The following is a 99,778-nucleotide window of genomic DNA, read 5'->3' as shown; positions in this document are numbered from 1 at the left end:
CCGGGAACACCACTGGCCACACGCCTGGGTTTCTGATGGCCACCAGCCTGGGCCTCCAACGGCCACCCACCTGGGCATCTCAATGACCGTTGACAACGCATCCGCTGTAAGTCACTGGCTCAGAGCCTGTCGGGTGACCTTCGATCGGGAAGCGGACGCGGCATGGTGCGTGCGCTTCCAAGGCGCCGGGATGGCCGCGCATGGGGTCTCCCCTGCTCGAACGAAGTCGAGAGCTCGGGGAAGGAGCTACTAGGCCATTTCGGCAACGCCGGAAGCGTGCGTGCCAGGGCGTGGTCGCCCGATCAGAGGTCACCCGACAGGCTCTCAGCGGGACGATTCCCAAGAGGGAGGCCCGTCCCCTCATCCTGGAAGCCCTGGCCCGCAAGTCGGCCCGGCCGATCGCGCACTCGGACGCTGGGTTGCCAATGCCCGCCGGTCCACCCCGGTCCCGGGCAGCTGCCGTGGAAGGACTGCTGGAGCTCGGGAGGCAAGACATGGACCCGTCTCGCCGTGGCGTTTTTTGGGCGCAGCTCTCTTCTCCGTCGCGCTGACCATTCCGGACTGGCCGAACGTGGTGGGCCGTATGGAGGCCGTCCAGGCCGGTCGCTCCCCGCCGCATCGGGTATGCGGAAGTGGGCGCGGTGGTGGCCCGACCCGCGTTCGCTATGACGCAATGATGGCTGAGCGCCAACTGGAGCTCGGTCACCTGGAAGCGGCGTGTGCCACCTGGGAGCGCGTGCTGGATGACTACCCCCTGGTCCGGTCCGGCCGGGCGGATCAACGGGTGGCCGTCATGAAAGCCCTCATCCGCCCCCATATAGGGAACCGGGCGGTCCATGCCCTGTACGAGCGGGCCTGGGCCATGAGCGCCCCGGCGGCGTAGTCACTTCGGTCTCCTGCCGCCCTCCTCGGGGCCCCGGAGTGGGCGGGCGTAATTCGGTGGATCCGGCCCCGGGGCCGTTGTTACGGTGCTCGTGCCTCCGCCGCGGTACCGACCGCAGGTGACCTTTGGGTGCACGGCGCCCTGGAAAGCAGTTGATGTATGCCCCGGCCAGTGATTCCGAGCCTCCCTCGCCGCGCCTCTCGCGCCGGGGCGACCGGGTCCGACCGCATGCCGCTGTTCACGGCTTCCTGCTGACCGCGTGACCGACTGACGCAGTACGCCGTCCGGCCCGTTCTCCACGCCCCGTCCCCTGATGCCCGCGCTCCGTGCCCCGCGCTCCGCGCCGGGTGCTTTTGAGGGTCGCTCGGTACTTCCCTGCTGCTTTGTCCATCACCTTCGGCAAGGAGTATCCGGGTGTCCGACGACAATCCCCACCACCGCTCAGCCATGTCCTTCATCGACACCTTCACCTGTGTGCGCTGCGGACTGACCGTCTCCGCGCACGCGCCCGGCGGAGACCGGCGCAACCACTGCCCCAGCTGTCTGTACTCCAAGCACCTCCTCGACCACGTCGAGGGCGGGCCGTCCGACTGCGAGGGGCGGATGTCCCCGATCTCCATCGCCGTGCTGCGCACCGGTGACTGGATGGTCGTCCACCGCTGCACCCGCTGCGACGAGCTGACCTCGAACCCGGTCCGCGGGGACGACAACCAGCTGATCCTGATGCGGATGGCCGTACGCCCCCTGGCCCAGCCACCGTTCCCGCTCGAAGCGTTCGGTGACCTGTGAACCGGGAACGAACGCTCCGCGGGAGCGGGACGGGAGGCGACCGTGCCACGGCGTAGACCCCATCAGTCCGGGCGGCAACAGCGCCCCCAGCGGCCCAAGGACGTGCTCCACGGACCGGCGGGGGTACGTGGAGACGCGTTCCGGTGCGTCGGCTGCCGGCTCGATGTGCCACTGGCGGCGCCGGGCACGGCACACCGCAACCACTGCCCGTCCTGCCTGACCAGCCTTCACGTCGACCGGCGGATACCGGGCGACCGGGCGGCCGGCTGCGGCGGACGCATGGAGGCGCTGAGCCTCTCGGTGCGGCAGGACGGGGAGTGGACGCTGATCCACCACTGCCTGACGTGCGACGAGTTGAGCGCCAACCGCATCGCGGGCGACGACAACGCGCTTGCCCTGATGAGGCTGGCGCTGCGGCCGTTGGCGGATGCCCGTGTCCCCGTACGGGCGCTGTTCGCGCTGTGACACGGCGGGGCGCCCGGAACCCTCCGGGCGCCCCGGGGCCGGTGGCTCGCAGGTCCGACTGCCGCCGGTTCCCTGCGGATCCCGCTCCGGCGGTCACCGCGGGTGATCCTGGTCCGGAGGATGCTCGGATCCGGAGCGAAACCGATCGCCCCCACGCCACCTCTCCCGTAGGGTTCGCGGGTTGTCGTGACGGAAAGGCGGGTCGGAACATGGCACCCAGAGCAGTGACGCGGGAGCGGTTGTCGGGTGCGGCGCGGGCCGCGCTGGGGGGCGGGCGGCGGCTGGAGGCGGTCGAGCGGGTCGCGGGCGGAAGCAAGAAGGGCGTGTACCGCCTGGTGATGGACGACGCGACGACGGCGATCGCCTACCTGTGGGACGACGCCGAGAACTACTGGCCGACGGCCGAGGGCGACGACGATCTCACCGATCCGTTCTCGCCCGGCCTCAGGCTCGACCTGTTCGAGGCCGCGCACGCGCGGCTGGACGCGCTCGGAGTCCGCGTTCCGGCGATCCGTCTCGTCGACCGCGACGGCGCCCACTGCTCGGCCGACCTCGCGATCGTCGAGGACCTCCGGGGCGAGAACCTGGAGGACCTGCTCGCGCGCGACCGGCACGCGGCTGCTCCGGTCATGGCCCGGCTCGCGGAGTCGCTGGAGGCGATGCGGGGCCACCGGGCACCGGCGTACGGCAAGGTGGGCGTGGTCGACGGCGGGGGAACGTCGCGCGGTACGTCGTGCGAGGGGGTGGTTCTCGACCGTGCCCTGAGGGACCTCGCCGAGGCCGCCTCACGCGATCCGCGGATCGCGGGCGCCCACGACCGGCTGGCGGAGCGGCTGCTGGGCCTGGCGGCGGCGGTGCGGCCACGCGCGGAGTACGCGGTCGTGCACGGCGAACTGGGGCCCGATCATGTGCTGGTCGACGCGGACGGCCAACCCGTGGTGATCGACATCGAGGGACTGATGTACTTCGACGTCGAGTGGGAGCACGTGTTTCTGCGGATCCGCCTGCACGATGCCTGTCTGCCGCTGGCAGTGGACGGCTTGGACGAGGACCGGCTCGCGCTCTACATGCTGGCACAGCGGCTCTCGCTGACGGCGGGTCCGCTGCGGCTGCTCGACGGGGACTTCCCCGGCCGGGCGTTCATGGCGGGCGTCGCCGAGTACAACCTGAAGCAGGCGCTGGAACTGGTCCGCGCCTGAACGCCGATGCCGAGCCGGCTGCCGGATGCCGGACGCCGGGGGCCGGGGGCCGGATGCCGGACGCCGGATGCCGGATGCCGGGGGGGCCGGTTCGCTCGCCGTGGGCCCGCGGCGACTGTGGTTTTCCTTGAACTCACCCAGGAGGCCGTTCTCGCGGCGCAGTACGCGGGCTTGGCCCGGGATCTCGCCGAGCGCGGCGGAGTCCGAGTCGTTCCGATTCCGCTCAGGGGGGCGTGAAGTCGCTGGCAGACATCTTCGGTCAGGCGAAGGGGCTTCCCTCGCGCAAGACCGCCTGCAGCATGCTCGACCCCAGCTCCACAAGCGCCGACAAGCCCTCGCTCCTGGAGAAATGGCGCAAGCGGGTCACCCTCTTCAACATCAAGTGGAACCCCCGGCTGGTGGACGACATCATCACGCGCTGCGCCAGCAACCTGGGAAAGCTCCTCAGATGACATCCGAGTGAAGGCGGGCGGGAGCCGAAGCCAGGAGATCGGCTACGGCGACGACCTCAACCGCCGGATCGCGGCGTCCACTTCGCCCGAACGCCATCTGCCACGCTGCTCGATCGCCGCATCCAGTCCGGCATGGAACCGCGCTCGGTAGACCGGGTCCGACTCGATGCGCCACAGCTCGGCGAAGGGTGCGGGGGGCGCGGGCGGTCGACGGGCCGGTGCCACTCTCCGTACGACAGCTGACAGGGCCCCCCGCAGGAATGCCCTCACGCTCATGGCGCGGGCGCGGGCGCGGGTGCGGGTGCGGGTGCGGGTGCGGCGATGGGCAGATGGGCCCAGACCGTCTTTCCAGGGTTGCGCGGGCGGACACCCCAGCACTCGGCGAGTGCGTCGACGATGAACAGCCCCCTGCCGGACGTTTCCTCGCTGCCGGACTCGCGGAGTTCGGGCATCAGCCACTGGTAGGAGTCGGCAACTTCCAGGATCAGCACACCGTTCCGGCGCCGTAATCCCAACTCGAAGTAGTCCCCGGCGCCTTTGGCATGGGTGACGACATTGGTGGCCAGTTCGCTCGTGATCAGCGTTGCGTCGTCGGCCAGGCCGCCGAGTTTCCAACCGATCAGGACCGTTCTGACGTGGCGTCGAGCGGCGGGGACGGAGTCCTTGCGGACTCGGAACCTTGTGACGTGTGTGCGCCCTGACATGTGTCTCCCCAAGGTCGTGGGCAGGCGGAACCCAGATCACTCAGCGTGCTGGAGTGGGTGCCTGGTGTGATGCAATCCACGGTAGGGCGAGACTTCAGTGAAATGCAATCGAATGAAATCGAGAAGTTGCATATCACTCTCACGGGTAACCGCCTGGCGCGTAGCGTTTGTTGGCGTGCAGACTGGTCACGGACAGTAAGAGGAGGGGATATGCCCGCAGGTGGACGCCCTACCGTGCGCAGCAGGCGACTTGGGACCGAGCTCAGGCGGCATCGCGAGGCGGCCAAGCTCGACCAGCAGCACTCCGCTGAACACATCGTGGGCTCCAAGGCGAAGATCAGTCGGATCGAGGCCGGTCAGGTCTCCGCCCGCCCAGGGGATGTGCGCCTTCTGCTGGAGCTCTACGGGGTAGAGGACAAGGCTGTCTACGAGCGGCTGGAGCAGTTGGCGCGAGACTCCAACAGACGTGGTTGGTGGCTGGATTACGAGTGGGCTGCGAAGCCGGAGTACGCCGATGTCATCACGCTCGAATCCGATGCCACGTACATCCGCACTTGGCAACCACTGTTCATTCCGGGGCTTCTGCAGACCGACGACTACCTCAGAGCCCTGCTCGCTGCGAGCCTGACGGTGCACGCGCCGGATGCGATTGACGAGATGGTGGCGATCCGGCAGGCGCGAAGGAAGGCGATCGAGGAGGACGGGGCCCGATTCGCCGCAGTCATATGGGAACCGGCGCTCACGGCGCCGATGCCGTCACCGAAGGCGCACCGTGATCAACTCCTGCATATCCTCAACGTGGCGCAGCGCCAGAATGTCAGCGTGCAGGTGCTGCCGGCTGTGGAGTGGCAGGCGGCACACATGACCTCTCACTTCGTCATGTACCACTTCGGGCCTGAACCGGCGCCCGGTGCGGTTGCCTTCGACGGGACTACGAGCACGGTCATCATCGAGGATCTGGAAGAGATGGCCACGCATGCTCAGATCTTCGAAGCGCTCCGCTCGGCTGCCCTGACACCCGCACAGACACTCACCTTCCTGCATGAGTGCCTCGCCAGCCTCTCTGAGCCCGAGAAAGAGCCGAAATGAACAATCAGGCAATCGTGAGCGAGTTCAAGAAGTCCAGCGCCTCGCAAGGAGGGCAACAGGAGTGTGTCGAGGTCGCTCACACCGCTGACGGGGGCCGCGCGGTCCGGGACAGCAAGAACCGTGAGAGCGGGCTCCAGTTCTTCGCCCCCGCTGAATGGGCCGCGTTCATCGACGGGGTGAAGTCCGGGGCCTTCGCGAACTGACGCGCTCGCGGCGCGAGCCAGTGGGATGCGGCACGGGGCACGGGGCGCCCGGCCACCGCCGGGCGCCCCGTTGTTCAGGTGCGCCGCTCACGCGCCGGGCGCCGCGGCCTCCAGTTCGTCGAGGGTGCCGGACATGACGGTGCGGATGTGCCGGGTGAGGTGTTCGGTGGGCCAGTCCCACCAGGCGACGGACAGCAGGCGCGCGATGTCCTTCTCCTCGTACCGGGTCCGGATCAGCTTCGCCGGGTTCCCGCCGACGATTCCGTAGTCCGGCACGTCCGAGACGACGACCGCCCGCGAGCCGATGATCGCGCCGTGCCCGATGCGGACACCGGGCATCACCGTGGCCCCGTATCCGAACCAGACGTCGTTGCCCACCACGGTGTCGCCCCGTCCGGGCAGGCCGGTCAGCAGGTCGAAGTGCTCGGACCAGGCGCTGTCCATGGAGGGGAAGGGGAAGGTGGACGGGCCGTCCATACGGTGGTTGGCGCCGTTCATGATGAACCGCACCCCCGTGCCCAGGGCGCAGAACTTCCCGATGACGAGCCGCTCGGGCCCGTAGTGGTACAGCACGTTGCGGGTCTCGAACTCCGTGGCGTGCTCGGGGTCGTCGTAGTACGAGTACTCCCCGGCCTCGATCAGCGGTGAGGTCACCAGCGGCTTCAGCCGCACCACTCGTGGCTGACCGGGCATCGGGTGGAGGACGGTGGGATCGGCGGGCGCGGGGCTCATGGGTGTCGCTTTCGGGTCGTACGCCGGCGGCGGATCGGTGGGGTGGGAGTGGGGGGGGCTGGGACAGACGCACAGAGGCGGACCCCCATCGTTTCAGCCCGGTGATCGTCGCGGCACGGATTTTCTCTCCGCCCGCGAAGAACCGAGGGCCCGCCGAACTCACGTGAACGGCTCGACCGTCGGGGGATACTGCGCGGATGAGCGCCGAAGCCCCCAGGACCGAAGCCCCCAGGGCACGACAGGAACGGGCCCTTCGCCATGTCGGGGAGCTCTCCTCGGGCCCGCCGCTCGACCCGGCCCTCCGGGTGACCCTCAACTTCCACCCGGACCGTTCGGCGCGGGGCCGGCCGATCCTGGGCGCTCTGGCCGAGGACGGGATCTACCGCTCGCAGTTCGTCACGGGCACGAGCAACGGGGGCCTGACCGCCCACCCCGGGGGAGACCGATGGTGCTGGGAGAGCCGGATCTTCGACGGGGCGTACGACGACGCGCCCGCTCATGACCGGCCCGTGTACGGAGCCCTGAACTTCGGGCACAAGCCGTACGGCGCGGCACCACGGTTCGGCTCGGCGCACTTCCGGCTGACCGCCGGGACATCGGCGCGAACCACGTTCTGCTATCCGGACAGCTTTCTCGAACCTTCCGACTTCGGTGTGGCGGGCCGCATGCGGCTCATCGAACTGGCCCGGACCGGCGGTCGGGACGCCCTCGACGACTACATCGAGGCACAGATACACGGCCCGGTCCGGCTGGACCGTGATGTGGAGGCGCTGGTCCTGGACTCCTGCTACCGGGGTACGGCCGTCGAGGCCGCAGCCCGGCGTCTTGACTGCCCCGTGGAATGGCACCCCGGTTTCCGGCTCACGGTCGAGGAACTCCGCCGCCATCCCGGCTACCGGGGCCGGCCGTACGTCGATCTCGGCACCCGCCTCGCGGTCGACGGCGCCCTCGATCCGCGCATCGTCGGAGACGCCGCACGTGCCGGCCACCACGACCCGCAAGCGGTCAAGAAGGTGTGGCACTGCCTCGCGCGCTTCGGAGCGCCGCCGGGGTCGGATCCGGCGCACAGGATGCCGGACGGCGGCCGGTGAGGTGAGGGCGACGGCCGGGGGCCGGCCCGTTCCCCTCGGGGGCCTTCACGGCAAGGGCGCGGTCGGACGGCGGCGGCAGCGGGCCGGGCCGATCCGCCGGCGTCGTCGTCCGGGAATTCCCCTGCCGCCCGGATCGTCTCAAAGGTATGTCACAGCACCAGAACGACGCTTCCGTACGCCCCATCACCGACGCCGATGTCCCGACCGCGGTCGACTCCCTCACCTGGGCCTTCGCCGACTACCCCTACACGCGGTACGTGATCGCCGAGGATGACCACGAGGGCCGGATCCGGCGGTTCCAGGAGCTGTGCCTGACCCGCATCGGGATGGTGTACGGCCGCGTCTGGGTCGCTGAAGCGGGCCGCGCCGTCGCTGTCTGGTCCACTCCCGACCAGGACCCCTCGCCCGCCTTCGCCGAGATCGGCCCACTGATCGGTGAGCTCGCCGGTGACCGGGCGACCGCCTTCGAGGCCGCGGAACAGGTCGTCGCTCCCCATCGGCCCCAGGAGCCGGTGTGGTTCCTCAACACGGTGGCGGTGGCTCCGGAGGCCCAGGGGCGGGGTCTCGGCGGTGCGGTGCTGGCTCCCGGCATCGAGGCGGCCGAGCGTGCCGGACACCCGGCCTTCCTGGAGACCTCCAGCGAGCGGAACGTGACCTTCTACGAGCGCCTCGGCTTCGAGGTCACCGCCGATGTCCAGCTTCCCGGCAACGGCCTCCGCACCTGGTGCATGCGCCGGGATCCCCGCTGAGGGCCTGATCCGTGGACCCGCCGCTGGACATCCCCGTCCGCCACTCGTACGTCCCCACCGCCGGGCCGGGGAGACATCGGGTGCCTCCGTCGAGTAGGCTCGGGTGAGTTCCCATGGGGAACTCACCCGTTTCGGAGCAGGGAGCGCGCATGACGCAGGCACGGTGGACCGCGGTCGACAACTACTTCAACGGCTTGCTGGTGGGGCCCGACGAGGCCCTGGACGCCGCCGTCGAGGCAAGTGGGGCGGCCGGGCTGCCGGAGATCCAGGTCGCCCCCAACCAGGGCAAGCTGCTCAACATGCTGGCCCGGCTCCAGGGCGCGCGGACCATCCTGGAGATCGGCACCCTCGGCGGCTACAGCACCATCTGGCTGGCGCGGGCGCTCCCGGAGGGCGGCAGGCTCGTGACGCTGGAGGCCGACCCGGCGTACGCCGAGGTCGCCCGCGCCAATATCGCGCGGGCCGGGCTCGCCGATGTCGTCGAGGTTAGGGTCGGGCCGGCGCTGGAGACGCTTCCCGTGCTGGCCGCCGAGGGGTACGGGCCCTTCGATGTCGTGTTCATCGACGCCGACAAGCCCAGCAACCCCGACTACCTCGCCTGGTCCGTCCGGCTGACCCGGCCCGGCAGCCTGATCATCGCCGACAACGTCGTACGCGACGGCGAGGTCGTCGACGCCGACAGCACCGACCCGAAGGTGCAGGGGGTGCGCCGGTTCACCGAACTCGTCGCCGCCGACCCGGCCCTGAGCGCCACCGCGCTCCAGACCGTGGGGGACAAGGGATATGACGGCCTGATGGCCGTGCTCGTCACCCAGGCCGGGTAGCCGGGGCGGGGAGGGGGAAGGGGGCTCGCGGCGACCAGTCGGCCGGGACGTCCCGCATGACCAGGACGCTGTCCAGCGTGGCGCTGCCCGCCGGGAAGCGCTCGGTGTCCTCGAAGAACGACGACCGCACCGAACGGGCCCGCCCGGCCGTGACCCGCCAGGCGTCGGTGTTCATCTCCAGTACGTCGAGACGGCGGCCGGTGGCGTTGGGCGAAAGGCCCCTGGCGCCCGCGCGGAAGAAGTCCGATGCCTCGGCCAGGTCCGCGAACAGCTCACTGTCCCGCAGTTCGTCCGCGTTCTCCACCGTGGCGTCCACCCGTACCTCGCCGTCCCGGGTCGCGAACGCCACCCGTACCTCGTCGGCGGTCTCGCGTACCGTGAAGTCCGCGTGCCCGTGCCCGCCGGGGAAGATCCGGCCGCCCGCGAGGACGTTGAGCCGGGAAGCGCTGTCGCGGCGCGGGATGTAGACGCCCGTCTCCAAGCCGTCCGGACCGTCCCACTCCACGGAGATCCGGTGTGCCGCGTTCTCGCTGCGCAGCCCGAGCGGGGCCGGACTCCGGCCGGGGCGCACGGCGCCGACGCGCAGGAGGCAGATCCCGGCCACCGCCCGGCCGCGCACGAGCTGGGGGCGCAGCGGGGCGGGCAGCAGGTTCGCCGCGATGTCCGGGTCCACCCGGTAGTTCACGAGCAGGCGGCGTTCGATGACGCTGGAGAGCCGGGGGCCGATCATGAGGCGTCGCCTTCCGGGGCGGGGCGCCACGTGGTGTGGCGGAGCACGATCTGTTCGGGGCACACGGCGCTCAGGAACCGCCCCACGCACATGGCGAGCCGCTCCTCGGCCAGCGAGTAGAGGATGCGGTTGGCGTCACGGCGCTCGGTGACGAGTCCGGCGCCCTTGAGCACGCCGAGGTGGCGCGAGATCGACGGCGCGCTGATCGGGAACCGGGCCGCGATCTCACTGGCGGCCAGTTCGCCGCCCCGCAGGTCCTCCAGGATCTGGCGCCGCGTCGGGTCGGCGAGGGCGCGGAACGCGCTCGCCTCGTCCGCGCCGACCGGGTCCATATGTGCGTCGGGTGTGCCCATGGCCCATGTTTAGCACATGAGCTAAATGGCTAACAACGCCGGTGGGGCGGCGTGCGAGTGGATATCGGCCGGGAAGCGGGCAGAGAAGAGCCCCCGCGAGTCATGTCCTCGCGGGGGCTCTTCGTTCATCCGCCTGCCCCGGTGAAGGTTGAGAAGACGATCACGAGGCAGGACGTCTGTGCCGGATCAGGGGGCGAGCAGGAGCACGTCCGCGCGCTCCTTGGCTGCGGCGTACCGCTTCGCCACGTCCTGCCAGTTGACGACGCGCCACATCGCCTCGATGAAGTCCACCTTCTGGTTCTTGTACTGAAGGTAGAAGGCGTGCTCCCAGGCGTCGAAGACCAGGACCGGGACCGAGCCCTGGCCGACGTTGCCCTGGTGGTCGTATACCTGCTCGACGATCAGCTTGCCGCTGACGGGCTCGTACGCGAGAACGCCCCAGCCGGAGCCCTGCGTGGTGGCGGCGGCCTTCGTCAGCTGGGACTTGAAGCCGGCGTAGGAGCCGAACGACTCGGTGATCGCGTCGGCCAGATCGCCCACGCCGTCCGCCGCGAGGGGCTCGCCGCCGCCGTCGCCGGTCATGTTGTGCCAGTAGATCGAGTGCAGGATGTGGCCGGAGAGGTGGAACGCGAGGTTCTTCTGGAGGCCGTTGATGGCGCCCCAGGCCTCCTTGTCGCGGGCCTCTTCCAACTGCTCCAGGGTGTCGTTGGCGCCCTTGACGTACGCGGCGTGGTGCTTGTCGTGGTGCAGCTCGATGATCTGCGGGTTGATGACCGGTTCGAGCGCCGCGTAATCGTAGGGGAGCTCCGGGAGCGTGTACGTGGCCATGATGCGAACCCTCCGACTGCTGGAAATGCCGTCCAGTTGTTATTGCAACCTATATGCAAGAGCAGGCTAACAGCAGGAGGGTTCGCGCGTGATCAGCCCTTCGGCCTAGGACTCACGGGGTGGAGGGAGCTACGCCCACAGGTCCTCCCGCGCCGCCGCCGCGATATCCGGAAAGTCCGTCACCACCGCGTCCACGCCCCGCGCGTAGTGGAAGGCGTACTCGGCGAACGCGTCACCGAAGTCGTTCGGCGCGGTGCCCCGGCGGTACTGCGCGGGAAGGTACTGGTTCTCGGCGCGGAAGGTGTACGCGCCGACCTTCAGGCCCGCCGCGTGCGCGTCCTCCAGCAGCGCGAGCGGCGGCACCAGCGAGGACTTGTCCGGTCCGATCCAGTCCGCGTACGAGGCGATCTCCCGCAGCCCGGCCGGGGCCATCATCTCCTTGTACGTGATCCCGTGGCCGTACGGGCCGCCACCGGTGCCGAGCGCCTGCCAGAGCGGCAGACCGAGCCGGGCTCCGGCGATCCGGTGCAGGCTGGACGGTTCGAAGGACTGGACGACGCACTCCCGGGCGGTGAGGCGGTTGCGGCGGATCACCCGGACCAGCTCCGGCTCCAGCGGCAGGCCGATCGAGCGGAAGTACGTGGGGTGCTTCGTCTCGGGGAAGACCGCGATCCTGCGGCCGTACTCCTTCGACAGCGCACGCGCCAGATCGATGACTTCCTGGAACGTCATGATCTGCTGGCGGCCGTCGAAGACGGTGTTGCGGTTGCGGACCAGCGGCAGCCGCTCCACCGCCCGCAGCGTCCTGAGTTCGGCGAGGGTGAAGTCCTCGGTGAACCAGCCGGTGACGGCCTTCCCGTCGACCGTCTTCGTCGTGCGGCGGCCGGCGAACTCCGGGTGCCCGGAGATATCCGTCGTCCCGGATATCTCGTTCTCGTGGCGCACGACCAGGACGTGGTCCTTGGTCGGCACCAGGTCCGGCTCGATCCAGTCGGCCCCGCACCGCACACCGAAGGTGTACGCGGCAGCCGTGTGCTCGGGGCGCCAGCCCGCCGCGCCCCGGTGGCCGATGACCACCGGGCCCCGGGGCCGGTGCGGGCCGCGGTCCGCGGCCTGGGCGGTGGCGGGCGCTGCCGCCGCCGCGGTCGCCGCGGCGGTGGCCAGAAGGACCGAACGGCGGCCGGGGAAAGGGGACATGGGAACTCCTCGGGTGGGCGGAAGGACCACCAAAGCGATGGGGGGTTACGGCCGGGCGGACTGCGGCTTGCCGGTTCATGTACGGCCGTGGGGAGGGGTGTTGGAGCTCCGTGGGCGCGCCGGCCCCCGGGCGGGGTCCGTGCGGCGGTCAGCCGGTACGGGTACGGGCGCGGGTGCCCGGACCGCCGTCCGCGCGGGCATGGGTCCGGGCCTCGGCGAGCCGCGCCAGGTGGTCCGCGTACGCCTGCTCGTAGAACGCCGCCCGCCGGGCGTCCGGCGTCACCACCGAGGCCGGCGCCGTCCACGACGCCGTGTCCAGCTCCACTCCGAAGCGTGCCGCCGCCGCCAGGACCGCGCCCCGGGCGCCCACCTCGCCCTCCACGATCCGGACGGGCCTGCCCAGCACATCGGCGAACAGCCGCATCCACGCGGGCGAGCGGGTGCCGCCGCCGCACAGGGCGAGGGTGCCGGTCAGCCCCGCCGCCTCCAGGCAGTGCCGGGCGGCGAAGGCGATCCCCTCGCAGACGGCACGGATCAGATCGGATGGGGTCGACTCCAGGGTGACGCCGGTGAGTTCGGCCCGCAGCCGGGGCTCGACGAACGGCGCGCGTTCGCCGGACGGCGCGAAGTAGGGCAGCACCCGGACGCCGTGAGCCCCGGGCGGTGTCGCCTCCAGCAGGGCGTCGACCTGCTGGAGGCGTACGCCGGTGGTGTGCAGCACCCAGTCCAGGGCCGCCGTGCCGACCATCGCGGGCATCGCGCGCAGCCACTGGCCCGGACGGTCGGTGGAGATGTGCAGCCCGGCCGGTTCGCCGGCCAGATCGAGGCGGTCGGTGGCGACGAGCGCGGCCAGACAGGTGCCGACGATCAGCAGACCGTCGCCGGGCCGGGTGACACCGGCGCCGAGCGCGGCGGCCGGCAGGTCGTACGGGCCGTTGGACACCCGTACCCCGCCGGCCAGCCGGGCGGTCGCCACCGGGTCGCTCACCGGCGGCAGCAGCCCGGCCCGGTGGGAGAGGCCGAGCGTGGCCAGCACCTCGGGGGAGTACGCCCGGGTCACCGGGTCCAGGAACGGCATCGAGGCGTCGGAGACATCGGTCGCCCGGACCCCCGTCAGCCGCTGGAACACCATGTCCTTGCAGTACAGGGCGGTGGCCGCCGCGTCCAGGGAGGCGGGTTCGCAGCGGTCCAGCCAGGCCAGCACCGGGCCGGGGCAGCCCGGGAACATCGCGCTGCCGGTGCGCCGGTAGACCTCCTCGAAGGCGCCGGACACCAGCCAGTCGTCGACCAGTTCATGGGCCCGGCCGTCCATCCAGGAGATGGCCCTGCGCACCGGGCGGCCCGCCGCGTCCACCAGCCAGACCCCGTCGCCCTGCCCGGTGAGGCCGGTGAACGCCACCCCGTCCGGGCCCAGCGCGTCCAGCACCTCGACGACCGCCCCGTACACCTCGTCCATGTCCTGCTCGACGTGGCCGTCATGGATGTCCAGCCCCACGGGGCGGGACTCGACGGCCAGGGTGCGGCCCCGCTCGTCGAAGGCGGCGGCCTTCACCAGCGAGGTGCCGACATCGACACCGACGTACCTGGTCCCGGCATTCCTGGTCACGGCGCACGACCTCCGGTCAGAGGAGTCTCAGGGGAAGCTGCATCAGAGGTGTTGCGGAGGAACCGCTTCGGCGGCGTTCTCCGGGCGGGGCGTCACAGGGCGTTGGCCGGGGGCTCGCCCCGTACGTAGCGGGCGACCTCCGCCGCCGCGATCCGGGCCGCCTTCTCGGCGACGGCCCGGCTGGCGCCCGCCACATGCGGGGTCATCAGCAGCCGCGGCGTCCGGAACAGCCGTGAGCACGTGGGCGGCGGCTCCTGCTCGTACGTGTCGAGGGCCGCGGCAGCCAACTGCCCCGAATCCAGCGCGTCGCACAGCGCGCCCGTGTCCAGCAGCCCGCCCCGGGCCGCGTTCACCAGGACCGCGCCCCGGGGCAGCAGCCCCAGTTCGCGGGCGCCGATCAGATGCCGGGTCTCCGGGGTCAGCCGGGCGTGCAGCGTCAGGACCCGGGAGCGGGCGAGCATCGCGTCCAGCGACGCGGCGCGCATGCCGTGGACGTCGCCGCGCACATAGGGGTCGTACACCTCGACCTCGGCACCGAACGCGCCGAGCGCCCTCGCCACCCGGCTGCCGACCGCCCCGTAGCCGATCAGGCCGACCGGGGTGTCCTCCAGTTCGAGGCCGGCGCTCTCGTACAGGAAGTGCGTGGCGTCCCAGCGGCCCTGGGTGCGCAGCGTCTCGTGGGCCTCGGGGATGCGCCGCAGGGCCGCCAGCAGGAGCCCGACCGTGAACTCGGCGGTCGCCGCCGCGTTGCGCCCGGGGGCGAAGCAGACCCGTACGCCCCGGTCGCGGGCCGCCCGCGCGTTGACGTTGACCGGGCCGCCCCGGCACACGACGACCAGCCGCAGCCCGGGGGAGGCGGCGAACACCCGCTCGGTGAACGGGGCCATCTGGGTCACACAGACCTCGACCCCTTCCAGGGCGCCGATCAGGGCGTCCTCGGCATCGCTGGCCTCGTCGACCTCGCCGACCCTGCCGAACGGCTCCAGGGGCCAGGGGAGGGTGAGTTCGGTGATGTCCGCGTGCGCGGCGGCCGTCCGGCGCAGGGCGTCGGTGATCAGCGAGCTGCGGACGAAGTGGTCACCGGCTGCCAGAATCCTGATCGCGGTGTGGTTCATCGGAGGGCGTCTCCTGTCTCGGCGTCGAAGACATGGATGTGCTGCGGGTCGGCGGTGATCCGGACCGTGTCGTCACGGTCGAGCCGTATCCCGGGCCCGGTCAGTACCACGACGGGACCGGACACCCCCTCCAGAGCGAGGGTGGCGATGCCCGATTCGAGCAGGGGTTCATGGGCGGAGACCCTGGCCGGTATGCCCGTACCACCCAGGGTGAGGTCCTCGGGGCGGATGCCCAGGACGACCGCGCGCCCCGGGCCCGCCCGCCCGTGCGGCACGGGGAAGCGCACGGCGTCCGAGAGCCGGACGTCCCCGCCGTCCATCACCCCCGGAAGCAGATTGACCGCCGGTTCCCCGACGAAGTCGGCGACGAACAGGTTGGCGGGGGCGTCGTAGACCTCCTCGGGTGTGCCGAGCTGCTGGATCTCCCCGTCCCGCATCACCGCGATCCGGTCGGCGAGCGACAGCGCCTCCTCCTGGTCGTGCGTGACCAGGATCGCGGTGTGCCCGGAGTCCCGCTGGATACGCTTCAACTCCCTTCGGGTGGAGTCCCGTTCGGCGGCGTCCAGATGGGACAGCGGCTCGTCGAGCAGCAGCACGTCGGGCTCCCGGATCAGTGCCCGCGCCAGCGCCACCCGCTGCTTCTGCCCGCTGGAGAGACCGGCCGGGCGGGCGCCGAGCAGGTCGGTGATCCCGAGGCGGCCGGCCATGGCCGCGACCCGGCCGCGGATCTCGGCCCGGCCGTACCGCCGCCGCGCCGACAGCCCGAAACCGAGGTTCTCCGCGACCGTCAGCGGCGGGTACAGCGCGTAGTTCTCGAACGCGACCCCGATGTTGCGCCGCTGCGCCGGGAGCCCCACGACGGAGGAGCCGCCGATGAGGATGTCGCCGCCGGTGACGGACTCCAGACCGGCGATCATCCGCAGCGTCGTGGACTTGCCGCACCCGGACGGGCCGAGCAGGCCCAGCAGTTCCCCGGACCGCAGCTCGATGTCGATGGCCCGCACCGCCTCGACGGCGGCCCGGCCCCGCCCGGTGTACGTCTTGCGCAGGGCGCGCAGGGCCAGTTCAGTCACCGTTCATCGCCGCCTCCCGGTGCCGTGCCGACGCGGTGCCCGCGGTGCCCGCCGGGGCGGCGCCGGCGCCCGTGCCCCCGGCGGTCCCGGCGCCCGTCGCGCAGACCTCATAGGGGACCTTGTGCTCGTCGAGGTCGCGCAGCGCCTCGGCGGACGCCCCGTCGTCCACCAGCACCAGATCGAACCGGGACAGCGGGGCGAGCCGGTGCAGGGCCACCCGCCCCAGCTTGGAGTGGTCGAGCAGCAGGACGTTACGGGCGGCCGAGTCGAGCATCGCCCGCTTCACGGACACGATGTGCTGCTCCTGGTGGTAGGCGAAGCCGCCGGACACCGCGGAGGTGGAGGTGAAGCAGACGTCGACCTGGAGGGACTGCACGGCCTCCACGCAGGAGACCCCGAGGAAGGAGGAGTGCAGGGGGTCGTAGTCGCCGCCCAGCCCCATCAGATGGATGCCCCGCTCCTGGGACAGCAGCGTTATCGCTTCGAGGAAGTTGGTGACGACGGTCAGCGGGGTGATGGCCCGCAGCCGCCGCGCGATCTCCAGGGTGGAGGTCGAGTCGTCGAGCATCACCGCCATGCCCGGCTCGATGAGCCCCACCGCGCGCTCGGCGACGGCGGCCTTCTCGGCGCGCATCGTCTTCAGCCGGTAGGCGACGTTCGACTCGAAGACCCCGGACGGCTGGGCCGTCACCCCGCCGCGGAACTTGCGCACGATGCCCTGCCGTTCCAGCTCGTCGAGGTCGCGGTGGATGGTCATCAGGCTGACGTCGAACCGCTCCGCCAGCTCGGCCGCGCTGACCTCGCCCTCGGCGAGGACGAACTCGGCGATGGACGCCTGGCGGGGGGCGGGGCCGCGCTGCTGAAGACTGCTCATGGGCTGATCCTTCGTCCTGGTCTTTCCGGCCGGTCGGCCTCGAACAGCAGCAGTCTCGCCCGCTCGGCCCGCAGCCGCACGGGATCGTCGGCACGCAGGCCCGCCGCCTCGGCGCGCGGCACGACGAGGGACAGCTGCTGTCCGCCGGTCCTGACGGTGACCTCGGTCGCCCGCCCCAGCACCTCGGTGATGTAGACCGAGCCGGTGAACCCGATGACGGGGCTGTCCCCGAGGTCCCCGAGACCGCTTCCGTGACCGCCGGAACGCTCACCGGAGTCCCCCGCGCCGTGACCGCGGTCCAGTCCGATGTCCCGTGGCCGCAGACCCAGCTGGACCTCCGTACCCGGCGGGGCGGGAACCGGCAGCGGCAGCTCGAACGACCCGTCCGCCGCCCGGAACCACCCCTGGGCCGTCACCGTGCCCGGCAGCAGATTGATCCGGGGCCGGCCGAAGGCGCGGGCGACGAACGTGTCGTGGGGCTGGTGCCACAGCTCCTCACGGGTGCCGCTCTGCACCAGCCGGCCGTCCCGGATCACCCCGATCCGGTCGCCGAGCGCCAGCGCCTCCACCGAGTCATGGGTGACGTACAGCGTGGTCGTGCGGCGCACCGCGCCGATCGCCCGCAGCTCGGCGCGCATCGCCTGGCGCAGCTTGGCGTCCAGGTGCGACAGCGGCTCGTCGAGGAGGAAGGCCCGCGCCGGGCGGACCAGCACCCGCCCGAGCGCCACGCGCTGACGCTGTCCGTTGGACAGGGCGCCCACCGGCCGGTCCAGCAGGGCGCTGATCCCGAGGAGTTCGGCGGTCTCCCCGATCCGGGCCCGCACCCGGTCCGCGGGGAGGCGGTGGCGGGGCGAACGGAGCGGGGAGGCCAGATTGTCGTACGCCGTGCGGTGCGGGTAGAGCGCGTACGACTCGAAGCACATGGCCACGCCCCGGTCGTACGGCTCGACGCCCGCCATGTCCGCCCCGCCCAGCTCCACCGACCCGGACTGCGGCTCCACCAGGCCCGCGACGGTCTTCAGCGTGGTCGTCTTGCCCGCGCCCGAGGGGCCGAGCAGACAGTAGAACTCGCCCTCGGCCACCTCCAGGTCCAGCCCGTCCAGCGCGACGCTCCTGCCGTAGCGCAGATGTACGGAGCGCAGGGCGATGGCGGCCGGGGCGGTCATGACTTCACCGCCCCGAAGGACAGGCCCCGCACCAGATACCGCTGGATGGTCAGTGCCAGCAGCAGCGGCGGGACCACCGAGACGAGGGCTGCGGCGGCCGTGAGGTTGTACTTGGGGCGGTCGCCGCCGAGGAAGGACAGCGCGCCGACCGTCACCGTCTGGGCGTTCGACGAGGTCAGGATGAGCGGGAAGACGAAGTTGTTCCACGCGAAGATGAACGCCAGCAGGGAGACGGCCGCGATGCCCGGTTTCACGAGCGGCAGCGCGACCTTGAAGAACGCCTGTTTACGGGTGTAGCCGTCCAGCAGCGCCGCCTGCTCCAGCTCGGGCGACAGATCGGAGAAGTACGAGCGCATGATCCAGACGATCAGCGGCAGCGTCACCAGCTGGAGGACCCACACCATGCCGACGTAGGTGTCGAAGAGGCCGAGCCGCTGGTAGAGCACGAACAGCGGGATGATCACGGTCAGTTCGGGGGCGAAGCGGAACGAGAGCAGGGTGAACATCAGGTTCTCCGAGCCGCGGAACCGCCAGCGTGCGGCGGCGTACGCGGCGGGCAGTCCGATCACCAGGGACAGGGCCACCGCCCCCACCGACACGACCAGGCTGTTGAGGAAGAAGCGCAGGAACGGCACCCCCTGGTCGTCCCCGGCACCGAGCACCGTGCGGTAGGAGTCGAGGGTCGGGGTGAACGAGAAGTACGTACTGAACAGTTCGTCGGCCGGCTTCAGCGACAGGATCACCATCCAGGCGACCGGGAACAGCGCGAAGACGAAGTAGAGGATCAGCGCCCCGTCCGCGGCGACGGCGGACAGCTTTCGCCGGCCCCTCCCGCCGGACAGCCTCCGCGCCCTCCCGCCGGATACCTTCCCCGCTCCCGCGCCGGACGCCTTCCCCGCCCCGGCGCCGGGCCGCTGGTCGCGCTTCACTTCGGCACCTCCGCCGCACGGCTCTGAATCCGCCCCAGATAGCGCACCAGCACCATCGTCACCAGGTAGACCACCGCCCAGAGCACGATCATGTAGCTGATGCCGAACGAATAGCGCTGGAAGCGGATCGCCTCCAGATACGCCCGGATCTGGAGCACCACCGTCGAGTCGCCGGGGCCGCCCTCGGTCAGCGCGTAGATGATGTCGAAGACCTTCAGCGAGTCCATGAACCGGAAGATCACCGCGACCAGGACGTACGGCCAGAGCATCGGCAGCGTGAGCCGGCGGAAGGTGAACCACCAGCCCGCCCCGTCCACCGCCGCGGCCTCGAACGGCGAAGCGGGCAGCGAGCGCAGCCCGGCCAGGGCGAGGATCGCGACGAACGGTGTGTACACCCACACATCGACGGCGATCGATGACAGCAGCGCCCCGGTCGGGGTGTCCGTCCACTGGACCCCGCCCAGCCCGATCGGCTCCAGCAGATGGTTGACCACCCCGACCGAGGGCTGGAGCATCAGCTTCCACATGATCGCGGCGATCACCGGCGCGATCATCAGCGGCAGGATCAGGATCTTCTCCAGTACCCGCCCGACGGCGCTCGCCCGGTGCAGCAGCAGCGCCACCGACACCCCGAGCACGGTCTCGACGGCAGCCGCGCCCACCGCGTACAGCACGGTGATCCGGGCGGAGTCCCAGAACGAGGACTGGGAGAAGATCCGCCGGTAGTTCCCGAACCCCACCAGGTCCGGCTGCGGCTTGCTCGCCGCGAAGTCGAACAGCGTGTAGTAGAGGCCCAGTCCGAACGGATAGAGGATGCCGCCGGTCAGCAGCAGCGCCGGAACGATCAGGAGGTACGGCCGCAGCGAGCGGCGCCACGCGGGGACCGGCCGGGCGGCCGCAGCGCCCTCGCGAGGGCCGGTCGCGGGCTCCGGGGGTGCCGAGGGCATCGTCAGGGGCACCGGTCAGCCGATCTTCGACGCCAGATCGCCCGCGAGGCCGTTCAGCACGGACGAGGCGTTCTTCCCGCCGTAGATCTCCTGGAGCGCCGACGCCCAGCTCGTCGTCGCGTCGAAGAACTGCTCCTGCGGGGTGAACTGGATCTTCGTCTGGCCGACGACCGCCTCGAACGTGTCGATGAATCCGGGGATCGCCCCCATCTTGTTCCGGTACGCGGCGGCCCGGCTCACCGACGTGCGCACCGGGTCGATGTGGTTGTCCTGGACCGCGCCCCTGAGCAGATGCTCCTTGCCGGTCGCCCACTGGAGGAACAGCCAGGCCGCCGACTTGTTGCGGCTCCTGGCGTTCATGCCCAGCGACCAGATCCACATGTTCGTCGCGAGCGAGCCGCCCGGACCCTTCGGACCGGGGTGGAAGGCGATCTTCCCGGAGGCGGGGGAGGCCCCCTTCACCGCCTGGAAGTACGCGGCGGTGTCCGCGTCGAAGAGCATCGCCGCCTTCTTCGCACCGAGGTCGCTGGAGCACTGGTACCAGGTGTACGAGGTCCAGGACGGCGGCCCGCCCTTCCTGACCATCTCCGCCCAGTCCCGGGTGAAGGCGATCGCCTCCGGCGAGTTCATCGCGGGCTTGACCTTGTCGCCCTCGACGGTGAAGTCCTTGAGCCCGTTGCGCGCGTACATCGTCATGAAGCCGGGGTGGATCGTCGCCCAGCTCCGCGAGCCGCGCACCGCGACCCCGTACATCCCGTCGAAGCCGGCCGCGGGCGCCTTGCGGGTGATCGTCCCGGCCAGCTCGCGCAGTTCGTCGAAGGACTCGGCGGGCCTCACCCCGAGCTTCTTGAACACCTCGGTGTTGTACGCGACGACATTCGTCTCCCAGCCCCACGGCAGCGCGTACTGCCCGCCCCGGCCGAGCGGGGCGCCCGCCTTCAGCGACCACTGGCCGGCCTGGAGCAGATTCGGGAAGAAGTCCGCCTGGTCCCATTCGGCCCCGGTCGCCGAGGAGTTGCGCATCCAGGGGCCGAGGTCCTCCAGCCAGCCGGGCGGGCCGTACTGCCACACCATGTACGCGCCCAGCATGAACACGTCGTACGAGGCGCGCCCGCTGGACAGGTCGACGGTGAGCTTGTCGAAGTAGTTGTCCTCGGGGAAGACGTCGTACTCCACCTTGATGCCGGTCTTCTCGGTGAACGCCTTCAGATCGGCGATCAGGGCATCGGTGTACGGGTGTTTGTTCAGCAGTGCCCTGACGGTCTTTCCCTCGGCCCTCTTCCAGTCGAAGGAGCCGGTGATGTCATCGGCGGCGGAACCGTCGCCGCCGGTGGCGCCCCCACCGCCGAAGCCCGTCCCGCAGGCGCTCAGCAGCGGAGCCGCGGATAACGCCGCCGTCGCGCCGAGAGCGACCAAGCGGCGCCGGTCGTGCCCGATCCTGTCCATCCGTGACCTCCACGGTCCGGCCGGAGATGCTGTTCACACGTTTCGTCGACTGGTTAACAGAGCTTGGAACACCACAAGTTGCGCGTCAATCCCTCGCGCAAGTGAAATTCTCGGTGCACAGTGAGAAGTTCACAGAGGGAGCCGATATGTGGATGGGCATCGATCTCGGCACACAGAGCGTTCGCGCCGTCATCGCCTCGGACAGCGGGAAGATCCTCGGCAGCGGATCCGCCCCGCTCACCGGCGTACGCGACGGAGTACGCCACGAACAGCTGCCGGAACACTGGTGGACGGCGGTGTGCGCGGCGGCCCGTCAGGCCCTGCGCGACTGCCCAGCACCCCGGGCGCTCGCCGTCTGCTCCACCTCCGGCACCGTCCTGCTCACGGACCGCACCGGCCGGCCGCTCACCCCCGCGCTGATGTACGACGACGGGCGCGCCGGAGCCGAGGCGGTCCGGGCCCGGACACCCCCGGCCTGGGCCCTGCCCAAGGTGATGTGGCTGCTGGCGGAGTACGGGGGGAGGGACGACGGCGCCCGGGTGACCCACCAGGCCGACTTCGTGGTGGCGCGGCTCGCCGGGCACCCGCTGGCCACCGACTCCAGCCACGCCCTGAAGACCGGCTACGCCCCGGAGCGGGAGGACTGGCCGTACGGCGGACTCGCCGGACTGGGACTGTCCGAGGGGCTGTTCCCGCCGGTGGTGCGGCCGGGGCGGCGGATCGGCACGGTGGGCGCCGCGGCGGCAGCGGAGACCGGGATCGCGGCGGGGACACCCGTGATCGCCGGGATGACGGACGGGTGCGCGGCACAGATCGCCTCGGGGGCGCTGACCGTCGGCTCCTGGAACACGGTGCTCGGCACCACCCTGGTCCTCAAGGGGGTCACCCGGGAGCCGGTCACCGACCCGACCGGCGTCCTCTACAACCACCGGGCCCCCGACGGGAGCTGGCTGCCCGGCGGGGCGTCCGGGGCCGGCGGCGGCGCACTGACCGCCGCGTTCCCGGGGGCCGATCCGGCCCGGCTGGACGCGGCGGCCGCGGCCGGGGGGCCGGGGGACGTGGTGGCCTACCCGTTGGTCGCGCACGGCGAACGCTTCCCGTTCCTCGCCCCCGGCGCCCACGGCTTCCTGCTCGGCGAACCCGCGTCGGACGCCGAGCACTGGGCGGCCCTCCTGACGGGCGTCGGCCTCGTCGAACGCCTCTGCCTCGACTACCTCGACCTGCTCGGCGCCCCCGTCCACGGTCCGCTCACCTTCACCGGCGGCGCGGTCCGCAGCGACCACTGGAACCGGCTGCGCACCGACATCCTCGGCCGCACCGTCCGCATTCCGGACCACACCGAACCCGCCCTCGGCATGGCCGTCCTCGCCGCGTACGGGGCAGGAGCGGCCGACACGGTGCACGAGGCCGCGGGCCGGATGGTGCGGCTGCGCCGGACCCTGCACCCGGACCCGGCGCGTACGGCCCGTCAGCTGGGGCCGTACCTCAGGCTGGTGGACGAACTGGAACGGCGCGGCTGGCTCCCGGCCGCCCTCGCCGCACACGCCCGCACCCGAACGGAGCACCCATGAACGCGAGTCCGCCCGCCACCACCCTGCTGCTCGCCCGCCACGGGCAGACCGTCTGGCACGCGGAGAACCGCTACGCCGGGGTCAGCGACATCGCCCTCACCGACGAGGGGCGCCGCCAGGCCGGGCAGCTGGGCCGGTGGGCCGCCCGGCACCCGGTCGACGCCGTCTGGACCTCCACCGTCTCGCGCGCCATGAAGACCGCCGAACCGGCCTGCCGGGCGCTCGGCCTCGTACCGCTGCGCGAACACGCGCTGCGCGAGTGCGACTTCGGGACGGTGGAGGGGCGGACGCTCGCCGAGTTCGCCGCCGAGGACCCGGTGCGCGCGGAGGCATTCCGGGCCGACCCGGTGGCGCATCCGTTCCCGGGCGCCGAGGACCCCCGGGCGGCGGCGGCCCGGGGGACGGCAGCCCTGCGCCGTATCGCGGAGGGCGGCCGGGGAGGCCGGATCCTGGTCGTCGCGCACAACACCCTGCTGCGCCTGGTCCTGTGCGAGCTGCTGGGCATCCCCCTGGGTGAGTACCGCAGGGTCTTTCCGCGGCTGCGCAACGCGGCGGTGAGCGAGATCAGGATGGCGGGCGAGGGCGGTGCGGGCGCGTCGCTGCTCTCCCTGAACGTGCCGTGCGACGACTGAGACCGGCCGACGGGCAGGGGGCGGGAGAAGGCGCGGGGAGCGGGAACGGGGCGGCGGCTACCGGGTGGCGTCCGCCGCGGCCCGCCGCTGCCGCAGCAGCCCCACGACGATCAGCACGGCGGTCAGCGCGCCCGTGGCCAGCAGCTGATCACGGGTGTCCGGCTGCCGCAGCATCAGCAGGAAGATCCCGGCCATCGCGGCCAGCGCGACGATCGTCCCCACCGGGAACAGCCACATCCGCACCACCAGCTTCCGGGGCTCCTCCCGTTCCAGCCGGGTACGCAGGATCAGCTGCGAGACGGCGATGAAGATCCACACCACCAGGATCACCGCGCCGATCATGTTGAGCAGCCACGGGAAGACGTCGTCCGGCCGCCAGTAGCTGAGCAGCACGCACAGGAAGCCGAAGACGGAGGAGATGAGCACGGCGGTGCGCGGCACCCCGGAGGAGATCCGGCCGAGCCGCTTCGGACCCTGGCCGCGTGCGACGAGGGAGCAGGCCCTGCGCGAAGCGCCGTAGATGTTGGCGTTCATCGAACTTCGTGACGGCGGCCAGGTTCGTCCCGAGGAACATCACCATGAACAGCGCGACCCAGGCCCATTCCGGGGTGCCGGGCAGCCGGCCGGTCACGATCTTCGCGGCGCCGATGCCCTCCAGCCCCACGGCCACGCACAGGAGCACCCAGAAGGCCCATCCGGCGGTGAAGCCCGCCCAGGGGCCGATCGCGCGTTCCGCGTGGACGGAGAAGGAGCCGGAGGCCGGATTGGCGGCCGACATCTCGCCGAGCATCCGCATCACGAACATCACCAGCAGCCCGGAGATCCCGTAGGCGATGACGATCGAGGGCCCGGCGGCGGCGATGCCCGCGCCCGAGCCGACGAACAGCCCGGCCCCGATGACCCCGCCCAGGGCGATCATCGAGAGGTGACGCTGCTTGAGGCCATGGGTGAGCGCGGAGTCGGCCGATACGGTGCCGGTGGCTGCGGAGTCAGCGGTGGGGGGAGACGCGGAGGTCCGAGGCATGGACGGGCTCAGTTCGGTAGGTGAGACGTGGACGAGCCCACAGTCTGAGCACGGCCGCCGCTCACAGGGAACCGCTGTCCGCTATACGGTCACGAGGCTCACGCAAGGTGCGCACGTGCCTACTTCCGAGGAACTCCATGGCCTTCCGGCCGGGTCCTGTACTCCCGCACCACGGACACCAGCAGCACCAGCGCCGTCGCCCCGCCCGACCACAGCACCTGCGGGCGGGTGGAGCTGTCCGTCAGCATCAGCAGCAGCACGCCGAACAGCCCGCACAGCGTCAGCCAGGTCAGATACGGGAAGCACCACATCCGCAGGGTCAGCGCCGCGGGCGCCTCCCGCTCGATCCGGGCGCGCAGCCGCAGCTGCGAGGCGGCGATCATGGCCCAGACGAACAGCAGCACCGCGCCGACCGAGTTGAGCATGTAGAGGAAGACCGTGTCCGGCCACAGCAGATTGAGCAGGACGGACACGAAGCCGAAGGCGACCGACGCCAGCACCGCGCGCCGCGGCACTCCACCGCCCGTACCGCCGCCGCCCGATGCCCCGCCGCCCGTACCTCCGGTGCCCACGGCTCCGTTCGATGTCCCGCCGCCGCCCGACACCTTGAGCAGCCCGCGCGGCGCCTGGCCGCGCTCGGCCAGCGAGAAGATCATCCGCGAGGACCCGTACAGATTGGCGTTCAGCGCGGAGAGGAGCGCCACGAACACCACGATGTTCATGATCTGCGCCGCCGACGGCACCCCGATCGCGTCGAGCACCTTCACATACGGGCTGAGCCCGGCCCGCTGCGCGGTCCACGGCAGCACGGTCACGATCACCAGCATCGAGCCGACGTAGAAGAAGAGGATGCGCACCACCGCGCTGCGCACCGCGCGCCCGACCGCCCGTGCCGGATCGTCGGTCTCGGCCGCCGCGATGGTCACGACCTCCAGACCGCCGAAGGCGAAGACCACGGTCAGCACGCCGGAGACCACCCCGTCCCAGCCGTGCGGCAGGAAGCCGCCCTGCCCGGTGAGATTGGTCATCCCGACCGGATCGGTGTCCGGGAGCAGCCCGAAGACCGCCAGCAGGCCCAGCACCAGGAACAGCACGATGGCGCCGACCTTGAGCGCGGCGAACCAGAACTCGAACTCGCCGAAGTTCTTCACGGCGGTCAGGTTGGCCACGGTGAACACCACCATGAACACCAGCACCCAGGCCCACGGTTCCACCCCCGGCACCCAGCCGTGGGCGATCTGCGCGGCGGCCGTCGCCTCCACGGCGAGCACCACCACCAGCAGGAACCAGTAGAGCCAGCCGGCACTGAAACCGGCCCAGCGGCCGAGCGCCCGCTCCGCGTGCACGGAGAACGAACCGGACGCGGGCATGGCGGCCGACATCTCGCCGAGCATCCGCATCACCAGCATCGCGAGCGCCCCCGCGATGAGGTACGAGACGACGATGGCCGGGCCCGCCACCGCGATCCCGGCGCCGGAACCGACGAACAGCCCGGCCCCGATCACCCCGCCCAGGCCGAGCATCGTCAGATGCCGCTGCTTCAGACCGTGGGAGAGCGGCTCGGCGGGTACGGGGGAGTGCGTGGGGGGAGGCACGTCGTGCATGGGGTGCGGGTCACTCTCGGATCGGTCAGACCGACCCGGTCGGTCTTATGGGGAACCTACAGTCTCACGCCGGACAGCCCCGCCCGGCGAAAGGTGCCCGCTCCGCCCCTGCCTCCGTGACGAGTCTCACGCCGACGGATGATTGTGTCGCGGTCTTTGTACGAACCCCACCACGCGCTCGCCCGCCGCTTTGTGGGCGGCTGACGGTGATCGAGCGTTAACCGGTGGGCTAACGTCAACTGCAGTCTGTGTCCACCCCGCTGTTCCACCCGGCTGTGCCACCCCGGTGTTCCCACGCCGGTGTTCCCGCCCCGGTGTCCGCAGCACGCTTGCACCCACCGTGCTCGCATCCACCCGGCCTGCACCCACTGCCTGCCCTCACCCGCGGAGTCCCGATGAGCACTGCTGTCGCCCCCGTCCGTTCCGGAGCGGTCCTCGCCGACCTGCTGCCCGCAGCCCGGCACCGCTACGCCGTCGACACGGCCCTGGTCGTGGGCGGCGCCGCCCTCACCGGCATCGCGGCCCAGATCGCCGTCCCGGTCCCCGGCTCCCCGGTCCCCGTCACCGGCCAGACCTTCGCGGCGCTCCTCATCGGCACCGCGCTCGGCGCCCGCCGCGGCTTCCTCTCACTCGCCCTGTACGCGCTCGTCGGCATGGCCGGCATGCCGTGGTTCTCCGAGGGCACCTCCGGTCCGGGCGGTGCCTCGTTCGGCTATGTGCTCGGCATGCTGCTCGCCGCCACCGTGGTCGGCGGCCTCGCCCGGCGCGGCGGTGACCGCTCCGTGCTGCGCACCGCGGGCACGATGGCGGTCGGTTCGCTGATCATCTACGCGGTCGGAGTGCCTTACCTCGCGCTCTCCACCGGGATGTCGATGAGCGCCGCGGTCGCCGCGGGCCTGGTGCCGTTCCTGATCGGCGACGCCCTCAAGGCGGCGCTGGCCATGGGCGCGCTGCCCGCGTCCTGGAAGCTCATCGGGCGTCGGGGCTGACGCCCCCGGGCCGCTTCGGCGGCCCCGCGAGAGGCTCGCCGGTCGTACGGGGAAACCCGACCGGCGAGCCTCTCGTGTGTCCGGGAGCCGACGCCCCGTCGGCCGTCGGCTGCCCGGTCACCTGTCGGCCGGCACCTTCGCGGCCCGGCGTCCGCGCCGGTCGCGTACCAGCGAGATCGCCACCACCAGCGCCGCGACCAGCAGTGAGAGCAGCACCTGCTCGCGGCCGTTGTCGTCGGTCAGCATGTAGACGAGGACGAAGGAGATCATCGCGATCGTCGCCCAGGTCAGGTACGGGAACAGCCACATCCGTACGACCAGCTTCTCCGGGGACTCGCGCAGGATGATCCCGCGCATCCGCAGCTGGGTGAAGCAGATGACCAGCCAGACGAACAGGGCGACGGCGCCCGAGGAGTTCAGCAGGAACTGGAAGACGCTGTCGGGCCACTGGTAGTTGAAGAACACCGCGACGAATCCGAACACCACGGAGGACAGGATCGCCACCTGCGGCACCCCGCGCCTGTTCACCCGGGCGAAGGCCTTCGGCGCGTCCCCCCGGCCGCCGAGGGAGAACGCCATCCGGGAGGCCGTGTAGAGGCCGGAGTTCAGGCAGGACAGCACGGCCGTCAGCACGATGACGTCCATGACCCGGCCGGCGTGCGGGATGCCGATGGAGTCGAGGGCGGCGACGTACGAGCCCTCCTCGACGATCGACGGGTCGTTCCACGGCAGCAGGGTCAGCACGACGAAGATCGAGCCGAGGTAGAAGACCGCGATCCGCCAGATCACGCTGTTCGTCGCCTTGGACACGGCCCGCTGCGGGTCCTCGGACTCACCGGCCGCCAGGGTCACGATCTCGCTGCCCATGAACGAGAAGACGACCATCAGCACACCGGTGAGGACGGCGCCGGGCCCCTCGGGGAAGAACCCTCCGCTGTCCGTGAGATGCGCGAGCCCCGAACCCGGGTTGTCCGACCCCGGCAGCAGGCCGAAGACGGCGAGCAGACCGACGACCACGAAGGCGCCGATCGCCACCACCTTGATCCCGGCGAACCAGAACTCGAACTCGCCGTACGAACCGACCGAGACCAGGTTCGTCGCGGTGAGCACGAGCATCACGATCAGCGCCCAGGTCCACTGCGGCACACCCGGGATCCAGCTCTCCAGGATCTTGGCACCGGCCGTCGCCTCGACGGCGAGCACCACGACCCAGAAGAACCAGTACAGCCAGCCGATCGAGAAGCCGGCCCAGCGGCCCAGCGCCCGGTCGGCATAGGCGGAGAACGAGCCGGAGCTCGGCCGGGCGACGGCCATCTCGCCCAGCATCCGCATCACGAAGACGACCATCAGGCCGACCAGCGCGTACGAGAGCAGGATGGCCGGCCCCGCGGCCGCGATGCCCGCGCCGGAGCCCACGAACAGGCCCGCGCCGATCACCCCGCCGATCGCGATCATCGAGAGGTGGCGGTTCTTCAGTCCGGCCTGGAGCCCGTCGGGGGACACCGGCTTCTCCGGCTCACCGGGCATCTGGCCCGACTTCGCCGTCGTCGTCTGCGACGTCATGGAACGGATCCTTACGTTTGCGGTCACACGGGTCGGATCCCGCTCCGCGTGGTGTGCGGAGACGAGGTCACGCATTCAAGCCCGGGACCTGTCCAAAGCGGAACCCCTGATTCCGGATCGTTGTCCGGATCGTTGCCCGAGTGGTCTTGCCCACACCGGCGCCCTGGAGGGTCCCGACCCCGCTGACGGCTACCCCGCGCCGTTCGTGCCACACTTCGGACCATGCGCGTGTACCTCGGATCGGACCATGCCGGTTACGAACTCAAGAACCACCTCGTCGAATGGCTCCAGGCGCACGGCCACGAGGCCGTCGACTGCGGGCCCCACATCTATGACGCCCAGGACGACTACCCGCCGTTCTGCCTGCGTGCCGCCGAGAAGACGGCCGCGGACCCGGACAGCCTGGGCATCGTGATCGGCGGCTCCGGCAACGGCGAGCAGATCGCCGCCAACAAGGTCAAGGGCGTCCGCGCCGCACTGGCCTGGAGCGAGCAGACCGCCGCGCTCGGCCGTGAGCACAACAACGCCAATGTCGTCGCCGTCGGCGGCCGGATGCACACGGTGGAGGAGTCCACCAAGTTCGTCGAGATCTTCCTCAGCACCCCGTACTCGAACGAGGAGCGTCACACGCGCCGCATCGAGATGCTGTCGGCGTACGAGAGCACCGGCGAGCTCCCCCCGATCCCGGCCCACCACCCGCAGCAGGGCTGACCAGGCCCGCGCCGCCCCACCACGTCACCGTGCCGCCGGGTCCGCCCGGCGGCACGGCCGTTCGACGACCGCCGTCGTCACGGCCACCGGCGTCACGCACGACAGGGCACAGAACCGAACCGCACAGCGCCGCACCGCATCGCACAGGGAGCCGACCGTGCCCGAGGGACACACGATCCACCGTCTCGCCGCGGACCACCGGGACAGATTCGCCGGGCGGCCGGTGCGGGTGAGCAGCCCGCAGGGCAAGTTCTCCGACAGCGCCGCGCTGCTGGACGGGCACGAGCTGGACGCGGTGGACGCCCATGGCAAGCACCTCTTCCTCGGCTTCGGGGACACCGGCTGGGTCCACATCCACCTCGGGCTGTTCGGCAAGCTCGGCTTCGGTACGGCCCCGGCCCCGCCGCCCACCGACACCGTGCGGCTGCGTCTGGTCAACGAGGACCACCACGCCGATCTGCGCGGGCCCACCACCTGCGCCCTGATCACCGAGCCCGAGAAACGCGCGATACACGACCGCCTCGGCCCGGACCCGCTGCGCACCGGCGAGGAAGGCGAGCGGGCCTGGCAGCGGATCTCCCGCAGCCGGATCACCGTCGCGGCCCTCCTGATGGACCAGAAGGTCGTCGCGGGCGTCGGCAATGTGTACCGCGCCGAGGTCCTGTTCCGGCACGGCATCGACCCGTACCGCCCCGGCAGGGACCTCACCCGCGGGGAGTGGGACGCGATCTGGGCCGACCTCGCGGTGCTGATGCGGGAGGGCGTACGGAACAACCGGATCGACACGGTCCGCCCCGAGCACCTGCCCGGGGCGATGGGCCGCGAGCCCCGGGTGGACGACCACGGCGGCGAGGTCTATGTGTACCGCCGCACCCACCAGCCGTGCCACATCTGCGGCACCGAGATCCGCACGGCCCCGCTGGCGGCCCGCAACCTCTTCTGGTGCCCGGTCTGCCAGCCGGCCGGCTGAGACGGTACGGACCACCGGAGACCGCCGGGCCCGTACCGCCCCGGCGGGTCTAGAACCCGTGCGGCAGCCACGGCTCCACGTCCCAGGAGAACGCCGCCCCGGCCTCCGCCAGCGCCCCCGGCCGCAGCTCCCGTACCCGCCCGGCCGCCGCCAGCGAGGCCAGTGACACCCCGCCCAGATACACCGAGCCCAACTCCCGTACCGAGAGCTCCAGATCGGCCTCGTCCTCCGTCCGCCGGCACGTGGCCCCGCCCTCGCGGTCCGCGGTGAGGCGCCAACGCCCCGCGTTCCAGGGGCAGAACGCGTCCTCGACCTCCAGCACCACGTCCACCGGCGTCCGGTAGGTCCGCGCCTCCAGGGCCGCGCCCACCTCCACCAGCCGGACGTACAGCCCGTCCATCACGCGTACGTCGCAGCGCCGGACATCGTCGACGAGGTGCAGGAGCGGGTCGTCCGCGGGCCGGTTGTCGCACTCGACCCTCGTCATCAGGTCGATGTCGAAGAGGAACCGCCACAGCGAGGCGTACGAGGCGGGGTCGAGCGCCCCCAGATCCCGCAGCGTCACCGTGCCGGTGGGCCCGGTCCTGCCCCAGTCGGGCTTGGTGCGGAAGGTGGCGTACCCGACGACCTCGCCGTCCCGCTCCGCCAGAACGCACTGCAGCGGCGAGGCGCCCGAGCGATCCCGCTCGGGGTCGGCCACCGCCGTACGGTCCCAGTTCGGCCTGCGCACGGGAGTCCCCGGGCGCCCCGGCGCCAGCCGCGCGTACACCCCCTCGCAGGCGGCCAGGGCCTCCACCGGATCCGCGTACCGCAGCTCGACCTCGTCCGAACCGGCCGGCCGGGCCAGCCGCACCCGGGAGGTCTCGATGTCCAGACGCATCTCCCGGGTGGCGGCCCCGTAGCCGAAGCGCCCGTAGATCGCGGGCTCCGAAGCCGTCAGCACGGCCAGCGGCTCACCCCAGGAACGGACGTCGTCGAGCTGGCGCCGCATCATCGCGGTGAGCGCTCCGCGTCGGCGGTGCGTCGCGGCGACGCTCACCATCGTCACCCCGGCGGCGGGCACGGCCGCCCCGCCCGGAACGGTCAGCCGGAAGCTGTACGCCCCCGTCGTCCCCACGCAGTCGGCGCCGTCCCACAGTCCGAGGAACCGGTCGTACTCGGTGAGGGAGAGCCAGAGTTCCCGGGACTCCGGTGGGGCGGGCACGGCGCCGAAGCCACGCTCCAGACAGCTGAGCCAGCTGTCCCATTCGGAAGGTCGCAGTACCCGGAGTTCTGTTGTCATATGCCATCCCTACCAGGGCCGTGACGGGCGAGCGACCCGATTTCGAACGCATTGTCACAGGGGTCCCCCTGCACCGGAGGCGGCCGGGTGGATAAAGTCCCCGCAATGGCCCGTCGCGGAGAAGTGGACGCGTACCTGGCCCGGTGGCGGAAGTCGGCGCACCGGGCCCGCGTCGCGCTGCGCAAATCCGGGGTCGACTACTTCCGGGGCGACGGCTCCGACTGGATCGCCCTCGTCGGACTGCTGCTGACGATTCCGGCGATCACCTGCGCCACGATGCTGAACCCCGTGTGGTTCGCCCCCGCCGCGCTCGTCCTGCCGATCGTCGCGGGCGGACTGCTGCTGCGGCCCGCCAGCCTGCTGGGCCTGTACGCCACGGCCGCCGCCGCCCTGATCGTGGAGGCCCTCACGCTCGGACCGTACGAGGACGGCCCGTCCCGGGTCACCCCGGGCACCGTCCTGGTGGTCGCGGCCTGCGGGTTCTTCGGGCTGGTCCTCGCGCAGTTCCGGGCCCGGGTCGGGGTGCCGTGGCGGCGCGGCGGCACGATGCTCTTCGACCTGCGCGAACGCATCCGGGTCCAGAGCGCCCTGCCCCGGCTGCCGCAGGGCTGGCACCGCGAGATGGCGCTGCGCCCGGCGGGCGGCCAGTCCTTCTCCGGTGACTTCGTCGTCGCGGCACGCACCAACGGCGGCCGCACCCTGGAGGCCGTACTCACCGATGTCTCCGGCAAGGGCATGGACGCGGGCTCCCGGGCCCTGCTGCTGTCCGGCGCCTTCGGCGGGCTCCTCGGCTCGCTGCCGCCGCACGGCTTCCTGCCCGCGGCCAACGGCTATCTGCTGCGCCAGGACTGGGACGAGGGCTTCGCGACCTCGATCCATCTGGTGCTGGACCTTGAGTCCGGCGACTACGAGATCCTCTCGGCCGGCCATCCGCCCGCCCTCCAGCTGCACGCGGGCAGCGGCCACTGGGAGGAGAAGGCAGCCGAGGGGCCCCTGCTCGGGGTCTACGACGGGGCGGAGTTCGACGCGGTGAAGGGCTCGCTGGCCCCCGGGGACGTGCTGATGCTGTTCACCGACGGGCTGGTGGAGGCGTCCGACCGGGACATCGCCGAGGGCATCGACCGGCTGACCGGCGAGGCCGACCGCTATGTCACCAGCGGCTTCGAGGGTGCCGCCTGGCATCTGATCGAGGCCTGCGCGAAGGACGTCAACGACGACCGGGCGCTGCTGCTGCTGTCCCGCCGCGCCTGATCCCGGCGCCGCGGGCCAGCGCGGGCCCCGTCCGTGAACCGTGTACAAAACGGCCCATACCGTACGGACGTCAACGCGGGGCGCCCCATCACCGGAAGGTGCGCAATTGGGGTGCCCCGCGCGTGTGTCTCAGGCCGTGACCGGAACCCTGCCCGGATTCGGATCCCCGTTCCCGTCGCCGCTGCCGCCCCGGCCCCCGGACCGCCCGCCGGGCAGAATCCGGGCCAGCCAGTGCGAGCGTCCGGCGGCGAGCGGGGCGAGGACGGCGAGGACGAGCACATAACCCGCGATGAACGGGGAGAGCCGTTCGTCCAGACCGGCGCCCGCCGCCATCGTGGCCAGGATCAGGGCGAATTCGCCCCGGGCCAGCAGCGTGGTGGAGATGTTCGCCGTGGCCTGCGCCCCGAAGGAGTACACCTTGGCGGCGGCGAGCCCCGCGAACACGTTCATCGCCACGGTCACCGCGACAGCCGCCAGCACCGGCCACGCCACGCTCGGCAGATCGCCCGGGTCGATGGAGAGTCCGAAGGCGAAGAAGAAGATCGCCCCGAAGGCGTCCCGCAGCGGGTGGACCAGCTTGAGGATGCGGCCGCCCGAGGTCGTGCTGCCGAGCATCAGGCCGACCATGAACGCGCCGATGGCGTCGGCCACACCGAACCACTCGGAGACCCCGGCGACGAAGACCGCGGCACCGAGGAAGGAGATGACGAGGAGTTCGTCGTCCTTGGTGTTGATCAGCTTGGAGACGACCTTGGTGCCGAAGCGGGCGGCCAGGGCGAGGAGCAGCAGGAAGCCGAAGGCCTTGCCGCCGTCGACGACCGCGGCCGAGAGGCTGTCCGCGCCGGACAGGATCGGCTGGAGCGCCGCCAGGTACAGGGCGAGGAAGACGTCCTCGACGACGATGATGCCGAGGACCGGCTTGGTCTCCGGATTGCCGATGCGTCCCAGGTCGACGAGGACCTTGGTGACGATGGCGGAGGACGAGATGCCGAGCACTCCGGCGAGGACCAGCGCCTCGGAGGTGCCCCAGCCCAGCGCGAATCCGAAGCCGAGTCCCGCGCCGACGTTCAGGGCGAGATAGGCGCCGCCGGCGAGCGCCATCTTGCGCCCGCCCGCTTTGAGGTCGTCGAGGTGGAACTCGAGTCCCAGATAGAAGAGCAGCAGCACGAGGCCGAGCGCGGAGAGCATCTCCAGCTCGTGCGGGTCGGCGACGAGAACGATGCCGGGGGTGTGCGGGCCGAGCAGAATCCCGGCCAGGATGAACAGGGGAATCGTCGGCAGGCCGATGCGGGCGCCGACGCGGGCGAGGACGGCGGCGGCCAGGAAGGCGCCGCCCATGGCTATGAGCGTGTCTGCGTGTCCGATGAGCTTGGTCCTTCGTTAGGTCAAGAGCGCGTCAAGAATACGTCAGTAATTAGTTTACCGAACAATTGATGTTGCAACTATGCCTGGTCGAATCCGCCGGGGGTGGGGCAATCCCCACCCCCGGTCCACCAGCAGCCGCCATGGCCCGTGACACCCCGTGATCCGTACGTTCGAGGTATCGATTCGGACGTGGCGACGGAAGGACACACACCATGGGGCTGCGACGCACGAAGCGCATCGCGCAGGGCTCGCGGGAGGCCCGGAGCTCGCGGGACGCGCGGAGCTCGCAGGCCGCGCGAGGCCCGCGGGAGGACCGGGAGTACGGGGAGCACGAGTACGGGGAGTACGGGGAGAACGGCCGTGCCGACGCGGCCGTCGAACTGCGCGGCGTCCGGCGGCAGTACGGACGGGGCTCCGCCACCGTCCACGCCCTGCGCGGCATCGACCTCACGCTCCCGCGCGGCAGCTTCACCGCCGTGATGGGCCCCTCCGGCTCCGGGAAGTCGACCTTCCTCCAGTGCGCGGCCGGACTCGACCGCCCCACCGAAGGATCCGTACGCCTCGGCGGCACCGAGATCACCGGCATGAGCGAGAACAAGCTCACCGAACTGCGCCGCAGCCGCCTCGGCTTCGTCTTCCAGGCCTTCAACCTGCTGCCGTCCCTGACGGTCGAGCAGAACATCGTGCTGCCCATGCGCCTCGACGGACAGCGCACCGGTTCCGCCGCGGCCCGCCGCAGCGCCGCCGACATGCTCACCCGTGTCGGCCTCGGCGACAAGGGCAACCGGCGCCCCGGCCAGCTCTCCGGCGGCCAGCAGCAGCGCGTCGCCATCGCCCGCGCCCTGGTCACCCGGCCCGACGTGGTCTTCGCCGACGAGCCGACCGGCGCCCTCGACACCACCACCGCCGCCGAGATCCTCGCCCTGCTCCGGCACGCCGTGGACAGCCTCGGCGCGACCGTCGTCATGGTCACCCACGACCCGGCGGCCGCCGCCTGGGCCGACCGCGTGCTCTTCCTCGCCGACGGAGCGATCGCGGACAGCCTGCCGCACGCCACCGCCGAGCGGATCGCGGCCCGGATGACCGCCCTCACGGCCCCCGTCCACGCGCACGCCGGAGTTGCGGCCTGATGTTCACCCCGCACCTCCCGAACGGCCTGGCCCGCGCGGCCGTCCGCTTCCGGCCCTCCTCGTTCGCCGGGACCTTCGTCGCGCTCCTGATGGCCGCCGCGATCGTCTCCGCGTGCGGCATCCTGCTCCAGACCGGCCTCACCGCCTCGGTCCCCGCCGACCGCTACGCCAAGGCCCCCGTCCTCGTCGCCGCCGACCAGCAGGCCCGCATGATGTCCGGCAGTGGCGAGGAGGCCTACGAGGCGACCGCCGTACTCCCGGACACCGCGCGGCTGCCCGCGTCCCTCGTGAAGAAGGCCGCGGCGGCCCCCGGAGCGGCCGCCGCGATCGGCGACCTCACCTTCCCGGTGCACCAGGACCGCACCCCCCTTACCGCCCACGGCTGGGGATCCACCGCGTTCACCGGCACGGAACTGGTCACCGGCGACGCGCCGGAGAGCGGCGAGGTCGTCATCGGCACCGGCATCGAGGGCCGGATCGGCGACACCCTCACCCTGGACACCCCGGCCGGCGCACACGAGTTCCGCGTCTCGGGCACCACCGGCACCGCCGCCACCCTCTGGTTCGCCGACCGGCAGGCCGACGCCGTCTCCGGCCACCCCGGCAAGGTCGACGCCATCGCCGTGCTCGCCGCCCCCGGCACCACCCCCGACGCCCTCGCCGACGAGGTCGGCCGGGCCGTCGGCGCCGCGCACTCCGCGAAGGTCCACACCGGCGACGACCGGGGCAGTGTCGAGGACCCCGGCCTCGCGGGAGCCGAGGAGCTCCTCGTCGGACTCGGCGGCTCCTTCGGCGGCGTCGCCACCATGGTCGCCGTCTTCACCGCCGCCGGTACGGTCGCCCTCTCCGTCGGTCAGCGCAGCCGCGAGTTCGCCCTGCTGCGCGCCATCGGAGCCACCCCGCGCCAGCTGCGCCGCACCATCGCCACCGAATCCCTCCTCGTCGCCCCGCTCGCCGGAGCCCTCGGCACCCTGCCCGGAATCGCCCTGGCGACCTGGTGGTTCGGCCGGCTGAAGGACAAGGGCGCCATCCCCGAAGCCGTACGGCTCGACGTCGGCCCGCTGCCCCTGGGCATCGCCGTCGCCGCCACCGTGCTCACCGCGCTGCTCGCCGGCTACCTCGCCGCCCGCCGCCCGGCGAAGACCAAGCCGGGCCTGGCCCTGGCCCAGAGCGCCGTGGAGGGTGCCCCGTTCGGCTGGATCCGTACGCCGCTGGGCATCCTCTCCCTCATCGGCGGGGGCGTTTTCGCGGGCATCGCCGCCTCCCAGACCGGCGACGACGCCGCCAACGCCGCGCTCGGCGTCGTCATGCTCTTCATGCTGGCCGTCGCCCTGCTCGGCCCGCTGATCGCCCGGCTCTGCGCGGGCGTCCTCGGCCTCCCGCTGCGCGCCGCGGGCGCCTCCGGGGAACTGGCCGCCGCCAACTCCCGTGCGAACGCCCGCCGGCTGGCCTCCGCGATCACCCCGATCGTGCTCGCCATGGCCTTCTCCTCGACCCTCGTCTTCATGCACACCAGCGAGAACCGGGCCGTCGAGCACCAGCAGCGCGACGGCATCACCGCCGACCACATCGTCTCCGCCCCGGTGGGACTCGCCTCCGACGCCACCGAGCGTGCCGCCGGGACCCCCGGCGTCTCCACCGCGGTCGGCCTGCTCCGTACCTCCGTCGTGGTGCCGAGCGGAAGCGGTGGCGACCGATGGCTGGCCACCGCGTCGACCCAGGGCGTCATCGGCTCGGCCGCCGACCTCGCCGAGGTCCAGGACCTCGACGTCCGAACGGGGACGCTCGGCGCCCTCCGCCCCGGCACGGTCGCCATCGACACCACCCTGGCGAACTCCGCGAAGGTCGCCACCGGCGACCGGCTCGCACTGCGCCTCCCGGACGGCACCGAGGCGTCCCCGAAGGTCGTCGCCGTCTACGGCCGGGGCCTGGGCATCTCGCTCGTCACCCTGCCCGCGGCCGACCTCAGGGGCCATGTCACCTCGCCGTACGCCTCCGACGTCCTGGTCCGCGCCACCCCGCGGGCGGCGCGCGCCCTCACCGCCCTGGGCACCGTCACCGACCACTCCGGCTACGCCGCCGCGCAGAACCAGCAGCGGGAGCTCAACGCCTGGGCCAACACCACCATGGCCGCGGTCCTCGGCGGATTCGCCGCGGTCGCGGCCGTGAACACCCTGGTCATGACGGTCCTGGCCCGCCGCCGCGAGCTCACCGTGCTCCGTCTCGTCGGCTCCACCCGGCGCCAGGTCATGAGCATGATCCGCTGGGAGGCCCTGCTGGTCACCGGTGCCGGGATCGTCCTCGGTACGGGCATAGCCCTGGCCACACTCGTCCCGATGATGAAGGGCCTGACGGGCGAGGCACCGTACATCCCCCCGGTGCTGTACGGGTCGTTCGCCGCGGCGACCGTGCTCCTGGGGCTCGGGGCCTCCACCATCCCGGCCCGTGCGGCCCTGCGCTGAGAGCCTGTCGGGCCGTACAGTCGGGGCCGTGCCCACCCCACAGCTGACCCTGGCCGAGATCGAGGCGATCGCCCGCGCGGCCCACGCGACCCAGCGGGACAAGGCGGGACGCCCGTACACCGAACACCTCGCGGCGGTCGCCGAGGGGGTACGGGCCCGGGGCGGCAGCGACGGACAGATCGCCGCGGCCTGGCTGCACGACGCGGTCGAGGACGACGTGCTCTCCGTCGGCTGGCTGGCCGGGGCGGCGCTGCCGCAACAGGTCAAGGACATGGTCCTCGCCGTTACCGGACGGCCCGGCGAGGACCTGTCCGCGTACACCGGACGGATCCTCGCCACCCCGGGCGCCCTGCTCGTCAAGGAGGCGGACCTGGCCCACAACGCCGACCCGGCCCGCCTCGCGGTCCTGGAACCGGCGACCCGTACCCGGCTGGCAGCGAAATATGCGCAGGTGCGCGGCCTGTTGGGTCTCACCGCGCCGGAATCGCCCGCCGACCGTCAGGATCAAGCCAACCCGGCGACGCACTGACGGAAGCGCCGCACGCGCACGCCGCACCCGCACCCGCAACCGCGTGGGCCCGGCCGGAAACCCGGCCGGGCCCACGCGGTCGAGCGGGAACCGCCTCAGCGCCGCCCGGCGGCGTCGCGGCGGAACGCCCAGTCCATGTCCGGCTCCGTCGCGAAACGCAGCGCGCGCCGCACCGGCGGAGTGCACAGGAGCGTCACCGCGGCGGCGGCGACGGCCGAGACGACGACCAGCCCGGCCGGCTCGGCGAGCCACTCCTGCCGGTCGAACAGCCCCGCGTACCCGGCGCCCTTGATCAGGAAGCCGTGCAGCAGATAGCCGCAGATGGTGCCGGCGCCCAGCACCGTGAACCACATGCGGCGGCGCGGCACCCAGGCCAGGAACCCGGCGGTCAGCACCAGGGCGCACCCGAACATCGCCAGGGACATCACCGCCCCCGACCACCACGGAGCGCCCAGCTCCTGCGCGCTGTTGCTGCGGTAGAACCAGCCGAGCTGCATACGCGGGGCGGCCCAGTAGGCGAAGAGCAGGGCCCCCGCGAAGAGCGGCAGGGACAGCAGCCGCACCTCGCGGCGGCGGATCATCTCGAAGTGCTCGGGCTTCATGACCAGACCGAGCACGAAGAACGGCAGGAACTGCAGAACCCGCTGGAGATCGAGGTCGTCGCCGATGTCCGGCGACACCGAGGCGAGCACGGCGATCGTCAGCGCGATCGGCAGCGGGTGCCGCAGCGCGCGCCAGATCGGCGTGGTGATCCGCCAGACGAAGAGGGCGACCAGGAACCAGGTCAGGAACAGCGGATCGAGCAGGCTGACCGCCTCGTCGGCCGAGCCGCCCGCGTACCGCTTGAACAGCGCGTACGCGGTCTCGAACAGCACATAGGGAACAGCGACCCCGGTGACCAGGCGTTTCACCTTGGCGGGTGTCATGTCGAAGGAGCGGGAGAAGTAGCCGGAGATGAGGATGAAGGCCGGCATGTGGAACGTGTAGACGACCAGGTACAGCGCCCGGGTGGCCCGGCTGCCGTCCATCACCGGTTCCCAGGCGTGCGCCACGGCGACCAGCACGATGGCCAGATACTTCACATTGTCGAAGTAGGGATCACGTTTCTTCGAGGGTGCGGCGGACGACGCCGACGCGGACGAGGGGGTGACCGACGGCGTGACCGGAACCGTGGTGGGGGAGGTCCGGGTGGCCGTCATGGTCTGTTCGTTTCTGGGCTCCGACTCCCGGGTCGCTGGGGGGAGCGGGGCCCTCTTGAATGCGCTCGGAGCTTGGAACATCTAAGGCACCTTAGACCCGTTGATTGGCGTTCGTAAAACGACCACGAGATATCGCGTGTTCCCACCCATTCGAAAGTGAAACTACCAAAAACCGACCGTTATGACACGACTGATCCCCCTTAAATAGTGCATATCGTCGGGTGGTTGGGGTCAGTGAATTACGTCGCACTTGGTGTCGGCAATAGCCTGTGAACGAAGTGTGGGGATACAGAAACGATCACTGTGATTCATATTCGGCCCCGTGTCCCCGGCGACGGATTCACAGTTCACCCACAGCGCCCGTACAGATTTCGGTGAATCCCCGGCGGTACCGCCCGTGCCGGGATCCGGAACCAGCCCCCGGACCTGCCCCGGACCCGCCCCGGACCCCGCCGGGTTCCTCCGATCCGGCTCCGAGGATGGCGGGATCCGGTCAGTTCGGTTCATCAGGCGGCAGCAACCACAGGGGAGTTGGTGGCACGATGGACGCAAACGGGGCGCGCTCTGGTGCACGCTTCCGGGCCGGCAAGGCGGACCGACCGAGGGTGTGATCAGACGTGGCTATTTCACTGTCTATGGTGCTGCTGTTCGCGGTCATCCTGGTGGTGCTGATCCGAGGCGGATCGATCAAGGCCGGGCCCGCGATCGTGGCAGTGCTGTTCGGCTTCTTCCTGGCGTCGACCGGCATGGCGCCGTCGATCAACAGGTTCATGAACTCGATAGCGGACACCATCAACCAGATCAGCTTCTGACCGCGCGCCCCCGCCCGGCATCCCCGGGCGGGCGCGGCGCGTGATCCGCGTCACGCGGGAGTACACGCAAAAGGCCCGGTCCGACGAGGTTGTCGTCGGACCGGGCCCAAGCATGGAGCGGGCGACGGGAATCGAACCCGCGTAGCTAGTTTGGAAGACTAGGGCTCTACCATTGAGCTACGCCCGCAAGCACCGCACCGGAGGTCGTCGCGACCTCGGTACGAAGAGCATCGTAGCGGGTCCGTGACCCGCTCCGCACACCCGTTGTGTTCCGGCTGTTTTCCCGGCCCCATGAGGGCCGGGTCCGGGCCGGTCGCCCGGCCGCCGGCGAAAGCGGCGGATGCACCGCCCTTCTGCATGTACCCTACGTGTCGCACCGACGGGGTGTGGCGCAGCTTGGTAGCGCGTCCGCTTTGGGAGCGGAAGGTCGTCGGTTCGAATCCGGCCACCCCGACCACCGGCAAGATCGCATTGTGGGAGTCATCCCCCTTGCCGTTACTATGCAAAATGCGTGCCCGTGTGTCTGATGTACCGGGCTCGGTCCGCGAAGCCGCCTCTCGGCGGCCCAGCAGAACCCCAAGAAGTCAGCCACCAAGGAGACCGAACCGTGAAGAGCGCCGTGGAGACCCTGAACCCGACCCGGGTTCGGCTCAGCATCGAGGTGCCCTTCGAGGAGCTCAAGGACAGCCTCGACGCGGCGTACAAGAAGATCAACCAGCAGGTCACGGTGAAGGGCTTCCGCAAGGGCAAGATCCCGGCCCGGGTCATCGACCAGCGGTTCGGCCGTGGTGCGGTGCTGGAGGAGGCCGTCAACGACGCCCTCCCGAAGTTCTACACCGAGGCCGTCAACGAGGGTGAGCTGAACGTCCTCGGCCAGCCCGAGGTCGACATCACCGAGCTGAAGGACGGCGAGCTGCTGGCCTTCACCGCCGAGGTTGACGTACGCCCCGAGATCGAGATCCCGGACTACTCCGGCATCGAGGTCACCGTGGACGCCCTTGAGGTCACCGATGAGGACGTCGAGAAGGCCGTGGAGCAGCTCCGCGAGCGCTTCGCCTCCACCAACCCGGTCGAGCGCGCCGCCGCGGAGGGCGACGTCGTGACGATCGACCTGGAGGCCAAGGTCGACGGAGAGGTCCTGGAGGACGGCGTGGCCGCGGGTGTCTCGTACACCATCGGTTCCGGCGAGCTCCTCGACGGCATCGACGAGGCCGTGACCGGCCTGGAGGCCGGTGGCGAGGCCACCTTCACCTCCGAGCTGAAGGGCGGCTCCGCCGAGGGCAAGGAAGCGGAGGTCACCGTCAAGGTCACCGCCGTCGCCGCCCGTGAGCTTCCCGAGCTGGACGACGACTTCGCCCAGATGGCAAGCGAGTTCGACACGCTCGACGAGCTCAAGGCGGACAGCCGCAAGCGCCTGGAGAACACCAAGCAGTACGACCAGGCCACCCAGGCCCAGGAGCGCGTCCTGGACGAGCTGCTGAAGCTCGCCGAGGTCCCGATCCCCGAGAAGCTCCTCGCGGACGAGGTCCAGACCCGCAAGCACAACCTGGAGCACCACCAGCTCGGCCAGATGGGTCTCGACCTGGAGAAGTACCTGGAGATCCAGGGCAAGACCCTCGAAGAGTTCGAGGCCGAGACCGCCGAGCAGGCGATCAAGGGCATCAAGACCCAGTTCATCCTGGACGAGCTCGTCAACAAGGAGAAGCTGAACGTCAACCAGGAGGAGCTCACCGAGCACCTCATGCGGCGTGCGGCCTCCTCCGGCATGAGCCCCGACCAGTTCGCCCAGGCCGTCGTCGAGGGTGGCCAGGTGCCGATGCTCGTCGGCGAGGTCGCCCGCGGCAAGGCGCTCGCCGTGGTCGTCGAGGCCGCCAAGGTCACCGACACCAACGGTGAGGTCGTCGACCTCGAGGACGAGGACGTCGAGGCCGTGGCCGAGACCGCCACCGAGGAGAGCACCGAGGCAGCCGCCGAGGCGCAGCCCGCGGAGAAGACCGAGGCCTGAGTCCCGCGCCGACCGGCCCCGGCCGGTCGGCACGGAACGGTTCGTACGACGGGCCCCGGACGCATCGCGTCCGGGGCCCGTCGCCGTACCGGGTCCGAAGGCCGCCGTCGTATCGCCGTGCGACCACCGGAACCCTTGTGCCCACTGCGGACCTTGCGCTCCCAGCGAACAGTTGGGGAAGCGGGATGGCGTTGTCCTACCTGCGCGTTAGGGTCCATGAATAGGAAGGGTGGGGGATTCCCCGCCCACCCGGTACGAAGACGCTGAGACGGCCGGAGCCGTCAGAGACGAGCAGGTGGATACGTGACGAATCTGATGCCCTACGCCGCCGGAGAGCCGTCCCTCGGTGGAGGCCTCGGTGACCAGGTCTACAGCCGACTGCTCGGCGAGCGCATCATCTTCCTCGGTCAGCAGGTCGACGATGACATCGCCAACAAGATCACCGCACAGCTTCTCCTCCTTGCCGCCGATCCGGACAAGGACATCTACCTCTACATCAACAGCCCCGGCGGCTCGGTGACGGCAGGCATGGCGGTCTACGACACCATGCAGTACATCCCGAACGACGTGGTCACCATCGGTATGGGCATGGCGGCCTCGATGGGCCAGTTCCTGCTCACCGGCGGCTCCGCGGGCAAGCGCTTCGCGCTCCCGAACACCGACATCCTCATGCACCAGGGTTCGGCCGGCATCGGCGGTACCGCCTCGGACATCAAGATCCAGGCCGAGTACCTGCTCCGCACGAAGAAGCGGATGGCGGAGATCACCGCCCACCACTCCGGCCAGACCGTGGAGACGATCATCCGCGACGGCGACCGCGACCGCTGGTACACCGCGGAGGAGGCCAAGGAGTACGGCCTCATCGACGAGATCATCACGTTCGCGTCGGGCATCCCGGGCGGCGGCGGCACCGGTGCCTGATCCGGCTTCCACCGGACCTGCAGCACCTGCCGCGCACCTCTCGTACGCCGAGATCCCCAGCCCACAGAACGCCACCAGGATGGTGAACACCCACATGAACAACTTCCCCGGCGCCTCCGCGAGCGGCCTCTACACCGGCCCGCAGGTGGACAACCGCTACGTCGTCCCGCGCTTCGTGGAGCGCACCTCGCAGGGTGTGCGTGAGTACGACCCGTACGCGAAGCTCTTCGAGGAGCGCGTGATCTTCCTCGGCGTCCAGATCGACGACGCCTCGGCCAACGACGTCATGGCGCAGCTGCTGTGCCTGGAGTCGATGGACCCGGACCGCGACATCTCGATCTACATCAACAGCCCCGGCGGCTCGTTCACCGCGCTCACCGCGATCTACGACACGATGCAGTTCGTGAAGCCGGACATCCAGACGGTCTGCATGGGCCAGGCGGCCTCCGCCGCCGCCGTCCTGCTGGCCGCGGGCACGCCGGGCAAGCGCATGGCGCTCCCGCACGCCCGGGTGCTCATCCACCAGCCGTCCTCGCAGACCGGCCGCGAGCAGCTCTCCGACCTGGAGATCGCGGCCAACGAGATCCTGCGGATGCGTACGCAGCTGGAGGAGATGCTGGCCAAGCACTCCACCACCCCGCTGGAGAAGATCAGCGAGGACATCGAGCGCGACAAGATCCTGACCGCCGAGGACGCCCTCGCGTACGGTCTGGTGGACCAGATCGTCTCCACCCGTAAGACCACGGCCGGCGCAGCCGTCTGACGTCGGTCTTTCCCCTTGGCACAGTCCGATCGCACGGCCCGGACCGTGTGAACCGTGCCAAGGGGGGCCCGAACGGGGGGCCAGGCAAGGTACCGTCGGATAGAGGCACCAGGAGTCGCTGAACCAGGCGTCTCCCAGGCGAAGGGGAAGCACCTCGTGGCACGCATCGGTGATGGCGGCGACCTGCTCAAGTGCTCGTTCTGCGGAAAGAGCCAGAAGCAGGTGAAGAAGCTCATCGCGGGACCCGGTGTGTACATCTGCGACGAGTGCATCGATCTCTGCAACGAGATCATTGAGGAGGAGCTCGCCGAGACCTCCGAGGTGCGTTGGGAAGAGCTTCCCAAGCCTCGGGAGATCTACGAGTTCCTCGAGGGGTACGTCGTCGGGCAGGAGCCCGCGAAGAAGGCCCTCTCGGTCGCGGTGTACAACCACTACAAAAGGGTCCAGGCCGGGGAGAACGGTGGCGGCGCGAATCGCGAGGACGCGATCGAGCTCGCCAAGTCCAACATCCTGCTGCTGGGTCCCACGGGCTCCGGCAAGACGCTCCTCGCGCAGACACTGGCCCGCATGCTCAACGTCCCGTTCGCCATCGCCGACGCGACGGCGCTGACGGAGGCCGGCTATGTCGGCGAGGACGTCGAGAACATCCTGCTCAAGCTGATCCAGGCGGCCGACTACGACGTCAAGAAGGCCGAGACCGGGATCATCTACATCGACGAGATCGACAAGGTCGCCCGCAAGAGCGAGAACCCGTCGATCACCCGCGATGTCTCGGGCGAGGGTGTCCAGCAGGCCCTGCTGAAGATCCTGGAGGGCACCACCGCCTCCGTACCGCCGCAGGGCGGACGCAAGCACCCGCACCAGGAGTTCATCCAGATCGACACGACGAACGTGCTGTTCATCGTGGGCGGTGCCTTCTCCGGTCTGGAGAAGATCATCGAGTCGCGGGCCGGCGCCAAGGGCATCGGCTTCGGCGCGACGATCCGCTCCAAGCTGGAGATCCAGGCGAGCGACCAGTTCCAGGAGGTCATGCCGGAGGACCTGGTGAAGTTCGGGATGATCCCCGAGTTCATCGGCCGTCTCCCCGTGCTGACCTCGGTGCACAACCTGGACCGCGAAGCACTGCTCCAGATCCTGGTCGAGCCGCGCAACGCCCTGGTGAAGCAGTACCAGAGGCTGTTCGAACTCGACGGTGTGGAGCTGGACTTCGAGCGCGAGGCCCTGGAGGCCATCGCCGACCAGGCGATCCTGCGCCAGACGGGCGCACGCGGTCTGCGCGCCATCATGGAGGAAGTCCTCCAGTCCGTGATGTACGAGGTCCCGTCCCGCAAGGACGTCGCCCGCGTCGTCATCACTGCGGACGTCGTCCGCAACAACGTGAATCCCACGCTGGTCCCGCGCGAGCCGCGCACGATCGGCAAGAACGACGGCGGCCGCCACGAGAAGTCCGCGTAGCGGCACAGCAGCACGACGTACGCCGAAGGGGCGCCCGACCGGTCAACCGGCGGGCGCCCCTTCGCTGTTGTGCGGACCAGGCCTGTGGGTGTCAGACCTTGGTGCGGGAGGTGTTGTAGAGCTTCGCGGCAAGGGCTGCCACCTCGTCCTGCGCCATGCCCTTGCCCGTCAGGGCGCCGCCGACGTCGATCGCGACGACGATGCCCACGGTGCTGTAGTCGGACCAGACACAGACCGGCGTGATCATCTCCTTCGGCCCGCCCGCCGCGGTGCCGTCGGCCTTGTCGTTGACCATCTTGAGGTCCTGGCACTTCATCAGCGCGCCCTCGAAACCGGCCGGCTTGACGTTCTTGGCACTGCCGACCAGGGAGACCTTCTGGCCGCCGCTGCTCTTGGACATGTCCTTCTCGGCGTCGTTGAACGCGTTGTCGACGACCTTCGCCGGGTCGGTGACCTCACCCCAGAAGCCCGTGAGCATGAGCATCTTCATGGTGAGCGGGTTCTCCTCGGAGCCGCTCTTGTACGCGGCGCCCGCCTGATGGGCGTTCTCGATGCCCATGGCCTCGGCCTTGGCCTTGTCCGTCCCGGTGACGGGGCCCGAGGGTGCCGACCCCGAGCTGTCCTTCTTGTAGTCGTCCACCGCGGCCGCGGGCGTCAGCTTGTAGCCCTTGGTGGAGTCCGCCACATCGCTGTTGCTGGAACCGCCGGAGGTGAGGAAGTACACCCCGCCCGCGATGACCGCCAGCGCCACCACGCCCACACCGACGATCAGGCCGGTCTTCTTCTTCGGCTGGGCCGGGGGGAACGGGGGCTGGCCGCCGTAGGCCTGCTGGCCGCCGTAGGGGGGAGCGGGGGGCTGCTGGCCGTACGGGCCCGGCTGCTGGCCCTGCGGGTAGCCGTAGCCCTGCGGGGGCTGCTGCGGGGGAACGCCCTGGGGGGCCTGCTGCGGGTAGCCGTAGCCGGGCTGGCCCTGCGGGGGACCCTGGGGCGGCTGGCCGCCGTACGGTCCGGGCTGCTGTCCGTACGGTCCGGGCTGGCCCTGACCATAGGGTCCGGGCTGGCCCTGGGGCGGCTGCCCGCCGTACGGGCCCGGCTGGTTGTAGCTCATTGCGCTGTCCCCTCCAGAATGCTTATGCGTTCCGAACATCCTGGCGGAAGCGGCACTGGCATGGGGCATCGCGGATCACACCGTTACTGAACAATCCCGTTTCAGTGCAGGACTGTGACGGCCCTAAACTGTCCCCCGTGACCGAGAACACTCAGCAGCAGCCAGCCAGCAACCCCGAACTGCCGACCCAGTACGCGCCGGCCGATGTAGAGGGGAAGCTGTATGAGCGCTGGGTAGAACGCGGGTACTTCGAAGCGGACGAACACAGCGACAAGCCGCCCTTCAGCATCGTCATCCCGCCGCCGAACGTCACCGGAAGCCTCCACCTCGGGCATGCCTTCGAGCACACCCTGATCGACGCCCTCGTCCGCCGCAAGCGCATGCAGGGCTTCGAGGCGCTGTACCAGCCCGGCATGGACCACGCCGGAATCGCCACCCAGAACGTCGTCGAGCGCGAGCTCGGCAAGGAGGGCAAGTCCCGCCACGACCTGGGCCGCGAGGCCTTCGTCGAGCGCGTCTGGAAGTGGAAGAAGGAGTCGGGCGGCCAGATCGCGGGGCAGATGCGCCGCCTCGGCGAGGGCGTCGCCTGGTCCCGTGAGCGCTTCACCATGGACGAGGGCCTGTCCACCGCCGTCCAGACCATCTTCAAGCGGATGTACGACGACGGCCTGATCTACCGCGCCGAGCGCATCATCAACTGGTGCCCCCGCTGTCTGACCGCGATCTCGGACATCGAGGTCGAGTACCAGGACGACGACGGCGAGCTCGTCTCCATGACGTACGGCGAGGGCGAGGAGACCATCGTCGTCGCCACGACCCGCGCCGAGACGATGCTCGGTGACACGGCTGTCGCCGTCCACCCCGACGACGAGCGCTACCGCCACCTCGTCGGCAAGCAGATCAAGCTGCCGCTCACCGACCGCACGATCCCGGTCGTCGCCGACCACCACGTCGACCCGGAGTTCGGCACCGGCGCCGTCAAGGTGACCCCCGCGCACGACCCGAACGACTTCGAGATCGGCAAGCGCCACGACCTGCCGTTCCTCACGGTCATGGACGAGCGCGCCGTCATCACGGTCCCCGGCCCCTTCCAGGGTCTGGACCGTCTGGAGGCCCGCTCCGCCATCGTCGCCGCGCTGCGCGCCGAGGGCCGGATCGTCGCCGAGAAGCGGCCCTACGTCCACTCGGTCGGCCACTGCTCACGCTGCAAGACCACCATCGAGCCGCGCCTCTCCCTCCAGTGGTGGGTCAAGGTCGCGCCGCTCGCCAAGGCGGCCGGTGACGCCGTCCGCGACGGTAAGGTCAAGATCCACCCGCAGGAGATGGAGAAGCGGTACTTCGACTGGGTCGACAACCTCCACGACTGGACGATCTCGCGCCAGCTCTGGTGGGGCCACCGCATCCCCGTCTGGTACGGCCCGAACGGCGAGGTCGTCTGCGTCGGACCGGACGAGGAAGCGCCCACGGGCGAGGGCTGGACCCAGGACAGCGATGTCCTGGACACCTGGTTCTCCTCCGGCCTGTGGCCGTTCTCCACGCTGGGCTGGCCGGAACAGACCGACAGCCTCGCGAAGTTCTACCCGAACTCCGTCCTGGTCACCGGCTACGACATCCTCTTCTTCTGGGTCGCCCGGATGATGATGTTCGGCCTGTACGTCAACGACGGCGTCCCGCCGTTCGAGACCGTCGTCCTGCACGGCATGGTCCGCGACGAGCACGGCAAGAAGATGTCGAAGTCCTTCGGCAACGTGGTCAATCCGCTGGACTGGATGGACAAGTACGGCTCCGACGCCCTGCGCTTCACGCTGGCGCGCGGCGCCAACCCGGGCACCGACGTCCCGATCGGTGAGGAGTGGGTCCAGGGCTCGGCCAAGTTCGCCAACAAGATCTGGAACGCCACCCGCTTCGCGCTGATGAACGGCGCCACGATCGAGGGCGAGCTGCCGCCCGCCGACGAGCTGTCGGTGACCGACCGCTGGATCCTGTCCCGGCTCAACAAGACCGTGGCCGAGGTCGACGCGTTCTACGACGACTACCAGTTCGCCAAGCTCAGTGAGGTGCTGCGGCACTTCGCGTGGGACGAGGTCTTCGACTGGTACGTCGAGCTGTCCAAGACCACGTTCTTCGCGGGCGGCCGGCCGGCCGAGGTCTCCGGCCGGGTCCTCGGCGAGGTCCTCGATGTGATGCTGCGACTGCTGCACCCCATCGTCCCGTTCGTCACCGAGACGCTCTGGACCGCGCTCACCGCCCGGGAGTCCGTGGTCATCGCCGACTGGCCGGCCGACTCCGGCTTCCGGGACGACGCGGCCGAGCGGGAGATCGAGCTGGTCCAGCAGGTCGTCACCGAGGTCCGCCGGTTCCGCTCGGACCAGGGCCTCCAGCCCGGCCAGAAGGTCCCGGCCGAGCTGACCCTGACCGGCACGGCGCTCGCCCCGCACGAGGCGGCCATCCGCCAGCTGCTGCGGCTCCAGCCCGCCGGGGACGGCTTCCACGCCACGGCGACGCTGCCCGTCGCGGGGGCCACGGTCGCCCTCGACCTCTCCGGCACGATCGACATCCCGGCCGAGCGCAAGCGCCTCACGAAGGACCTGGAGGCCGCGGGCAAGGAGAAGGCCCAGGCCAACGGGAAGCTCGGCAACGAGGCGTTCCTGGCCAAGGCCCCGGACAACGTGGTCGACAAGATCCGCGGCCGGCTGTCCAAGGCCGAGGCCGACATCGAGCGGATCACCGCCCAGCTGGCGAGCCTGCCGCAGGGATGATGACCTGAGGGCGAAGCCCCCGCACCCCCGACCGACCGGGGAATGCGGGGGCTTCGTCGTACCCGGGCGCCGCTCGGGGCTCCCTCGGCTCAGGACTCCCGCCGCTCAGGGCTGCCGTGGTCGGTCAGACCAGCGGGCGGGGGCCCGGCGGAGGTCCTGGCGAGGGCCGGACGGCTGATCCGCCCGTCGTGCCCGCCCCCGTCGCCGGGCGCTGCGCGCGTTGTCCGCGCCCATCCGTAGACTGGTCCCGTGAGTGAGCCCCGCCCTTCAGACCGGCACGACGCGTCAGAGTCCGACGACACCTTCGCGGAGATCGTCGACGAAGCGACCCAGCGCGACCCCGACCTGGCGGTGATCGAGGCCGGGAGCCGCACCCTGCGCACCCGGTCCGGACCGCCCCAGGGCGATACCGTCCCCACCCGCCCGGCCGACCCCGAGACCGACAGGGCGCTGCACGCCGTGGAGCAGGAGCTCGCCGGCCGCTGGGGCGAGACCAAGCTCGAACCCTCGGTGACGCGGATCGCGGCCCTGATGGACGTGCTCGGCGAACCGCAGCGCGCGTACCCCTCCATCCACATCACCGGCACCAATGGCAAGACCAGCACGGCCCGCATGGTCGAGGCCCTGCTCAACGCCTTCGAGCTGCGCACCGGCCGCTACACCTCGCCGCACGTCCAGTCGATCACCGAGCGGATCAGCCTGGACGGCGCCCCGATCGAGGCCACACGCTTCATCGAGACGTACGAGGACATCAAGCCGTACGTCGAGATGGTCGACACCCAGCAGCCCTACCGGCTGTCGTTCTTCGAGGTGCTGACCGGCATGGCGTACGCGGCCTTCGCCGACGCGCCGGTCGACGTCGCGGTCGTCGAGGTCGGCATGGGCGGCACCTGGGACGCGACGAACGTGATCGACGCCTCCGTCGCCGTCGTCACCCCGATCTCGCTGGACCACACCGACCGGCTCGGTTCCACGCCCGCCGAGATCGCGGGGGAGAAGTCCGGGATCATCAAGCAGGGTGCCACCGTCATCCTGGCGCAGCAGCCGGTCGACGCGGCGCAGGTGATGCTGAAGAAGGCCGTCGAGGTGGACGCCACCGTCGCCCGCGAGGGCATGGAGTTCGGCGTCGCCTCCCGGGAGATCGCGGTCGGCGGCCAGCTGCTGACGCTGCGCGGTCTCGGCGGTGAGTACGACCAGATCTTCCTCCCGCTGTACGGGGCCCACCAGGCGCACAACGCCGCGGTGGCGCTCGCCGCGGTCGAGGCGTTCTTCGGCATCGGTGCCGAGCAGGCCCGGACGCTCGACATCGACGCGATCCGCAAGGCCTTCGCCTCGGTGCTGTCGCCGGGCCGCCTCGAAGTGGTCCGCTCCAGCCCGACCGTCGTCCTGGACGCCGCCCACAACCCGGCGGGTGCCCGTGCGGCGTCGGAGGGGATCTCCGAGGCGTTCGGCTTCTCCCGGCTCATCGGGGTGGTCGGGGCGAGCGGCGACAAGGATGTGCGCGGGCTGCTCGAAGCGTTCGAGCCGATCTTCGCCGAGGTCGTGATCACCCAGAACTCCAGCGCCCGTTCGATGGACGCGGACGAGCTGGCCGGTATCGCCGTCGAGGTCTTCGGCAACGACCGGGTCCAGGTCGAGCCGCGGCTGGACGACGCGCTGGAGGCGGCGATCACGCTCGCCGAGGAGCACGAGGAGTACGCGGGCGCCGGGGTCCTGGTGACCGGATCCGTGATCACGGTCGGCGAGGCCCGGCTGCTGCTGGGAAGGGGCTGAGGGGTGCGTACGCTCTGCGCGTCGACGCTGATCGGCGAGTTCTTCGTGATCGGCTTCGCCGGTCTCGTCGCGATGAAGTCCGACGACCTGACGGCGGCCACGGTCTGGACGGTCTGCGGCATCGGCATGCTGCTGTCCGTGCTGCTGTGCGGGATGATCACCCGCCCCGGCGGGGTGCAGCTCGGCTGGGTGCTCCAGATCGCTCTGGTGCTGAGCGGTTTCGTGGTCCCGATGATGTTCATCCTCGGCCTGGCCTTCGGCGGTCTGTGGTGGGCCTCGGTGCACTACGGCCGCAAGATCGACGAGGCGAAGGCGCGCTGGGCGGCACAGGAGGCCACCGAGGCCCCGGCCTGACGCCGGCCCCCTGGCCCGCCGATTCCGGGCCAGGGGATGACGCTGCGTAAACCCGGGCGCCGGCCCGTTCCCGTACCCCTGTAATCTCGCCTCACCGCACCCGTATGCCTGCAAGGAGCCGCACATGACTCAGCGCACCCTCGTCCTTCTCAAGCCGGACGCCGTCAGGCGTGGGCTGATCGGCGAGATCGTCGGCCGTATCGAGCGCAAGGCCGGCTGGCAGATCACCGCGCTGGAGCTGCGCACGCTGGACCAGGAGACGCTGGAGCAGCACTACGGCGAGCACAAGGGCCGCCCGTTCTACGAGCCGCTCGTCGAGTTCATGGCCTCCGGGCCCGTCGTCGCCCTGGTGGCCCAGGGCGAGCGGGTCATCGAGGGTGTCCGCGCCCTGGCCGGCCCCACCGACCCGATCGCCGCCGCGCCCGGCTCGATCCGCGGTGACTTCGGGACGATCACCCGGGAGAACCTCATCCACGCCTCGGACTCCGAGGAGTCCGCGGAGCGAGAACTCAAGCTGTTCTTTCCGGGACTTTCCTGACTTCGGATCGGCCAATCAGCGCTCATGACCTGGGGCGACCGAAGTAATTCGGTCGCCCTTCGGCATAGGGTTCCGGATCGCGGGAACGCATCCCACCGACGTAACGTCACCATGGGTGGAACGCGAACCCGTTCCGCTCGCCATGGCGAAGGACCCTCGCGCTGTGTCCGTGCATACGGCACTACGATGGAAGCTTCCACGCCCGCAGCGCCAACCCTCGCCTACCAAAAAAAGCCATCTCCGCTTCTTGGGAAGGCCCGACGCATCCTCATGGGGAACAAGGGGAACTCAATGTCGTTCATCGGCCGTGACATGGCTATCGACCTCGGGACTGCCAACACGCTGGTGTACGTCAGGGGGCGCGGCATCGTTCTGAACGAGCCGTCCGTCGTGGCCATCAACACCAACACCGGCGGAATTCTCGCGGTCGGCTCCGAGGCCAAGAAGATGATCGGCCGTACGCCGGGCAACATCGTTGCCGTACGGCCTCTGAAGGACGGCGTGATCGCCGACTTCGAGATCACGGAGCGAATGCTCCGCTACTTCATCCTCAAGATCCACAAGCGCCGCTATCTGGCCCGCCCGCGGGTCGTCGTATGTGTGCCCTCCGGTATCACCGGGGTCGAGCGACGCGCCGTCATCGAGGCATCGACGCAGGCCGGCGCGCGCCAGGTGCACATCATCGAGGAGCCCATGGCAGCGGCCATCGGCTCCGGTCTGCCGGTCCACGAGGCCACCGGGAACATGGTCGTCGACATCGGTGGCGGCACCACCGAGGTCGCCGTGATCTCGCTCGGCGGAATCGTCACTGCCCAGTCGATCCGGGTCGCCGGTGACGAGCTGGACAACGCGATCATCCAGCACATCAAGAAGGAGTACTCGCTCCTCCTCGGTGAGCGGACCGCCGAACAGATCAAGATCACGATCGGTTCCGCGTACGACATGGACAAGGACGAGCACACCGAGATCCGCGGCCGCGACCTGGTCTCGGGGCTGCCCAAGACCGTCGTGGTCTCGGCCGCCGAGGTCCGCAAGGCCATCGAGGAGCCGGTCAACGCGATCGTCGACGCCGTGAAGACGACGCTCGACAAGTGCCCGCCGGAGCTCTCCGGCGATGTCATGGACCGCGGCATCGTCCTCACCGGCGGCGGCGCGCTCCTGCGCGGGCTCGACGAGCGGCTGCGCCGCGAGACGGGCATGCCGATCCACATCGCCGAGGACCCGCTGGACTCGGTGGCGCTCGGATCGGGCAAGTGCGTCGAGGAGTTCGAGGCGCTCCAGCAGGTGCTGGACGCCCAGCCCCGACGGTAGAAACTCCACGATCCGACGTGCGGACGCTGCCGCTCCGTACGTCGGATCGTTGATATACAGGCACGAACATTCCGACGAGGAAGGCACGGCCGCCGCACGTGAGGGACACACGAGAGAGCCGGCTGCTCCTGGTGCTGCTGATCGCCATCGCTTTCGCTTTGATCACGGTGGATATCCGCGGCGGCGAGGAGTCACCGGTGGACGGCGCCCGGCAGGCCGCCGCAGCGGTCTTCGGACCGGTCGAGAACGGCGTGGCGGCAGCGGTCGACCCGGTGGGCAACGCCATCGGCGCCGTACGGGACTCCGGCGACCGGCACGACCGGATCGCGGCGCTGGAGCGGGAGAACGCCGCGCTGAAGGCGAGGCTCGGCAGCGACGACCGCAACAACAGCCGGGTCCGCCAATTCGACGCCATGATGAAGAACGCGGGCGCCGGCCAGTACGGCATCAAGGGCGCCGAGGTCATCGCCATAGGAGCGGCCCAGGGCTTCTCCTGGACGATCACCATCGACGCCGGGAGCAACGACGGCGTCAAGCGCGACATGACGGTGCTCAACGGCCAGGGACTGGTCGGCCGCGTCACCACCGTCGGCCCGGACACCGCGACCGTACTGCTGGCCAACGACCCCGACTTCACCGTCGGCACCCGGTTGGAGAAGACCGACGAGCTCGGCTTCGCCACCGGCCAGGGCTCGCGGCCGCTGTCGGTCCAGTTCCTCAACGGCAAGGCCAAGGTGAAGAAGGGCGACCGGCTGGTCACCTTCGGCTCCAGCAAGGACAAGCCCTTCGTGCCCGGCGTCCCGGTCGGCGAGGTCGTCCGGGTCGACCCGTCCGGCGGCGATCTGACCCGGACGGTCTATGTGAAGCCGTACGTCGGGTTCACCAAGCTCGACATCGTCGGGATCGTCGTCCAGGCACCGCGCGAGGACCCCCGCGACATGGTGCTGCCGAAGAAACCCGAAAAGCCGAAGCCCACCCCCACGGTGACCGTCACCCTCCAGCCGAACGGTGATCTCGTCGACGGCGGCGGAAAGGTCGTCGGCAACATCCACGAGAAGCCCGGCGCGAAACCCACGGGGAACGCCACGGGCGAGCCGGCCGCGAACACCGGGAACAGCACGCGGAATCCCGCCGCGAATTCCACCGGCAACGCCGACAACGCGGCGGATTCCGGCAACGCGGCCGATTCCGGCAATGCGGCAAACGACCAGGAGCAGGGCTGATTCCCATGCGCTTCAACCGGACTCTGCTCTCCGTCACCCTGGTCGTGGTCGCCCTCGTCATCCAGGTCTCCGTACTCGCGCGCCTCCAGCTCCCCGGCGCCGTCCCCGACCTGCTGCTGCTCACCGTCCTCGGACTCGCCTTCGTGTACGGGCACGTCAGCGGCGCGCTCATCGGCTTCGGCGCGGGACTCCTCGCCGACCTGGCACCGCCCGCCGACCACGCCGCGGGGCGCTACGCCCTGGTGCTGTGCGTCATCGGCTACCTCGCGGGACTGGCCCGGCCCACGAACGGGCAGCTCAAGTCGGCGCTCGCCCCGATGGCCGTCGTGGTCGCCGCGGCCATCGGCTCGACACTGCTGTACGCGGGTGTCGGCGCCCTGGTCGGCGACACGGCCGCCCGCCATGTGGGGCTGGGCAGCCTGCTGTTCACCGCCGCGGTCTACGACCTGCTGCTGGCACCGTTCACCGTGCCGCTGATCATGGCCCTCGCCAGACGTACCGAGAACGACCCGATCACCGAGTCCTCCGGCGGCGGCGACGTCGCCGCGGGGTGGCTCACCTCGGGCACCGGGCTGCGGATCGGCAGCCAGCGCGGCGGACTGCGCGTCAAGGCCGCCCGCAGCCGTGCCGCACGCGCAGGAAGGATCAAGGGGGTCAAGCGACTGTGACGCCGTACTTCCCGGGGCGGGAGCCCCGTACCGCCGGCCGGACCACCGCCGGGGGTGACCGGTGAGCAACATCCCCGAGACCGGCCGGACCCAGCGGGTCCAGATCCGGCTCATCGTCATTCAGGTCCTCGTCTTCTCCCTGCTGTTCACCCTCGGCGGCCGTCTCTGGTACCTCCAGATCCGCAACGGCCAGGAATACACCGACGAAGCGAAGAACAACCACGTCCAGCAGGTCGTCCAGCCCGCGGTCCGCGGCTCCATCCTCGACGCCCGCGGCGTACCGCTCGCCGACAACGAGACCCGCCTCGTCGTCTCCGCCAGCCGCACCGAGCTGATGAAGATGGAGGACAAGGGCAACAGCGTCCTCACCCGGCTCGCCGAGGTGCTGGACATGAAGCCCAAGGACGTCCTCGACAAGGTCCGGCTCTGCGACGCGAAGACCCCGCAGCCCTGCTGGAACGGCTCGCCCTACCAGCCGATCCCCGTCACGGACGAGGCCACCACCCAGCAGGCCCTCCAGATCCGCGAACGGGCCGAGGACTTCCCCGGCATCACCGCCGAGCCCACCGCCGTACGCCGCTACGCCGCACCCGGCAAGGCCAACACCGCGCAGGTCCTCGGCTACCTCTCCCCGGTCACCGACGACGAGATCACCAAGGCGCAGGACACCGAATCGCCGTACCTGCGCTCCGACCAGGTCGGCCGCTCCGGGCTGGAGCGCACCTACGACAAGGCGCTGCGCGGCAAGGCGGGCGTCACCCGCTACGAGGTCGACAACCTCGGCCGCGTCATCGGCCAGGCGGAGAACGACAAGGCGGAGCCCGGCGCGAGCGTCGTCACCTCGATCGACGCCCGGGTCCAGGCGGTCGCCGAGTACGAGCTGAACCAGGCCATGGAGACGGCCCGCAAGGAGCTCGACCGCAACACCGGGGTGAACTACAAGGCGGACTCCGGAGCCGTCGTCGTCATGGAGGCCAAGACCGGCCGCATCGTGTCGATGGCCTCCCTGCCGAACTACGACCCGAACTCCTGGGTCGGCGGCATCTCCGGCAAGGACTACACCAAGCTCACCAGCAAGAAGTCCAACTTCCCGCTGCTGAACCGGGCCATCCAGGGGCAGGCGGCCCCCGGCTCGATCTTCAAGGTGATCTCCTCCACCGCCGCCGTCAACGCGGGATACGACTTCGACGGCAACTACCCCTGCCCCAGCTCGTACTCCATCGGCGGCCAGACCTTCAAGAACTTCGAGTCCCAGGGCTACGGCAGCATCTCCCTCGGCCGCGCCCTGGAGGTCTCCTGCGACACCGTCTACTACGGTCTCGCGCACAAGGAGTGGCAGAAGGACGGCGGCACCCTGCCGAAGAAGAACGCCAACGACTGGTTCTACCGGACGGCCCACGAGTTCGGCCTCGGCAAGGAGACCGGCATCGACCTCCCCAACGAGGTCAGCGGCCGCGTCCCCGACCGCAAGTGGAAGCAGGACTTCTTCAAGGCGAACAAGGACGCCTGGTGCAAGCAGGGCAAGAAGGGCGGTACGTACGTCGAGCAGATCGCGTACGAGAACTGCCTCGAAGGCAACAAGATGCGCGCCGGTGACTCCGTCAACTACTCCATCGGCCAGGGCGACACCCTCGTCACCCCGATCCAGATGGCGACCATCTACGCCGCCATCTCCAACGGCGGCACCCTGTACGACCCGACCGTCGGCAAGGCGATCGTCAGCGGCGACGGCAGGACCGTGCAGAAGATCAAGCCCACGTCGCACGGCAAGCTCCCCTTCACCGGAGACACGCGCGACAAAATAGACGAAGCCCTCGCGGGTGTCGCGACCCGGGGCTCGGCCGCCTGGCGCTTCGGCGGCTGGCCCCAGGACAAGATCCCGATGCACGCCAAGACCGGCACCGCCGAGGTCTACGGCAAGCAGACGACCTCCTGGTTCGCCACGTACACCAAGGACTACTCGATCGTCATGACGATCTCCCAGGGCGGCACCGGCTCCGGTGCCTCCGGGCCCGCCGTGCGCAACATCTACAACGCCCTCTACGGCCTCGACACCACGGGCAAGCAGGACCTGAAGAAGGCACTGCTGCCCAAGCCCCAGAAGGCGCTGCCGAAGATCCAGCCCGACGGCTCGATCGAGGCCCCGAGGATCAAGCCGTACGACCCGAACTCGCAGAAGCCTCCCCTCGAAGAGGGACAGCAGGCACTCGCCGGAGCACCGGGAAGGCGGGACTGATGGCCGGCGGCTTCTCCGTCTCCCGGTACGCCCCCGAACCCGGTTCCTGGGCCAAGCTCACCGCCCGGGACTCCGTCGTACGCCGGCTCGACTGGCCGCTGCTCGGCTCGGCGCTCGCGCTCTCCTTCATCGGCTCGCTGCTCGTCTGGTCCGCCACCCGCAACCGCGACACCCTCACCCATGGCGACCCGTACTACTTCCTCTTCCGGCACGCCCTGAACACCGGCATCGGCTTCGCCCTGATGATCGGCACGATCTGGCTCGGCCACCGCACCCTGCGCGGGGCGGTCCCGATCCTGTACGGCCTCTCGGTGCTCCTGGTCATGGCCGTGCTCACCCCGCTGGGCGCCACGGTCAACGGCGCCCACGCGTGGATCATCGTCGGCGGCGGCTTCTCCCTCCAGCCCTCCGAGTTCACCAAGATCACCATCATCCTGGGCATGGCGATGCTGCTCGCCGCGCGGGTCGACGCGGGCGACCAGCTGCACCCGGACCACCGGACGGTCGCCAAGTCCCTCGGCCTGGCCGCCATCCCGATGGCCGTCGTCATGCTGATGCCGGACCTCGGCTCGGTGATGGTCATGGCCGTCATCGTGCTCGGTGTGCTGCTGGCCTCCGGAGCCTCCAACCGCTGGGTCTTCGGACTGCTCGGAGCGGGCACCGCGGGCGCCGTCTCCATCTGGCAGCTCGGGCTGCTCGACGACTACCAGATCGCCCGCTTCGCGGCCTTCGCCAACCCGGCGCTGGACCCGGCGGGCGTCGGCTACAACACCAACCAGGCCCGCATCGCGATCGGCTCCGGAGGCCTCACCGGCACCGGGCTGTTCGAGGGCACCCAGACCACCGGCCAGTTCGTCCCCGAGCAGCAGACCGACTTCGTCTTCACCGTCGCCGGTGAGGAACTGGGCTTCCTCGGCGCCGGACTGATCCTCGTCCTGCTCGGCGTCGTCCTGTGGCGCGCCTGCCGGATCGCCCGCGAGACCACCGAGCTGTACGGCACGATCGTCGCCGCGGGCATCATCGCCTGGTTCGCCTTCCAGGCCTTCGAGAACATCGGGATGACCCTCGGCATCATGCCGGTGGCGGGTCTGCCGCTGCCGTTCGTGTCCTACGGAGGATCCTCGATGTTCGCCGTCTGGGTGGCGATCGGGCTGTTGCAGTCGATCAGGGTGCAGCGGCCGATAACGGCCTGAGCCGTGCGGACACCACGCTCCACCCCTCCCTGATCGCGGACAACGCGACTAGATTCGGTACATGGCGGACTCGAAGCGTGAGATCGAGCGGAAGTACGAAGCGACTCCCGGAACCCGGCTGCCCGACCTGACCCGCGCGGCCGGGGTCCGCGAAGTCGCCCACCGCGGCGTCCATGAGCTCGACGCCGTCTACTACGACACCGAGGACCTCCGGCTCGCCGCCGCCTCCCTCACCCTGCGGCGCAGGACCGGCGGCGACGACGAGGGCTGGCACCTGAAGTTCCCCGTCGCCTCCGGCATCCGTGACGAGATCCGTGCCCCGCTCGACGGCACCCTGCCCGCCGAGCTCGCCGCACTGCTCCGCTCCCGGGTCCGGCACACCCCGCTCGCCCCCGTCGTACGGCTGCGCTCCGCCCGCGACGTCCACCATCTGCTCGCCGCCGACGGCACCCTCCTCGCCGAACTCAGCATCGACCGGGTCCGCGCCGAACGGCTCACCGAGGACGGCGGCGGTGCCACCGCGGAGTGGACCGAGCTGGAGGTGGAACTGGCCGACGACGGCGACCCCGCCTTCCTGGACGTGGTCGAACGCAGGCTGCGCAAGGCCGGGGTACGCCCCTCGGCGTCCGCCTCCAAACTGGCCAGGGCCCTCGCCGAGACCGCCCCGGCGATGATGAGCCGCGGGAGCGGGACCGAGGACGAGCGGGGCGGCGGCCCCGAGGCACGGGCCACCGCGGGCGACCACGTCCTCGCCTATGTGCGCGAACAGATCGAGGCCATCATCACCCTCGACCCCGCCGTACGGCGCGACCTGCCCGACTCCCTGCACCGGATGCGCGTCGCCACCCGGCGGCTGCGCAGCGCCTTCAAGACGTACCGCAAGGTGCTCGACCGCACGGTCACCGACCCGGTGGGCGAGGAGCTGAGGTGGCTCGCCGCCGAGCTCGGCATCGACCGCGACCGGGAAGTCCTCGAAGAACGGCTGCGCACCGCGCTCGCCGAACTGCCCCGCACCCTGCGTCTGGGCCCCGTCCGCGCCCGGCTGCGGATCTGGTCGGCGGCCCGCCGCGCCGGCTCCCGCCGCCGCACCGTCGCCCTGCTCGACGGGCAGCGCTACCTCACCCTCCTGGACTCCCTGGACGCGCTCCTCGCGGACCCGCCACTGCTGCCCGGCGCGGCCCGCGAGCCCGCGAAGGCCCTGCCCCGCGCGGTGCTGAAGACCCACGACCGCCTCGCCGCCCGCATCGGCCACGCCCTCGCGCTCCCGCCCGGCCACGAACGCGACCTGGCGCTGCACGGGGCCCGCAAGGCGGCCAAACGCGCCCGGTACGCGGGCGAGGCGGCCAGGCCCGCGCTGGGCAGGCCCGCCAAGCGGTTCGCCCGCAGGACCAAGGCCGTACAGACCCTCCTCGGCGACCACCAGGACAGCGTCGTCGCCCGCGAGGCGCTGCGCGACCTCGCGGTCCAGGCACACGCGGCGGGGGAGTCCGCCTTCACCTGGGGACTGCTGTACGGCAGGGAGGAGGCGCGGGCGGCGGCCGGCGAGAGAGAGCTGCCGGAGGTCTGGCGGAAGGCGTCCGGGCCGGAACTGCGGGCGGATCTGAAGGGCTGAGCCGCGGGGTACGCTGGATGGTCACCCCTGCCAGCTCACGAAGGTTCGCGAGATGTCTGCCGAGTCGGTCTTCCCACAGCTCGAAGCTCTGCTCCCGCATGTGCAGAAGCCCATCCAGTACGTCGGCGGTGAGCTGAACTCCACCGTCAAGGAATGGGACAGCTGCGACGTCCGCTGGGCCCTCATGTACCCCGACGCCTACGAGGTCGGACTGCCCAACCAGGGCGTCATGATCCTTTACGAGGTACTCAACGAGCGCGAGGGCGTCCTCGCCGAGCGCACCTACAGCGTCTGGCCCGACCTCGAAGCGCTGATGCGCGAGCACCGGGTCCCGCAGTTCACCGTGGACAGCCACCGTCCCGTCGGCGCCTTCGACGTCTTCGGGCTCAGCTTCTCCACCGAGCTCGGCTACACCAACATGCTCACCGCCCTCGACCTCGCGGGCATTCCGCTGGAGGCCGCGGACCGTACGGTCGACGACCCGATCGTGCTCGCGGGCGGCCACGCCGCGTTCAACCCCGAGCCGATCGCGGAGTTCATCGACTGCGCGGTCATCGGCGACGGCGAGCAGGCGGTCCTGGAGATCACCGAGATCGTCCGGGCCTGGAAGGCCGAGGGCCGTCCCGGCGGCCGTGACGAGGTGCTGTACCGGCTCTCCAGGACCGGCGGCGTCTACGTCCCGCGCTTCTACGACGTCGAGTACCTCCCCGACGGCCGCATCGGCCGCGTCGTGCCCAACCGGTCCGGCGTGCCGTGGCGCGTGTCCAAGCACACCGTCATGGACCTCGACGAGTGGCCCTACCCGAAGCAGCCGCTGGTCCCGCTCGCGGAGACCGTCCACGAGCGGATGTCCGTCGAGATCTTCCGCGGCTGCACCCGCGGCTGCCGTTTCTGCCAGGCCGGCATGATCACGCGCCCCGTGCGGGAGCGAAGCATCACCGGCATCGGCGAGATGGTCGAGAAGGGCCTCAAGGCCACCGGCTTCGAAGAGGTCGGCCTGCTGTCGCTCTCCTCCGCGGACCACACCGAGATCGGCGAGATCGCCAAGGGCCTCGCCGACCGGTACACCGAGGACAAGATCGGCCTCTCGCTGCCCTCCACCCGCGTCGACGCGTTCAACGTGGACCTGGCCAACGAGCTGACCCGCAACGGCCGCCGCTCCGGGCTCACCTTCGCCCCCGAGGGCGGCTCCGAGCGCATGCGCAAGGTCATCAACAAGATGGTCTCGGAGGAGGACCTGATCCGTACGGTCTCCACCGCGTACGGCAACGGCTGGCGCCAGGTGAAGCTGTACTTCATGTGCGGCCTGCCCACCGAGACCGACGAGGACGTCCTCCAGATCGGTGACATGGCGGTCAAGGTGATCGCCAAGGGCCGCGAGGTCTCCGGCCAGAACGACATCCGCTGCACCGTCTCCATCGGCGGCTTCGTGCCCAAGCCGCACACCCCCTTCCAGTGGGCCCCGCAGCTCAGCGCCGAGGAGACCGACGCCCGGCTGACGAAGCTCCGCGACAAGATCCGCGGTGACAAGAAGTACGGCCGCTCGATCGGCTTCCGCTACCACGACGGCAAGCCCGGCATCGTCGAGGGCCTGCTCTCGCGCGGTGACCGCCGGGTGGGCTCCGTCATCCGCGCCGTCTACGAGGCCGGCGGCCGCTTCGACGGCTGGCGCGAGCACTTCAGCTACGACCTCTGGATGGCCAGCGCCGAGAAGACGCTGCCCGGGTTCGGCGTGGACGTCGACTGGTACACCACCCGGGAGCGCACGTACGAGGAGGTCCTGCCCTGGGACCACCTCGACTCCGGCCTGGACAAGGACTGGCTCTGGGAGGACTGGCAGGACTCGCTCGACGAGACCGAGGTCGAGGACTGCCGCTGGACCCCGTGCTTCGACTGCGGCGTCTGCCCGCAGATGGACACCAGCATCCAGATCGGCCCGACGGGCAAGAAGTTGCTCCCACTCACCGTGAAGAAGTAGCCGTGACCAGCGGTGATGCCGGCCGTCCGGGGGCTCCCGCCCGGCAGGCGCGCGAGAGGATGCCCGCCATGACCGGGCTGGGACCCGACGCCTGGCCGCCCGCCCCGATCAGGACGGAGAGGCTCGTGCTCCGCGAGTCCGAGGCCCGCGACCGTGCGGCGTTCATCGAACTCTTCGCCTCGCCGGAGGTGGGTACCCACATCGGTGGTCACCGGCCGCGCGGCGAACTGGAACGCGCGGTGCCCGAGGTGCCCGGCCGGCGCCCCGGCCTCTTCGTGATCGAGCTCGACGGAGCGATGATCGGCATGACCACGCTCGACCGGCGCGGCACGGAGCGTCCGGGCCACGTCCGCCCGGGCGCCCGGGAGGCCGAGCTCGGCTATATGTTCCTGCCGCGGGCGTGGGGTCGCGGGTACGCCGCCGAGGCGTGCGCGGCTGCCCTGGAGTGGTTCGCCGCCGCGCTTCCCGGTGAGCCGGTCGTGCTCTGCACCCGGACCGCCAACACCCGCGCGATGCGCCTCGCGGCGAAGCTGGGGTTCGCCGAGGTGGAGCGGTTCGAGGAGTACGGCGCCGAGCAGTGGTTCGGTGTGCGGTCGCCGGTGACACCGTCCGGCCGGTCCGCCCCCGATGCCGCCGGGTGACAGCTCGGTGACGATGGCCCCGTCCGGGAAACTCCGGGCCGGGCCATCGCGTCATTCACCGCATGGAACACGGCAAGCACCAGGCACCGCGGTCGTACGAGCCCGGTGAGGGCTGCCTGACCACTCTGATCAGGATTCCGGTCCGGATCGTGGTCCTGGTGATCGTGCTGCCCGTGCGCATGGTCTGGGACGCGCTCGCGGTCACCTGGCGTGCCGCCGAACGGGTACTGCTGCGCCCGCTGGCCCGGCTGTTCGACACGCTCGTGGCGGTCCCGTCGGGCTGGCTGTACCGCACCGTCCTCACCCCGCTCGGCCACGGGATGCTGTGGCTGGCCACCGCACTGCTCATCCGGCCCTGGATCGGCCTGTGGCGGTACGTGGTGGTGCCGGTGGTGCGGTACGGACTGGTCGTACCGCTGGTGTGGCTGTACGGGACGGTCCTCACCCCGGTCGGCCACGGGACGCGGTGGCTGTACCGCACGCTGCTGGTCCCGGCCGGGCGCGGCATCGGCACCGCGCTGGGCCGGCTGCTGACCGCGCTGTTCGTATGGCCGGTGGTCGGCCTGTGGCGGTACGTGGTGGTGCCGGTGGTGCGGTACGGACTGGTCGTACCGCTGGCGTGGCTGTACGGGACGGTCCTCACTCCGGTCGGACACGGCGTCTCCTGGCTGCTCGTCATGGTGGGACGCGGCATCGCGGCCGCCGCGCGGGGCCTGGCGGCAGCGCTCGTACGGCTGGTCCTGACGCTGCTGGTCGCCCCCGTCTCCTGGCTGTACCGGCGGGTGCTCGCCCCGCTCGGCCGGGAGATCGGCGCCGCGGTCGAGGTCGCCTGGCGGGTCGCCGGATTTCTCTCCCGGGCCATCGGCCGGGCGATCGCCCGGCTGGCGTGGCATCTGGTCGGCGCCCCGGTCACCTGGGTCCACCGCTCGGTGTTCACCCCGGTCGGACATGTGGTGCGCGACGTGGTCTGGGCCCCCGCCAGAAGGGCCGCGGCGGAGGCCGGGCGGGCCGCCCGCGACGCCCTGCGCGCGGCCCGCGAGAGCGTGCGGCAGGCCCGCCGGGACGCCTGGCGGGCCCTGGTCGGCGGAGGACCGGACCCCCGGGCCGGGGAACGGAGCACGGTTGCTGCGCGTACGCTGGGTAGTGCGCAACAGACAGCGACTGTCCCCAGCGCGGCGCAGGCACCCGAGATCTCCCCGCTTGGAGCAGAAACCCTCAAGCGGGGGTGAGCCGGGGCGGGCGCCCCGGGGCCACCCGTATTTCGTGGGCGGCGCTCCACCGAGCCCGCCCCGCACCGAGGAGAAGAACCACTGGGCAAGCGACAGCCCGAAGGCCCGCCGCCCGCACCGGCAGTGCAGCGCATCCGCCTGCGCTACACCAAGCGCGGCCGCCTCCGGTTCACCAGCCACCGCGACTTCCAGCGGGCCTTCGAGCGGGCACTGCGCCGCTCCGAGGTGCCGATGGCGTACTCGGCCGGCTTCACCCCGCACCCCAAGGTGTCGTACGCCAATGCCGCCCCCACCGGCACGGGCAGCGAGGCCGAATTCCTGGAGATCGCCCTCACCGAGGCGCGTGACCCCGAAGTGCTGCGCGCACTGCTCGACGAGTCGCTGCCGGACGGTCTCGACATCACCGACGCGGTGGAGGCCCGCACATCGGGCCTCGCCGACAGACTGACCGCGTCGGTCTGGGAGATGCGCCTCGACGGAGTGACGCCCGAGGACGCCCGCAGGGCCGTTTCCGCCTTCAATGACGCCCCGACCGTCGAGGTCCAGCGCCGCGCGAAGAACGGGATGCGGACCTTCGACGCCCGTGCGGCCGTCGCCGACCTGCAGGCTCTTGATCCACAGCCTGATAGGCCCGGGGACAGGCCCTGTGCGATACTGCGGCTGGTTGTTCGGCACGTGACACCTGCCGTGCGACCCGACGACGTCCTGTCCGGTCTCCGAGCTGTGGCCGACCTCGCGCCGCCGGTTGCCGCAGCGGTGACCAGGCTGGCGCAGGGGCTCTTCGACGAGGAGTCCGGCACGGTGACCGACCCGCTCGCGCCTGACCGCGAGGCAGCCCCGACCGCTCAACCAGCGGTCGCCCAGGCAGCCGTCGCGACGGCGCCGGAAGGTACAGGATCCGCGTAAGGCGGTCGTTGTAGCGCAGCCCTTGGACTCGGGAGCCACCTGGGTCGGGCCGCGCACTGACCAGAAGACTTTCGCCAGGCCGTGCGTACAACGCGTACGGAACCGGCGAGCCAGACATCAGCTCCCGTGCGGCGCCCGCGCCCCGGACGGCGGTACCGCGTATCAGCGGACCGTGCCGGACCGGAATCAGGCGCGGCGCCCGGGAGCGTGACGGGAGAACCGCCCGCATGAGTGAGCCGAACGAACCCGGTACGACCGGGAACACCGAAGACAACACCCCCGGGGACAAGCTGCCGCCGCGCCGCAGGCGCCGCGCTGCCTCCCGCCCGGCGGGCCCGCCCACCGCGGGCGCGCCGGACACGGGAACCGAGGACAGCACGCCGGCCGTCGAGGCCGAGCTCTCCGTGAACGCGGACACCGCACCGGACGAGACCGAGACCCCCGCACCGCGCGCCCGTCGCCGTGCCACGCGTAAGGCGACGGCTCCGGCCGGTGCGCCGCAGTCCGCGGAAGCCGCTGTGGTGGCCGAGACCGTGATTGCCGAGGTGCCGGTCGCCGAGGTGGTCGAGGCTCCCGCGCCGCGTGCCCGTCGCCGTGCCACGCGCAAGGCGACGGCTCCGGCCGGTGCGCCGCAGAGCGCCGAGGCCGTGGAGAGCGCCGAGGCCGTGGAGCCCGCAGTGGCCCCCGAGGCCGCCGAGGAGCCGTCGGCTCCCCGCGCCCGCCGCCGTGCCACGCGCAAGGCGACGGCTCCGGCCGGTGCGCCGCAGTCCGCGGAAGCCGCTGTGGTGGCCGAGACCGTGGTCGCCGAGGTGCCGGTCGCCGAGGTGGTCGAGGAGGCCGAGGCTCCCGCGCCGCGTGCCCGTCGCCGTGCCACGCGTAAGGCGACGGCTCCGGCCGGTGCGCCGCAGAGCGCCGAGGCCGTGGAGAGCGCCGCGGAGATCGTGGAGCCCGTGGCCGCGCCGGTCGCCGAGGTGGTCGAGGAGGCCGAGGCCCCTGCGCCGCGTGCCCGCCGCCGTGCGACCCGTAAGGCCACCGCCCCCGCCGGTGCCCCGCAGCCCACCGAGGCCACCGCCGAGGAGCTGGCCGCCGAGGCCGGCGAAAGCCTCCCCGAGGCCGTCGCCGAGGAGCTGGCCGCCGAGACCGCCGAGGTCGAGGAAGCCGCGCCGCGCGGCCGTCAGCGCCGTCGCGCCACCGCCGCCGCGGGCCGGCCGGAGTTCACCGGCAAGACCGAGGAGCCCACCCGCAAGGGCCGCCGTGCCGCGCGCCCCGCCGTGGCCGTCTTCCAGGCGCCGGTCTTCGCCGAGCCGATGTTCCAGACCCCCGAGACCGCGGCCGCCGCCGCTGCCGCCGCCGGTCCGGTCACCCCGTACGACGAGATCGACGAGGCCGAGGAGGAGCTGACCGCCGAGGCCGGGACCGCCCAGCCGGCCGCGCCCGCCGAGGCCGAGGCCGCCGAGGCAGCCGAGGCCGCGCCGCAGGGCGGCTCGCGCCGCCGTCGCCGCCGTCGCGGTGAGGCCGCCGAGCCCGAGCAGACCGCCGCTCCCGCCGCCCCGGTGGAGGAGCCCGTCGAGCAGCCCGCGCACGAGCAGGACGAGCCCGAGACCGGTGCGGACGCCGAGCACGAGGGCGAGGGCGACGACACCGACGAGTACGGGGACCGGCCCTCGCGCCGTCGTCGTCGTGGTGGCCGCCGCCGTCGCCGCGGTGAGACCAACGACGTGGACGACGCCGAGCAGCACACCGACGAGGCACCCGCCGACCGCTCCGACCGCTCCGAGCGTTCCGCCGAGGACGAGCACCAGGGGCAGGACGCCGACGAGGCGGAGGACGAGGAGGACAACGACTCCTCGGCCGCCGGTTCGAGCAGCAGCCGTCGCCGCCGTCGCCGCCGTCGTCGCAGCGGTGACGCCTCCGCCGAGGCCGACAACGGCCAGGACGACCCGGAGCGTACGGTCGTCAAGGTCCGCGAGCCCCGCAAGAAGGAGGAGCGCGAGCCCGGCACCGGCTTCGACGAGGTCCAGTCCATCAAGGGCTCGACCCGTATGGAGGCGAAGAAGCAGCGCCGCCGTGAAGGCCGTGAGCAGGGCCGCCGCCGCGTCCCGATCATCACCGAGGCGGAGTTCCTGGCCCGCCGCGAGGCCGTCGAGCGGGTGATGGTCGTCCGCCAGAGCGGCGAGCGCACCCAGATCGGCGTCCTTGAGGACAACGTGCTCGTCGAGCACTACGTCAACAAGGAGCAGGCCACCAGCTACGTCGGCAACGTCTACCTGGGCAAGGTGCAGAACGTTCTGCCGTCCATGGAGGCCGCCTTCGTCGACATCGGCAAGGGCCGCAACGCCGTCCTGTACGCCGGTGAGGTCAACTTCGAGGCACTCGGCATGGCCCATGGGCCGCGCCGCATCGAGACGGCTCTCAAGTCCGGCCAGTCGGTCCTCGTCCAGGTGACGAAGGACCCGATCGGTCACAAGGGCGCCCGCCTGACCAGCCAGGTCTCGCTGCCCGGCCGCTACCTGGTGTACGTGCCCGAGGGCTCGATGACCGGGATCAGCCGCAAGCTGCCCGACACCGAGCGGTCCCGGCTGAAGACCATCCTCAAGAAGATCGTCCCCGAGGACGCGGGCGTCATCGTGCGCACCGCCGCCGAGGGCGCGAGCGAGGACGAGCTGCGCCGTGATGTCGAGCGGCTCCAGCAGCAGTGGGAGGAGATCCAGAAGAAGTCGAAGAACAGCGGCAGCTCCAACGCGCCGACGCTGCTCTACGGCGAGCCGGACATGACCGTCCGGGTCGTCCGCGACATCTTCAACGAGGACTTCTCGAAGGTCATCGTGAGTGGCGACGACGCGTGGGAGACCATCCACGGCTATGTCTCGCACGTCGCGCCGGACCTGACGGAGCGTCTGTCGCGCTGGACCTCCGAGGTCGACGTCTTCGCGACGTACCGGATCGACGAGCAGCTGATGAAGGCGCTGGACCGCAAGGTCTACCTGCCCAGCGGCGGCTCGCTGGTGATCGACAAGACCGAGGCCATGGTCGTCGTCGACGTCAACACCGGAAAGTTCACCGGTCAGGGCGGCAACCTTGAGGAGACCGTCACCAAGAACAACCTGGAGGCGGCCGAGGAGATCGTGCGTCAGCTGCGGCTGCGCGACCTCGGCGGCATCGTCGTCGTCGACTTCATCGACATGGTGCTGGAGTCCAACCGGGATCTGGTGCTGCGGCGGCTGCTGGAGTGCCTGGGCCGGGACCGTACGAAGCACCAGGTCGCCGAGGTCACCTCGCTGGGCCTGGTCCAGATGACCCGCAAGCGGGTGGGCCAGGGTCTGCTGGAGTCCTTCTCCGAGACCTGTGTCCACTGCAACGGGCGCGGTGTGATCGTGCACATGGAGCAGCCGACGTCCGCCGGTGGCGGCGGCGGTGGCAAGCGTTCCAAGAAGCGCGGCCGCGGCGGCGCGGGCCAGGAACACGAGCACGAGCACGGCCAGGACGCCGAGCACCACGAGCACGGCAGCGAGCACGCGGACGAGACCGAGGCCGAGCTGGCCGCGGAGGTCGCCGCCCCGGTGGCGCTGCCCGAGCCGGAGTTCGTCGCGGACGAGGAGCTGTACAGCAGCCCGGCCGAGGCGGAGGCCGCCGCCACGCGTGGCCGCGGCCGTCGCCGCGCGACCCGCAAGGTGTCGGCCCCGGCCGGCGCGCCGAAGGCCGCCGCTCCGGCGCCGGCCGCGGAGACGGCCGCGGTCGCGGAGGCCGCTCCGGCGGCCGCGAGCGCCCCGGTGGCCGAGGCGCAGGCCGAGCCCGAGCCGGTCGTCGAGACCCCGGTGGCCGCCGCGGCCCCCGAGGCCGAGGGGGCACCGCAGGGCCGGACGCGTCGCCGGGCGACCCGGAAGGCGTCCGCCCCGGCGGGTTCGCCGAAGCAGGCCGAGGCGGCGGAGCCGGTCCGGCCGGCCGAGCCCACCGCGGAGCCCGCCGCCGAGGCCCCGGTCGTCGAGGCGCCCGCGTCCGAGGTCACCGAGGCCCCGGCCGCCCCGCCGCGTGCCCGGCGCCGGGTGACCCGTAAGGTCACCGCCCCGGCGGGCTCGCCCGCGGGTGCCGAGGAGCAGGCGGTCGTGGTCGTGACCAGTGCCCCCGAGTCCGGGGCACCGGCCGAGGGCGAGCGGTCCGAGTCCCCGGCCACCGAGTCCCCGGCCACCGAGCCCCCGGCCACCGAGCCCCCGGCCACCGACGCCCCGGACACCGGGGCCCCGGCCGCGGAAGCCCCGGCGAAGAAGACGGCACGCAAGACCGCCAAGAAGGCGCCGGCCAAGAAGGCCACCGCCACGAAGACGGCTGCGAAGACCGCCGCGAAGAAGACGGCGGCCAAGAAGACCACCGCGAAGAAGACGACGGCGAAGAAGGCCACGAAGAAGACGGTTGCCGCAGAGCAGTCGTCGCCTTCCGTGACCGCTTCGGCGCCGTCCGCGGAGGGCGCGGAGTCCGGCAGTTGATGATTCCGTAACCGGCAGTTCATCTCACGTGTCCCGCCCCGAAGTCTTCGGGGCGGGACACGTGCTTTGTTTCAGAACTGATGCAAGCAGGGGTTAACGGGCCCGAAATCGCCTGAGAAATCCCTGATAATGTGACGGCGGTTGCTGGCCTGTAGCGGTTCTGAACGGAAACTACAATCGGTGACCGGCCCGGTGGCGGACAGACCGGACCCAGAATCCTCGGCAGGGCGTCGGCATTGTGCCGGTGGGGTTAGGCGCGGCCTCGTGAGACGTCCCGCACCCCAGACCTCTGCCTGTTAAGAGCTCTTGCGGTGTTCAAGGAGGACGTCCATGACGAGCATCAACGAGCAGCCGATTCCTGCTGCCCGCCCGGTCATCGGGGAAGACGAGATCGAGGCCGCGGTACGTGTGCTGCGCAGCGGCCGCGTGGTGCAGGGGCCCGAGGTCGCGGCCTTCGAGGAAGGCTTCGCGGACCTGGTCGACGGCCGGCACTGTGTCGCCGTCAACTCGGGCACCTCGGCACTTCATCTGCTGCTGCTCGCCCTGGGCATCGGTCCGGGCGACGAAGTGATCGTCCCTTCCTTCTCCTTCGCCGCGTCCGCGAACGCGGTCCGCCTGGTCGGCGCCGACGTCGTCTTCGCCGACATCGAGCCGGGCAGCTTCGGTCTCGACCCGGCCGCGGTCGAGGCCGCGATCACCCCGCGCACCGCCGCGATCATGCCCGTGCACCTCTACGGTCACCCGGCGGCGATGGACAGGCTCATGCCCATCGCGGACAAGCACAAGCTCGCCGTGGTCGAGGACGCCTGCCAGGCACACGCCGCGGCGCTGAACGGGACCCCCGTCGGCGCGTTCGGCGCGGGCGGCACCTTCAGCTTCTACCCCACCAAGAACATGCACTCGCTCGAGGGCGGCATGGTCACCACGGCCGACGCGGAGACCGCCCGCACCCTGCGCCTCCTGCGCAACCAGGGCATGGAGCAGCGGTACGCCAACGAGATCGTCGGCGCCAACATGCGTATGACGGACGTGGCCGCCGCCGTCGGCCGGGTGCAGCTGACCAAGCTGGACGCCTGGACCGAGCAGCGCCGTGCCAACGCGGCGTACCTCGACGCGCACATCACCGCGCCGTGCGTCGTGACGCCGCCGGTCGCCGAGGGCGCCCGTCACGTCTACCACCAGTACACGGTCCGGGTGCGGGGTGACCGGGACGCCGCGATGGCGAAGCTCACCGAGGCGGGCGTCGGCAACGCGGTCTACTACCCGACGCCGATCCACCGGCTCAAGCCGTACTGGGAGCCGGACCAGAAGGCCGGCCGCAACTGGGATCTGCCGGAGACCGAGCGGGCCGCCGCCGAGGTCGTCTCGCTGCCGGTGCACCCCTCGCTCACCGAGGGCGACCTGGCGCGCATCGCCGCCGCCGTGAACGCGCTGGGGGAGAACCTGTGAGCGCCGTACTGAAGGCCGGCCTCATCGGGCTCGGCTCCATGGGCCGCCACCACGCCCGGGTGCTCGCCGGCCTGGAGGGTGTGGAACTGGTCGGCGTCGTCGACCCGATGGGCGACAAGAACGGCTGGGCGCAGGGCGCCCCCGTCCTGTCGACCGTCGAGGAGCTCATCGCCCTGGGCATCGACTACGCCGTCGTGGCCTGCCCCACCGGACTGCACGAGGAAGTCGGCCTGCAGCTCGCCGACGCCGGTGTCTGCGCGCTGATCGAGAAGCCGCTCGCGGACACCGTGGAGGGCGCCCGCCGGCTCGTCGAGGCCTTCGAGGCGCGCGGCCTGGTGGCCGGTGTCGGCCACATCGAACGCTGCAACCCGGCCCTGCGCTCGCTGCGCAGCCGTCTGGAGGCCGGCGAACTCGGTGATGTGTACCAGGTCGTGACGCGGCGCCAGGGCCCCTTCCCGCACCGGATCGCCGACGTCGGCGTCGTCAAGGACCTCGCGACCCACGACATCGACCTGACGGGCTGGGTGACCGGCCAGACGTACAACTCGATCGCGGCCCACACCGTGTCGAAGTCCGGCCGCCCGCACGAGGACATGGTCTCCGCCGTGGGCCAGCTCTCGGACGGCACGATGGTCAACCACCTGGTCAACTGGCTGAGCCCGCTCAAGGAGCGGTTCACCTCGGTCACGGGTGAGCGCGGCTGCTTCATCGCCGACACCCTCACCGCCGACCTCACGTTCCACTCGAACGCGTCGGTGACCACCGAGTGGGAGGCGCTGCGCGCGTTCCGCGGGGTCTCCGAGGGCGACATGATCCGTTACGCCATCCCGAAGCGCGAGCCGCTGCTCGTCGAGCACGAGCTGTTCCGGGACGCCGTGCAGGGGAAGTCGTCCGACATCTGCACCCTGCGCCAGGGGCTCCGTACCGTCGAGGTGGCCGCCGCCGTGCTCGAATCGGCGTCGACCGGACTCGCGGTGCCGCTGAAGGACCTGGACGCGCCGTTCGAGGGTGTGGCCAGTTGACCGAACCGGCTGTCACCGTCGTCGTAGCCGTTTACAACACGATGCCGTATCTCACCGAGTGCCTGAATTCGCTCGTGGGACAGAGCATCGGACGGGAACGGCTCGAAGTGATCGCGGTGGACGACGGGTCCACCGACGACAGCGGTAATGAACTGGACCGTTTCGCGGCGCTTTATCCGGATACGGTCAAGGTTATTCACCAGGAGAATTCCGGCGGGCCGGCCGCTCCCAGTAATCGGGCCCTGGACATCGCCACCGGGCGTTATGTCTACTTCATCGGTTCCGACGACTACCTCGGTGAAGAGGCGCTGGAACGGATGGTGGCCTGCGCCGACCAGCACGATTCCGATGTGGTCGTCGGCAAGATGGTCGGGACGAACGGTCGCTATGTCCATCAGAAGCTGTATACCGGGAACAATCCGGATATCAGCCTCTACACATCGGCCCTTCCGTTCACGCTCGCCAACACCAAGCTCTTCCGCCGCGAACTGGTGGAGAAGCACGGCCTGCGGTTCCCGGAGGACCTGCCGGTCGGCAGCGACCAGCCGTTCACGATCGAGGCGTGCGTCCGGGCCCGCAGGATCTCGGTGCTCTCCGACTACACGTACTACTACGCGGTCAAGCGCGGTGACGCGAGCAACATCACCTACCGGGCCGATCATCTGGCCCGGCTCCGGTGCACCGCGAAGATCATGAAGCACACGGCCGGTCTCATCGAGCCGGGCCCGCAGCGCGACGCCGTGTTCAAGCGGCACTTCGACTGGGAGCTGTCCAAGCTCCTGCAGAAGGACTTCCCCGCCCTCGACACCGGCACCAAGCGCCTGGTGTGCGAGGGCTTGGCCGCCTTGTTGGACGAGTACTACACCGACGGCCTGCGCGACGGTACGGGGGTGACGCGACGGGTGCGCTTCGGCCTCGCCCGGCGCGGCGCCGTCGAGGAGCTCAGCCGCGCCATCGCGGACGAGACCGAGCACGGGGCCCCGCCGTTCCTCCTGGAGGGCGGGCGGGCCTTCGCCGCCTACCCCGGCTTCCGGGACGACGCGGTCGGTCTGGAGGACCGCTTCTACGAGGTGCTCGGCGAGGCGGTACCGGGCAGGCTCGCCAAGAGCACGGAGCTGGAGTCGGCCGCGTGGGAGCAGGACGGGGCGGAGCTGTCCCTCGCCCTGAGGCTGCGGCTCGGGATCATCGGTGACACCTCCTCGGCCGTGGTCGCCCTGGCGCAGGGCGCGATGCCCAAGAGCGCGGACAAGCCGGGAGCGCTGAGGATGTCCAAGGACGCCCGGCGCCCCGAGGCCGTCGGAGAGTTCGTCAGGGAGCCCGCGGGCGGGGGCCGCGGCACCCTGCTGAGCGCCCGCATCCCGATCCAGCCCGTCAAGGCCAAGCGGGGCGTGCGGGTCTACGCCGACGTGGCGGGCTCGACGTACGAGATCCCCGTGCGCACCGACGGACTGCCGATGCCCCTGGCGCGGCGGTGGGGGCGGACCGTCCCCTATCGCGTCGCCGCGAATCCGAACACCAAGGGCCGGCTCGTGATCACGACGGCCCCGCTGTGGGAGACCAAGACCGGGATGCTGGCGCGGCTGCGCCGCAAGCTGTCCGGCCGGAAGAGGAAGCAAACCCGATGAACATCTGTGTAGTCGCGCTCGGCAAGATCGGACTTCCGCTCGCCGTGCAGTTCGCAGCCAAGGGCCACACGGTCATCGGCGCGGACGTCAACGCGAAGGTCGTCGAGCTGGTCAACGCGGCCACCGAGCCGTTCCCCGGTGAGCACGACCTGGACGTCAAGCTCAAGGAGACGGTGGGTGCCGGTCTGCTCTCCGCGACGACGGACACCACGGCCGCGGTCGCCGCGTCCGACGCCGTCGTGGTCGTCGTCCCGCTCTTCGTGGACGCCGAGGGAACCCCGGACTTCGGCTGGATGGACGCCGCCACCAAGGCGATCGCCGCAGGGCTGAAGCCGGGCACCCTGGTCAGTTACGAGACCACGCTGCCGGTCGGCACCACCCGTACCCGCTGGGCGCCGATGCTCGCCGAGGGCTCCGGTCTCACCCCGGGCGAGGACTTCCACCTGGTCTTCTCCCCGGAGCGGGTGCTGACCGGCCGGGTCTTCGCCGACCTGCGCCGCTACCCCAAGCTCGTCGGCGGTATCGACGAGGCGTCCGCCCGGCACGGTGTCGAGTTCTACGAGGCCGTGCTCGACTTCGACGAGCGCGAGGACCTGCCGCGGCCCAACGGCGTGTGGGACCTCGGCACGGCGGAGGCCTCCGAGCTCGCCAAGCTGGCCGAGACCACCTACCGCGACGTCAACATCGGTCTGGCCAACCAGTTCGCCCGGTTCGCCGACCGCAGCGGCATCGACGTCAAGAAGGTCATCGAGGCCTGCAACAGCCAGCCCTACAGCCACATCCACCAGCCCGGCATCGCCGTCGGCGGCCACTGCATCCCGATCTACCCGCGGATGTACCTGTGGAACGACCCGGAGGCGACCGTCGTGCGCTCGGCCCGTGAGGCCAACGCCGCGATGCCCGAGTACTCCGTGGACCTGCTGGCCGCCGCCTACGGCGACCTGGACGGCGTCGGCGTGCTGGTGCTGGGCGCCGCCTACCGCGGCGGGGTCAAGGAGACCGCGTTCTCCGGTGTCTTCGGAGTCGTCGAGGCCCTGAAGGCGCGCGGCGCGGTGCCGTTCGTCTCGGACCCGATGTACACCCCCCAGGAGCTGACCGCGCACGGTCTCGTCCCGCACGAGGGCCAGACCGTCACCGCGGCCGTCCTCCAGGCCGACCACGCCGAGTACCGGGAGCTGGCCGCCGCCGATCTGCCGGACGTCCGCGTCCTGGTCGACGGGCGGCGGACGACGGACCCGGCTCGCTGGGAAGGTGTTCGCCGCGTTGTTATCGGAGGTTGATCTAATATGTCCGGGATAGCTCAGTTTGTCGTGTAAGGATTGAAGCATGTCAACATCTGTCGCCCGCCCCAAACTTGCCGTCATCGTCGCCAACGGCATCACTGGGGACTCCCGGGTGCAGAAGACGGCGCTCGCCGCTGCTCGCGCCGGCTGGGACGTCACTCTCATCGGCCGCAGCCCTTCCAAGCACACCGAGCGCTCCTGGTTCGGACCGGTCAAGGTCGTACGCGTACCGGTCGCCACCCATATGAAGCGACGGGTGGCCGCCCGCGCCGTCCAGGGCGGCGCCCGCGCGCATCTGACGCAGTTCGGCATCAAGGACCGTGCGGGACTGGAGCAGCTGCGGGCCGCGCACGGCACCTGGGTACGTGAACAGACCGCCAGGATCGGGTGGTTGAGCCAGTCCACGGCCATCGGAGGACCGGCCGCCGTCGGGCTCAAGGCCGTCGTGCGGGCCCGCCGCGGCGCGCACAAGCTGCGGCTGAAGGCGTACAAGTGGGAGCAGCGGCGCAAGCCCGAGCAGCAGCCCACCGGCGACTGGCGCAAGGACTGGCCGGCCCTGCTCGACCTGGACCTGGCATTCGGCCCCGTCATCGAGAAGCTCGCGCCGGACGTCATCCACGCCAACGACATCACCGCGATCAACCTGGGTGCCATGGCTGCCGCCCGGCTGCGGGCGAGCGGCCGCAAGTGCGCCTGGCTGTACGACGCGCACGAGTACGTCGCGGGCGTCGAATGGCCCCAGCCGCTGATGACCACCGCCTTCCCCGCCGTGGAGAAGGAGTTCATCGGCAAGGCCGACGCCGTGGTGACGGTCTCCCCGGAGATCGCCGAGGTCATCCAGCAGGACTACGCACTGGCGAAGACACCCCTCGTGGTCCGTAACACGCCGATCCGCGAGACCATCGGCGGCGCCGCCGGACGGGTGTCGGTCCGGCAGGCCTGCGGCCTCGACGACAGCGTCCCGCTGCTCGTGTACTCCGGCTGGATCTCCTCCGAGCGCGGTCTCGGCACCGCCGTGGAGGGCCTGGCCGGGCTGCCCGGCTACCACCTCGCGGTCGTCGCGGGCAAGCGCAGCCCGGAGCTGGTCAGACTGCTGGAACTCGCCGAGGAGACCGGCGTACGGGACCGTATCCATGTGGTTCCCTACGTGGCCCAGCACGAGGTGGCGGACTACCTCTCCACCGCGGACCTCGGGCTGATCTGTTCCCAGCGGACGATCAACTACGAGCTGTCCCTGCCGACCAAGACGGCCGAGTACCTGCACGCGGGGCTGCCGATCATCGCCAGCGATGTGAAGACCCTCAGCGCGTTCGTACGGGAGCACGGCGTCGGCGAGGTGTTCGTCGCCGGTGACGCCGCCTCGTTCGTCGAGGCCGTCACCCGCGGCATCGCCAATGTCGCGGACATGAAGGAGCACATCACCGAGCCCATCCTCACCGAGCTCTCCTGGGAGCATCAGTGCGAGGGGCTGATGGCGCTCTACAGCGAGATCTCGGGCCTCACCCCGCCCGAGCCCGCCGAGGGCTTCTCCTGGGGAGCCGTCGAGCGCGCCGTCACGGACACCGAGGAGGACGAGGAGCCGCGCGAGGAGCTGGAGCGGGGCTGGACGCCGCTCGGCAAGACCCCGGTCAAGCTCGGTCTGGGCCCGGCCAACTACGCCGGGCAGCTCGCCGCCTTCGCGCAGGCCGTCACCCGTGAGCGCTCCGACGTCTCGGCGGAAGTGGTCAAGCACCGCACCGCGCAGACGCACGAGTACCCGGCCGACGTCTACGTCGACGGCAAGTCCCTCAAGAACCTCGATGTCCAGCTCGAACAGGTGCAGCGGATCGTGCCGCGCTACACGCACCTCATCGCCGACGCCTTCCGCCCCGTCTTCGGCGGACTGAACGGCGACAGCATCGAGGGCGACCTGCCCGCGCTCCTCAACGGCGGGCTGAAGGTCGCGCTGCTCGCCCACGGCAGCGAGGTGCGCGACCCCGCGCAGCACCGCAAGCGCAACCCGTACTCCCTCTTCCTCGACGCCCCCGAGGGCTACGAGGACAAGCTGGCGGCAATTGCCGAGCGCAACCGGCGCATCGCGCGGGAGAGCGGGCTCCCGGTCTTCGTCACCACGCCCGACCTGCTGCTCGACCTGCCGATGGCCACCTGGGCGCCGCTCGTCGTGGACGTCGAGGCATGGGCCTGCGACCGGCCGGTGATGCAGCGCGAACGCCCCGTCGTCCTGCACGCCCCCTCGGCGCGCTGGACCAAGGGCACCGACCGGGTGCTGCCGGTGCTCCAGGACCTCCACGACCGCGGCCTGATCGACTTCCGGCTGGCCGAGAAGGTCTCCTGGGCCACGGTCCGGGAGATGGTGATGGAGGCGGACATCATCGTCGACCAGTTCGCCATCGGTACGTACGGGACGTTCGCGTGCGAGGGCATGGCCGCCGGCAAGCCGGTGGTCGCCCACCTCGACAAGGAGTCGATCGCGGCGTGCGGGGTGACCCCGCCGATCGTCAACGCCACCCCGGAGACGCTGGACTCGGTCATGGAGGCGCTGCTCGCCGACCGTGAGGGCACGGCCCGGATCGGCGCGGAGTCGGCCGCGTTCGCACGGGAGTACCACGACGGTACCGCCACGGCCCGCGCCCTGGACGGTTTCCTCAGGCGCTGACCGGCACCGCGAGGACGCCGTCCTCGCGCGAGGACATGACAGAAGGGGCTCCCCGGCCGCAGCGGCCGGGGAGCCCCTTCTCGTACGCCGGTGGCCGAGGTCAGCCGCGCAGCGCCTCCTCCATCAGCTCCACGACCCGTACGGCCGCGGTGCCCTCGCCGTAGGGCGTACCGCGCTCGGTCTCCGGGGCGGGGCGGGTCGCCAGCGCCGCGAACTCGTCCGCGGGCAGCTCGTGCGGGTCCGGGACGAGGACGTTCCAGCCGCCCTCCAGGGTCTCCACCCACTCCGTCTCCGGGCGGACCGTGGTGCACGCCCGGCCGAGCAGGAACGCCTCCTTCTGGAGGCCGCCCGAGTCGGTGACCACACCGGCCGAGGCCACCACGGCGGCGACGAGACCGGCGTACGGCAGCGGGCGGCCGACGTGCAGGTTGCCCTGCTCCAGCTTGATGCCGTGCTCCTCGGCACGCGCCACCAGACGCGGGTGCGCGAGCAGCGCCACCGGCACCGGAAGCGCGGCCAGCGAGGCCAGGATCGCCGACAGCCGCTCCGGGTCGTCGGTGTTGTCCGGCCGGTGGAGCGTGGCGAGCAGGAACGGCGAGGCCGGGTCGATGCCCTCGGGCAGGGCCGGCGCGGGGTGCTCCCCGGCGGCCACCGCGTCACGGATGCGCAGGCAGATGTCCACCATCACGTCACCCGCGAGCCGGGAACGCCCGGCCAGGCCCTCGTTGGCCAGGTGGCGCATGGCCTCCTCGGTGGGGGCGAGCAGCAGGTCGGCGCAGTGGTCGGTGAGGACCCGGTTGTGCTCCTCGGGCATCCGGCGGTTGAACGAGCGCAGGCCCGCTTCGAGGTGGGCGACCGGCAGGTGCATCTTCACCGCGGACAGCGCGCCGGCGACGGTGGAATTGGTGTCCCCGTAGACCAGGACCCAGTCCGGCCGCTCGTCCTCCAGTACCTTGTCCATGGCGGCGAGCACCGCTCCGGTCTGCACCCCGTGGCTTCCGGAGCCCACGCCCAGGTGGACGTCCGGGGCCGGGATGCCGAGCCCGTCGAAGAACACATCGGACAGATCGGCGTCGTAGTGCTGGCCGGTGTGCACGATGACGTGCTGATGGGACGTGCCGGCGAAGGCCGCGGCGATGGGGGCGAGTTTCACGAGCTGGGGCCGGGCCCCGACGACGCTGAGGACCTTCACGTTGTTCTTCTCCTTGGAGGCTGCCGGGCCCGTTGCGGGCCGGGTCCGATGGTACGTGGAGCCTTGCGGGGCACGGTCACCGCAGGGTCCCGGGGGGCCGGTATGCTCGCTGGCTGCGGTATGTCTGCGGCGGGGAGAAGGCCGTGACGGCGGCTATCAGGAAAGGCGCGTACATGGAGCCCGAAAGCACCACGCGGCACAAGCCCCGGGGTCGAGTGGTCATGCTCGTCGACAATGGGGTCAGGGGTGACTCCCGGGTACAGAAGGCGGCCCGGTCCGCGGCGGACGCCGGCTGGGACGTCGTGCTCTTCGGAGTCTCGCCGGACAGCGAGAAGCACTCCTGGAAGGTCGGCAGCGCCGAGGTGCGGCTGATCCCCAAGCCCACCCCGCTCAACCCGCGCCGGCACGACATGCGCCGCCCGTTCCCGCGCCGCCCGCTCGCCTACCGCTCGCCCCAGGTGGCGCGCTACCGGGTGCAGGCCGCCAAGGCGTGGCGCTCGGACCTGAGCTTCCGGCAGGCGGCCGAGAAGGCCGCCAGGGCCGGTCACCCGGGCCGCAGCGCGGGCGGCTCCAAGGCCCGCCTGCTGGTGCCGCGCGTGAGCGCCAAGATCTACAGCAAGTGGGTCGCGCTGCGCGCCCGCGAGACGACGAACCTGCAGAAGCGCCGGTCCATGCTGGACGCCTCCCTGGACCGGACCACGACCGCCATGTGGCAGACGCTGATGAAGCAGCGCTCCTGGCGCCGGCTGATGCCGAACCTGTGGGACTTCGAGCTGGCCTTCGCCAAGCACATCGACGCGCTGAAGCCCGACCTGATCCACGCCCACGACTTCAAGATGCTCGGCGTCGGCGCCCGTGCCGCCGTGCGCGCCCGCGCGGCCGGCCGGCCCGTGAAGCTCGTCTGGGACGCCCATGAGTACGTCCCCGGGCTGCCCCCGCGCCACGGCCGCTGGCTGCCCGGCCATGTGGCGTGGGAGAAGGAGCACGCCGTGTTCGCCGACGCGGTGATCACGGTCTCCCCGGCCCTCGCGGAGCTGCTCAAGGAGGGCCACGGCCTGTCCGCGCTGCCGACGGTCGTGCTGAACGCCCCGGTCCTCTCCCCGGGCGCGGACGAGGTCGCCGGGGCCGACCCCGTGCCGGATCTGCGGGAGCTGTGCGGCGTCGGCCCGGACACCCCGCTGCTCGCGTACGTCGGTGGCATCAATCCGGTCCGCGGGGTCGAGACGATCATCGAGGGCCTCACCCGCATGCCGGACGTGCATGTCGCGATGGTCTCCGTGCCGCCGGGCAAGCCGTACGCGGCGACCGCCACGATCCGCAAGCTCGTCGACGAGCTGGGGGTCGGCGACCGGGTGCACTTCCTGCCGTTCGTCCCGCACTGGCAGGTCGCCGAGTTCGTGGCCCCGGCCGACGCGGCCGTCAGCCCGCTCCATCACCTGGCCAACCACGAGCTGGCGCTGAGCAACAAGTTCTTCGAGTACTCGCAGGCCAGGCTCCCGCAGATCGTCAGCGACATCCGCACGATGTCGGAGATGGTCGAGTCGACGGGCCAGGGCGAGGTCTTCCGCGCCCAGGACACCGAGGACTACGTCCGGGCGGTGAAGGCCGTGCTGGCCGACCCCGAGCGCTACCGGGCCGCCTACGACAAGCCGGGTCTGCTGGAGAAGTGGACCTGGGAGGCGCAGGCCGAGATCCTCGACGGCATCTACAGCCGGCTGCTGCCGGACCGCCCCAAGGTGCCCGCGGCGGCCTCGGAGACCCGGACGGACGCCCACGCCTGAGCCCCCGCTCCGGCTGGCATGACATGAGGAGGGGCCCCGCACCGGAATCCGGTGCGGGGCCCCTCCTCATGCCGTCCTCAGGCCGTTCCCCCGCCACCGGGGAGCCGGCCGGGGGTCACAGCCTCGTGCGCAGCCAGCGGACCGAGGGCCGCTCCAGGTAGCGGTGCACCAGCCAGGACAGCACCAGCAGAACCATCATGGTGACGGCCAGCGTGGGCCATGCGCCCAGGTGCCCGTAGAGGGTACGGATCAGGGCCCAGCCCAGCTCCTCGTGGAGCAGGTACAGCGGGTACACCAGTGCCCCCGCCGTGGCCAGCCAGCGCCACTGCAGCCCGTCGAGCCGGTGCAGCGCCACCGCGAGCACCAGGAGATAGGAGACCGTCACCACGGCCAGGGCCACATACGGGCTGCGGTCGAACCCCAGGTCGTCCCGCAGCCGGTCCCCGTGTTCCACCAGGTCGCTCTGCATGGTCAGCCAGCTCATCCCGAGGAGCAGCCACAGCTTCAGGTCGGGCCCGAAGCGGTACATCAGGTACATGGTGATCCCGGCGACGAACAGCGAGGTGTTCAGCGCGGGTGCCAGCGTGGTGAGGAGCGGTACGGCGGTGCCCTGCTGGAGCAGCACGGAAAGGATCAGCCACGACCAGCAGAAGACGTACACGCGCTGGAAGCTGATCTCCTTGATCAGCACGACCAGGAAGACCAGGTAGAAGCAGAGCTCCAGCCAGAGCGTCCAGTAGGCGCCGACCATGTGCTGTGCCTTCAGGGGCACCTGGAACATCGTCAGGTTCGTCAGGGCGTCGCTGAAGCTGGGGGACTCGCGGACCGGGTCCGGCAGCAGCCGGTACAGCGCGAGGGCGAGGACCACCGAGAACCAGTAGGCGGGGAACAGCCGCAGGAACCGGGCGCGGACGAACTGCCCCGGGGTGCGTCCCCAGGCCGACAGACAGATCACGAAGCCGCTGATGATGAAGAAGAGCTGGACGCCGTAGGAGCCGTACTTGGCGAAGGGGAAGAGCCAGGGGAAGAGCTCGCGGGGGCTCTCGCCCCAGTTGACCGCGGTCGCCTTGTCGATCCCCGCGAAGTGGAACGCGAGAACGGCCAGCGCCGCCACGACCCGCAGCGCGTCGAGCGCGTAGAGCCGTGGCGCCGGGGTCCTGGGTGTGCCGCCGCCGTCACCGGAGGCGGCACCGGGGGCCGGAATCTCCGGTCGCGCCTCGTCCGGCGGGTGAGCATCGGTCTTGGTCGACAGAGAAGGAAAGTTCACTGCCTCATCCTTGACCGAACGTGTCGCTTCTCAGGTCGAACACGTCGGATCGAGATCAAAAGGCGACCCGCCTCGCACCGGTTACGCGGCTCGCTCGCCGAGGACCCCGTCCTTCTCCTCGTACACCGCACCGCTCTGCGGGCACTCCCAGACGCCCGGCTCGCCGGCGCGCTCCACGAGGCGCACCCCGCTGCGGCCCACCCAGCCGATCTGCCGTGCCGGCACGCCCACCACCAGGGCGAAGTCCGCCACGTCCTTGGTGACCACCGCGCCGGCCGCCACCATCGCCCAGCGCCCGATCCGCACCGGAGCCACGCAGACGGAGCGCGCGCCGAGCGAGGCGCCCTCGGCCACCTTCACACCCACGGCCTCCCAGTCGCCGCCGCGCTTCTGGTTGCCCTCGGGGTCGACGGAGCGCGGGTTGTGGTCGTTGGTGAGGACGACGGCGGGGCCGACGAAGACGCCGTCGCCGAGCTCGGCGGGCTCGTACACCAGGGCGTAGTTCTGGAGCTTGACGTTGTCGCCGATCCGCACGCCGGTGCCGACGTAGGCGCCCCGGCCGATGACGCAGCCCTTGCCGAGGCGGGCCCGCTCACGGATCTGGGCGAGCTCCCAGACGCTGCTGCCGTCGCCGATCTCGGCGGTCTCGTCGACCTGGGCGGTGGGCTGGACCCTGTAGTTCACGCGCGTGTGCCTTCCGGAGAGCTGGTGTGCTGGGAGAGCTTACGATCCCCGGCCCCGGAGGCCGTGGGCGAGGGCGTCCCCGCCCGGCGTACGGAGCCGCGGCCGGGCCGGTTCCCCGGCGGCCGGGGCCCGGTTTGACCCCCCGAACCCCGCCCCGTAACCTTGACCCTCGGTGTGTTTCCGTACGCACCTACCCCTGAGCACATCCCTTCCGGACCCGGTCGGCGTTCGCGCCTTCCGTACGGGAGAGGCCGCTCATCCTTCCGGATCGTCCCGGGCCCCGGCCCGTGCGAGCGGCTGGCATCAGGGGATCCGTTCCGAGCGAAAGAGAGATCCGCGTGTACGCCATCGTGCGCAGCGGTGGTCGCCAGCACAAGGTTGCTGTCGGCGACATCGTTGAGGTTGACAAGATTCCCACCGCCCAGGTCGGCGACACCGTAGAGCTCTCTACGCTGCTCGTGGTCGACGGCGACGCCGTCACCAGCGACCCGTGGGTCCTGGCCGGGATCAAGGTCCAGGCCGAGATCGTGGACCACCACAAGGGCGCGAAGATCGACATCCTTCGCTACAAGAACAAGACCGGCTACCGCCGTCGCCAGGGTCACCGCCAGCAGTACACGGCGATCAAGGTCACCGGTATCCCCGCGGCTGCGAAGTAAGGGACTGAGGAGACATGGCACATAAGAAGGGCGCATCCTCCACTCGGAACGGGCGCGATTCCAATGCTCAGCGGCTCGGCGTGAAGCGCTTCGGCGGTCAGGCCGTCAACGCCGGTGAGATCCTGGTCCGCCAGCGTGGCACCCACTTCCACCCGGGCACGGGTGTCGGCCGGGGCGGCGACGACACGCTGTTCGCGCTGACCGCCGGTGCGGTGGAGTTCGGTACGCACCGTGGCCGCAAGGTCGTGAACATCGTTCCGCTCGCCGCCTGATCTTTTCCGGCGCACGCGGAGCGACACACAGCACCTTCCGAGGGCGGATCTCAGCTTTCCCGGCAAACGGGGAAGCGGGTCCGCCCTCGGCGTGTTACGACAGAGACAATTCCGTATTTTTCCGCTGTACCTGGAGGCACCAACCATGACCACCTTCGTGGACCGCGTCGAGCTGCATGCCGCCGCGGGTAACGGAGGCCACGGCTGCGCCTCCGTCCACCGTGAGAAGTTCAAGCCGCTGGGCGGCCCCGACGGGGGCAACGGCGGGCGCGGCGGCGATGTGATCCTCGTCGTCGAGCAGGCCGTGACCACGCTGCTGGACTATCACCACAGCCCCCACCGCAAGGCCACCAACGGCCAGCCCGGTGCGGGCGACAACCGTTCCGGCAAGGACGGCCAGGACCTGGTCCTGCCCGTGCCCGACGGCACCGTCGTCCTGGACAGGGCGGGCAATGTGCTCGCCGACCTGGTCGGCCAGGGCACCACCTTCGTCGCCGGCCAGGGCGGCCGCGGCGGCCTCGGCAACGCGGCGCTCGCCTCCGCCCGCCGCAAGGCGCCCGGCTTCGCGCTGCTCGGTGAGCCGGGCGAGGACCGGGACATCGTCCTGGAGCTCAAGACCGTCGCGGACGTCGCACTCGTCGGCTACCCGAGCGCCGGCAAGTCCTCGCTGATCTCCGTGCTCTCCGCGGCGAAGCCGAAGATCGCGGACTACCCGTTCACCACCCTCGTGCCGAACCTCGGAGTGGTGACCGCCGGCGGGACCGTCTACACCATCGCGGACGTCCCCGGCCTCATCCCCGGAGCCAGCCAGGGCAAGGGGCTGGGCCTGGAGTTCCTGCGCCACGTCGAGCGCTGCTCGGTGCTGGTGCACGTGCTGGACACCGCCACGCTGGAGTCGGACCGCGACCCCGTCTCCGACCTCGACATCATCGAGGAGGAGCTGCGGCAGTACGGCGGTCTCGACGACCGGCCGCGCGTCGTCGTCCTGAACAAGGTCGACATCCCCGACGGCCAGGACCTCGCCGACATGATCCGCCCGGAGCTGGAGGACCGCGGTTACCGCGTCTTCGAGGTTTCGGCCATCGCGCACAAGGGCCTCAAGGACCTCTCGTACGCGCTCGCGGGCATCATCGCCGAGGCGCGCGCCGCCAAGCCGAAGGAGGAGGCGACCCGGGTCGTCATCCGCCCGAAGGCCGTCGACGACGCGGGCTTCACCGTGGCGGTGGACGACGAGGGCATCTACCGCGTGCGCGGCGAGAAGCCCGAGCGCTGGGTGCGGCAGACCGACTTCAACAACGACGAGGCCGTCGGCTACCTCGCGGACCGGCTCAACCGCCTCGGTGTCGAGGACGCCCTGATGAAGGCGGGCGCCCGGGCCGGCGACGGCGTCGCCATCGGTCCCGAGGAGAACGCGGTCGTCTTCGACTGGGAGCCGACCGTGACGGCCGGCGCCGAGATGCTGGGCCGCCGGGGCGAGGACCACCGCCTGGAGGAGCCGCGCCCCGCCGCGCAGCGCCGCCGGGAGCGCACCACCGAGCGGGACGACGCGCAGAAGGAATACGACGAGTTCGACCCCTTCTAGGGAGCACGGCCCGCGTCCGCGTTCCGGACGGGCCCGCCGCGCGTGACGCGTGCCGGGCCCGCCCGGTCCGGCCGCCGGATCCGCGCGGCTGCTCGCCCGGTGACGTACCGGACCGGGATAATGCCTGGTGACGGTCATGGTCCGTGCGCCGGATGTGCGGATTGCGCAACACCTCTGTGGATTCGGTCACCCCGCGTACCGGTCCGGCGGAGCCAACCTCCCTGGCCAGGCAGTGAACTGCGGGTTTCCGCAGGGCATGCGGTGACCGACGTCCGCCTTGCGGGACGGTCACGGAGAGTGCGACCATCACACTGTTTCCCCCGTCATAGCAAGGTAGGTCGTCTGTGTCTGTGCCGCATGAAGCCAAGCCCCGGACCACAGCAGTCGTGCTCGCCGGTGGTACCGGTCAGCGCGTGGGACTGTCGATCCCCAAGCAGCTGCTGAAGATCGCCGGCAAGGCAGTCATCGAGCACACGCTGACCATCTTCGAGAACGCCGAGGGCATCGACGATGTGATCGTGCTGATGGCGCCCGGGTTCGTGCCCGACATCGAGAAGATCGTCGCCAAGGCCGGACTGACCAAGGTCACCCGGATCATCGAGGGCGGCACCACCCGCAACGAGACCACCGAGCGCGCCATCGCGGCGCTCGGCGAGGGCCTTGCCGAGGGCGAGGACCGCAACGTCCTCTTCCATGACGCGGTCCGGCCGCTGCTGTCACAGCGAGTCATCAAGGACTGTGTCGACGCGCTCGACCGCTACCAGGCCGTCGACGTCGCCATCCCCTCCGCCGACACGATCATCGTGACGCGCACCCACGGCGGGGACGGGGAGTTCATCACCGACGTCCCCGACCGGTCCCGGCTGCGCCGCGGGCAGACCCCGCAGGCCTTCAAGCTCTCGACGATCCGCAAGGCGTACCGGATCGCGGCGGGCGACCCCAACTTCCAGGCCACCGACGACTGTTCGGTGGTCCTCAAGTACCTCCCCGACGTACCGATCTACGTGGTCGCGGGCGACGAGTACAACATGAAGGTGACCCAGCCGGTCGACGTCTTCATCACCGACAAGCTCTTCCAGCTGGCCTCCACCGCCGCCCCGCGCCAGGCCGACGAGGCCGCCTACCGGGAGCTGCTCTCCGGCAAGACCCTCGTCGTCTTCGGCGGCTCGTACGGCATCGGCGCCGACATCGCCACGCTGGCCGAGCAGTACGGCGCGAAGGTCTACGCGCTGGGCCGCTCCACCACCGGTACGCACGTCGAGAACCCGGAGCACGTCGACGACGCGCTCTCCAAGGCGTACGCCGAGACCGGCCGCGTCGACTACGTCATCAACACCGCGGGCGTGCTGCGCATCGGCAAGCTGGCCGAGACCGACAACACCACGATCCAGGAAGCACTGAACGTCAACTACCTGGCGCCCGTCCAGATCGCCCGCGCCTCGTACAAGTATCTGGCGGAGACCCAGGGCCAGTTGCTGCTCTACACCTCCAGCAGCTACACCCGGGGCCGCGCCGAGTACAGCCTCTACTCCTCCACCAAGGCCGCCATGGTGAACCTCACCCAGGCGCTGGCCGACGAGTGGGCGGGCGAGGGTATCCGTGTCAACTGCGTCAATCCGGAGCGGACCGCGACGCCGATGCGCACCAAGGCGTTCGGCCAGGAGCCCGAGGGCTCGCTGCTCTCCTCGGAGGCCGTGGCGCGCACCTCGCTGGACGTGCTCCTGTCCGAGCTGACCGGCCATGTCATCGATGTACGTCAGCAGGACCCGACGCGCGGTGCCGCCGAATCCTCCGGGTTCGAGCAGGCGCTGGCCTCGGTGCTCGACCGTCAAGAAGATGTGTAATAATTCTTGACAATTGTGATTTTTCGGGCCTCTGTGATCGCCTTGTGCGACCGCAGAGGCCCGAGTGCGTGAAGCCGCACCTTCACATTTCCCTCTATACGTGAATTAACCGGCACCCCCCTGGAGCAGGTTCTTCGTGATCTCGACAGCCATTCGCCTGGCCCGTGTGGGCAGCAGGTCGGAACTGGCGGCAGCACTGTTGATGGGGCTGGGATATCCCTGCGTCATGGTCGCCGCCCTTCTCCCCAACATCTGGTTCTTCGCGGCGGCCACCGCTGTCACGTACGTCACGGACTGGTACCTGCATCAGCGGGGGAGCTATCTGGTCAACCGGCTCGGCAAGGTGCGGGCCGGACTGCCCATCCGCTTCCTGCTCCGCCAGCTGATGCTCATCCTGCTGCTGGCCCGGCTGGACCTCGCGGAGGAGCCGCTGTTCTACACGGCTGTCGCCTGCTTCCTGGTCTTCTACGGACTCCAGGCCCCGCACGGCGCCCTGACGACGCTGATCAAGCTGCGGCGCACCATGCCGGTCGTCACCCGCAACGTGGACCTGCACGCCGTCCGCATCCCCGACGCGCCGCCGAACGCGCTGCTGCACCGTTCCGCCGAGAAGATGCTCCACCTGGACATCCCGGCCATGGCGGGCATACTGTTCGCCGCCGAGACCGGCAAGGACGTCGTCGGCTACGTCGGCGCCGCCATCACCCTGGTGCTGGCCGTCCTGTACAACGCGGTGCTCGTCCCGTACCTGCGCCGCGGCCGGCTGGTCCCGTCGGCCCCCGCCGTGCTCAAGGCCGTCGAAACCTGGCTGCGCGAGTACCAGCCCACCGTCGTGCTCTACTTCTCCGGCTCGAACGAGTCGGCGTACCAGGGCAACATGTGGCTCGACACGATGGCGCAGGTCGAGGGCCGCCCGCTGATCATCATGCGTGAGCGCGGCCTGGTGCCGCAGCTGGCCGAGACCGGCGTACCGGTGATCTGCATCCCCGCGGGCACCCATCTGATGAACCTGGACCTCTCCACCGTCCGGGTCTGCCTCTACCCCGCCAACGTCGGCAAGAACATCCACATACTGCGGGTCCCGACCATGAAGCACGTCTTCATCGGGCACGGCGACAGCGACAAGCTGGCCAGCGTCAACCCGTACTCCAAGGTGTACGACGAGGTGTGGACCGCGGGCCGGGCCGGACGCGACCGGTACGCCCTGGCCGACGTGGGCATCCGCGACGAGGACATCGTCGAGGTCGGCCGCCCGCAGCTGGCGCCGATCAAGAGCTGGACCGGTACGACGAAGAACCCCGTCCCGACCGTGCTGTACGCCCCCACCTGGGAGGGCTGGGACGACAACCCGGGCAACACCTCGCTGCTGCTGGCCGGTGAGAACATCGTGCGGCGGCTGGTGGCCGCGGACCGGCCGGTCCGGGTCATCTACAAGCCGCACCCCTTCACGGGCATCCGCAGCGCCAGGGCCAAGGCCGTCGACGCGCGGATCAAGGCCATGCTGGAGAAGGCCGCCGCCCAGCGCGCCGCCGATCCTCGCTGGGCGAAGGAGGCGGCCTCGGCCGCCGCGGAACAGAGCGCGGCCAAGGTCGAGCTGGCGCGGATCGAGGCCCGTCTCGCCGCGCTGACGGCGACCGGCCTGTCCGGCGGCGACGACGCCGAGGAGTCGCGGGTCTCGCTCGCCGACCCTGCCCGGGAGGCCGAGACGGCCGCCCTGCGGGCCGAGTGGAACGACGCCTACTGGCGCTCCTTCGGCTGGTGGGAGCACCGGACCATCTCCGGCGCGCAGCCGAAGCTGTACGACTGCTTCAACGAGTCCGACGCGATGGTGTCGGACATCTCCAGCGTGGTCTCCGACTTCATCGCGAGCGGCAAGCCGTACGCGGTCACCGACTCGGCCGAGCTCGGTGCCGAGGAGTTCAAGCGGCAGAACACCGCCGTCCGGGCCGCCGTCATCCTCTCCAACGGTGCCGAGGAGATCGGTGAACTGCTGGCAGCGGTCACCGACCCGGCGGCGGACTCGCTGGCCGGAGCCCGCCGCGAGCTGAAGAGCTACCTCCTCGGTCCGGACGAGCCGACCTCCATGGAGCAGTTCAACGCCGCTGTGCGTGCCCTCGCAGCCAAGGCCGAGGCGCGCAACGCGGGCGTCGCGCAGCGCCTCCGTGAGCAGAGCGCGGCGCTGCCCGACCGGGAGGCGGCCTCCAGCGGCGCCGGGACCGGCGAGGCGGAGGTTCTGGCCGAGGCAGGGACCACGGCGGACGCGGTGGCGGGCCGCTGACCGAGGCCGTTCCCGGCCCGTCGGCAAACCCCTGTTGAACGGCTGACCAACGCCCGGCCAACGCCTGGCCAAACTGTCCGTGCCTGCCGAAAACGACGCAACCCCGGCAACGGCCCGTGCATCTCTCCCCCTGGAGGGATGCACGGGCCGTTCGGCATATTCAGGCACATCAGGTGTGAGAGTCGGGCAATATGGCCTATATCGTGATCAAATCAATACGTGCACATGTCCGAAATGCCGAACAGGACCAGCGAGCCCGATGTCAGTGTGATCATTGGCGCGTATGAGGCGATGCCCTACCTGATCCGCTGTCTGGAGTCCGTCGAAGCGCAGACGCTCGGCGCCGGGCGCATGGAGATCGTCGCCGTCGACGACGGTTCCACGGACGGTACGGGGGAGTATCTGGAGGAGTTCGCCGCCCGGACGGACATTCCCATGCGGGTGGTCCGGCAGCCGAACTCCGGAGGGCCCAGCGGGCCCCGTAACGTCGGCCTGGGGCTCGCCCGCGGCCGGTACGTCTTCTTCCTCGACGCCGACGACTACTTCGGCGAGGAGGCCCTGGAGCGCATGGTCGCGATGGGCGACCGGGCCGGCACGGACGTGGTCCTCGGCAAGGTCGTCGGCGTCAACCGGGGCGCGGCCAAGTCGATGTGGAAGGAGACCGTCGAGCGCGCCGATGTGTACTCCTCCAACATCAAATTCACCCTGAGCGCCCAGAAGCTGTTCCGGCGCGAGCTGCTCACCCGGCTCGGCATGACCTTCGACGAGGAGCTGAAGACTGGCGAGGACGCCCTCTTCACCATGGAGGCGTACCTGCGGGGCAGCGGTGTCTCGGTCGTCGCCGACTACACCTGCTACTACCTGGTGGGCCGTGACGACGGCAAGCACGTGACCAAGAGCGGCACCTACGTCCTGCGCTTCGACTCGGCCAGGGCGCTCATGCGGCTCATCGCCGCCCATGTGCCCGCCGGGCCCCGGCGCGACGCCCTGATGGTCCGCCCGTTCGTCATCACCCTGCTGCCGCAGTTCGGCCCGAAGATGCTGAAGCAGTCGGCCGCGGTCCACCGGAAGAAGATGGCGCTCGCGGCCCCGCTGATGGAGGCCTACTGGACCCCCGGGCTGGCGCGCCGGCTCAAGGCGCAGGAGCGGCTCCGGCTGGTCTGCGTGGCGACGGGAAGGCTGGACCTGCTGCTCGACGTCCTGCGCTTCCTGCGGGCCAAGGAGGAGCCGGAACTCGTGCGCAGGACGGGCCCGGCCCGGCTGTACCTGGCGTATCCGCACTTCGGCGACGGTTCCGGGCTGCCCGACGAGGCCTATGAGGTGACCGTGACCGAATGGGTCGGCGGCAGACGCGTCGAGGCACCGGCGCGGCACTCCTCCGTGTCCTTCGCCCGGCGGGTGGTCCGCAAGGCCCGCAGGACGGTGCTGGCGGCACTGCGGGCACCACGGGCGCACCGCGCCTGACCCCGCCCCGCCGGGGCCCGTCCGCAGGCCGGGACGGCCCCGGGAACGCCTCCCGAACGGACCTCGTCACAGGACCGGGGCGGACCCTGGAACAGGCCCTGGAACAGGCCCCGGAACAGGCCCCGGAACAGGCCCCCGAGCGGACCGCGGAGCAGGACCGGGGCGGACCCGGGGGCGGGTCGATCCTGTGACTGGTGTCACGTCATACTGTGGGGCAACCATGAGACCGTTGTAGACGTCTCATTTACGCCCCGTATTCCAGGGGTTCATCTCTGCACGTCCCCCCGGAAAGGCCCTCCCGCCGTGGCGTCCCTCGAAGCGATTCCCGAAGAGCTCAGCCGGCTCATGAAGTACTTCCCGGAGACCCCGGTCGAGGAGCGCCCCGCATTCCACAGCGCCGCCAAGGACTTCCTGGCACAGGCCGCGCCCAAGCTCGTCCGGAAGTTCTCGCCGATGGCCCGGGTCAAGTGGCACCTGGCGGCCAACGGGCGCGGTGACGAGCTCGTGGGCCTGCTGCACTACGAGCGGGAGAACCCCGGCGCCTTCTCGGTGCGGGGCCTGCGCCGGGCCCGGATCGAGCTGCCCGGTGTGGAGAACTCCTCGCTGCCCGCCACCGTGCGCAACTTCAACCGCAGTGAACTGCCCGTCCGCGGCAAGATGCTGGACCTGGCCTGGAAGGACGGCAAGCTGGTCGTCCACGGGTACGCCTACATCCCCAACGTCCCCTCCGCGACGGGCAAGCGCTCGCTCCGCGTGGCCGTGCTGCGCCGCCAGGGCAGCCGCAGCACCCTGCCGCTGCGCGTGCGCACCGTCCTGGAGCCCATGGCCACCGCCGAGGCCAAGGGCGCCCTGCACAACTACGACTGGTCGGGCTTCGAGATCGGCATCGACCCGTCCCGCCTGCGCACCCGCGGCCAGTGGCAGCCGGGCACCTGGCGCCTGGGCATCGGCATCCCGCGCCCCGGCGGCATGTCCGTCGGCAGCGTGACCAAGAACAACGCGGGCGCCGCCGGACACAGCCAGGTCCATGTGCTCGACGACGGCGTACGGCTCGTCGCGGGCTACGACCGCAACCGGCTCAAGCTCACGGTGGACGTCGTGCCCGCCGAGGTCGAGGCCCAGGAAGCGGACGCCGACACCCTCACCGTGACCCTGCGCGCCCGCGCCACGGGCAAGCAGCCCACCGCGCTGCGCATCGACCACGAGGCCACCGGCCATGTGACCGACCTCCCGCTGGAGAAGGGCGTCACCGGCGCCGACGGCTGGCTCCGCCACACCGCCCGGCTGTCCTTCGCGGACCTCCCGGTGGACGGGGTCACCCCCGGCCGTGCCAGGAAGTACCGCGCGCTCATCGTGTTCGCGGACGGCACCACGCGCCGCGCCACCATCGGCAGCAAGCCGGCCACCGGTGTCCACCCGCTGCCCGGCGGCCTCGAATTCGCCGTCGTCACCGACGGCGCGGGCAACTTCACCCCGCAACTGCGGTGCGTCCAGCCCGTCGTCGACGGTGTCGAGTGGTCGAGCGGCGGCGAACTGGTGCTGTCCGGCACCTACACCGGCGACGCCGCGACGATGAAGCTGATCCTGCGTCACACCGGCCGCAACGAGGACCGGCCGCTGCCGGCCGAGTTCGCGGACGGCCGCTTCACCGCCCGCGTGACACCGGACACCATGCCCGCGTACGAGGGCACGCTGCCCCTGCGCGCCGGGCGCTGGCTGCCCTTCCTGCGGGCCCGCGCCGAGTGGGACCACACCCGCGACATCCCCGTCACGATCCGCCCCGACCTGGTCGGCACCCTGCCGCTGACCCACCGCGGCGCACACCGCACGTACACCGTGGAGCGGCTCGACTTCGACCGGATCTTCGTGGAGTCCGGCGCCGTCCTCGACCCCGAACTCCGCGGCGCCTACCGGCAGCGGCTGATGCGCGACGTGTACACCCCCGAGCAGCGCGAGCTGCCGCTGCGCGAGGCCGTGCTCTACAACAGCTTCGGCGGCAAGCAGTTCTCCGACTCGCCCCGCGCCGTCTACGAGGAGCTGGTGCGCCGGGGCACCGAGGTCGAACACATCGCGATGGTCCACGACCAGCAGGTCGTCCTGCCGCCCGGCGTGCGCGGCGTGGAGTGGGGCAGCAGGGAGTGGTACGAGGCGCTGGCCCGCAGCCGTTACGTCGTCACCAACGGCGGCATCCGCGAGTGGTTCGTCCGCCGCGAGGGCCAGGTCGTCGTCCAGACCTGGCACGGCACCCCGCTCAAGCGCATCGGCGCGGACCTGCTGGGCACCCCGAAGGCCAACCTGGCCTACATCGCGAGCCTGCCGCAGCGCTCCCGCCAGTACAGCCTGTTCATCACGCCCAACTCCTTCACCACCCCGATCATGACCAACTCCTTCCGGCTGGAGTGCGAGGTCCTGGAGGCGGGCTACCCGCGCAACGACGTCTTCCACGCCCCGGACCGGGTCAAGCGCGCGGCGGCGGTACGGGAGAAGCTCGGCATTCCCGCCGGCAAGAAGGTCGTCCTGTACGCACCCACCTGGCGCGACGACCAGCGCTACGGCGGACGCCGCTTCAAGCTGGACAACCAGATCGACGTCGACGCGGCCCGGCGGGAGCTCGGCGAGGACCACGTCCTGCTGTACCGCAAGCACCACAAGGTCCTCGACAGCATCCCCGGCGCCGGACAGGGCTTCGTCTGGGACGTCACGTACTACCCGGACATCGCCGACCTCTACCTGATCGCCGATGTGCTGATCACGGACTACTCCTCGGTGCTTTTCGACTTCGCCCACTCCGGGCGGCCGATGCTGTTCTTCACGTACGACCTGGAGCACTACCGCGACACCCTGCGCGGCTTCTACTTCGACTTCACCTCGCGCGCCCCGGGCCCGCTGATCAAGACCTCCGAGGACCTGGTCTCCGCGATCCGGAACATCGACGCGGTGACGGAGGAGTACAAGGAGAAGTACGCGCAGTTCCGGGTCGACTTCTGCGAGCCCTCCGACGGCCGGGCCGCGGCCCGGGTCGTCGACCGCATGCTGAGCGTCAACGACAGCTGATCCGGGCCGGACCGGCCGTTCCCGCCGTCGGCCCCCGGCCGGCGCCGCCCGCACCTGTCCACCGGGCGGAACGGTCGGGCGCGGGGGGCCGCCCCTCGCGTACTGTGCGTGCCGGGGGCGGCCCCGGCACAGCGTCACGGCGGCCGCGGCCGGTCCGAGGACCACCGGGCGAGCCAGAGCGAGGAAGCACGTGACAGCTGCAAGGCACGGAGTGACCGAAGCCCGCCGGATCGTCGTCAAGGTCGGCTCCTCCTCGCTCACCACGGCGGCCGGCGGCCTGGACGCCGACCGGGTCGACGCACTCGTCGACGTACTGGCCAAGGTCAGGAGCGGCGGCGAACGGGAGATCGTCCTCGTCTCCAGCGGTGCCATCGCCGCCGGACTCGCCCCCCTGGGACTGGTCCGCAGGCCCAAGGACCTGGCCCGCCAGCAGGCCGCCGCGAGCGTGGGGCAGGGACTGCTCGTCGCCCGGTACACCGCCTCGTTCGCCCGCTACGGCGTACGAGTCGGCCAGGTGCTCCTCACCTCCGACGACACCAGCCGCCGCGCCCACTACCGCAACGCCTACCGCACCCTCGACCAGCTCCTGGACATGGGCGCCCTCCCCGTCGTCAACGAGAACGACACGGTGGCCACCGACGAGATCCGCTTCGGCGACAACGACCGGCTCGCCGCGCTCGTCGCCCATCTCGTCCACGCCGACCTGCTGGTCCTCCTCTCCGACGTGGACGGTCTCTACGACGGCGACCCCAGCACCCCGGGCACCTCCCGGATCGTGGAGGTCGGCGGACCCGAGGACCTGGCGGGCGTCACGATCGGCAGCGCCGGAAAGGCGGGCGTCGGCACCGGCGGCATGGTCACCAAGGTCGAGGCCGCCCGGATCGCCACGGCCGCCGGCGTCCCGGTCGTCCTCACCTCCGCGAGCCGGGCCGCAGACGCCCTGGCGGGCCGCGACACCGGTACGTACTTCCACCCCACCGGGCGCCGCTCCGCCGACCGGCTGCTCTGGCTGGCCCACGCCTCGACCCCGAGGGGCGCGCTGACGCTCGACGACGGGGCCGTACGGGCCGTCGTCGAGCGCCGCACCTCGCTGCTGCCCGCCGGAATCTCCGCCGTGGAGGGTGAGTTCACCGCCGGTGACCCGGTGGAGCTGCGTGATACGAGCGGCCGTCCCGTCGCCCGCGGCCTCGTCAATTTCGATGCCAAGGAAATCCCCCAGCTGCTCGGACGCTCCACCCGGGATCTGGCCAGGGAACTGGGCCCCGCCTACGAACGCGAGGTCGTACACAGGGACGATCTGGTCGTTCTCACACCCCGGCTCGCCCCCTGAAACGGCTGAAAGTCCGGCCTCGGGGCAGAGACCTTCACCAAAACCGCCCCAAGCCAGGCCTCGGACTGGTCAACTTTGTAGCGGGGACACCAGGGGTACAGCACAGCAACACATTCACAGGAGGCCGCCGGTGAGACGAGCGCGCCCGGGGGCGCCGCCCCGCGGAACGGGCAGCCGAGCCCTGACCAGCGTCGGAGCGGGGGCCGAGTTCGACAGGAGCGTGGCCGCCGACCGCACCGCCGAGCAGGTACCGGTGACGGTGAAGGAGGAGCACACCCAGTCGAAGCTGTGGCACATCACCCTCTCCGTCTCGGGCACGGAGACGCCGCTGAAGGAGGTCAGACGTGGCCTGGAACAGCTGGCGCACGACCATCCCTTCCTGCTGACCAGCCGCTACGCCAATGACCACGCGGAGATCCGCTACTGGGAAGAGGCCCGCGATCTGCACGACGCGGCGGCGGTGGCCCTGCGGCTGTGGGGCGAGCACCGCTCCAGCGCCAGGCTGCCGCCCTGGGAGATCGTCGGGCTGGAAGTGATCGACCGGGAGACGTACCACCAGCGCATCGCCGAGGGCTACGGGCCGCCGCCCGCGGCCCCGGTCGGGGTGCACCCGTACTGACCGGACCGCCCCTCGGGCGGTTGTCTCGCATCACGGGATACGTGACGGATGCCCGCAGTGTGCGCACTACTCTGCGGGCATGACCACGCTTTCGCCGTACGACAACATGTCCCCGGTCGAGCAGGCCGCCTACCGGGCACGCGCCGCGGCCGCCGACATCGCGCCACTTCCGCGCTCCGCCAAGGACGACGCGCTCCTGGCGATCGCGGACGCGCTGGAGGTGCGCACGGGAGAGATCGTCGAGGCCAACGCCGAGGACGTCGCCCGTGCCCGCGAGGCCGGGACGAGCGAGGGAATCATCGACCGGCTCACCCTCACGCCCGAGCGGATCCGTGCCATCGCCGCCGATGTACGGGACGTGGTGGCGCTGCCCGACCCCGTGGGCGAGGTGGTGCGCGGGTCGACCCTGCCCAACGGCATCGACCTGCGCCAGGTCCGGGTCCCGCTCGGCGTGGTCGGGATCATCTACGAGGCCCGGCCCAATGTGACGGTGGACGCGGCGGCCCTGTGCCTGAAGTCCGGCAACGCGGTGCTGCTGCGCGGCTCTTCGTCCGCGTACGCCTCCAACACCGCACTCGTACGGGTGCTGCGCGACGCGGTCGGCGGCTCGGGCCTCCCGGCCGACGCGGTGCAGCTGGTGCCGGGGGAGAGCCGCGACTCGGTACGCGAACTGATGCGGGCCCGCGGCCTGGTCGACGTCCTCATCCCGCGCGGGGGCGCCTCCCTGATCCGCACGGTCGTCGAGGAGTCCACGGTCCCGGTCATCGAGACGGGCACCGGCAACTGCCATGTCTACGTCGACGCGTCGACGGACCTGGACATGGCCGTCGACATCCTGGTCAACTCCAAGGCGCAGCGCCCCAGCGTCTGCAACTCGGCCGAGACGCTGCTGGTCCACCAGGACATCGCCGCCGAGTTCCTGCCGCTCGCCCTGGACGCGCTGGCCGGGGCGGGGGTGACCGTGCACGCGGACGAGCGGGTGCTCGCCCACGCGGAGGGCTCCAAGGCCACGGTGGTGCCGGCGACGGCGGAGGACTGGGAGACCGAGTACCTCTCGTACGACATCGCGGCCGCGGTCGTGGATTCGCTGGACGCGGCCGTGGCGCACATCAGGCTCTGGTCCTCGGGCCACACCGAGGCGATCGTGACCACCTCACAGGCCGCGGCCCGCCGCTTCACCCAACTGGTCGACTCGACGACGGTCGCGGTGAACGCGTCCACGCGCTTCACGGACGGCGGACAGTTCGGGTTCGGCGCCGAGATCGGTATCTCCACGCAGAAACTGCATGCCCGCGGCCCGATGGGGCTGCCGGAGCTGACGTCGACGAAGTACATCGTCACGGGCGACGGCCACATCAGGTAGGCCTCGGAGGCTCTGGGGCCTACCTGGGCTCTGGAGATTCTGGAGGCCCTGGAGGCCCTGGAGGCCCCGCAGGCCCCGCAGGCCCCGCAGGCCCCGGGACTCGTGGTTGCCGGGGCCCGGAGCTCGCGGGCGCGGGCGCCGCGGGCCCCGGGCCTTGTGAGCGCCGGGCCTCGGGCCTCCAGGGCGTCAGGGCTCGTGCGACGCGTCACCCGGGTGGGTGGGTGTCCGCCCGGGGCATGCGCGGCGTCACCCGGGCGGGCGCACGGGCGGCATTCCGTCGGGCCCGGTGATTCTGCGGGCGTCCGGTGGGGCGGGCGGGGTGTACGGGACGGGTGAGTTTGCGGTGGTCCCTGCCCAAACCGCCCCGCCGCGGCTACGCTGAAGCTGTGCCGGACGACGTGGGGGGCAAGCCGTTCCCGGACGGCTGGGAGCCCGACGACGACCGCGGGGGCGCGGACGAGGACTTCGCCGCCGTGGTGTTCGACGAGGACTTCGTACGGGCCGCACCGGTCCATGAACCCACCGCGGTCGAGAGACTGCTCGCCGCCGCGCAGGCACGTGCCGAGGCCGAAGCGGCCCGGTCACGCCGCAGCGCCGGCCCCCTGGACGACGACCTCTACGACGACTACGGCCGGGACGGCACGTACGGCCGCGGGAGGGCTTACGGGGGCCCGCTGGACCCCGAGTGCGGCGACGCGGCCGACAGGAGCCCCTACGGGCGTCACGGCGGCTCCCTGCGCCCGTACCGGGGCGCCGCGCGCTGGCACCGCCCGGTGGCCTGGCTGCTCGCCCTGGTCATGGGTATCGGCATGGTCGCGCTGGCCTTCACCGCCGTCTACCGCGGCTCCTCACCCGGCCGGGGCGAGCCGCTCCCGCCGCCGGTGACCAGCGGCGTGGACAAGCCAGGCGCCGCCGAACCGGGCTTCGAGAGGCCCGGTGCCGCTCCCTCGGCCTCGGCCGACTACTCCCGCCCCGCGGTCTCCGCGGTACCGCGCACCCCCTGAACCAGCCGCCGCAGGCCCTTCACCCGCGGCCTCACCCGTCTCCCCGGCCAGTTGCCTCCCGCCTCCGCGTTTACGTCCGGGCCGATCGACCTACCCTGAAGATATGGCCCCTCTTCCGAGGGGGCTTCTCACTGCCGTACGCCTCCCGGCCGAAGCAGACCGTTGCACACCGATCTCGGCCGGTGGTGTGGAGATCGGGAGAAGTCATGACAGGCCGCGGAGATCCACCCGAAGGCCCGCCCGAGAACCCCGCGGGCGGCGAGGACGAGTACCGCTCCCTCGTCTTCGACGAATCATTCGTCCGGGCTGCCCGGCTGCAGGAGTTCTCAGCCCAGGAACGGATGGGCGAGCACGCCCGCGCGGTCCGCTCCCTCCCTCCCGGACACCCTTCCCGCCGTTCCCGGAGCGGCTCCCGGGCCGCCATAGCCCTCGTCGTGCTCATCGCCCTGGCCTTCTCCATGGCCGTCTACATCGGGTTCCGCCATCCCTACCCCCAGCCCGCCGCCCGGCGCGCCGAAACCCTGCGGTCCATCGTGGTCCCCCTCGCCCCCCGCGGCACCGTGCCGGGCGGCACCCCCGAACGCCTCTACGCGACAAGCCCCGCCGCGGAATACCCGACGGGCGCCGAGGGCATCAACTTCCCCGCGGTGCGGCGTACGCAGAACTTCTCGGACAGCCAGGTGACGGCTGCCCTGGCCACGGCCAAGGACTACCTGGTGGAGTCCTCGCTCAACCCCGATGTGCTGGGCGGTCATGCCCTGCGCCCCGTCGAGCAGCTGCTCGACCCCGACCAGACGGCCCAGTTCGAGCGGAGCATGAAGGCCCCCGCCGACGACGGACAGCACGCCGCGACCGGCTGGCTGGTGCGCTTCGACCCGGCGGACGCGGAGCTGGCGGACCCGCAGGTCCGGGTCCGGGGCACCCTCGCCTACGCCGAGGCGGAAGGCGGCACCCTGGAAGTGGTCTCGGACCACACCTTCACCTACACCCTGCGACCCGCGGCCGGGGGATCCTCCGGGACGGACGACGCCTCCCTGTTCACCGTGCGGCGCGAGCTGCACTTCCGGTTCGACCGGGAGGACCTGCGGCTGCACCGGACGGAGCTGCGCGAGGCCTATGTGCAGGCCGGGCCGCAGTCCTGCTCGGCCGACGCCGCGGGGACGCTGCGTCCGCTGCTCGCCGGGGAACGGACGGACGGCCGCGGCCCGGCGGGTACCGACCCGTACACCACGGGCCGGCCCACGGGGGCGCTGTGCGGGACCCTGGCGGTCAGCCCCCAGCCGTCCCCGGCCCCTCCTCAGGGTCCTGAGGGCGGCCGGACCCCTCCGGCCCGCCCTTAGCGGGACCGCCGCTGCCTCCGCCGGTGAACTTGTCGCGCAGCTTGCCGCCCAGGTCTCCCGCACCACCGGCGATGTCGCCGACGAGCTTCATCAGCGGGTCCTTGCTGGTGCGCACCGTTTCGGCGTAGTGCGAGGCGGACTCCCTGAACGAGTCCGTCACCGAGGTGTCCTTGTCCTCGTCGCGCCGCGGGTAGTGGCCGTCCATGATCCGCTGGTAGTCGCGGGTCTCCGACCACTTCTTCAGCTCGGCGGCCCGCACCGTGGTGAACGGGTGTGTCCGGGGCAGCACATTGAGGATCTTGAGCACGGAGTCGCGCA

The 99,778-nt window shown here is 70.9% G+C and carries 81 protein-coding genes, 2 tRNA genes and 1 pseudogene (1 of these 84 cut by a window edge); 58 read left to right on the top strand and 26 right to left on the bottom strand.

The window, feature by feature from the left end; genetic code table 11:
- Positions 1 to 676 precede the first annotated feature (676 nt).
- The 5 genes from ACIGJO_RS04050 to ACIGJO_RS04030 all read left to right on the top strand — a co-directional run bounded on the left by ACIGJO_RS04050 (position 677) and on the right by ACIGJO_RS04030 (position 3,788).
- Positions 677 to 883, top strand: coding sequence for a hypothetical protein (locus ACIGJO_RS04050; protein WP_399951627.1), 207 nt, complete (start codon positions 677 to 679; stop codon positions 881 to 883).
- A gap of 447 nt (positions 884 to 1,330) precedes the next feature.
- Entirely contained in the window at positions 1,331 to 1,672 is a 342-nt protein-coding gene (locus ACIGJO_RS04045; protein ID WP_399951749.1) for an RNHCP domain-containing protein, read from the top strand.
- 42 nt (positions 1,673 to 1,714) lie between these two features.
- The gene (locus ACIGJO_RS04040) at positions 1,715 to 2,137 is read left to right on the top strand and encodes an RNHCP domain-containing protein (protein WP_399951624.1); all 423 of its coding nucleotides are present in this window, start codon (positions 1,715 to 1,717) and stop codon (positions 2,135 to 2,137) included.
- Positions 2,138 to 2,346: 209 nt separating this feature from the next.
- Positions 2,347 to 3,336, top strand: coding sequence for a phosphotransferase family protein (locus ACIGJO_RS04035; protein WP_399951621.1), 990 nt, complete (start codon positions 2,347 to 2,349; stop codon positions 3,334 to 3,336).
- A gap of 233 nt (positions 3,337 to 3,569) precedes the next feature.
- Complete coding sequence (locus ACIGJO_RS04030) at positions 3,570 to 3,788, top strand: hypothetical protein (protein WP_399951618.1); 219 nt, start codon at positions 3,570 to 3,572, stop codon at positions 3,786 to 3,788.
- Positions 3,789 to 4,060: 272 nt separating this feature from the next.
- Here the strand turns inward: ACIGJO_RS04030 and ACIGJO_RS04025 are convergent, their stop codons facing one another.
- Complete coding sequence (locus ACIGJO_RS04025; RefSeq protein ID WP_399951616.1) at positions 4,061 to 4,492, bottom strand: ATP-binding protein; 432 nt, start codon at positions 4,490 to 4,492, stop codon at positions 4,061 to 4,063.
- A 234-nt stretch (positions 4,493 to 4,726) separates the two neighbouring features.
- On the opposite strand from ACIGJO_RS04025, the gene ACIGJO_RS04020 reads away from it, so the two are divergent.
- Together ACIGJO_RS04020 and ACIGJO_RS04015 are read left to right on the top strand one after the other, a co-directional pair.
- Complete coding sequence (locus ACIGJO_RS04020; protein WP_399951613.1) at positions 4,727 to 5,581, top strand: helix-turn-helix domain-containing protein; 855 nt, start codon at positions 4,727 to 4,729, stop codon at positions 5,579 to 5,581.
- Positions 5,578 to 5,784, top strand: a complete 207-nt coding sequence (locus ACIGJO_RS04015; RefSeq protein ID WP_399951610.1) for a DUF397 domain-containing protein — start codon at positions 5,578 to 5,580, stop codon at positions 5,782 to 5,784. The genes ACIGJO_RS04020 and ACIGJO_RS04015 overlap by 4 nt, the downstream gene beginning before the upstream one ends.
- Before the next feature lie 87 nt (positions 5,785 to 5,871).
- Here ACIGJO_RS04015 and ACIGJO_RS04010 read toward each other — a convergent pair whose 3' ends face one another.
- Positions 5,872 to 6,516 (bottom strand): CatB-related O-acetyltransferase, encoded by a 645-nt coding sequence (locus ACIGJO_RS04010; protein ID WP_399951607.1) that lies wholly within the window; start codon positions 6,514 to 6,516, stop codon positions 5,872 to 5,874.
- Between the two features lie 197 nt (positions 6,517 to 6,713).
- On the opposite strand from ACIGJO_RS04010, the gene ACIGJO_RS04005 reads away from it, so the two are divergent.
- The 3 genes from ACIGJO_RS04005 to ACIGJO_RS03995 all read left to right on the top strand — a co-directional run bounded on the left by ACIGJO_RS04005 (position 6,714) and on the right by ACIGJO_RS03995 (position 9,180).
- A complete protein-coding gene (locus tag ACIGJO_RS04005) occupies positions 6,714 to 7,607 on the top strand; it encodes a DUF3626 domain-containing protein (protein ID WP_399951604.1) in 894 nt (297 codons plus the stop codon).
- 146 nt (positions 7,608 to 7,753) lie between these two features.
- On the top strand, positions 7,754 to 8,356 hold the full coding sequence (locus tag ACIGJO_RS04000) for a GNAT family N-acetyltransferase (RefSeq protein ID WP_399951601.1): 603 nt from the start codon (positions 7,754 to 7,756) through the stop codon (positions 8,354 to 8,356).
- A gap of 149 nt (positions 8,357 to 8,505) precedes the next feature.
- Positions 8,506 to 9,180 (top strand): O-methyltransferase, encoded by a 675-nt coding sequence (locus tag ACIGJO_RS03995; protein WP_399951598.1) that lies wholly within the window; start codon positions 8,506 to 8,508, stop codon positions 9,178 to 9,180.
- Here ACIGJO_RS03995 and ACIGJO_RS03990 read toward each other — a convergent pair.
- The 12 genes from ACIGJO_RS03990 to ACIGJO_RS03935 form a co-directional block, all read right to left on the bottom strand.
- Positions 9,164 to 9,910 (bottom strand): DUF2071 domain-containing protein, encoded by a 747-nt coding sequence (locus ACIGJO_RS03990; RefSeq protein WP_399951595.1) that lies wholly within the window; start codon positions 9,908 to 9,910, stop codon positions 9,164 to 9,166. The genes ACIGJO_RS03995 and ACIGJO_RS03990 overlap by 17 nt on opposite strands.
- Positions 9,907 to 10,263, bottom strand: coding sequence for a metalloregulator ArsR/SmtB family transcription factor (locus ACIGJO_RS03985; protein ID WP_399951592.1), 357 nt, complete (start codon positions 10,261 to 10,263; stop codon positions 9,907 to 9,909). Before ACIGJO_RS03985 ends, ACIGJO_RS03990 begins: the two co-directional genes overlap by 4 nt.
- Before the next feature lie 186 nt (positions 10,264 to 10,449).
- Positions 10,450 to 11,091, bottom strand: coding sequence for a superoxide dismutase (locus ACIGJO_RS03980; protein WP_018959211.1), 642 nt, complete (start codon positions 11,089 to 11,091; stop codon positions 10,450 to 10,452).
- A 129-nt stretch (positions 11,092 to 11,220) separates the two neighbouring features.
- Positions 11,221 to 12,288 (bottom strand): glycerophosphodiester phosphodiesterase family protein, encoded by a 1,068-nt coding sequence (locus ACIGJO_RS03975; protein WP_399951588.1) that lies wholly within the window; start codon positions 12,286 to 12,288, stop codon positions 11,221 to 11,223.
- Between the two features lie 148 nt (positions 12,289 to 12,436).
- Positions 12,437 to 13,894 carry an FGGY family carbohydrate kinase gene (locus ACIGJO_RS03970; RefSeq protein WP_399951585.1) on the bottom strand — a complete coding sequence of 486 codons (1,458 nt, stop codon included), beginning with the start codon at positions 13,892 to 13,894 and terminating at the stop codon, positions 12,437 to 12,439.
- 92 nt (positions 13,895 to 13,986) lie between these two features.
- Positions 13,987 to 15,009, bottom strand: coding sequence for a 2-hydroxyacid dehydrogenase (locus ACIGJO_RS03965; protein ID WP_399951582.1), 1,023 nt, complete (start codon positions 15,007 to 15,009; stop codon positions 13,987 to 13,989).
- The gene (locus ACIGJO_RS03960; protein WP_399951579.1) at positions 15,006 to 16,082 is read right to left on the bottom strand and encodes an ABC transporter ATP-binding protein; all 1,077 of its coding nucleotides are present in this window, start codon (positions 16,080 to 16,082) and stop codon (positions 15,006 to 15,008) included. Before ACIGJO_RS03960 ends, ACIGJO_RS03965 begins: the two co-directional genes overlap by 4 nt.
- Positions 16,075 to 16,956, bottom strand: a complete 882-nt coding sequence (locus tag ACIGJO_RS03955) for a DeoR/GlpR family DNA-binding transcription regulator (protein WP_399951576.1) — start codon at positions 16,954 to 16,956, stop codon at positions 16,075 to 16,077. The genes ACIGJO_RS03960 and ACIGJO_RS03955 overlap by 8 nt, the downstream gene beginning before the upstream one ends.
- Positions 16,953 to 18,122 carry an ABC transporter ATP-binding protein gene (locus tag ACIGJO_RS03950; RefSeq protein WP_399951573.1) on the bottom strand — a complete coding sequence of 390 codons (1,170 nt, stop codon included), beginning with the start codon at positions 18,120 to 18,122 and terminating at the stop codon, positions 16,953 to 16,955. The genes ACIGJO_RS03955 and ACIGJO_RS03950 overlap by 4 nt, the downstream gene beginning before the upstream one ends.
- On the bottom strand, positions 18,119 to 19,051 hold the full coding sequence (locus ACIGJO_RS03945) for a carbohydrate ABC transporter permease (protein WP_399951570.1): 933 nt from the start codon (positions 19,049 to 19,051) through the stop codon (positions 18,119 to 18,121). Before ACIGJO_RS03945 ends, ACIGJO_RS03950 begins: the two co-directional genes overlap by 4 nt.
- Complete coding sequence (locus ACIGJO_RS03940) at positions 19,048 to 19,998, bottom strand: carbohydrate ABC transporter permease (RefSeq protein ID WP_399951567.1); 951 nt, start codon at positions 19,996 to 19,998, stop codon at positions 19,048 to 19,050. The genes ACIGJO_RS03945 and ACIGJO_RS03940 overlap by 4 nt, the downstream gene beginning before the upstream one ends.
- 15 nt (positions 19,999 to 20,013) lie before the next feature.
- Positions 20,014 to 21,444, bottom strand: coding sequence for an ABC transporter substrate-binding protein (locus ACIGJO_RS03935; RefSeq protein ID WP_399951564.1), 1,431 nt, complete (start codon positions 21,442 to 21,444; stop codon positions 20,014 to 20,016).
- Positions 21,445 to 21,590: 146 nt separating this feature from the next.
- On the opposite strand from ACIGJO_RS03935, the gene ACIGJO_RS03930 reads away from it, so the two are divergent.
- Positions 21,591 to 23,015, top strand: coding sequence for an FGGY family carbohydrate kinase (locus ACIGJO_RS03930; protein ID WP_399951561.1), 1,425 nt, complete (start codon positions 21,591 to 21,593; stop codon positions 23,013 to 23,015).
- Positions 23,012 to 23,647: a histidine phosphatase family protein gene (locus tag ACIGJO_RS03925; RefSeq protein WP_399951558.1), complete on the top strand. Its 636-nt coding sequence runs from the start codon at positions 23,012 to 23,014 to the stop codon at positions 23,645 to 23,647. The genes ACIGJO_RS03930 and ACIGJO_RS03925 overlap by 4 nt, the downstream gene beginning before the upstream one ends.
- Before the next feature lie 57 nt (positions 23,648 to 23,704).
- Here the strand turns inward: ACIGJO_RS03925 and ACIGJO_RS03920 are convergent.
- Positions 23,705 to 24,671: pseudogene (locus ACIGJO_RS03920) on the bottom strand (hypothetical protein).
- Between the two features lie 119 nt (positions 24,672 to 24,790).
- Entirely contained in the window at positions 24,791 to 26,275 is a 1,485-nt protein-coding gene (locus ACIGJO_RS03915; protein WP_399951555.1) for an amino acid permease, read from the bottom strand.
- Between the two features lie 395 nt (positions 26,276 to 26,670).
- Between ACIGJO_RS03915 and ACIGJO_RS03910 the strand changes: the two genes are divergently transcribed.
- Positions 26,671 to 27,264 carry a biotin transporter BioY gene (locus ACIGJO_RS03910; protein ID WP_266930664.1) on the top strand — a complete coding sequence of 198 codons (594 nt, stop codon included), beginning with the start codon at positions 26,671 to 26,673 and terminating at the stop codon, positions 27,262 to 27,264.
- A 117-nt stretch (positions 27,265 to 27,381) separates the two neighbouring features.
- Here the strand turns inward: ACIGJO_RS03910 and ACIGJO_RS03905 are convergent, their stop codons facing one another.
- Positions 27,382 to 28,827 carry an amino acid permease gene (locus ACIGJO_RS03905; protein ID WP_399951551.1) on the bottom strand — a complete coding sequence of 482 codons (1,446 nt, stop codon included), beginning with the start codon at positions 28,825 to 28,827 and terminating at the stop codon, positions 27,382 to 27,384.
- 222 nt (positions 28,828 to 29,049) lie between these two features.
- On the opposite strand from ACIGJO_RS03905, the gene ACIGJO_RS03900 reads away from it, so the two are divergent.
- Positions 29,050 to 29,538, top strand: coding sequence for a ribose-5-phosphate isomerase (locus ACIGJO_RS03900; protein ID WP_399951548.1), 489 nt, complete (start codon positions 29,050 to 29,052; stop codon positions 29,536 to 29,538).
- A gap of 157 nt (positions 29,539 to 29,695) precedes the next feature.
- Positions 29,696 to 30,508, top strand: a complete 813-nt coding sequence (locus tag ACIGJO_RS03895; RefSeq protein ID WP_399951545.1) for an Fpg/Nei family DNA glycosylase — start codon at positions 29,696 to 29,698, stop codon at positions 30,506 to 30,508.
- A gap of 49 nt (positions 30,509 to 30,557) precedes the next feature.
- Here the strand turns inward: ACIGJO_RS03895 and ACIGJO_RS03890 are convergent, their stop codons facing one another.
- Entirely contained in the window at positions 30,558 to 31,790 is a 1,233-nt protein-coding gene (locus ACIGJO_RS03890; protein ID WP_399951542.1) for a GNAT family N-acetyltransferase, read from the bottom strand.
- Positions 31,791 to 31,895: 105 nt separating this feature from the next.
- On the opposite strand from ACIGJO_RS03890, the gene ACIGJO_RS03885 reads away from it, so the two are divergent.
- The gene (locus tag ACIGJO_RS03885) at positions 31,896 to 33,041 is read left to right on the top strand and encodes a PP2C family protein-serine/threonine phosphatase (RefSeq protein WP_399951539.1); all 1,146 of its coding nucleotides are present in this window, start codon (positions 31,896 to 31,898) and stop codon (positions 33,039 to 33,041) included.
- Between the two features lie 129 nt (positions 33,042 to 33,170).
- Here ACIGJO_RS03885 and ACIGJO_RS03880 read toward each other — a convergent pair whose 3' ends face one another.
- A complete protein-coding gene (locus ACIGJO_RS03880; RefSeq protein ID WP_399951536.1) occupies positions 33,171 to 34,379 on the bottom strand; it encodes a cation:proton antiporter in 1,209 nt (402 codons plus the stop codon).
- A 239-nt stretch (positions 34,380 to 34,618) separates the two neighbouring features.
- On the opposite strand from ACIGJO_RS03880, the gene ACIGJO_RS03875 reads away from it, so the two are divergent.
- Genes ACIGJO_RS03875 through ACIGJO_RS03865 form a run of 3 tightly spaced genes read left to right on the top strand, consistent with a single transcriptional unit; the run spans position 34,619 to position 38,527 of the window.
- A complete protein-coding gene (locus ACIGJO_RS03875) occupies positions 34,619 to 35,536 on the top strand; it encodes an ABC transporter ATP-binding protein (RefSeq protein WP_399951533.1) in 918 nt (305 codons plus the stop codon).
- Positions 35,536 to 37,998, top strand: a complete 2,463-nt coding sequence (locus tag ACIGJO_RS03870) for an FtsX-like permease family protein (RefSeq protein WP_399951530.1) — start codon at positions 35,536 to 35,538, stop codon at positions 37,996 to 37,998. The genes ACIGJO_RS03875 and ACIGJO_RS03870 overlap by 1 nt, the downstream gene beginning before the upstream one ends.
- 28 nt (positions 37,999 to 38,026) lie before the next feature.
- Positions 38,027 to 38,527 (top strand): HD domain-containing protein, encoded by a 501-nt coding sequence (locus ACIGJO_RS03865; protein ID WP_399951528.1) that lies wholly within the window; start codon positions 38,027 to 38,029, stop codon positions 38,525 to 38,527.
- A gap of 95 nt (positions 38,528 to 38,622) precedes the next feature.
- Here the strand turns inward: ACIGJO_RS03865 and ACIGJO_RS03860 are convergent, their stop codons facing one another.
- A complete protein-coding gene (locus ACIGJO_RS03860; protein WP_399951525.1) occupies positions 38,623 to 39,807 on the bottom strand; it encodes an acyltransferase family protein in 1,185 nt (394 codons plus the stop codon).
- A gap of 536 nt (positions 39,808 to 40,343) precedes the next feature.
- Here ACIGJO_RS03860 and ACIGJO_RS03855 point away from each other — a divergent pair.
- Positions 40,344 to 40,538, top strand: a complete 195-nt coding sequence (locus ACIGJO_RS03855) for a hypothetical protein (protein ID WP_073723181.1) — start codon at positions 40,344 to 40,346, stop codon at positions 40,536 to 40,538.
- 113 nt (positions 40,539 to 40,651) lie between these two features.
- Here ACIGJO_RS03855 and ACIGJO_RS03850 read toward each other — a convergent pair.
- A tRNA-Gly gene (locus ACIGJO_RS03850) sits at positions 40,652 to 40,725 on the bottom strand.
- Positions 40,726 to 40,918: 193 nt separating this feature from the next.
- On the opposite strand from ACIGJO_RS03850, the gene ACIGJO_RS03845 reads away from it, so the two are divergent.
- From ACIGJO_RS03845 to clpX, 5 genes are all read left to right on the top strand, one after another.
- Positions 40,919 to 40,995: transfer RNA gene (locus ACIGJO_RS03845), tRNA-Pro, on the top strand.
- Between the two features lie 150 nt (positions 40,996 to 41,145).
- On the top strand, positions 41,146 to 42,543 hold the full coding sequence (gene tig / locus ACIGJO_RS03840; RefSeq protein ID WP_399951522.1) for a trigger factor: 1,398 nt from the start codon (positions 41,146 to 41,148) through the stop codon (positions 42,541 to 42,543).
- A 315-nt stretch (positions 42,544 to 42,858) separates the two neighbouring features.
- On the top strand, positions 42,859 to 43,464 hold the full coding sequence (locus tag ACIGJO_RS03835) for an ATP-dependent Clp protease proteolytic subunit (RefSeq protein WP_329944148.1): 606 nt from the start codon (positions 42,859 to 42,861) through the stop codon (positions 43,462 to 43,464).
- A gap of 79 nt (positions 43,465 to 43,543) precedes the next feature.
- On the top strand, positions 43,544 to 44,227 hold the full coding sequence (locus ACIGJO_RS03830) for an ATP-dependent Clp protease proteolytic subunit (RefSeq protein WP_323179675.1): 684 nt from the start codon (positions 43,544 to 43,546) through the stop codon (positions 44,225 to 44,227).
- Between the two features lie 156 nt (positions 44,228 to 44,383).
- The gene (clpX, locus tag ACIGJO_RS03825; RefSeq protein ID WP_399951519.1) at positions 44,384 to 45,682 is read left to right on the top strand and encodes an ATP-dependent Clp protease ATP-binding subunit ClpX; all 1,299 of its coding nucleotides are present in this window, start codon (positions 44,384 to 44,386) and stop codon (positions 45,680 to 45,682) included.
- 91 nt (positions 45,683 to 45,773) lie between these two features.
- On the opposite strand, the gene ACIGJO_RS03820 is transcribed toward clpX, so the two are convergent.
- Entirely contained in the window at positions 45,774 to 46,790 is a 1,017-nt protein-coding gene (locus tag ACIGJO_RS03820) for a hypothetical protein (protein WP_399951516.1), read from the bottom strand.
- A 137-nt stretch (positions 46,791 to 46,927) separates the two neighbouring features.
- Between ACIGJO_RS03820 and ACIGJO_RS03815 the strand changes: the two genes are divergently transcribed.
- The 20 genes from ACIGJO_RS03815 (at position 46,928) to ACIGJO_RS03720 (ending at position 77,727) form a co-directional block, all read left to right on the top strand.
- Positions 46,928 to 49,549, top strand: coding sequence for a valine--tRNA ligase (locus ACIGJO_RS03815; protein WP_399951513.1), 2,622 nt, complete (start codon positions 46,928 to 46,930; stop codon positions 49,547 to 49,549).
- A gap of 249 nt (positions 49,550 to 49,798) precedes the next feature.
- On the top strand, positions 49,799 to 51,322 hold the full coding sequence (locus ACIGJO_RS03810; RefSeq protein WP_399951510.1) for a bifunctional folylpolyglutamate synthase/dihydrofolate synthase: 1,524 nt from the start codon (positions 49,799 to 49,801) through the stop codon (positions 51,320 to 51,322).
- A gap of 3 nt (positions 51,323 to 51,325) precedes the next feature.
- Positions 51,326 to 51,676 carry a DUF4233 domain-containing protein gene (locus tag ACIGJO_RS03805; RefSeq protein WP_399951507.1) on the top strand — a complete coding sequence of 117 codons (351 nt, stop codon included), beginning with the start codon at positions 51,326 to 51,328 and terminating at the stop codon, positions 51,674 to 51,676.
- Positions 51,677 to 51,800: 124 nt separating this feature from the next.
- Positions 51,801 to 52,214 carry a nucleoside-diphosphate kinase gene (gene ndk, locus ACIGJO_RS03800; RefSeq protein ID WP_399951504.1) on the top strand — a complete coding sequence of 138 codons (414 nt, stop codon included), beginning with the start codon at positions 51,801 to 51,803 and terminating at the stop codon, positions 52,212 to 52,214.
- Positions 52,215 to 52,505: 291 nt separating this feature from the next.
- The gene (locus tag ACIGJO_RS03795) at positions 52,506 to 53,525 is read left to right on the top strand and encodes a rod shape-determining protein (protein ID WP_037698738.1); all 1,020 of its coding nucleotides are present in this window, start codon (positions 52,506 to 52,508) and stop codon (positions 53,523 to 53,525) included.
- A 98-nt stretch (positions 53,526 to 53,623) separates the two neighbouring features.
- Positions 53,624 to 54,748 carry a rod shape-determining protein MreC gene (gene mreC / locus ACIGJO_RS03790; protein WP_399951501.1) on the top strand — a complete coding sequence of 375 codons (1,125 nt, stop codon included), beginning with the start codon at positions 53,624 to 53,626 and terminating at the stop codon, positions 54,746 to 54,748.
- A gap of 5 nt (positions 54,749 to 54,753) precedes the next feature.
- Entirely contained in the window at positions 54,754 to 55,416 is a 663-nt protein-coding gene (mreD, locus tag ACIGJO_RS03785; RefSeq protein ID WP_399951498.1) for a rod shape-determining protein MreD, read from the top strand.
- A gap of 61 nt (positions 55,417 to 55,477) precedes the next feature.
- The gene (gene mrdA, locus ACIGJO_RS03780; RefSeq protein WP_399951495.1) at positions 55,478 to 57,652 is read left to right on the top strand and encodes a penicillin-binding protein 2; all 2,175 of its coding nucleotides are present in this window, start codon (positions 55,478 to 55,480) and stop codon (positions 57,650 to 57,652) included.
- Complete coding sequence (gene rodA / locus ACIGJO_RS03775; protein WP_399951492.1) at positions 57,652 to 58,845, top strand: rod shape-determining protein RodA; 1,194 nt, start codon at positions 57,652 to 57,654, stop codon at positions 58,843 to 58,845. The genes mrdA and rodA overlap by 1 nt, the downstream gene beginning before the upstream one ends.
- Before the next feature lie 61 nt (positions 58,846 to 58,906).
- The gene (locus ACIGJO_RS03770; RefSeq protein ID WP_399951489.1) at positions 58,907 to 60,457 is read left to right on the top strand and encodes a CHAD domain-containing protein; all 1,551 of its coding nucleotides are present in this window, start codon (positions 58,907 to 58,909) and stop codon (positions 60,455 to 60,457) included.
- Positions 60,458 to 60,509: 52 nt separating this feature from the next.
- The gene (locus tag ACIGJO_RS03765) at positions 60,510 to 62,435 is read left to right on the top strand and encodes a TIGR03960 family B12-binding radical SAM protein (RefSeq protein WP_399951486.1); all 1,926 of its coding nucleotides are present in this window, start codon (positions 60,510 to 60,512) and stop codon (positions 62,433 to 62,435) included.
- A gap of 68 nt (positions 62,436 to 62,503) precedes the next feature.
- Positions 62,504 to 63,076, top strand: a complete 573-nt coding sequence (locus ACIGJO_RS03760; protein ID WP_399951483.1) for a GNAT family N-acetyltransferase — start codon at positions 62,504 to 62,506, stop codon at positions 63,074 to 63,076.
- 62 nt (positions 63,077 to 63,138) lie between these two features.
- On the top strand, positions 63,139 to 64,305 hold the full coding sequence (locus ACIGJO_RS03755) for a hypothetical protein (RefSeq protein WP_399951481.1): 1,167 nt from the start codon (positions 63,139 to 63,141) through the stop codon (positions 64,303 to 64,305).
- A gap of 123 nt (positions 64,306 to 64,428) precedes the next feature.
- On the top strand, positions 64,429 to 65,211 hold the full coding sequence (locus ACIGJO_RS03750; RefSeq protein ID WP_399951478.1) for a TIGR03936 family radical SAM-associated protein: 783 nt from the start codon (positions 64,429 to 64,431) through the stop codon (positions 65,209 to 65,211).
- A gap of 227 nt (positions 65,212 to 65,438) precedes the next feature.
- Positions 65,439 to 69,692: an Rne/Rng family ribonuclease gene (locus ACIGJO_RS03745; protein WP_399951475.1), complete on the top strand. Its 4,254-nt coding sequence runs from the start codon at positions 65,439 to 65,441 to the stop codon at positions 69,690 to 69,692.
- A 330-nt stretch (positions 69,693 to 70,022) separates the two neighbouring features.
- On the top strand, positions 70,023 to 71,141 hold the full coding sequence (locus ACIGJO_RS03740; RefSeq protein ID WP_399951472.1) for a DegT/DnrJ/EryC1/StrS family aminotransferase: 1,119 nt from the start codon (positions 70,023 to 70,025) through the stop codon (positions 71,139 to 71,141).
- Positions 71,138 to 72,163: a Gfo/Idh/MocA family protein gene (locus ACIGJO_RS03735; RefSeq protein ID WP_399951470.1), complete on the top strand. Its 1,026-nt coding sequence runs from the start codon at positions 71,138 to 71,140 to the stop codon at positions 72,161 to 72,163. Before ACIGJO_RS03740 ends, ACIGJO_RS03735 begins: the two co-directional genes overlap by 4 nt.
- Entirely contained in the window at positions 72,160 to 73,788 is a 1,629-nt protein-coding gene (locus tag ACIGJO_RS03730) for a glycosyltransferase family 2 protein (RefSeq protein WP_399951467.1), read from the top strand. Before ACIGJO_RS03735 ends, ACIGJO_RS03730 begins: the two co-directional genes overlap by 4 nt.
- Complete coding sequence (locus ACIGJO_RS03725; RefSeq protein WP_399951465.1) at positions 73,785 to 75,068, top strand: nucleotide sugar dehydrogenase; 1,284 nt, start codon at positions 73,785 to 73,787, stop codon at positions 75,066 to 75,068. The genes ACIGJO_RS03730 and ACIGJO_RS03725 overlap by 4 nt, the downstream gene beginning before the upstream one ends.
- 46 nt (positions 75,069 to 75,114) lie before the next feature.
- Positions 75,115 to 77,727 carry a glycosyltransferase gene (locus ACIGJO_RS03720; protein WP_399951462.1) on the top strand — a complete coding sequence of 871 codons (2,613 nt, stop codon included), beginning with the start codon at positions 75,115 to 75,117 and terminating at the stop codon, positions 77,725 to 77,727.
- 100 nt (positions 77,728 to 77,827) lie between these two features.
- Here the strand turns inward: ACIGJO_RS03720 and wecB are convergent, their stop codons facing one another.
- Positions 77,828 to 78,919 carry a non-hydrolyzing UDP-N-acetylglucosamine 2-epimerase gene (gene wecB, locus ACIGJO_RS03715; RefSeq protein WP_399951459.1) on the bottom strand — a complete coding sequence of 364 codons (1,092 nt, stop codon included), beginning with the start codon at positions 78,917 to 78,919 and terminating at the stop codon, positions 77,828 to 77,830.
- 173 nt (positions 78,920 to 79,092) lie between these two features.
- On the opposite strand from wecB, the gene ACIGJO_RS03710 reads away from it, so the two are divergent.
- Positions 79,093 to 80,700 (top strand): glycosyltransferase family 4 protein, encoded by a 1,608-nt coding sequence (locus tag ACIGJO_RS03710; protein WP_399951456.1) that lies wholly within the window; start codon positions 79,093 to 79,095, stop codon positions 80,698 to 80,700.
- A gap of 115 nt (positions 80,701 to 80,815) precedes the next feature.
- On the opposite strand, the gene ACIGJO_RS03705 is transcribed toward ACIGJO_RS03710, so the two are convergent.
- Positions 80,816 to 81,967, bottom strand: coding sequence for an acyltransferase family protein (locus tag ACIGJO_RS03705; protein WP_399951454.1), 1,152 nt, complete (start codon positions 81,965 to 81,967; stop codon positions 80,816 to 80,818).
- A gap of 81 nt (positions 81,968 to 82,048) precedes the next feature.
- Positions 82,049 to 82,651 carry an acyltransferase gene (locus ACIGJO_RS03700; protein ID WP_399951451.1) on the bottom strand — a complete coding sequence of 201 codons (603 nt, stop codon included), beginning with the start codon at positions 82,649 to 82,651 and terminating at the stop codon, positions 82,049 to 82,051.
- Positions 82,652 to 82,989: 338 nt separating this feature from the next.
- Between ACIGJO_RS03700 and rplU the strand changes: the two genes are divergently transcribed.
- From rplU to ACIGJO_RS03640, 12 genes are all read left to right on the top strand, one after another.
- Positions 82,990 to 83,310, top strand: coding sequence for a 50S ribosomal protein L21 (gene rplU, locus ACIGJO_RS03695; protein WP_073723125.1), 321 nt, complete (start codon positions 82,990 to 82,992; stop codon positions 83,308 to 83,310).
- 14 nt (positions 83,311 to 83,324) lie between these two features.
- The gene (gene rpmA / locus ACIGJO_RS03690) at positions 83,325 to 83,582 is read left to right on the top strand and encodes a 50S ribosomal protein L27 (protein ID WP_124268213.1); all 258 of its coding nucleotides are present in this window, start codon (positions 83,325 to 83,327) and stop codon (positions 83,580 to 83,582) included.
- 145 nt (positions 83,583 to 83,727) lie between these two features.
- Positions 83,728 to 85,164 (top strand): GTPase ObgE, encoded by a 1,437-nt coding sequence (gene obgE, locus ACIGJO_RS03685; RefSeq protein ID WP_399951447.1) that lies wholly within the window; start codon positions 83,728 to 83,730, stop codon positions 85,162 to 85,164.
- A 344-nt stretch (positions 85,165 to 85,508) separates the two neighbouring features.
- Positions 85,509 to 87,008 carry an SDR family NAD(P)-dependent oxidoreductase gene (locus ACIGJO_RS03680; RefSeq protein WP_399951444.1) on the top strand — a complete coding sequence of 500 codons (1,500 nt, stop codon included), beginning with the start codon at positions 85,509 to 85,511 and terminating at the stop codon, positions 87,006 to 87,008.
- A 226-nt stretch (positions 87,009 to 87,234) separates the two neighbouring features.
- Entirely contained in the window at positions 87,235 to 89,286 is a 2,052-nt protein-coding gene (locus ACIGJO_RS03675; RefSeq protein ID WP_399951746.1) for a hypothetical protein, read from the top strand.
- Between the two features lie 225 nt (positions 89,287 to 89,511).
- On the top strand, positions 89,512 to 90,750 hold the full coding sequence (locus ACIGJO_RS03670; protein ID WP_399951441.1) for a glycosyltransferase family 2 protein: 1,239 nt from the start codon (positions 89,512 to 89,514) through the stop codon (positions 90,748 to 90,750).
- 303 nt (positions 90,751 to 91,053) lie between these two features.
- Positions 91,054 to 93,804, top strand: coding sequence for a CDP-glycerol glycerophosphotransferase family protein (locus ACIGJO_RS03665; protein ID WP_399951439.1), 2,751 nt, complete (start codon positions 91,054 to 91,056; stop codon positions 93,802 to 93,804).
- 211 nt (positions 93,805 to 94,015) lie between these two features.
- The gene (gene proB / locus ACIGJO_RS03660) at positions 94,016 to 95,134 is read left to right on the top strand and encodes a glutamate 5-kinase (protein WP_399951743.1); all 1,119 of its coding nucleotides are present in this window, start codon (positions 94,016 to 94,018) and stop codon (positions 95,132 to 95,134) included.
- 130 nt (positions 95,135 to 95,264) lie between these two features.
- Positions 95,265 to 95,753, top strand: coding sequence for a hypothetical protein (locus tag ACIGJO_RS03655; RefSeq protein ID WP_399951436.1), 489 nt, complete (start codon positions 95,265 to 95,267; stop codon positions 95,751 to 95,753).
- A 79-nt stretch (positions 95,754 to 95,832) separates the two neighbouring features.
- Positions 95,833 to 97,116 carry a glutamate-5-semialdehyde dehydrogenase gene (locus ACIGJO_RS03650; protein WP_399951433.1) on the top strand — a complete coding sequence of 428 codons (1,284 nt, stop codon included), beginning with the start codon at positions 95,833 to 95,835 and terminating at the stop codon, positions 97,114 to 97,116.
- Positions 97,117 to 97,502: 386 nt separating this feature from the next.
- Positions 97,503 to 98,120 carry a hypothetical protein gene (locus ACIGJO_RS03645; protein ID WP_399951430.1) on the top strand — a complete coding sequence of 206 codons (618 nt, stop codon included), beginning with the start codon at positions 97,503 to 97,505 and terminating at the stop codon, positions 98,118 to 98,120.
- Between the two features lie 206 nt (positions 98,121 to 98,326).
- Positions 98,327 to 99,460, top strand: a complete 1,134-nt coding sequence (locus ACIGJO_RS03640; RefSeq protein ID WP_399951427.1) for a hypothetical protein — start codon at positions 98,327 to 98,329, stop codon at positions 99,458 to 99,460.
- Here the strand turns inward: ACIGJO_RS03640 and ACIGJO_RS03635 are convergent.
- A protein-coding gene (locus ACIGJO_RS03635; RefSeq protein ID WP_399951424.1) for a M48 family metallopeptidase crosses the window boundary here: on the bottom strand, positions 99,390 to 99,778 show its 3' portion. 718 nt of this gene lie beyond the right edge of the window; the window shows 389 of its 1,107 coding nt (coding positions 719-1,107); its start codon lies off the right edge, out of view — the gene reads right to left on this strand; its stop codon occupies positions 99,390 to 99,392. The two genes, ACIGJO_RS03640 and ACIGJO_RS03635, sit on opposite strands and share 71 nt — an antisense overlap.

Origin of the sequence: Streptomyces sp. NPDC079020, from assembly GCF_044542225.1 — a bacterium.
Classification (GTDB): Bacteria; Actinomycetota; Actinomycetes; order Streptomycetales; family Streptomycetaceae; genus Streptomyces.
The sequence above is the reverse complement of the archived record's forward strand: the minus strand, read 5'-3'. Positions and strand labels throughout refer to the sequence as shown.

Bases quoted from the DNA above. Each gene is read 5' to 3' on its own strand.
- ACIGJO_RS03720 (WP_399951462.1), top strand. From the start codon at position 75,115: ATGTCAACATCTGTCGCCCGCCCCAAACTTGCCGTCATCGTCGCCAAC.
- ACIGJO_RS03710 (WP_399951456.1), top strand. From the start codon at position 79,093: ATGGAGCCCGAAAGCACCACGCGGCACAAGCCCCGGGGTCGAGTGGTC.
- mreD (WP_399951498.1), top strand. From the start codon at position 54,754: ATGCGCTTCAACCGGACTCTGCTCTCCGTCACCCTGGTCGTGGTCGCC.
- rodA (WP_399951492.1), top strand. From the start codon at position 57,652: ATGGCCGGCGGCTTCTCCGTCTCCCGGTACGCCCCCGAACCCGGTTCC.
- ACIGJO_RS03740 (WP_399951472.1), top strand. From the start codon at position 70,023: ATGACGAGCATCAACGAGCAGCCGATTCCTGCTGCCCGCCCGGTCATC.
- ACIGJO_RS03940 (WP_399951567.1), bottom strand. From the start codon at position 19,998: ATGCCCTCGGCACCCCCGGAGCCCGCGACCGGCCCTCGCGAGGGCGCT.
- ACIGJO_RS03820 (WP_399951516.1), bottom strand. From the start codon at position 46,790: ATGAGCTACAACCAGCCGGGCCCGTACGGCGGGCAGCCGCCCCAGGGC.
- ACIGJO_RS03770 (WP_399951489.1), top strand. From the start codon at position 58,907: ATGGCGGACTCGAAGCGTGAGATCGAGCGGAAGTACGAAGCGACTCCC.
- ACIGJO_RS03915 (WP_399951555.1), bottom strand. From the start codon at position 26,275: ATGCACGACGTGCCTCCCCCCACGCACTCCCCCGTACCCGCCGAGCCG.
- ACIGJO_RS04015 (WP_399951610.1), top strand. From the start codon at position 5,578: ATGAACAATCAGGCAATCGTGAGCGAGTTCAAGAAGTCCAGCGCCTCG.
- obgE (WP_399951447.1), top strand. From the start codon at position 83,728: ATGACCACCTTCGTGGACCGCGTCGAGCTGCATGCCGCCGCGGGTAAC.
- ACIGJO_RS04035 (WP_399951621.1), top strand. From the start codon at position 2,347: ATGGCACCCAGAGCAGTGACGCGGGAGCGGTTGTCGGGTGCGGCGCGG.
- ACIGJO_RS03900 (WP_399951548.1), top strand. From the start codon at position 29,050: ATGCGCGTGTACCTCGGATCGGACCATGCCGGTTACGAACTCAAGAAC.
- ndk (WP_399951504.1), top strand. From the start codon at position 51,801: ATGACTCAGCGCACCCTCGTCCTTCTCAAGCCGGACGCCGTCAGGCGT.
- ACIGJO_RS03925 (WP_399951558.1), top strand. From the start codon at position 23,012: ATGAACGCGAGTCCGCCCGCCACCACCCTGCTGCTCGCCCGCCACGGG.
- ACIGJO_RS03670 (WP_399951441.1), top strand. From the start codon at position 89,512: ATGTCCGAAATGCCGAACAGGACCAGCGAGCCCGATGTCAGTGTGATC.
- ACIGJO_RS03725 (WP_399951465.1), top strand. From the start codon at position 73,785: ATGAACATCTGTGTAGTCGCGCTCGGCAAGATCGGACTTCCGCTCGCC.
- ACIGJO_RS03980 (WP_018959211.1), bottom strand. From the start codon at position 11,091: ATGGCCACGTACACGCTCCCGGAGCTCCCCTACGATTACGCGGCGCTC.
- ACIGJO_RS03675 (WP_399951746.1), top strand. From the start codon at position 87,235: ATGGTCGCCGCCCTTCTCCCCAACATCTGGTTCTTCGCGGCGGCCACC.
- ACIGJO_RS03760 (WP_399951483.1), top strand. From the start codon at position 62,504: ATGACCGGGCTGGGACCCGACGCCTGGCCGCCCGCCCCGATCAGGACG.
- ACIGJO_RS03995 (WP_399951598.1), top strand. From the start codon at position 8,506: ATGACGCAGGCACGGTGGACCGCGGTCGACAACTACTTCAACGGCTTG.
- ACIGJO_RS03765 (WP_399951486.1), top strand. From the start codon at position 60,510: ATGTCTGCCGAGTCGGTCTTCCCACAGCTCGAAGCTCTGCTCCCGCAT.
- ACIGJO_RS03905 (WP_399951551.1), bottom strand. From the start codon at position 28,827: ATGACGTCGCAGACGACGACGGCGAAGTCGGGCCAGATGCCCGGTGAG.
- ACIGJO_RS03910 (WP_266930664.1), top strand. From the start codon at position 26,671: ATGAGCACTGCTGTCGCCCCCGTCCGTTCCGGAGCGGTCCTCGCCGAC.
- ACIGJO_RS04010 (WP_399951607.1), bottom strand. From the start codon at position 6,516: ATGAGCCCCGCGCCCGCCGATCCCACCGTCCTCCACCCGATGCCCGGT.
- ACIGJO_RS03860 (WP_399951525.1), bottom strand. From the start codon at position 39,807: ATGTTCCAAGCTCCGAGCGCATTCAAGAGGGCCCCGCTCCCCCCAGCG.
- ACIGJO_RS04025 (WP_399951616.1), bottom strand. From the start codon at position 4,492: ATGTCAGGGCGCACACACGTCACAAGGTTCCGAGTCCGCAAGGACTCC.
- ACIGJO_RS03640 (WP_399951427.1), top strand. From the start codon at position 98,327: ATGACAGGCCGCGGAGATCCACCCGAAGGCCCGCCCGAGAACCCCGCG.
- ACIGJO_RS04045 (WP_399951749.1), top strand. From the start codon at position 1,331: ATGTCCTTCATCGACACCTTCACCTGTGTGCGCTGCGGACTGACCGTC.
- ACIGJO_RS03950 (WP_399951573.1), bottom strand. From the start codon at position 18,122: ATGACCGCCCCGGCCGCCATCGCCCTGCGCTCCGTACATCTGCGCTAC.
- ACIGJO_RS03985 (WP_399951592.1), bottom strand. From the start codon at position 10,263: ATGGGCACACCCGACGCACATATGGACCCGGTCGGCGCGGACGAGGCG.
- ACIGJO_RS03975 (WP_399951588.1), bottom strand. From the start codon at position 12,288: ATGTCCCCTTTCCCCGGCCGCCGTTCGGTCCTTCTGGCCACCGCCGCG.
- ACIGJO_RS03990 (WP_399951595.1), bottom strand. From the start codon at position 9,910: ATGATCGGCCCCCGGCTCTCCAGCGTCATCGAACGCCGCCTGCTCGTG.
- ACIGJO_RS03890 (WP_399951542.1), bottom strand. From the start codon at position 31,790: ATGACAACAGAACTCCGGGTACTGCGACCTTCCGAATGGGACAGCTGG.
- ACIGJO_RS03830 (WP_323179675.1), top strand. From the start codon at position 43,544: ATGGTGAACACCCACATGAACAACTTCCCCGGCGCCTCCGCGAGCGGC.
- ACIGJO_RS03935 (WP_399951564.1), bottom strand. From the start codon at position 21,444: ATGGACAGGATCGGGCACGACCGGCGCCGCTTGGTCGCTCTCGGCGCG.
- ACIGJO_RS04005 (WP_399951604.1), top strand. From the start codon at position 6,714: ATGAGCGCCGAAGCCCCCAGGACCGAAGCCCCCAGGGCACGACAGGAA.
- ACIGJO_RS03650 (WP_399951433.1), top strand. From the start codon at position 95,833: ATGACCACGCTTTCGCCGTACGACAACATGTCCCCGGTCGAGCAGGCC.
- ACIGJO_RS03875 (WP_399951533.1), top strand. From the start codon at position 34,619: ATGGGGCTGCGACGCACGAAGCGCATCGCGCAGGGCTCGCGGGAGGCC.
- ACIGJO_RS04050 (WP_399951627.1), top strand. From the start codon at position 677: ATGGCTGAGCGCCAACTGGAGCTCGGTCACCTGGAAGCGGCGTGTGCC.
- ACIGJO_RS03885 (WP_399951539.1), top strand. From the start codon at position 31,896: ATGGCCCGTCGCGGAGAAGTGGACGCGTACCTGGCCCGGTGGCGGAAG.
- ACIGJO_RS03965 (WP_399951582.1), bottom strand. From the start codon at position 15,009: ATGAACCACACCGCGATCAGGATTCTGGCAGCCGGTGACCACTTCGTC.
- ACIGJO_RS03745 (WP_399951475.1), top strand. From the start codon at position 65,439: ATGAGTGAGCCGAACGAACCCGGTACGACCGGGAACACCGAAGACAAC.
- ACIGJO_RS03880 (WP_399951536.1), bottom strand. From the start codon at position 34,379: ATGGGCGGCGCCTTCCTGGCCGCCGCCGTCCTCGCCCGCGTCGGCGCC.
- rpmA (WP_124268213.1), top strand. From the start codon at position 83,325: ATGGCACATAAGAAGGGCGCATCCTCCACTCGGAACGGGCGCGATTCC.
- ACIGJO_RS03835 (WP_329944148.1), top strand. From the start codon at position 42,859: ATGCCCTACGCCGCCGGAGAGCCGTCCCTCGGTGGAGGCCTCGGTGAC.
- ACIGJO_RS03955 (WP_399951576.1), bottom strand. From the start codon at position 16,956: ATGAGCAGTCTTCAGCAGCGCGGCCCCGCCCCCCGCCAGGCGTCCATC.
- ACIGJO_RS04000 (WP_399951601.1), top strand. From the start codon at position 7,754: ATGTCACAGCACCAGAACGACGCTTCCGTACGCCCCATCACCGACGCC.
- ACIGJO_RS03870 (WP_399951530.1), top strand. From the start codon at position 35,536: ATGTTCACCCCGCACCTCCCGAACGGCCTGGCCCGCGCGGCCGTCCGC.
- ACIGJO_RS03755 (WP_399951481.1), top strand. From the start codon at position 63,139: ATGGAACACGGCAAGCACCAGGCACCGCGGTCGTACGAGCCCGGTGAG.
- ACIGJO_RS03795 (WP_037698738.1), top strand. From the start codon at position 52,506: ATGTCGTTCATCGGCCGTGACATGGCTATCGACCTCGGGACTGCCAAC.
- ACIGJO_RS03930 (WP_399951561.1), top strand. From the start codon at position 21,591: ATGTGGATGGGCATCGATCTCGGCACACAGAGCGTTCGCGCCGTCATC.